Annotated in this window: 102 protein-coding genes, 2 tRNA genes and 4 pseudogenes (2 of these 108 only partly in view); 66 read left to right on the top strand and 42 right to left on the bottom strand. The window is 61.2% G+C overall.

Annotation, left to right across the window (positions count from 1 at the left end; translation table 11 throughout):
- The 3 genes from xseA to H2170_15115 form a co-directional block, all read left to right on the top strand.
- Nucleotides 1–181, top strand: the 3' portion of a protein-coding gene (gene xseA / locus H2170_15125; protein ID MCS6301403.1) for an exodeoxyribonuclease VII large subunit. 1,112 nt of this gene lie to the left of the window's left edge; the window shows 181 of its 1,293 coding nt (coding positions 1,113–1,293); its start codon lies off the left edge, out of view; it ends in the stop codon at nt 179–181.
- Nucleotides 182–567: 386 nt separating this feature from the next.
- Complete coding sequence (locus H2170_15120) at nt 568–825, top strand: hypothetical protein (protein MCS6301402.1); 258 nt, start codon at nt 568–570, stop codon at nt 823–825.
- A 62-nt stretch (nt 826–887) separates the two neighbouring features.
- Nucleotides 888–2,234, top strand: a complete 1,347-nt coding sequence (locus H2170_15115) for a transposase (GenBank protein ID MCS6301401.1) — start codon at nt 888–890, stop codon at nt 2,232–2,234.
- 357 nt (nt 2,235–2,591) lie between these two features.
- Here H2170_15115 and H2170_15110 read toward each other — a convergent pair whose 3' ends face one another.
- A complete protein-coding gene (locus H2170_15110) occupies nt 2,592–3,332 on the bottom strand; it encodes a dienelactone hydrolase family protein (GenBank protein ID MCS6301400.1) in 741 nt (246 codons plus the stop codon).
- Between the two features lie 148 nt (nt 3,333–3,480).
- On the opposite strand from H2170_15110, the gene H2170_15105 reads away from it, so the two are divergent.
- The 3 genes from H2170_15105 (at nt 3,481) to hemL (ending at nt 7,005) form a co-directional block, all read left to right on the top strand.
- Nucleotides 3,481–5,154, top strand: coding sequence for an NAD+ synthase (locus tag H2170_15105; GenBank protein MCS6301399.1), 1,674 nt, complete (start codon nt 3,481–3,483; stop codon nt 5,152–5,154).
- 43 nt (nt 5,155–5,197) lie between these two features.
- The gene (locus tag H2170_15100; GenBank protein ID MCS6301398.1) at nt 5,198–5,602 is read left to right on the top strand and encodes a GxxExxY protein; all 405 of its coding nucleotides are present in this window, start codon (nt 5,198–5,200) and stop codon (nt 5,600–5,602) included.
- 104 nt (nt 5,603–5,706) lie between these two features.
- Entirely contained in the window at nt 5,707–7,005 is a 1,299-nt protein-coding gene (gene hemL, locus H2170_15095; GenBank protein MCS6301397.1) for a glutamate-1-semialdehyde 2,1-aminomutase, read from the top strand.
- Between the two features lie 51 nt (nt 7,006–7,056).
- On the opposite strand, the gene H2170_15090 is transcribed toward hemL, so the two are convergent.
- A complete protein-coding gene (locus H2170_15090; protein MCS6301396.1) occupies nt 7,057–7,278 on the bottom strand; it encodes a hypothetical protein in 222 nt (73 codons plus the stop codon).
- Between the two features lie 245 nt (nt 7,279–7,523).
- Here H2170_15090 and H2170_15085 point away from each other — a divergent pair, with 245 nt between their 5' ends.
- Together H2170_15085 and H2170_15080 are read left to right on the top strand one after the other, a co-directional pair.
- Entirely contained in the window at nt 7,524–9,200 is a 1,677-nt protein-coding gene (locus H2170_15085) for an NAD-dependent malic enzyme (GenBank protein MCS6301395.1), read from the top strand.
- A gap of 172 nt (nt 9,201–9,372) precedes the next feature.
- Nucleotides 9,373–9,546, top strand: coding sequence for a hypothetical protein (locus H2170_15080; protein ID MCS6301394.1), 174 nt, complete (start codon nt 9,373–9,375; stop codon nt 9,544–9,546).
- Nucleotides 9,547–9,704: 158 nt separating this feature from the next.
- Here the strand turns inward: H2170_15080 and H2170_15075 are convergent, their stop codons facing one another.
- Nucleotides 9,705–10,040 carry a hypothetical protein gene (locus H2170_15075; GenBank protein ID MCS6301393.1) on the bottom strand — a complete coding sequence of 112 codons (336 nt, stop codon included), beginning with the start codon at nt 10,038–10,040 and terminating at the stop codon, nt 9,705–9,707.
- 973 nt (nt 10,041–11,013) lie between these two features.
- Here H2170_15075 and H2170_15070 point away from each other — a divergent pair.
- The gene (locus H2170_15070) at nt 11,014–11,934 is read left to right on the top strand and encodes an HDOD domain-containing protein (GenBank protein ID MCS6301392.1); all 921 of its coding nucleotides are present in this window, start codon (nt 11,014–11,016) and stop codon (nt 11,932–11,934) included.
- 2 nt (nt 11,935–11,936) lie between these two features.
- Entirely contained in the window at nt 11,937–13,889 is a 1,953-nt protein-coding gene (locus H2170_15065) for a PAS domain S-box protein (GenBank protein MCS6301391.1), read from the top strand.
- 378 nt (nt 13,890–14,267) lie between these two features.
- Here the strand turns inward: H2170_15065 and H2170_15060 are convergent, their stop codons facing one another.
- A complete protein-coding gene (locus H2170_15060) occupies nt 14,268–14,762 on the bottom strand; it encodes a purine-binding chemotaxis protein CheW (GenBank protein ID MCS6301390.1) in 495 nt (164 codons plus the stop codon).
- A 421-nt stretch (nt 14,763–15,183) separates the two neighbouring features.
- On the opposite strand from H2170_15060, the gene H2170_15055 reads away from it, so the two are divergent.
- From H2170_15055 to H2170_15020, 8 genes are all read left to right on the top strand, one after another.
- A complete protein-coding gene (locus tag H2170_15055; GenBank protein ID MCS6301389.1) occupies nt 15,184–17,307 on the top strand; it encodes a chemotaxis protein CheA in 2,124 nt (707 codons plus the stop codon).
- A 31-nt stretch (nt 17,308–17,338) separates the two neighbouring features.
- A complete protein-coding gene (locus H2170_15050) occupies nt 17,339–18,202 on the top strand; it encodes an HDOD domain-containing protein (GenBank protein ID MCS6301388.1) in 864 nt (287 codons plus the stop codon).
- Nucleotides 18,203–18,466: 264 nt separating this feature from the next.
- Nucleotides 18,467–19,696 carry a sulfatase-like hydrolase/transferase gene (locus H2170_15045; GenBank protein ID MCS6301387.1) on the top strand — a complete coding sequence of 410 codons (1,230 nt, stop codon included), beginning with the start codon at nt 18,467–18,469 and terminating at the stop codon, nt 19,694–19,696.
- A gap of 167 nt (nt 19,697–19,863) precedes the next feature.
- On the top strand, nt 19,864–22,743 hold the full coding sequence (locus tag H2170_15040; protein ID MCS6301386.1) for a serine/threonine protein kinase: 2,880 nt from the start codon (nt 19,864–19,866) through the stop codon (nt 22,741–22,743).
- A gap of 1,076 nt (nt 22,744–23,819) precedes the next feature.
- Nucleotides 23,820–24,797, top strand: coding sequence for a group II intron reverse transcriptase/maturase (gene ltrA, locus H2170_15035; protein ID MCS6301385.1), 978 nt, complete (start codon nt 23,820–23,822; stop codon nt 24,795–24,797).
- 249 nt (nt 24,798–25,046) lie between these two features.
- A complete protein-coding gene (locus H2170_15030) occupies nt 25,047–26,387 on the top strand; it encodes an ISAs1 family transposase (protein MCS6301384.1) in 1,341 nt (446 codons plus the stop codon).
- A gap of 47 nt (nt 26,388–26,434) precedes the next feature.
- Nucleotides 26,435–26,869, top strand: a complete 435-nt coding sequence (locus H2170_15025; protein MCS6301383.1) for a hypothetical protein — start codon at nt 26,435–26,437, stop codon at nt 26,867–26,869.
- A 312-nt stretch (nt 26,870–27,181) separates the two neighbouring features.
- Complete coding sequence (locus H2170_15020; GenBank protein MCS6301382.1) at nt 27,182–28,192, top strand: sucrase; 1,011 nt, start codon at nt 27,182–27,184, stop codon at nt 28,190–28,192.
- Between the two features lie 44 nt (nt 28,193–28,236).
- Here the strand turns inward: H2170_15020 and H2170_15015 are convergent, their stop codons facing one another.
- A complete protein-coding gene (locus H2170_15015; protein MCS6301381.1) occupies nt 28,237–29,304 on the bottom strand; it encodes an IS630 family transposase in 1,068 nt (355 codons plus the stop codon).
- A 48-nt stretch (nt 29,305–29,352) separates the two neighbouring features.
- On the opposite strand from H2170_15015, the gene H2170_15010 reads away from it, so the two are divergent.
- The gene (locus H2170_15010; GenBank protein ID MCS6301380.1) at nt 29,353–29,613 is read left to right on the top strand and encodes a hypothetical protein; all 261 of its coding nucleotides are present in this window, start codon (nt 29,353–29,355) and stop codon (nt 29,611–29,613) included.
- A gap of 509 nt (nt 29,614–30,122) precedes the next feature.
- Here H2170_15010 and H2170_15005 read toward each other — a convergent pair.
- The 9 genes and pseudogenes from H2170_15005 to H2170_14965 all read right to left on the bottom strand — a co-directional run bounded on the left by H2170_15005 (nt 30,123) and on the right by H2170_14965 (nt 39,958).
- Entirely contained in the window at nt 30,123–30,284 is a 162-nt protein-coding gene (locus H2170_15005; protein MCS6301379.1) for an SEC-C domain-containing protein, read from the bottom strand.
- Nucleotides 30,285–30,842: 558 nt separating this feature from the next.
- A complete protein-coding gene (locus H2170_15000) occupies nt 30,843–32,054 on the bottom strand; it encodes a hypothetical protein (GenBank protein MCS6301378.1) in 1,212 nt (403 codons plus the stop codon).
- Between the two features lie 120 nt (nt 32,055–32,174).
- Complete coding sequence (locus H2170_14995; GenBank protein MCS6301377.1) at nt 32,175–32,543, bottom strand: hypothetical protein; 369 nt, start codon at nt 32,541–32,543, stop codon at nt 32,175–32,177.
- Nucleotides 32,544–32,549: 6 nt separating this feature from the next.
- Nucleotides 32,550–34,046 (bottom strand): PQQ-dependent sugar dehydrogenase, encoded by a 1,497-nt coding sequence (locus tag H2170_14990; protein ID MCS6301376.1) that lies wholly within the window; start codon nt 34,044–34,046, stop codon nt 32,550–32,552.
- A gap of 446 nt (nt 34,047–34,492) precedes the next feature.
- Nucleotides 34,493–35,299, bottom strand: coding sequence for a PEP-CTERM sorting domain-containing protein (locus H2170_14985; GenBank protein ID MCS6301375.1), 807 nt, complete (start codon nt 35,297–35,299; stop codon nt 34,493–34,495).
- A gap of 410 nt (nt 35,300–35,709) precedes the next feature.
- Nucleotides 35,710–36,591: an alkaline phosphatase family protein gene (locus H2170_14980; protein MCS6301374.1), complete on the bottom strand. Its 882-nt coding sequence runs from the start codon at nt 36,589–36,591 to the stop codon at nt 35,710–35,712.
- Between the two features lie 342 nt (nt 36,592–36,933).
- Nucleotides 36,934–37,980 carry a hypothetical protein gene (locus tag H2170_14975; protein ID MCS6301373.1) on the bottom strand — a complete coding sequence of 349 codons (1,047 nt, stop codon included), beginning with the start codon at nt 37,978–37,980 and terminating at the stop codon, nt 36,934–36,936.
- 53 nt (nt 37,981–38,033) lie between these two features.
- A pseudogene (locus tag H2170_14970) lies at nt 38,034–38,123 on the bottom strand (SEC-C domain-containing protein).
- 1,091 nt (nt 38,124–39,214) lie between these two features.
- Nucleotides 39,215–39,958, bottom strand: a complete 744-nt coding sequence (locus tag H2170_14965; protein MCS6301372.1) for a PEP-CTERM sorting domain-containing protein — start codon at nt 39,956–39,958, stop codon at nt 39,215–39,217.
- A gap of 191 nt (nt 39,959–40,149) precedes the next feature.
- Here H2170_14965 and H2170_14960 point away from each other — a divergent pair, with 191 nt between their 5' ends.
- Nucleotides 40,150–41,496: an FAD-dependent thymidylate synthase gene (locus tag H2170_14960; protein MCS6301371.1), complete on the top strand. Its 1,347-nt coding sequence runs from the start codon at nt 40,150–40,152 to the stop codon at nt 41,494–41,496.
- A gap of 241 nt (nt 41,497–41,737) precedes the next feature.
- Nucleotides 41,738–42,427: a hypothetical protein gene (locus H2170_14955; protein ID MCS6301370.1), complete on the top strand. Its 690-nt coding sequence runs from the start codon at nt 41,738–41,740 to the stop codon at nt 42,425–42,427.
- A gap of 112 nt (nt 42,428–42,539) precedes the next feature.
- Here H2170_14955 and H2170_14950 read toward each other — a convergent pair whose 3' ends face one another.
- Together H2170_14950 and H2170_14945 are read right to left on the bottom strand one after the other, a co-directional pair.
- Nucleotides 42,540–43,616, bottom strand: a complete 1,077-nt coding sequence (locus tag H2170_14950) for an IS630 family transposase (protein ID MCS6301369.1) — start codon at nt 43,614–43,616, stop codon at nt 42,540–42,542.
- A gap of 69 nt (nt 43,617–43,685) precedes the next feature.
- Entirely contained in the window at nt 43,686–43,970 is a 285-nt protein-coding gene (locus H2170_14945; GenBank protein MCS6301368.1) for a hypothetical protein, read from the bottom strand.
- A 254-nt stretch (nt 43,971–44,224) separates the two neighbouring features.
- Here H2170_14945 and H2170_14940 point away from each other — a divergent pair, with 254 nt between their 5' ends.
- From H2170_14940 to H2170_14910, 7 genes and pseudogenes are all read left to right on the top strand, one after another.
- A complete protein-coding gene (locus tag H2170_14940) occupies nt 44,225–44,509 on the top strand; it encodes a hypothetical protein (protein MCS6301367.1) in 285 nt (94 codons plus the stop codon).
- A gap of 223 nt (nt 44,510–44,732) precedes the next feature.
- A pseudogene (locus H2170_14935) lies at nt 44,733–45,185 on the top strand (N-6 DNA methylase).
- Nucleotides 45,178–45,426, top strand: a pseudogene (locus H2170_14930) (KilA-N domain-containing protein). Before H2170_14935 ends, H2170_14930 begins: the two co-directional pseudogenes overlap by 8 nt.
- A gap of 215 nt (nt 45,427–45,641) precedes the next feature.
- On the top strand, nt 45,642–46,094 hold the full coding sequence (gene tnpA / locus H2170_14925) for an IS200/IS605 family transposase (GenBank protein MCS6301366.1): 453 nt from the start codon (nt 45,642–45,644) through the stop codon (nt 46,092–46,094).
- Between the two features lie 180 nt (nt 46,095–46,274).
- A pseudogene (locus H2170_14920) lies at nt 46,275–47,455 on the top strand (restriction endonuclease subunit S).
- A gap of 56 nt (nt 47,456–47,511) precedes the next feature.
- The gene (locus H2170_14915; protein ID MCS6301365.1) at nt 47,512–48,348 is read left to right on the top strand and encodes a Bro-N domain-containing protein; all 837 of its coding nucleotides are present in this window, start codon (nt 47,512–47,514) and stop codon (nt 48,346–48,348) included.
- A 268-nt stretch (nt 48,349–48,616) separates the two neighbouring features.
- Nucleotides 48,617–49,183, top strand: coding sequence for a hypothetical protein (locus H2170_14910; GenBank protein ID MCS6301364.1), 567 nt, complete (start codon nt 48,617–48,619; stop codon nt 49,181–49,183).
- A 138-nt stretch (nt 49,184–49,321) separates the two neighbouring features.
- Here H2170_14910 and H2170_14905 read toward each other — a convergent pair.
- Nucleotides 49,322–49,396: transfer RNA gene (locus H2170_14905), tRNA-Asn, on the bottom strand.
- A gap of 178 nt (nt 49,397–49,574) precedes the next feature.
- Between H2170_14905 and H2170_14900 the strand changes: the two genes are divergently transcribed.
- From H2170_14900 to H2170_14855, 10 genes are all read left to right on the top strand, one after another.
- Nucleotides 49,575–50,333, top strand: a complete 759-nt coding sequence (locus H2170_14900) for a 50S ribosomal protein L25 (protein MCS6301363.1) — start codon at nt 49,575–49,577, stop codon at nt 50,331–50,333.
- Between the two features lie 60 nt (nt 50,334–50,393).
- Entirely contained in the window at nt 50,394–50,978 is a 585-nt protein-coding gene (locus H2170_14895; GenBank protein ID MCS6301362.1) for an aminoacyl-tRNA hydrolase, read from the top strand.
- Entirely contained in the window at nt 50,975–51,274 is a 300-nt protein-coding gene (locus H2170_14890) for a 30S ribosomal protein S6 (protein ID MCS6301361.1), read from the top strand. The genes H2170_14895 and H2170_14890 overlap by 4 nt, the downstream gene beginning before the upstream one ends.
- A gap of 23 nt (nt 51,275–51,297) precedes the next feature.
- Entirely contained in the window at nt 51,298–51,789 is a 492-nt protein-coding gene (gene ssb, locus H2170_14885; protein MCS6301360.1) for a single-stranded DNA-binding protein, read from the top strand.
- A gap of 55 nt (nt 51,790–51,844) precedes the next feature.
- A complete protein-coding gene (locus tag H2170_14880) occupies nt 51,845–52,423 on the top strand; it encodes a 50S ribosomal protein L9 (GenBank protein ID MCS6301359.1) in 579 nt (192 codons plus the stop codon).
- A gap of 165 nt (nt 52,424–52,588) precedes the next feature.
- The gene (gene dnaB / locus H2170_14875; protein ID MCS6301358.1) at nt 52,589–53,998 is read left to right on the top strand and encodes a replicative DNA helicase; all 1,410 of its coding nucleotides are present in this window, start codon (nt 52,589–52,591) and stop codon (nt 53,996–53,998) included.
- Complete coding sequence (bamA, locus tag H2170_14870) at nt 53,967–56,339, top strand: outer membrane protein assembly factor BamA (protein MCS6301357.1); 2,373 nt, start codon at nt 53,967–53,969, stop codon at nt 56,337–56,339. The genes dnaB and bamA overlap by 32 nt, the downstream gene beginning before the upstream one ends.
- A 29-nt stretch (nt 56,340–56,368) precedes the next feature.
- A complete protein-coding gene (locus tag H2170_14865) occupies nt 56,369–57,043 on the top strand; it encodes an OmpH family outer membrane protein (protein MCS6301356.1) in 675 nt (224 codons plus the stop codon).
- Between the two features lie 117 nt (nt 57,044–57,160).
- A complete protein-coding gene (gene lpxD, locus H2170_14860; GenBank protein ID MCS6301355.1) occupies nt 57,161–58,213 on the top strand; it encodes a UDP-3-O-(3-hydroxymyristoyl)glucosamine N-acyltransferase in 1,053 nt (350 codons plus the stop codon).
- 31 nt (nt 58,214–58,244) lie between these two features.
- Nucleotides 58,245–59,192: a ribose-phosphate pyrophosphokinase gene (locus tag H2170_14855; GenBank protein MCS6301354.1), complete on the top strand. Its 948-nt coding sequence runs from the start codon at nt 58,245–58,247 to the stop codon at nt 59,190–59,192.
- Nucleotides 59,193–59,296: 104 nt separating this feature from the next.
- On the opposite strand, the gene H2170_14850 is transcribed toward H2170_14855, so the two are convergent.
- Together H2170_14850 and H2170_14845 are read right to left on the bottom strand one after the other, a co-directional pair.
- Complete coding sequence (locus H2170_14850; GenBank protein MCS6301353.1) at nt 59,297–60,358, bottom strand: ROK family protein; 1,062 nt, start codon at nt 60,356–60,358, stop codon at nt 59,297–59,299.
- Nucleotides 60,359–60,421: 63 nt separating this feature from the next.
- The gene (locus H2170_14845; GenBank protein ID MCS6301352.1) at nt 60,422–61,333 is read right to left on the bottom strand and encodes a phosphoribosylaminoimidazolesuccinocarboxamide synthase; all 912 of its coding nucleotides are present in this window, start codon (nt 61,331–61,333) and stop codon (nt 60,422–60,424) included.
- 114 nt (nt 61,334–61,447) lie between these two features.
- On the opposite strand from H2170_14845, the gene H2170_14840 reads away from it, so the two are divergent.
- The 21 genes from H2170_14840 (at nt 61,448) to H2170_14740 (ending at nt 82,007) form a co-directional block, all read left to right on the top strand.
- Nucleotides 61,448–61,524: transfer RNA gene (locus H2170_14840), tRNA-Glu, on the top strand.
- Between the two features lie 62 nt (nt 61,525–61,586).
- Complete coding sequence (locus tag H2170_14835; GenBank protein ID MCS6301351.1) at nt 61,587–62,804, top strand: site-specific integrase; 1,218 nt, start codon at nt 61,587–61,589, stop codon at nt 62,802–62,804.
- A gap of 125 nt (nt 62,805–62,929) precedes the next feature.
- The gene (locus tag H2170_14830) at nt 62,930–63,175 is read left to right on the top strand and encodes a hypothetical protein (GenBank protein MCS6301350.1); all 246 of its coding nucleotides are present in this window, start codon (nt 62,930–62,932) and stop codon (nt 63,173–63,175) included.
- A gap of 313 nt (nt 63,176–63,488) precedes the next feature.
- On the top strand, nt 63,489–64,697 hold the full coding sequence (locus tag H2170_14825) for a hypothetical protein (protein ID MCS6301349.1): 1,209 nt from the start codon (nt 63,489–63,491) through the stop codon (nt 64,695–64,697).
- A complete protein-coding gene (locus H2170_14820) occupies nt 64,666–65,826 on the top strand; it encodes a hypothetical protein (GenBank protein MCS6301348.1) in 1,161 nt (386 codons plus the stop codon). Before H2170_14825 ends, H2170_14820 begins: the two co-directional genes overlap by 32 nt.
- 197 nt (nt 65,827–66,023) lie before the next feature.
- Complete coding sequence (locus tag H2170_14815) at nt 66,024–67,121, top strand: ATP-binding protein (protein ID MCS6301347.1); 1,098 nt, start codon at nt 66,024–66,026, stop codon at nt 67,119–67,121.
- Nucleotides 67,118–67,765 carry a ribonuclease H-like domain-containing protein gene (locus tag H2170_14810; protein ID MCS6301346.1) on the top strand — a complete coding sequence of 216 codons (648 nt, stop codon included), beginning with the start codon at nt 67,118–67,120 and terminating at the stop codon, nt 67,763–67,765. Before H2170_14815 ends, H2170_14810 begins: the two co-directional genes overlap by 4 nt.
- Nucleotides 67,766–67,770: 5 nt before the next feature.
- The gene (locus tag H2170_14805) at nt 67,771–68,208 is read left to right on the top strand and encodes a DUF669 domain-containing protein (protein MCS6301345.1); all 438 of its coding nucleotides are present in this window, start codon (nt 67,771–67,773) and stop codon (nt 68,206–68,208) included.
- The gene (locus H2170_14800) at nt 68,195–69,739 is read left to right on the top strand and encodes a DEAD/DEAH box helicase family protein (protein MCS6301344.1); all 1,545 of its coding nucleotides are present in this window, start codon (nt 68,195–68,197) and stop codon (nt 69,737–69,739) included. Before H2170_14805 ends, H2170_14800 begins: the two co-directional genes overlap by 14 nt.
- Nucleotides 69,739–71,766 (top strand): AAA family ATPase, encoded by a 2,028-nt coding sequence (locus H2170_14795; protein MCS6301343.1) that lies wholly within the window; start codon nt 69,739–69,741, stop codon nt 71,764–71,766. The genes H2170_14800 and H2170_14795 overlap by 1 nt, the downstream gene beginning before the upstream one ends.
- 267 nt (nt 71,767–72,033) lie before the next feature.
- The gene (locus tag H2170_14790) at nt 72,034–72,456 is read left to right on the top strand and encodes a hypothetical protein (GenBank protein ID MCS6301342.1); all 423 of its coding nucleotides are present in this window, start codon (nt 72,034–72,036) and stop codon (nt 72,454–72,456) included.
- Entirely contained in the window at nt 72,453–73,019 is a 567-nt protein-coding gene (locus H2170_14785) for a hypothetical protein (GenBank protein MCS6301341.1), read from the top strand. Before H2170_14790 ends, H2170_14785 begins: the two co-directional genes overlap by 4 nt.
- Nucleotides 73,000–73,587, top strand: a complete 588-nt coding sequence (locus tag H2170_14780; protein MCS6301340.1) for a DUF3102 domain-containing protein — start codon at nt 73,000–73,002, stop codon at nt 73,585–73,587. Before H2170_14785 ends, H2170_14780 begins: the two co-directional genes overlap by 20 nt.
- Nucleotides 73,588–75,131: 1,544 nt before the next feature.
- A complete protein-coding gene (locus tag H2170_14775) occupies nt 75,132–75,659 on the top strand; it encodes a hypothetical protein (GenBank protein ID MCS6301339.1) in 528 nt (175 codons plus the stop codon).
- Complete coding sequence (locus tag H2170_14770) at nt 75,656–77,056, top strand: hypothetical protein (protein ID MCS6301338.1); 1,401 nt, start codon at nt 75,656–75,658, stop codon at nt 77,054–77,056. Before H2170_14775 ends, H2170_14770 begins: the two co-directional genes overlap by 4 nt.
- 109 nt (nt 77,057–77,165) lie before the next feature.
- Nucleotides 77,166–78,791 carry a DUF935 family protein gene (locus tag H2170_14765; protein ID MCS6301337.1) on the top strand — a complete coding sequence of 542 codons (1,626 nt, stop codon included), beginning with the start codon at nt 77,166–77,168 and terminating at the stop codon, nt 78,789–78,791.
- A gap of 32 nt (nt 78,792–78,823) precedes the next feature.
- Nucleotides 78,824–79,834 carry a hypothetical protein gene (locus tag H2170_14760; protein MCS6301336.1) on the top strand — a complete coding sequence of 337 codons (1,011 nt, stop codon included), beginning with the start codon at nt 78,824–78,826 and terminating at the stop codon, nt 79,832–79,834.
- Between the two features lie 43 nt (nt 79,835–79,877).
- Nucleotides 79,878–80,273, top strand: a complete 396-nt coding sequence (locus tag H2170_14755) for a hypothetical protein (protein ID MCS6301335.1) — start codon at nt 79,878–79,880, stop codon at nt 80,271–80,273.
- Nucleotides 80,274–80,309: 36 nt separating this feature from the next.
- Nucleotides 80,310–80,702, top strand: coding sequence for a hypothetical protein (locus H2170_14750; GenBank protein MCS6301334.1), 393 nt, complete (start codon nt 80,310–80,312; stop codon nt 80,700–80,702).
- Nucleotides 80,703–80,794: 92 nt separating this feature from the next.
- Complete coding sequence (locus tag H2170_14745; protein ID MCS6301333.1) at nt 80,795–81,697, top strand: hypothetical protein; 903 nt, start codon at nt 80,795–80,797, stop codon at nt 81,695–81,697.
- Nucleotides 81,698–81,809: 112 nt separating this feature from the next.
- Complete coding sequence (locus H2170_14740; GenBank protein ID MCS6301332.1) at nt 81,810–82,007, top strand: hypothetical protein; 198 nt, start codon at nt 81,810–81,812, stop codon at nt 82,005–82,007.
- Nucleotides 82,008–82,086: 79 nt separating this feature from the next.
- On the opposite strand, the gene H2170_14735 is transcribed toward H2170_14740, so the two are convergent.
- Nucleotides 82,087–83,157: a Fic family protein gene (locus H2170_14735; GenBank protein MCS6301331.1), complete on the bottom strand. Its 1,071-nt coding sequence runs from the start codon at nt 83,155–83,157 to the stop codon at nt 82,087–82,089.
- Nucleotides 83,158–83,525: 368 nt separating this feature from the next.
- On the opposite strand from H2170_14735, the gene H2170_14730 reads away from it, so the two are divergent.
- Nucleotides 83,526–83,720, top strand: a complete 195-nt coding sequence (locus H2170_14730) for a hypothetical protein (GenBank protein MCS6301330.1) — start codon at nt 83,526–83,528, stop codon at nt 83,718–83,720.
- A gap of 151 nt (nt 83,721–83,871) precedes the next feature.
- Here the strand turns inward: H2170_14730 and H2170_14725 are convergent, their stop codons facing one another.
- The 9 genes from H2170_14725 to H2170_14685 form a co-directional block, all read right to left on the bottom strand.
- Nucleotides 83,872–84,372 (bottom strand): hypothetical protein, encoded by a 501-nt coding sequence (locus tag H2170_14725; GenBank protein MCS6301329.1) that lies wholly within the window; start codon nt 84,370–84,372, stop codon nt 83,872–83,874.
- Nucleotides 84,369–85,079: a DUF3800 domain-containing protein gene (locus tag H2170_14720; protein ID MCS6301328.1), complete on the bottom strand. Its 711-nt coding sequence runs from the start codon at nt 85,077–85,079 to the stop codon at nt 84,369–84,371. Before H2170_14720 ends, H2170_14725 begins: the two co-directional genes overlap by 4 nt.
- A 24-nt stretch (nt 85,080–85,103) precedes the next feature.
- Nucleotides 85,104–87,005, bottom strand: a complete 1,902-nt coding sequence (locus tag H2170_14715; protein MCS6301327.1) for an AIPR family protein — start codon at nt 87,003–87,005, stop codon at nt 85,104–85,106.
- A 14-nt stretch (nt 87,006–87,019) separates the two neighbouring features.
- On the bottom strand, nt 87,020–90,211 hold the full coding sequence (locus H2170_14710) for a type I restriction endonuclease subunit R (GenBank protein MCS6301326.1): 3,192 nt from the start codon (nt 90,209–90,211) through the stop codon (nt 87,020–87,022).
- A gap of 12 nt (nt 90,212–90,223) precedes the next feature.
- Nucleotides 90,224–90,904 carry a toll/interleukin-1 receptor domain-containing protein gene (locus tag H2170_14705; protein ID MCS6301325.1) on the bottom strand — a complete coding sequence of 227 codons (681 nt, stop codon included), beginning with the start codon at nt 90,902–90,904 and terminating at the stop codon, nt 90,224–90,226.
- 334 nt (nt 90,905–91,238) lie between these two features.
- The gene (locus H2170_14700; protein MCS6301324.1) at nt 91,239–92,552 is read right to left on the bottom strand and encodes an FRG domain-containing protein; all 1,314 of its coding nucleotides are present in this window, start codon (nt 92,550–92,552) and stop codon (nt 91,239–91,241) included.
- A complete protein-coding gene (locus H2170_14695; protein MCS6301323.1) occupies nt 92,549–93,862 on the bottom strand; it encodes a restriction endonuclease subunit S in 1,314 nt (437 codons plus the stop codon). Before H2170_14695 ends, H2170_14700 begins: the two co-directional genes overlap by 4 nt.
- The gene (locus H2170_14690) at nt 93,852–95,525 is read right to left on the bottom strand and encodes a type I restriction-modification system subunit M (GenBank protein MCS6301322.1); all 1,674 of its coding nucleotides are present in this window, start codon (nt 95,523–95,525) and stop codon (nt 93,852–93,854) included. The genes H2170_14695 and H2170_14690 overlap by 11 nt, the downstream gene beginning before the upstream one ends.
- Before the next feature lie 121 nt (nt 95,526–95,646).
- Complete coding sequence (locus H2170_14685) at nt 95,647–96,294, bottom strand: helix-turn-helix transcriptional regulator (protein ID MCS6301321.1); 648 nt, start codon at nt 96,292–96,294, stop codon at nt 95,647–95,649.
- A 137-nt stretch (nt 96,295–96,431) separates the two neighbouring features.
- Here H2170_14685 and H2170_14680 point away from each other — a divergent pair, with 137 nt between their 5' ends.
- The gene (locus tag H2170_14680; GenBank protein MCS6301320.1) at nt 96,432–96,566 is read left to right on the top strand and encodes a DUF2384 domain-containing protein; all 135 of its coding nucleotides are present in this window, start codon (nt 96,432–96,434) and stop codon (nt 96,564–96,566) included.
- A 196-nt stretch (nt 96,567–96,762) separates the two neighbouring features.
- Here the strand turns inward: H2170_14680 and H2170_14675 are convergent, their stop codons facing one another.
- The 7 genes from H2170_14675 to lysA all read right to left on the bottom strand — a co-directional run bounded on the left by H2170_14675 (nt 96,763) and on the right by lysA (nt 106,160).
- Nucleotides 96,763–97,650 carry a ParB N-terminal domain-containing protein gene (locus tag H2170_14675; GenBank protein MCS6301319.1) on the bottom strand — a complete coding sequence of 296 codons (888 nt, stop codon included), beginning with the start codon at nt 97,648–97,650 and terminating at the stop codon, nt 96,763–96,765.
- Entirely contained in the window at nt 97,647–98,534 is an 888-nt protein-coding gene (locus tag H2170_14670; GenBank protein ID MCS6301318.1) for a ParB N-terminal domain-containing protein, read from the bottom strand. The genes H2170_14675 and H2170_14670 overlap by 4 nt, the downstream gene beginning before the upstream one ends.
- Nucleotides 98,531–100,096, bottom strand: a complete 1,566-nt coding sequence (locus H2170_14665) for a recombinase family protein (GenBank protein MCS6301317.1) — start codon at nt 100,094–100,096, stop codon at nt 98,531–98,533. The genes H2170_14670 and H2170_14665 overlap by 4 nt, the downstream gene beginning before the upstream one ends.
- 1,017 nt (nt 100,097–101,113) lie before the next feature.
- Complete coding sequence (locus tag H2170_14660) at nt 101,114–101,290, bottom strand: DUF2256 domain-containing protein (GenBank protein ID MCS6301316.1); 177 nt, start codon at nt 101,288–101,290, stop codon at nt 101,114–101,116.
- A 17-nt stretch (nt 101,291–101,307) separates the two neighbouring features.
- Nucleotides 101,308–102,894, bottom strand: a complete 1,587-nt coding sequence (locus H2170_14655; protein MCS6301315.1) for a cryptochrome/photolyase family protein — start codon at nt 102,892–102,894, stop codon at nt 101,308–101,310.
- Nucleotides 102,895–103,629: 735 nt separating this feature from the next.
- Nucleotides 103,630–104,628 (bottom strand): NAD(P)-dependent glycerol-3-phosphate dehydrogenase, encoded by a 999-nt coding sequence (locus H2170_14650; protein ID MCS6301314.1) that lies wholly within the window; start codon nt 104,626–104,628, stop codon nt 103,630–103,632.
- Nucleotides 104,629–104,852: 224 nt separating this feature from the next.
- Nucleotides 104,853–106,160, bottom strand: coding sequence for a diaminopimelate decarboxylase (gene lysA / locus H2170_14645; protein MCS6301313.1), 1,308 nt, complete (start codon nt 106,158–106,160; stop codon nt 104,853–104,855).
- A gap of 412 nt (nt 106,161–106,572) precedes the next feature.
- On the opposite strand from lysA, the gene H2170_14640 reads away from it, so the two are divergent.
- Both H2170_14640 and H2170_14635 read left to right on the top strand, forming a co-directional pair.
- Nucleotides 106,573–106,833: a hypothetical protein gene (locus H2170_14640; protein MCS6301312.1), complete on the top strand. Its 261-nt coding sequence runs from the start codon at nt 106,573–106,575 to the stop codon at nt 106,831–106,833.
- A gap of 53 nt (nt 106,834–106,886) precedes the next feature.
- Nucleotides 106,887–107,330, top strand: coding sequence for a hypothetical protein (locus H2170_14635; protein MCS6301311.1), 444 nt, complete (start codon nt 106,887–106,889; stop codon nt 107,328–107,330).
- Nucleotides 107,331–107,829: 499 nt separating this feature from the next.
- Here the strand turns inward: H2170_14635 and H2170_14630 are convergent, their stop codons facing one another.
- Together H2170_14630 and thiD are read right to left on the bottom strand one after the other, a co-directional pair.
- Nucleotides 107,830–108,495, bottom strand: a complete 666-nt coding sequence (locus H2170_14630) for an ATP-dependent Clp protease proteolytic subunit (protein ID MCS6301310.1) — start codon at nt 108,493–108,495, stop codon at nt 107,830–107,832.
- Nucleotides 108,496–108,561: 66 nt separating this feature from the next.
- Complete coding sequence (gene thiD / locus H2170_14625) at nt 108,562–109,362, bottom strand: bifunctional hydroxymethylpyrimidine kinase/phosphomethylpyrimidine kinase (protein ID MCS6301309.1); 801 nt, start codon at nt 109,360–109,362, stop codon at nt 108,562–108,564.
- A 358-nt stretch (nt 109,363–109,720) separates the two neighbouring features.
- Between thiD and H2170_14620 the strand changes: the two genes are divergently transcribed.
- Nucleotides 109,721–109,990, top strand: coding sequence for a hypothetical protein (locus H2170_14620; GenBank protein MCS6301308.1), 270 nt, complete (start codon nt 109,721–109,723; stop codon nt 109,988–109,990).
- Between the two features lie 143 nt (nt 109,991–110,133).
- On the opposite strand, the gene H2170_14615 is transcribed toward H2170_14620, so the two are convergent.
- A complete protein-coding gene (locus H2170_14615) occupies nt 110,134–111,390 on the bottom strand; it encodes a class I SAM-dependent RNA methyltransferase (protein ID MCS6301307.1) in 1,257 nt (418 codons plus the stop codon).
- Nucleotides 111,391–111,480: 90 nt separating this feature from the next.
- Between H2170_14615 and H2170_14610 the strand changes: the two genes are divergently transcribed.
- Nucleotides 111,481–112,296 (top strand): RNA methyltransferase, encoded by an 816-nt coding sequence (locus tag H2170_14610; GenBank protein ID MCS6301306.1) that lies wholly within the window; start codon nt 111,481–111,483, stop codon nt 112,294–112,296.
- A 111-nt stretch (nt 112,297–112,407) separates the two neighbouring features.
- On the opposite strand, the gene H2170_14605 is transcribed toward H2170_14610, so the two are convergent.
- Nucleotides 112,408–113,367 (bottom strand): hypothetical protein, encoded by a 960-nt coding sequence (locus H2170_14605; protein MCS6301305.1) that lies wholly within the window; start codon nt 113,365–113,367, stop codon nt 112,408–112,410.
- Nucleotides 113,368–113,497: 130 nt separating this feature from the next.
- Nucleotides 113,498–114,433: an exosortase/archaeosortase family protein gene (locus H2170_14600; GenBank protein MCS6301304.1), complete on the bottom strand. Its 936-nt coding sequence runs from the start codon at nt 114,431–114,433 to the stop codon at nt 113,498–113,500.
- Between the two features lie 325 nt (nt 114,434–114,758).
- Here H2170_14600 and H2170_14595 point away from each other — a divergent pair, with 325 nt between their 5' ends.
- Nucleotides 114,759–115,184: a DUF393 domain-containing protein gene (locus tag H2170_14595; protein ID MCS6301303.1), complete on the top strand. Its 426-nt coding sequence runs from the start codon at nt 114,759–114,761 to the stop codon at nt 115,182–115,184.
- On the opposite strand, the gene H2170_14590 is transcribed toward H2170_14595, so the two are convergent.
- Nucleotides 115,181–115,343: the 3' portion of a putative C-S lyase gene (locus tag H2170_14590; GenBank protein ID MCS6301302.1), read on the bottom strand. It continues 1,007 nt past the right edge of the window; only the last 163 of its 1,170 coding nucleotides appear in the window; the start codon falls outside the window, past its right edge — the gene reads right to left on this strand; its stop codon occupies nt 115,181–115,183. The genes H2170_14595 and H2170_14590 overlap by 4 nt on opposite strands.

Raw genomic sequence — 115,343 nt, 5'->3', positions numbered from 1 at the left:
GCGCTTGCTGGCGCTCTGGAAACGGTTGCAAGCGGCCAGTCCGGCCTCGGTGCTGAACCGTGGTTTTGTGATTATGCGCGATGTCGACGGGAAGCCGGTGCAGAAAAAAGCCGCGGTCCAGAAGGGCCAGCGGCTGGCGGCCGAGTTCGCCGACGGCATGCTGCCGGTGACCGCGCAGTGACAACACCTTCCGCCCGTAGCGCAGGCTTCTAGCCTGCATCTGGAGTTTGGCCCCTGACTAGTCGAACGCAGATCAGCCGAATCCTTGAGCTCACGCTCAAGGCCACACTCTTCGCGAACACACTCCTTGTGGCCTTGAGCGTGAGCTCAAGGATTCGGCGCACCGCAGCCAGAAAAAACACCTCGTGCTCACGCACGAAGCCACACCGAGCCAAAGCCACCCAGGCAAAGGCACACTCCAGGCCGCACCCGCCCGAACGTGGCCTTGAGCGTGAGCTCAAGGTCTGGAGTTTGGCCTCTGACTAGTTGGCCCGGAGAAGGCCGTAGAGATAAATGGGGCGTCGGGCCCATGGGAAAAAGCGTGGCCATGAACGATGGTGTCGGACCATGAGCACCACCACCAAAGTTCAGCGCATCATCCGCAAAAACAGTGAGCAGTGGTATGTGACATTACCCGCTTCCATCGCCCAGACGATGGGGTTCGCCAAGTCGGAGGCCGTCGAGTGGACCGTCACCGACGCGCATCATTTGGTCCTCTCACGCAGTCTGGTCGCGCCCGTTATGCCGGTCACGCCCGAGCTGGTGGACGTAGGCGTTAAAAAAAAGTCCAGTTGGGTTTATCCGATCGGCTGGGACGACTTATGAAACGGGCTTGTGCTGCGGCTTGCGCCGCCCCCGAGTGCGCCCGGAGACTGCAGGGGCATCTCATGGCGGCACTGGTTTCACCGTGCCGGGGGACTCTTACCAACCTGATTTGTCTGTGCGGGCGTGCCCAGCAGGACTGGACGGCCGACTACCGGTTGTATTCGCGTGACCGGGTGAAGCCGGCGGGGCTTTTCCGCACGGTCCTCCATGAGCTTGAGGTAAACCTGCCGGCGCTTACCCCGTTGGTGGCCGCCATCGATGACACCCTGGTACGCAAAACCGGGGTCAAGATCGACGGCGTCGGCTGGAAACGCGATCCGCTCGGCCCCGCGTTCCAAACCAACCTGGTGCGCGGCCAGCGCTATGTGCAACTCTCTGCGGCCTGGCCTGGTTCCGACGGACACGCCCGGATGATTCCGGTGGATTTCACCCACGCGCCGACGCCGCCAAAGCCGGGTAAAAAAGCCACTACCGACGAGGTTCAGCAGTACACGGAGAAGAAAAAACAGCAGCGGCTTAATGTCGTCGCGCTCGCCCGCATCCAGCAGCTTCGCCAGGCGCTGCCAGACACGCGCAAACTGGTGGTCGCCGGCGATGGCAGTTACACCAATGCGGTCGTACTCAAGGGCCTGCCCGCCAAGACCGTTTATATCGGCCGGATCCGCCGGGACGCCGTGCTCAACGCCCTGCCTGGACCACCCGCGGCCACCGGTCGCCCGCCGGTCTATGGCGCGCCGGTCCAGACCCCGGAAGAGCTGCGCACCGACGACACCGTGGCCTGGCAAAGCGTCGAGGCTTATGCGGCCGGAAAAAAGCACACCTTTAAAATCAAGACCCTCGGGCCGGTGCTGTGGCGTAAAGCCGGGGCGACGCTCCCGTTGCAAGTCATGGTGATCGCCCCGGTGGGCTACCGATTGCGCGCAGGCTCGAAGCTGCTCTATCGCCAGCCTGCCTTCTTGGTTTGCACCGACCCGGATATGCCCGTGGGTGACCAACTCCAGTATTACCTCTGGCGTTGGGGCATCGAGGGAAACTTCCGGGATGAGAAAACCCTGATCGGCACCGGCCAGGCACAACTGCGCACCGCCGCCTCCAACCGCAACCAACCCGCCGCCACCGTCGCCGCCTATGCGCTGTTGTTAATCGCCGCCCTGCTCTTCGGCGATCCTGCGGGGCAAACCCCTGATCCGCCGCCGCATCTTCGCCCGCCCAAATGGCGCACGCACTCTTCGGGCGCCTCGCCTGCGACCAGTTCCACGGGGGACCTCTTGCGCACCCTGCGCAGCGAATGCTGGGCCGACCAGATCGCCCCAGAGAGTTTCTCCGACTTCACGTCGACCGACCCTCCCTCCACGAACTCATCAAAAGCGCCACCCTTCTTGGCTGAAGCACTCTTCCGCGCTGCGTAACCGGGCCTCCGGCCGCTTCGCATCCACCTGCTTTTGGGGCCAAACTCCAGGCCTTGAGCGTGAGCTCAAGGTCTGGAGTTTGGCCGTTTAACTCGTGCCAAGAACCACACAGGTGCGGCGCATCATGTATGGCGATCTGAGCTGATCACTCCGGAGAGTTTCGCAGACTTCGCAACAGCCACCCGCACGTCAACGAACGCATCGAAACCCATGCCGTTGCTACCTGCGGTAAGCTTCTACCTTAGCTGGGGGGACGGATCTCAACTCGTTTTGGGGCCAAACTCCAGGCGCAGGCTTCTAGCCTGCATCTGAGCAGACTGGAAGTCTGCGCTACTTCAGTCGAACGCCACTGCGCGCTCAGCCCAATTTGCGCTGAAATAACGCCACCGTCATGCCCAGGGTCAGGTGGGCGAGTTGGGCGTCATAACGCAGGCCTTCGTCGCGCAGGAAGGCGTGCGCGCCATTGAACTCATGCCAGGTGAAATTCGTTTTTGCGGCCGTGAGAGCGGCGTAGATCTTGGCGCGGCCCTCGCCGGGGATATGCGGATCTTGACGGCCCCAGATCATCAGTAACTCGCCCTGAATTTCGCAAATGCGCGAAAGCGTGTCGTCGGCCTTTCCCAACCCCAATGTGCCGTTGTGGATATCGGTGGCGTAAAAACACGCGGTCGCATCCACCTCGGCACGCATCGCCGCGCGGAATGCAAGGTGGCCACCTAGGCAGATGCCCAGCGCACCGACGCGCCCGTTGCCTGCGGGGTGTTTTTTGAGGAATTTAACGGCCGCGCGGGCGTCGTCGTCGTAGCTGGCCAACTCCTTGGCGTATTTAAGCTCGTTACCCTTGTCGGCGCCGGGTTGGTCGTAGGCGAGCACCGTGCCCGAAGGCAGGAACTCATGGTAAACCTCGGGCACGGCGACGACGAAGCCGTGGCCGGCGAGAAAGGCTGCGGTGCGGTGGATGGGGGCGGTGATTTGGAAAATCTCCGAGTAAAGCACGATGCCGGGGTGTTGGCCTTCGCCGGTGGGGCGGAAAACCAGCGTGCGCATGGGGCCTTGAGATGTGGAAAGTTCAACGACTTCAGGTTCGCGAATGGTCATGTGGGATGGAGTGCTCGCAGCGGAACAGGCCGCACGGCGTTTGGCAACAGGCCGCCGCGCCCCACGCTCCACGCCCCACCTCCTACGCCCCATGCGGCTTGTGGATTGTCATGGGGGCGAAACCCTCCCACGTTGCCCGACCTCTTCCATGCGCATCGGCATTGCCCAGCTTAATCCCACCGTCGGTGACCTTGTCGGCAATCGGCGGCTCATCCTCGAAGCCTACCACACCCTCGTCGCCCAAGGTGCCGAATTGGTCGTCTATCCCGAGCTCGTCATCTGCGGCTACCCGCCCCGCGACCTTTTGCTGAAACGCCGCTTTGTGTCCGATGTCGAAACCACGCTCACCGAGATTGCCGCCGTCATCGGTGAAGTCCCCGCGCTCATCGGCACCGTCGAGGCCAATTCCGCCGCCGCCGGCCGTCGCTGCTACAACTCCGCGGCGTTTTGCCAAAACGGCCGCGTCGTTTCTCTTGCGCGCAAGTGCCTGCTGCCCACCTATGACGTGTTCGACGAGGACCGCTACTTCGAGCCCTCACCCGCGCCGCCTTCGGTCATCATCGTGCAGGGTAAAAAAATCGGTATCACCCTCTGTGAGGACATTTGGACGCATCCCGAACTCGCGCCGAGCAACCGCTACCGCTTTCAGCCGGTTAACTGGCTCGCCGACCAGCAGCTCGATCTGATGGTTAATCTTTCCGCTAGTCCGTGGCATCACGGCAAAGGCTACCTGCGTGACCAGCTCATCACCGATGCCGCCCTCCATCTCGGTTGCCCGGTGGTTTACGTCAACGCCGTGGGCGGCAACGACGAACTGGTTTTCGACGGCCGCAGCCTGGTGAGCGACGCCACTGGCCGGATCACCGCCCGCCTGCCGGCCTTCGCCATCGAAAATCGCGTCGTCGACACGACCGCCACGCTCGCCGCTTCGCCAGGCCAGTCCGCCGCCGTCGGTTGCGCCCCGGTTGCGCAGCCCACTTCGCCGATGGCCGACATCCATGCCGCCCTCGTGCTCGGCCTGCGCGACTACGCCCACAAGAGCGGGTTTAAGAAGGCGCTCATCGCGCTCTCCGGCGGCATCGATTCCGCCCTCGTCGCCGAACTGGCGGTCGCCGCGCTGGGGGCGGACAACGTCATGGGCGTTTCCCTACCTTCGGCGATTTCCTCGGATCACTCCAAGAACGACGCCCGCGATTTGGCCCGCAATCTGGGCATCCGTTTTGAAATCATCGCGATCGCCGACACCGTGGCGGCGGCTGAAGCGGCGCTCGGCCCGGTCTTCGCCGGTCGCGCCCCGGATGTGACCGAAGAAAACATCCAAGCCCGAGTGCGTGGCGTGTTGATGATGGCGCTCTCGAACAAGTTTGGCGCGCTGCTGCTCACGACCGGAAACAAGAGCGAAGTAGCGGTGGGGTATTGCACGCTTTACGGCGACATGTGCGGCGGGTTGGCGGTGATCAGCGACGTTTATAAAACCCAGGTCTACGAGCTGTGCCGCTGGATCAACCGCGAGCGCATTGTTATCCCGGTGAGCACGATTGAAAAGCCACCCAGCGCCGAGTTGCGCCCCGGCCAAGTCGATCAGGACAGCCTGCCGCCGTACGACATGCTGGACGCGATTTTGCAGGGCTACGTGGAAGCCGGCCAATCGCGCCGCGATTTGGTTGCGCAAGGCTTTGCCGAGGCGGTGGTGAACGACATCGTGCGCAAAGTGGATTTGAATGAGTACAAGCGGAAGCAAGCCGCCCCCGGTTTGAAGATCACCCCGCTGGCCTTCGGCGTCGGTCGTCGCATCCCCATCGTGCAAAAGTACGTGAGCTGAAGCGCGGCATGAACCACGGATTTTCTACCGCTAATTTACGCTAATGAACGCTAATTCAGCCCAGCCCTTCGCTCAGTTGGGCTACGACCTCATGGCGGCGGCCTTCGAGGTTTACAACGACCTCGGCGGAGGGCTTTGCGAAGAAATTTACCAAGAAAGCCTAGAGCGGGAACTCGCGGCTCGTCGGATGGCGTTTACCGCGCAGCCCGAGCTGACGGTGTTTTATAAAGGCGCCCCCCTCAATAAACGCCTCAAGCCCGATCTCATTGTCGCAGGCGAAATCGTAGTGGAATTGAAGGCGGTAAAAGCGCTGGTTGAGGAGCATGAATCCCAGCTCATCAACTACCTTCGCGTCACCCGAAAACCGGTCGGTTATCTGATTAACTTTGCAGCCTTTCCCAAACTCCAATGGAAGCGCTACGCCAACACCCGTCATCATTCCCTCTGAATTAGCGCCCCTTAGCGCCGATTAGCGGTAAAAAATTCCGCCCCGCCGCGTCCTCTAACCTTTCCGTCATTAGTGCCCATTAGTGTCCATTAGTGGTTAAAAACATGTCTTCCTCCTCCTCTTCCTCCCTCGTCTCCGACGCCCTTTTCGCTCGCGCGCTTCAGCTCATCCCTGGCGGCGTCAATTCGCCGGTCCGCGCCTTCCGCTCGGTCGGCGGCGCGCCGTTTTTTACGAAGTCCGCCCAGGGCGCGACGCTCACCACCGCCGACGGCCGCGAACTGATCGACTTCGTCTGCACCTGGGGCCCGGCCATCCACGGCCACAACCACCCCGCCATCAAAGCCGCCATCGCCGCCGCCCTCGACCACGGCACCTCCTTCGGCACTCCGAATCCCTACGAGGTGGAAATGGCTGAGCTGATCGTGCGCTTCGTCCCCTCGATTAAAAAAGTCCGCATGACCAGCAGCGGCACCGAGGCCACCATGTCGGCCATCCGCCTCGCCCGCGGCTTCACCCAGCGCGATAAGATCATCAAATTCTCCGGCTGTTACCACGGCCACTCCGACTCGCTGTTAATCAAAGCCGGCTCCGGCGCCCTCACGCACGGCCACCCCGACAGCGCCGGCATCCCTGCCTCCTTCGCCCGCGAAACCATCGTTTTACCCTACAACGACCGCGCCGCCCTCGACGCCTGCTTCGCCGCCAATCCCGGCCAAATCGCCGGCGTCATCATCGAGCCGTACTGCGGCAACGTCGGCTTCATCATGCCCGACGCCGGCTACCTCGCCTACGTGCGCGAAATCACCGCCCAACACGGCACCGTGCTCATCTTCGACGAAGTCATGACTGGCTTCCGCATCGCCAAGGGCGGCGTGCAGGAGCGCGAAAGCATCACTCCCGACCTCACGTGTTTGGGCAAAATCATCGGCGGCGGTCTGCCGGTGGGCGCTTTCGGCGGACGCGCCGACATCATGGATTACCTCGCGCCGCTTGGGCCCGTTTACCAGGCCGGCACGCTCAGCGGTAACCCGCTCGCCATGGCCGCCGGTATCGCCTCGCTGCGTTTGCTCGAAGAACTCAACCCGTACCCGCGCCTCGACCAACTCGGCCGCCAGCTCTGCGCGGCGGTGGCCGATGCCGCCAAGGCCAAAGGCATCGCGGTGCAAACGCCCCAGTGTGGCTCGATGTTCAGCTTCTTTTTCACCCCCACGGCGGTGCGCGACTACGACACGGCGCTCACCGGCGACGCCAAACTCTTCGCTCGCTTCTTTCGGGGCGCGCTGGAGCGCGGGGTTTATCTGGCGCCCAGCGCGTATGAAGCCGGGTTTATCAGCACGGCGCACGACGGCGCGGCCATCGACCGCGCCTGCGAGGTACTCAGCGGAGTCATTCGCGAGCTGTAATACGCATTCGCGATCAAGATGAGGCAAATTGGCCGGGGACGGCCAACGCTGCTACACGGGATCGAAAATGTAGGGTTGGCCGTCCCCGGCCAATTCAGCGCCCCTTGGCGACAAACTGGTGTAAGGCGCACGCTGTTTGTCTTCACCGGAAGGCGCACGTCGGTCGGGGGTTCGGGCGGAAAGTGCCAGGGGCACGATTAAGAACAGCAGGACAAGCAGGAGGGCGCACCGCAGGGCACGCCAAAAGAGCGGAAGCAGTGTGTACGTTTGCATGGTGGGGTGGGGCAGGCCGCACCATAGCCCATCTCGGCAACGGCCGGGAGCCGTTCGCTAATTATGAGTTGGCTTAATGCCCGCCCCACGCCGCGCTGGGGACTTTGCGCCACGCCGGTTTCCACGCCCCAAAAAAACACACGCATTCGTAGCGCCTCCAGCTTGATACAACCGATAGACGCGGGCTTTTTGCCAAAGGGCGCGCAGTCGGCCACTGTGGTCTTCTGTCACAGTGACGGCTCCCTATGAATCACTTACCCTTCGACTCGGGACTGTCCTCAATCGGCGGTCCGATTTGGCAACGGGGCACCGCGCTCCTGACCAACTCGCTCCTCAATAAAGGCACCGCTTTCACCGAGCGCGAACGTGACGCCCTCGGCCTGCGCGGCCTGCTGCCGCCGCGCGTTTTCACCCTCGACGAACAAGTCGCCCGCGTGCTCGCCAACGTGCGCCGCAAGGATAACGCCCTCGAGAAGTACATCTTCCTCACCACTCTGCAAAATCGTAACGAGACGCTCTTTTACCGCGTCATGCAGGACCACGCCGAGGAGATGATTCCGATCATTTACACGCCCACGGTCGGCCAGGCCTGCCTTGAATATGGCGCCATTTTCCGCCGTCCGCGTGGCTTGTTCATCAGCATCGATGAACGCGGCCGTATCGCTGAAATCCTGCGCCACTGGCCACTGACCGACGTGCGTATGATCGTGGTCACCGACGGCGAACGTATCCTCGGCCTTGGCGATCTAGGCGCGCTCGGCATGGGTATCCCAGTCGGTAAACTCGCGCTCTACACCGCCTGCGCCGGCCTGCACCCAGCCTATGGCCTGCCCATCACGCTCGATGTCGGCACGGACAACGCCGCGCTGCGTGAAGATCCCTCCTACCTCGGCCTTACGCAACCGCGCGTGCGTGGCGACGCCTACGACGAGTTTATCGCCGAGTTTGTCGAGGCCGTGCGCTCGGTTTTCCCCCGCGCCCTGCTGCAATGGGAGGACTTCGGTAACACCAACGCATTCCGGCTGCTCAATGACAACCGCTCAACGCTTTGCAGCTTCAATGACGACATCCAGGGCACCGCCGCCGTCGCTGTTGCCGGCTTGCTCGGTGCCCTGCGCGAAATCGGCGGCACCTTGGCCGATCAGCGCCTGCTCTTCCTTGGCGCCGGTGAAGCGGGCACCGGGATAGCCGACCTCTTCGTCGCTGCCGCCACCGCCGAAGGCATGGCGGAGGCCGATGCCCGCGCGCGCTGCTGGTTCGTGGATTCCGAAGGACTGGTCGTGCAAAACCGCCCTGGCCGCAAACTCGCGCACCATAAGTTGCCCTACGCCCACGTCCACGCCCCGCTGCGCACGCTCGCCGAAGCCGTCGAGGCCATTAAGCCCACCATGCTCGTTGGCGTCTCGGGTCAGCCCGCGACCTTCACCCCGGCGATCCTGCGGCGCATGGCCGAGATCAATAAACGCCCGGTCATCTTCGCGCTTTCCAACCCCACCAGCCAAGCCGAGTGCACCGCCGAGGCTGCTTATCGCGAGACCGACGGACGAGTGCTCTTCGCCAGCGGCAGTCCCTTTGCCCCCGTCATCCTCAACGGCCGCACCTACACCCCCGGCCAAGGTAACAACGTCTACATTTTCCCCGGTGTTGGCTTCGGTGCCCTCGCCTGCGGGGCCAAAGAGGTCACGGACGCCATGTTCCTTGCTGCCGCCCGCCGGCTGGCCGAGTTGGTCACCCCGGCGGACTTGGCGGTTGGCCGGATTTATCCGGCGCTTACCCGGTTGCGCGAAGTTTCGCTCGAGCTGGCGATTGCGGTGGTCGCCGAGGCGCGCAAGGCCGGCCTGGCCACGATCGATTTGCCGGAAGATCCCCGCGAGGCGCTGATCGCCAGCCGCTTTGAGGCGGTCTACCGCGACTACGTTTAACCGGCGTAGCAGCGACCGAAAAGTAGCGCAGACTTCCAGTCTGCCTCCGGGGCTTGGCTGGCAGGCTCGGAGCAGACTGGAAGTCTGCGCTACTTGTTCTACCGAAAACAGACGACACGGAGGTCGTCCCTCGTGTGCCCGGCATGGGCGTGAACTAAACATATGAAACGAAATGTTCGGGAGAAGTGACAACAACCGTAGCCAAGACCAAGGCGGGAGCCGCGAGGCACTCAGCACGAAAGGCGCGTGGGCGATCGCCCGGCACTGGGTGATGACGAGTGCGCTGAAGAACAAGACGCTGAAACGCTATGGGTTTACCCTGCCGTGGGAAACGGCGACGACATAGGTCGTCCTCCGACTCAACCGCCGGATGCGGAAAACCGCACGTCCGGTGGTGTGGAAGGCTCACGGGGCGCAATCCCCGTGAGCCCATCCGATCTTAAACAATGATCTTAAGTATGCGCCCTAACATTTTAATTGGGCGCACCTTGATCGTGGAGTCGCTCAAGCGGCGTTTCGGGACGTGTCGGGCTGGTTAAACAGCCGGAAGGACTCGGATTTGAGCGACGGGGTCACGATGATTTCAGAGTTGTGCTCTGAGGTGTAGGGCGTGCCGTCGGCCTCGGGGCCGTGCATTTCCTCGTCCACCTTACGGGCCATGGCGGCCAGCGCATTTACAATGGCCTGTTGATCAGCCTCGGAGAGCCAGGCGGAAATCGCCTGTTGGGCTTTGGCGGGAATGCCGGAGAGATCGAGGGTGACTTTGGTTTCGGGGGTCAGCCGGAGGCTGCGCTGGTGTTCACGGTGGAATTCCGAGGGGGTTGGGTGTTCATCGTTCATGGTGGGGTGGGGGGGGGGGGGGGGGATTTGGGGGCATTAGGGGGAGGACTAGGGGGGAGGGGCGGTCTCCCGGGGGCGCCATTTCTTGCTGAGTCCATATATCGGTAATCTGTGCTTATTCTTTAGTGAAAACGCCCTACTATGTAAAAAAATCATAAATAATTCCTGTTAGGTGTTGATTTACAGGTTATTGAAATTTGAAAAAAATTAACACCGAAAGCGGGCGAATGCGCGATGAAGCCGCACCCGAAAAAAGCGTAAAAATGGCGGGCTGATTTGTTATCCGATCGGGGGCAGGCGGTTGCTTGAATTTCGCCGGTTTTTTGAGGGAGTTATCGGCGTGAGGGGGAGCGGGCTGGGCTTCAGGTTACGCAGGGGCTGCGCAGCGCGTTCGATTGCCGAAAGTGGCCTTGAGCGTGAGCTCAGGGTGAAAAGCCCCCTTGCGCTCACGCGCAAGGCCTGGAGTTTGGCCCCAAAACGAGTTGAGATCCGCCCCCCCCCCAGCTAAGGTAGAATCGTACCGCAGGTACCAACGGCATGGGTTTCGATGAGTTCGTTGACGTGAGGGTGGCTGTTGCGAAGTCTGCGAAACTCTCCGGAGTGATCAGCTCAGATCGCCATACATGATGCGCAGCACCTGTATGGTTCTTGGCACGAGTTAAACGGCCAAACCCCAGACCTTGAGCTCACGCTCAAGGCCACAAGGAGTGTGTTCGCGAATCATGTGGCCTTGAGCGTGAGCTCAAGGATTCGGCTGATCTGCGTTCGACTAGTCAGGGGCCAAACTCCAGCCCTTGCGCTTACGCGCAAGGCCACGGGGAGCGGGGCAGCCGGAGGGGGCTGTGAGCGTGAGCTCGTTTTTGCAGGATGTGAGTCGTTTTCCTTCTCGCGAAAAAATTTTTACTAAACCCTGTCCAAAATGTGTCGATGAGTCAGGGAGCGCGCAGCTCTACCCCCTTGTCCCTTTTTTGGTATGACGTCACCCCCCCAAACCACCCAAAATGTCGGTCCTTATACCCGCGAAGAAATCCGCGGCCGGATCGAACATTGCCCTAAGCTGGCGTCCTTGCAGGTCATTAACAACAAATTGGCCAGCTTGGTGAAATCCGACAAGAGCGGCAACGCGGAGATCGCCGCCCTCATCCGCCACGACCCGTCGTTGACCGCCCGGCTGCTGCGTATGGTCAACAGCGTGTATTTCGGCCTGAGCGCTAAGGTGAACAATATCGACGAGGCAGTGCTTTATTTGGGCCTGCGCCAAATCCGCGAGTTGTCCATGGCCACCCCGGTAATCGAGGACATGGCGAAACTCAGCCCGACGTCTATCCAGTTGCCCTGGCGTGAAATGTGGCAGCATTCCATCGGTACGGCGATCATGACGCGCGACGTGCTGGCGACGACCAATCTGTTGGTGGACGACGACACCGACTATATCGTCGGGCTGTTGCACAATGTGGGCAAAGTGGTGCTGGCCACCGCTTGGTCCAAGGAATTTGCGGTGGTGGCGGCCGGCGACCACGCCGATGCCGAGGCCGTCTGTGCGGCCGAGCGCGAAGCCATCGGCTGGGACCATGCGGAAATCGGCGCCTATTACTTGGAGCGCCACCAGCTCGCACCCGAGATCGTGGAAGCGGTGCGCTTTCACGCCAATCCACAGGGGGCGGGCGACCACCGCTTGTATGCGGCTGCCGTGCAAGTCGCCGATTTGGCGGTGCGCGAAGTGGGCATCGTCAGTGGTTTCGAGCGCGTGCCCGCACAACCCTCCGGCAGCTGGGCTCGCTGCGCGGGTTGGAAAATACTTTTTGAGTCCGAATCGCGTGAATCCGCTCAGGCGCAAGCGACCCTGGAGCGCGCACTGGTCCGGCTCCCCGGCATGTTAAATAGCATGGTGTGATTATGAATACATCCCAATCACCCCTGAAAGTGGCCGCTGAAACCGCGTCGCCCGTGCCCACCTCCGCCTTGGTTTCTTGGGCCGACAGCTTGGAGCTGGCCGTCCTGTTCGAACCCGGCGCCAATCGCGTTCTGGAGGTCAATCGGGCCTTCGCGCGCAAGTTCGGCCAGCCCGGCCCGGCCTGGGTCGGCCATGATCTGGTTTCGCTGATCCATCCCGAGGATTTCGAGGACTGGACCAGCGCCGTGCCTCGGCTGGCACGACCGCCCTTCCACATCGCCCGCGAGCACCGCTGGCAGACCGCGCAGGGCTGGCGCTGGATTTCGTGGGAAGAAACCGCCGTGCGCGACGCAGAGGGCGAAGTGTGCGCGGTGCGCTCGATCGGGCGCGACGTCACCAAGCACCGCCTCGCCGAGGAGCATTTCCGCAAGCTGGCGCAGGCTGTCGAACAGGCGCCGGTGTCCATCGTGTTGACCACGCCTGGCGGCACACCGCAGTACGTGAACTCGCGATTCACCGAGGTCACCGGCTTCACCTTGGAGGAAATTTTCGAGGGGCAAATCCCGTTGTTGCGCGACGGCCACCCGAGCGAGGCGGCGTACCGGCATTTTTGCGCGTTGGTGGCCTCAGGCAAAAAGTGGTCGGGCGAGCTGTGTTCGAAGCGCAAGAACGGCACCGAGGCCTGGGAACTCGTGCAGGTTTCCCCCATTCGCAACCACCTCGACGAAATCACCTACCTGCTGTGCATGCGCGAGGACATCAGCGAGCGGAAGGCCCTGGAGGACCAGCTGCGCCAGGCACAGAAAATGGAGAGCCTCGGCACGCTGGCCGGCGGCATTGCGCACGATTTTAATAACATCATCTCGATCATCCGTGGGTTCACCGAACTCGCGCTGATCCTGCCGCCCGGCGATGCGCGCATGGGCCGTTACCTCGGCTCGGTGCACGCGGCCGCCGCGCGCGCCGCATCGCTGGTGAGCCAGATCCTGGCCTTCAGCCGCAAGACCGACGTCGCCTACCGGGCGGTGCAGGTCAACGACCAGGTGCGCGAACTCGCGGGGCTGTTCTCCGAGACGTTCCCGCGCAACATCGAGCAGTGCTACGAGCTGGACGACACGATCGAGTCGTTCGCGGCCGATCCCGACCAGATCCGGCAGGTGCTGATGAACCTGTGTGTGAACGCGCGCGATGCCATGCCCGAAGGCGGCAAGCTGACCATTTCCACCAACCGCGTTGCCGGCCAATCGCTGATCGACCTCAAGGTGGATCCGGCGCAGGACTACGCGCACATCCGCGTTTCGGATACGGGCGTGGGCATGGCCCCGGAAGTGCAGGCGCGGGTCTTCGAGCCGTTTTTCACCACCAAGCAGGAGCATGGCGGCACGGGCCTAGGCTTGGCGGTAGTTTACGGAATCGTGGCTAATCATCACGGCGTGATCGACCTGGAGAGTATTCAGGGCAGCGGCACGGTTTTCCACGTGTACATTCCGCTGAAAGTACGCGCGAACCTGCCGGTAACCAATCCAGGAGAATTAACGCGGTCGAAATTGCCCGCCGGCACCGAACGCGTGCTGCTGGTCGATGACGAGCTGCCGATCCAGGAGATGCTCGGGGCGGCGCTCAGTGACGCGGGTTACCGGGTGATTCCTGCGCAGGACGGCACCGAGGCGATCCAGCATATTTTGGCGGTGGATGCGCAGGTGGACGTGGTGGTGTTGGATCTCAATATGCCACGCATGAGCGGACTCGACGTGTTAAAGGTAATGCGGGCGCGTTCGCCGGAGGTACCGGTGCTGGTGGTGACGGGAAATCTTACGGAGCTGGTGAAGGAAGAACTGCGGTCGTTGGATCACACGGACATCCTGGAAAAACCCTTCGATTTGACGGCCTTCGGGACTGCACTGCGCGGGGTGATCGATGCGGGCGCGAGGGCGAAGGTAAGGTCGAAGGGCTGATACGCAGCAGGGCTTGGCGCTTGGGCGTAGTTGATCTGAGCGAGTTCCAAACGTGGCCCTGAGCGTGAGCTCAGGGTGTTTGCGGAATCGAGAACGAGTAGGAGAACGAGAATGATTGCGGAAGTCGGAGGACGGAGAACGTCCAACATCCAACATTGAACATCCAACGTTCAACGCGGAGTGCGGCGGATGTTGGCTCAGGCTGGTTGGATGTTGAACGTTCAATGTTGGATGTTGGACGTTGTTCCGGGCGTTGACAGGGGCGGAACTCCGCTTGGCCTTGAGCGTGAGCTCAAGAATGTATCGGCCCCACCGGGCACAAAAAAAGCGGGCGTCGGCCAAGGTGGCCGGGCCCGCTTTGATTTTTTCGCTGCTTGTTTAAGCAGCGTGGGCGATGCGTTCCATCGTCTCGGGGGCGACCACGCGCTCGATGTCGAGAAGCGTCTTCACGACGCCTTTGATCTTGGCCAGGCCGAGCAAATACGAGGTGTCGATGCGCGCACCGAATTCGGGGGTGGGCTCGATTTCAGCACCCGTGAGGTTCACGACCTCCTCGACGCTGTCGACCACCAGGCCCATTTGCACGTTGCGTCCGGCCTCCAGGGCGATCTGCACCACCACCACGCAGGTGCGTTCGGCAAGCTCGGCGTTAAGTCCGAATTTGATGCGCAGATCGATCACCGGGATGACGCGGCCACGCAGGTTGATGACGCCCTTCACGAAGACCGGCATTTGCGGCACGGGCGTGATTTTTTGCAGGCGGATGATTTCGCGAACCTTAAGGACCGCGATGCCGTAGGCTTCTTTGTCGAGGACAACGGTGAGGTATTTCCCGGCAAGCCGGGAGGTGTCGGTGCTGTGCTGAGTGCTCATGAGTAAAAACGAATTTAGTTTTTGGGGGCAGCCGGCACGTAGGTGGGGCTACACGCAGTGTTATCGGCTCAATCGGGCGAAACTTTACTCATCGGCCTAAGTTTTATTTAGCGGCGTGGGCAGGGGGGAGGCGGCGGAGAATGACCAATGCCCAATGACCAATGCCCAATGTCCAAGGTCCAATGACCAAGGACCAAGGACCAATGTGCAGTCTGTGGGCGGTGCAGGGAGGGCTGGTGAAGGGTTTGTAAATGGTGGATTGGTCATTGGGCGTTGGTCATTGGCCATTGGTCATTGGTCATTCCGTCGCCGCGACGGTGTGTTTTCCGTATAATTCGTTGTTCGTCACTCAAGTTGGCAGCGGAACGTGCCGTAATAACCCCTGACCGCACTTTCTCCCCTCGCTTACCGCACTATCCCCATGCCTTTACTTTCCTCCACCTTCACTGTCCTCGATGATATCGCCAGTCGCTTCGCCGCTGAATCGATTTTCGCCACCGCGCTGAGCGATGAGGGACTGATTCCCGCTTACAGTTTACTCGGCGACCTGCTCGGGCATCTCGGCGACCAACCGGAACTGGCGGGGCCGGTCAAAGGCATGCACGTTTGCCTCGATACGTTGCTCAACGAGGCCCGGCCCTATGATGAGGCGTCGATAACGCACCTGAAGGCCCTCGCCGCGTGGTTGCCGGCTGCATTGGTGGCCGTGCGCGATGGTAACACGCCAGCTCCTTTGGCCGGAGGTAACACCGCTCCTGCTGCCGCCGTGGCTGCCCCGGTTGCGGTCGTAGCCGTCGAGGTGGATCAGATCCTCGTTTTCGATCTGGGCGAAAACCGCGAACTGCTCGGCGAATTCCACTCCGAGGGGCTCGACCACCTCGATCAAATCGAGGCCGCGCTGCTCGCCCTGGACGCCGCCCCCAATGACCGCGATGCGCTCAATGGCCTGTTCCGCTCCTTCCACACCATCAAGGGCGTGTCGGGCTTTTTGCACCTCACCCCGATGCACAAGCTCACCCACGAGGTCGAGTCGCTGCTCGACCTGGCCCGCACCGACAAGCTCCAGCTTACCCCGGCCATTATCACCGAAATTCTTAACAGCCGTGACGCCATCCAAGAGATGATGGGCCAGATCACGCTGGCGTTGGAGCGCGGCCAGCTGCCCAACAAGGCCGTGCCCGTCGCCCACCTGATCGCCGCCGTGCGCCGCCTCGCTGTCGGCGACGCTTCCAAACCCTCGGCCGCCCAGGCCCCAGTCCAGGCCGCTCCGCAGGCCGCGCCCGCTGCCGATTCCTCCAGCGCGCCCGCCGCAGTTTCCAGCTCTCCGGATGTCCCCGCTGCCGCTGCGCCTGCCGCCGCAGCCGAGGCCGGCCGGCCTGCGGCCACCACCAGTTCGTCCTCGGTGCGCGTGAACACCGAAAAACTCGACTCGCTGGTCGATGTGGTCGGCGAGTTGGTCATCGTGCAAAGTCAGTTGATGGAATCCGCCAAGGGGCTGGATGCCGGCGGTACGTCGCTGGCGCGCAACCTGGCCCAATTCGGCCGCATCACCAAGGAGCTGCAACACACCGCGATGTCGCTGCGCATGGTGCCGATCAAACCCACCTTCCAACGCATGGAGCGGCTGGTGCGCGATCTGTCGCGCGATTTCGGCAAACAGGTTTTGTTTGAGACCCGCGGCGACGAAACCGAAATCGACCGCACCGTCGCCGAGGAAATCGTCGACCCGCTCGTGCACATGGTGCGCAACTCCCTCGACCACGGCCTTGAAGGCCCCGCCGATCGCAAGGCCGCCGGGAAAAACGAACAGGGGCGCCTGCGCCTGGCCGCTTATCACGAGGGCAGTAATTTGGTGATCGAACTCATCGACGACGGCCGTGGCATCAACAAGACCCGGGTGCTCGAAAAGGCCCGCAGCCAGGGGCTCGTCGCCGAGGGCATCACCCCGCCCACGGACGTGATTTTGAACATGATTTTCCTTCCCGGCTTTTCCACGGCGGCCAAGGTCACCGCCGTGTCCGGGCGCGGTGTCGGCATGGACGTGGTGCGGCGCAATATCGAGCGCCTGCGCGGCCAGATCCAGATCGAGACCGTGGAGGGGCAGGGGACGACTTTCCGTATCCGTTTACCGCTGACCACGGCGATCATCGACGGCTTGCTGGTTCGCGTGGGCGAGGACCGCTTTATTCTGCCGACGATCACGGTGCAGGTGGCGCTCAAGCCGACGAAAGAGATGCTCACCACTATCCAGGGCCGGGGCGAAGTGATTGATCATCGCGGGAAAATCCTGCCGCTGCACCGCTTGCACCGCCGCTTTGAAATCGAGGGCGCCGAGGAGGATCCGACCAAGGGTATCGTGGTCATGATCGAGGTGGGCAGCAAAGTGTACGCGCTGCTCGTCGACGAGTTGCTCAACAAGCAGGAGGTCGTGATCAAGAATCTGGGCGCCTTCCTGCAAGACCGCCCCGGAGTGGCCGGCGGCGCTATTCTCGGCGACGGCACCATCGCGCTCATCCTTGATCCGGCCTCGCTTTGCGCCGCCTAACGCCACCCGTAGCACCTGTCATTTTAACGCCATGCCCACCCTTGATGAGGTTTGCGCGAAAGCGCTCTCACTGCCCTGTTCACCTGCGCTGCTGCCGCGTTTGATCACGCTGCTGGAACAACCGCACGCCGACATCGAGGATTTGGCCAAGTTGATCCAGATGGATCCGGTGCTGGCGAGCGCCACGGTGCGCATGGCCAACTCGGTTTTTTTCGGCGGCGAAACGGTCGCCGACACCGTGGGTCAGGCGGTCATGCGCTTGGGCGCGAAGGAACTTTACCGGCTGGCCGCCTTGTCGATGGCTTCGCGCTGGATGGCGATTGAGGTCGTCGGTTACCGCTGGGAAGCGGGGGATTTTTGCCGCGCGTCTTTAATTAAGGCGTTGGCGGCCGAGGCGCTCGCCCAGCGCACCGGTCGGGTCGATCCGGCGCTGGCCTACACCTGCGGACTGGTGCACGAAATCGGCAAACTGGCGGTCGCCTTCAGTTGCGCGGACTCCTTTGCCGGGGTGCGGGCGCGTTGCACCGAGGGCGTCACGTGGTTGGAGGCGGAAACCGCCGAGTTGGGCTTTAATCATGCGGCGGTGAGCGCGCGTTTGCTGGCGGAATGGCGCTTCCCGGTGGCCTGCGTGGTGGTGGCGGCCAACAACCCTCCCACAGTGGCGATTCCGGCCGAGTTCCGCGCTCTGGCGGGGCATATCCATGCGGCGGATCACCTGGCGGCGGCGCTGGGGGTCGGCCAGGGCGAGGACGCGTTTTTATACAGCGTGGATTCGGCGCTGCTGAGCGAGCAAGGCATTGAGCCCGAAGTCATGGAAGCGACGTTGCCCTTGGTGCTGGAGCGGGCCACGCGGCTGCTTCATGGCAAACTGAACACGGGCAAGGTGGAGTTTTAGTCCGTTGTTAACCCACGATGCGGCCGTCCCGACGGGGTACGGATTCGAGGGAGGGCCCACCTCCGTGTGGGCTGGTTCGGTAAAAGTAGCGCAGACTACCAGTCTGCCTTGAAGGTGGAATGGAGCAGACTGGAAGTCTGCGCTACTTTTCGGAGCCGAGCACCGACGACACGGAGGTCGTCCCTCCGCGAGGCGTCGAGAGGGCGACAGCGGGTGGCGGGTAAGGTTTGCGCGCGGACCGAGCGGCGGGTTTATCGTGGGGGCATGGCAGTCGCCTCCGCCCCTTCAATCCTTTGGATCGTCACCACCCAGTGGCGGGCGCAGGCGTGTGGTTACGCGGGAGATCCTAACGCCCGCACTCCTGACCTCGATGCCTTGGCGGCGCGCAGTATTAACTATCTGCAGGCCGTTACGCCGCACCCGTTCGGGCCTTTTTCCCGTGCCGCCTTACTGACGGGTGTTCGGTCGCCAGAAAATGGCGTGCGCAATTATTACGATCCGCTGCCACTCGGGGCACGAACGATCGCCCATGAGTTAAACGAAATCGGCTACCACACGGCGTTTTTCGGCAAGTGGCATCTCCACGCGCGTGATCCCGCAGCTCCGTTGGTGGGCGAGGCTCATGCGCGGGCGGTCGTGCCTGCGGAGGCGCGTGGCGGCTTCGCTTTTTGGGAGGGTTTTGAGAGCGGGTTTTTGCTCAATGACCCATGGTTGCACGGCACGCGGCTGGCTGAGCCGACGCCGTTTTTTGGTTACCAAAGCGACGTGGTGTGTTCGCGTGCGGCCGAGTGGATTTCGTGCGCTTCCAAGCAACGCGCTGAGGGGGTCAGCCCTTGGTTTGCGGTGGTCAGTTTGGAGGCGCCGCATCCGCCCTACGATGCGCCGGCTGCGGGGGTGGCGCCCCGTCCCGTGACGTTACCGGCCAACGTGCCGCGTGGCGGTGAAGTCGCCGCGAAAGCCAGCCGTGAACTGGCCGGCTATTACGCGCATATCGAGGCGACTGACCGGGCTATTGGGCGATTGCTGGCAGTGGTGCCGGAGGAGGTGATCGTGGTGTTCACTTCGGTGCACGGCGACATGCACGGCGCGCACGGGCTTTTCCGCAAAGGCTGGCCGCACGAGGAAAGTGTGCGCGTGCCGCTGTTGGTGCGTGGTGCGGTAGGTGGGCGGCGTTCCGACGAACCAGTGTCGTTAATCGATTTGCCGGCGATGACCCTCGCATGGGCGCGGGGGCAGGCGTGGGTTTGCGGACGCGAGCGGGCCGAGATTTCCATGCCGAGCGTGGTCGCGTTGCCGCTGCAATGCGACCGGGCCTGGACCGGCTGGCGTTCGGCCAAGCGAAAGGAGATTTTTAACGCCGACGGGTCGCCGTGGCTGAGCTTCGACTTGCGGGCGGATCCGGGTGAAGCGGTTAACCTGAATGAATCCCCTTCGATTCCGGCGAGACCCCTCGGGGCCACCGACAAAGCTGGCACGCCACGCTCCGAAAAGTAGCGCAGACTTCCAGTTTGCTCCGATGTCCTACCGGTGGGCGGCGCGTTTTTGTGTCACCTATTTTGGGTTACCCCGAGGAGCCTGTAACCATGATCGAAACGCCGCTCGTTTTAAGGCCCGGCATAGCTCAAGTCGGCCCGGTTTGTGCCGTTAGAAGAGGGACAGCTATGTCCACCGATTTGAGTAACACTGAGCGGGTGAATCCGGCCAGCCCGGAGGGGGCGTCGGTGGCTGAACCCGTCGCAGCAGGCGGTTTGCCCGTTCCCAAGACGCTCTGGCGTAACCTTTACACGATCATCGATGCACTGCCAGACAAGGGCGGTGCTAAGCGTTTCAGCGCGACCCGAACCGACTCGGCTGAGGAGTTGGTGCTGTGCTTTACGCCTGAGGTGAAGAATTCGCCGCGTTCAGCGTTTTGGAAACAGCTGCAAAATATCGATTTGAGCCACCTGCAGCGCGCCAAAGAGGCCTTTGTGGTCGGCGCGTACCGAGTTGAGGTTTGCGGCGAAACCGACGGTGTGGCGCTGGATGTCTGGCGGCGGGAACGGCCCGCGCTTGAAGACGCCGTGGTGGAGGCGCTCGTTCGGCAGTTAACCGAGGCGATCGGCGTGTTACAGGCCAGTGGGTTGGTTCACCTGGGAATCTGCCCCGGTGCCATTTTTATCAGCGAGCCCCAGGGTAAATTACATTGCACCCTCGGCGGCTTGGAAGGGGTCACCGCTTTCGAGAAAACCCTGCCGATTGAGGTGATCAGCGATCCGTTTTACGCGCCACCTGAGGCCGTGTTGCTGGACGCCCATGATCCAGGGCCTTCGCTGTGCGCTTGGGACTGGTGGTCGCTAGGTCGTGTGGTGCAGGAGTTAATCCTCGGCCATCCCGTGATCGACGACCTTCCTGGCGCCAGTGCCACGGAAACTCCGGCCGAGCGTATCGCGCGCGCGGAGACCTTGCTGCTCGAACAAACCAAAGGTGGGCTGTCTGCCGGCGCCGTGGAGGCGATGCCGCCGTTAAATGAGCGCATGAACCAGCTGTTGCGTGGCCTGCTTTCAAGCGCTTCTGAAGTTCGCTGGGGCATGGAAGCCATGGACAGTTGGGCAAGGCAGTTACCGGTGAAGGAAAGCTACGCCACTAAGCGCACCGAAACCAAATTCCTTTGGTGCGGCCGGCGCTATTCCATTCCTGACGTCGCAAAGGCCTTTCAGTCGGAGGCGAATTGGGCCGAGGCGGTTATCAATATTTTCGATACCGATACACCCGGAGCGCTGGCTCATTTCATTCGAAACGCCCCGGATAAAAATGGCTACGCTGCGCAACTGCGCGAGTTGCGCCAGTTGGCCGAAGCGGAGCCGTTGATTGCCTTGCCGAAAGCGCTGCAACGCGAGGTGGTGACGAGTATCGCGCTGCTGACCCTGGGGGCCAAAAACTTGGTCTGGCGCGGCAAGCGGCTCGACGGGGCAAGTCTTCCGGCGCTGCTTGAGGAATCGCCCGACAACCCCGATTCCTATGCGTTGGTGCGGGCGTTTACCCACCGAACGCTCACCACGAAGATTGATCGTCACGATCATGCGGCAGGCAAATCGCTCACTCAGGTGGGGCGCTACGCCGAAGACTCCGAGGCGATCATCCGCCGCAATGGCTGGTTAAAAGACGCCGAGGAGGGCGCGTCGGAGCGGATTTTTCGCATCTCGATCAGCGCTGAATCGGCCTTGCTCGCCATTCGTGAAGGCCTGCAAAAAACCTACGCCTGCTGCACGCAGTATTCGCTCGATCGGTCGCTGCGTTCGGTGAAGCCGACGCGAGTGGATCTGGTCTTAATCGCCTGGATTGAACCGAAGGCGGCGGAGCAGGGCTTTGTCACCCACGCAGACTGGCAGGCGCAGCAACTGGTGCTGTTGCGGGAGCGGAGCGTTCCACTCGTGGCTAAACTTTTCTGGGCAAACCTGGATCGGGCACTTGAAGCGGGCCCGGTGGTGTTTGGGGCCTTGCCCGCGGTTTTGGCGATTTGGGGTGCGGCCACCGCGGTCATGGCCGTGCTTTTCCCTGGTCCCCAGTGGTTGGCCGCTGCGCTCGCGCCTGCGGTTATCGCCTTGGGCGGTCGGGCGATTTTAGCGCGCGGAACTTCCGCTGAGTTGCGGCGCTTTATTCCTGATTCGAAGCCTTGGGGCTGGGCCGATAGCGATGTGCGCTGCAAAAGCGCAATGGCGGCGCTTGCCAAGGGCGTCGATCGTGCCGGGCTTGAGCGCGGGCTGGATGAGGTGGATGCCGAAATCGCGAAACTCAATCTCCTCGTTTCGCAGCCTCAGCCGATTCCACGGCCACCCCGTTTCACCGGCACGCGCGTGGCCGCCCGCTCCAGTTGGGCGTTGCTCGCCGCAGTGGTGCTTTGCTCGGGGTGGAGGGGAATTGTTGAACCGCCTTCGTTGCCCAATTTCGAAATCAGTTGGATGCCAGACGCGGGTGTTCAAAAATTGGATTCAGGCCGAGACTCGGCTGAAACTGCCCGCACGGGGGCGGTTAACTCCCCGCAAACTTCTTTGGTGCAGTCGCAGGCCGGCAAGCCTGCGGCAACCAAACAGGGTGCGGGTGAAAAGGCTTCACCGCCTACATCGGGCGTGAATGCAGCAGCAGCCAATAATCTGGGATCTACTGGGGCGGCCACCAAAGGCGCGGTCGCCACTGGCGTGGCCGGTTCCACCGCGGTTACGGGTGAAGCGCCGGCGGCTGTTGCGCGCCCGAAAGTGGCGTGGCCGTTCCCGTTGACGGCCACGGTTAAGCGTCTGGCGATTCAACAGATCGTCGCGGCCTCACCTGAGCAGTCAGCTTATGCTCTGAAACGTGGCCGGCGGGTCCTCGCCCCCTACCGGCCTGAAACCACCCAGCTTCGGGTGGTCTTCGAGGTGCCCGTGGGGGACCAAATTGGCGTGATGATTTTTGACGGCGCGCAAAACGATCTGGCGGCGACAACCGTGTTCATCCTCGGTAAAAAACCACCCCAACAAACCTGGATCGAGATCGATGCGCTAAAGGGCTTCGTCGTGGCGGAGTGAGGCGTGTGGGTGGGGTTCGACGTAGCGCAGGCTTCTAGCCTGCTCCTGGAGTTTGGCCCCAAAACGAGTTGAGATCCGCCCCCCCCCCCCCCCCCCCAGCTAAGGTAGAATCGTACCGCAGGTAGCAACGGCATGGGTTTCGATGAGTTCGTTGACGTGAGGGTGGCTGTTGCGAAGTCTGCGAAACTCTCCGGAGTGATCAGCTCAGATCGCCATACATGATGCGCAGCACCTGTATGGTTCTTGGCACGAGTTAAACCCGAACGCCGAAGTTTTAACCACGGAATTCACAGATGAGCACAGATAACAGAGTGTTACTGAATTTGAAGACAGGATGAAAAAAGGGAATCAAGCTGAGTCCGTTTACCTCCTAAGGGATTGTATCTGTGCAATCTGTGTAATCTGTGGTTGGTTTGAACTTCGGAATTCAGGTGTGCGACCATGAAACTAACAACCATAACAGTGAAAGTCTGTTCGACCGAATTTAACGATTCGCGGTCGAAGGGCCCGGTCACGGATGCAGGCCGCGAGGCCTCGCCGGAAAGCACGACCGTGTGCCCGAACCAGTCAGCCGCAACGAAGGTGAACCCCATCCAATGAGCTCCGTTACCGAAACAACCGACGAGTCCAGCCGCTACCTGAACGGTGAAGACTGCAAGGATCGGAAAAGGCAGTCTCGCAAAGACGTAGGACCTAAATCGTTGATTTCCGATCAACACGTCGGCGGAGTCAGCGGGGGCGGCGGGGTGGGAAAGGTCGTTAGGTTAAGTGGTGAGACCTGCGGCGGTGGGGCGTCTTGCGATGCCTCAACCACCGGCACAAGCGCGGCAAAACCTCGTAAGGCCGGACGGGCCGTGGCAGGAGTCGGAGACCTCCATAGTAGTGATGATCTAGCGGACATTAAAACCGCCGGGGAGCGAAGGGAGGGCACTTGTTCCCACGCATCACAGAGCGGCAAAGGACCCGACGATGGCTGGGGTGATGAACTCTGGATAAAAACGTCACCGAAGGTTCGGAAGCTGCAACGTGTGCTATATCGGAAAGCAAAAGCGGAGCCGCATTGGCGGTTCTATAGTTTGTATGGAGAGCTGTATCGGCAGGACATTCTGTCGGATGCGCTCGATCAGGTGATCGCCAATGACGGCGTGCCGGGAGTGGACGGGTTCGAGGTGGAAACGCTCGTAAAGAACGAAGCCTATCGGGCGGCATGGCTGCTTGCGCTGGCGGAGGAAATGCGAACGAAAACCTACCGACCCAGTCCGGTCCTGCGCGTCTATATATGGAAGGATCAGGCCAGGACCAAACGTCGTGCGCTGGGCATCCCTACGGTGAAAGACCGGGTGGTGCAAAGCGCGGCGGTGATCGTGTTGCAGCCAATCCTAGAGGCGGACTTCCATGACCATTCCTACGCCTACCGGCCGAAACGTCGGACCCATCAGGCGATGGATAAGGTCAAGGAAGCCATGCTGAGCGGAAAGGTGGAGGTGGTGGACGCGGATTTATCGAGCTACTTCGATATGATCCCGCACCGCGAACTCCTGCAATTGGTGGCCAAACGGGTGAGCGATGGGAGCGTGTTGCGTTTAATAAAAACGTGGCTGCGCGCACCCATCGTGGAAGAGGACCGGGACACGGGGTGCCGCAAGGTGAGCGCGAACCGGTGTGGCACGCCACAAGGCGGAGTTATATCGCCTCTGCTGGCGAACCTCTACCTCAACGACCTCGATCATGCGGTGAATGAGAAGTGCGAACAAAAGCCGACGATGGTGCGTTACGCCGACGACCTCCTGATCCTGTGCAAACCGGGTCAAGGGGCGGGGCTGCAAACGCGACTGAAACGGTGGCTGGAGGCACGTAAGTTAAAGCTCAACGAAGAGAAAACCCGACTGGTGGATACACGAAAGGAAGGCTTTGAGTTCCTCGGTTTTTCCGTCGCATGGCGGCAAGGCATGAAGAGCAAACGAAGGTATCCGCACGTGGAACCCAGTGCGAAAAGTCTGGCCAAGTTACGCGACAAAGTGCGGATGGAGCTAGTGCTTAATTGCGTAGATTAATGATAGTATTTCTGAGTTGGCTTCCCTTGACCTCGCGCTTGCGCCACTTGAACGGCTTGGCATTGGGCAGGTAGGCGGCGACGAAAGCGTCAATGGCCTGACTAAGTTCGGCGACGCTTCTGAAGTTCGCGCCCCGTAGCGCCTTCCTTGTTAGTACACCGCCGATTCATTGAACAGCTAAACACCTGAATACTAACAAAGGAGCGGAATAAGCGGGACAAGCCCCAGGAAATCATTTTGGCTGGGTGAATGATGCCGGCCGAAACGAACCCGTCGAACCCCCAAGGGGAGGTGATTTCGCTGCGCCACTTGCAGGTGCAGGTGCTAGACAGCCCCGAGTTAAACGCCCGAGCGCAGGGGCTGCTTGAGGAGCATCACTATCTGGGCGCGGTGAAACCGGTGGGCGAGCGGCTGCTGTACGCGGTGAGCGATGCGCAGGGCACCTGGGTGGCGGTGCTGGTGTTTGCGGCGGCGGCGCTGCACCTGCGCGGCCGGGAGGCGTGGATTGGCTGGAGTGGCGAACAGCGCCGACGCCGATTGGCGCTGGTGGTCAACAACGTGCGGTTCCTGCTGCTGCCCAAGCCGGCGGTGCCCAACTTGGGCTCGGCGGTTTTGAGCCGGGTGCTCGGCCGGCTCAGTGCCGACTGGCAGTCGCGTTACGAGCACCCCGTGCTCGTCGTGGAAACCTTCGTCGACCCCGAGCGTTTTACGGGAAGTGTATACAAGGCATCCGGGTGGACCGAGTTGGGCCTGACCAAGGGCAACACGCGTAAGTCGCGCGATTACTACGAGCACCACGCCAAGCCCAAGCGCTTGTTTGTGCGCGAGCTGGAGCCCCGGGCCCGGAGAGCTCTTCAGGCAGGGCAGATCAAACCCTCGCTGGCTGCGGTGGAGGCGAAAGTTCCGGTGCGAAGTACCCTGAAGGCCCCCGATTTAATCAGCCTGGCGGAGGCCTTCCGGCAAGTGCCTGAATACCGCGCCTACATCGGGGCCTATCCCTTGCACGCGCTGCTGGCGATCACGGCGGCGGCCTATCTGGCCGGAGCACCCCGCGGCCAACGTGACCTGGCCGCTTTCGCCCGCCGGCTCTCCCCGGTCCAACGCCAAGCCCTCGGGGTGATCCGCCGCCGCGGCAAATACGGCGCTCCCAGCCAGCCCACCTTTAGTCGGCTGTTCGCCCGCGTTCAGGCCTCGCGCATCGAGGAGGTTTTACTCGCCCACCAACGTCAGGTGCGAGGCGAGCCCCCCGACAGCGAGATCGTGGTCATCGACGGCAAAGTCCCCAAGCACAGCGGCGGACAAAACGTCGTGACCGCGGTTACCTCGCCGAGCTTGTTTTATCTCGGCAGCGAGGTCGTCGCCGAAAAAAGTAACGAGATTCCCGCCGCCCGCGCCCTGTGTGAGAGACTCGATTTGGTCGATAAACTCGTGAGCCTTGATGCCCTGCATACCCAAGCGGACACCGCGCGGGCGATCGTAATGGAGCATGGCGGCGACTACCTGTTCACCGTCAAAGGCAACCAGCCCGGCCTGCAGAAAATCGTAGCCGCGCAAGTGCCCGATCCGGGCGCCCCTTTTTTGACCCGTTAAAAGATCCCGCTGCCGAGCAACGCACGAGCAAGGAAAAGAAGCACCCCGTGACGCGCACCCTGGTGGCGCGCGAGTTGAGCGCGGAAAGCGCCTGCTTCCCCCTGGTGGCGCAAGCAGCGAGAATCTGCCGAAAACGCCACGGCAAGTCACCCGAGACCATTGAGCTGATCACCAGTCGTCCCGCCGCCGAGTTAACTCCCGCCCAATGGCTGGAGGTCAACATCGCGCACTGGGCGATCGAAACCGGTTTGCACGCCCGGCTCGACGCCTCGCGCCAGGATGATCGCTGCCGATTACGCCGCCCGAACGCGGTTCGCCTACACGGTATGTTCAACCGCTGGGCCAACAGCCTTTTCATGCACTGGCGCGGCCAGCGCACCCAGAAACGCCACCTTTATACCTCCGACTTTATCGCCCACATGTCCGAAAATCATGACCGTCGCGCGCTCCGCGCCCTTACCTCGGTAAACTTCCCGCTATGAATCGGCGTTGGTTAAAAAACGGCTCAACGCTTCGCGCCTTGACGCGAGCGACGGCGGAGCTTTGGTTACGCGGCATGAGTCGCCGTCCGAAAACCACCCCAAAACTGCTTGGAACGGGGCGTTTTCAATTGGGGGCGTTCGTTAAATCAACGAGTTTTGTAAAAACGAACTCCAAACCTGCCGGACGGAGCGCCGTTTCTAGGTTTTAATGCACCATTCACGCTGTAAAACCACGTCCGGCTCATAGTCTACAAAATCCAGTTTCCTATCAGGAACAACCCTGTAAGCATGAGACCATATGCCCGAGAAACGATGAAACCAGAAATCACCCGCGCCATTTTCAGCATGGAGGGCTACTGCGTCTGGGACCCGTCGCTGGTCACGGACGCGCAAGGCAGACACCACCTCTTCTTTTCGCGCTGGCCGATCGACGCGACGAAAGAGGGCGAGGCGTGGTCCAGGGGCTTCGAGTCATGGGTAACCCATTCCGAGGTCTGTCGCGCGACGGCGGAGACACCCTTCGGGCCCTACCACTTCGCGGAGGTCGTGCTGCCGAAGCGCCCCGGTTACTGGGACGGAGATGTCACCCACAATCCGAGCATCCGCCGGTTCGGAGACCGGTATTACCTTTACTACAACGGCAACCAGAGCGACGGCGGGTGGTGGGACCACCGGAACAACCAGCGCGTGGGGGTGGCCATTGCGGACCGGCCGGAGGGACCATGGACCCGGTTCGACAAGCCGTTACTCGATGTGACGCCCGGTGCTTGGGATGCCATGTGCACGAACAACGCCGTGTGCGCGCAGGCACCGGACGGTCGGTATATCCTTCTCTACAAGGGGGTTGGCGACAGGTTGCCGCTCCCGAAATATGGCCCTGTGCTGCATGGCGTCGGTTTTGCCGACCGCCCCGAGGGTCCCTTCGTGAAACACCCCGAACCGATCTTCGCCAGCGAGGATGCCGCCTTCCCCGGAGAAGACCCCTTCGTCTGGTGTCAGGACGGACGCTATCACGCCCTCCTAAAAGACCAGGGCACCTACTATTCGCCGTCACACAAGGCGATCGTGCGCTTCGAGTCGGATGACGGACTTCACTGGGCGGTGGCGGAAGATCCGATGTTCCAGGAGAAGGCCCTCATCCATGAGGATGGCCGGCGCGAGGAGGTACACCGGCTGGAACGGCCGTTCCTTTACGGCACGGAGGACGGGCCGGAGATCTTCTTCTGCGCCGTGAAACCGCGTGCCGACCGGCATGACTCCATCATCGCCGCCATGTCGCTGAAACCACAAGGAACCAACCCGCGCCCCGGAGACTTCTTCTGATATCAGTAACTCCGGCCTGCCGGACGGAGCGACGTTTCTAGTGCTTAATTGCGTAGATTAATGATAGTATTTCTGAGTTGGCTTCCCTTGACCTCGCGCTTGCGCCACTTGAACGGCTTGGCATTGGGCAGGTAGGCGGCGACGAAAGCGTCAATGGCCTGACTAAGTTCGGCGACGCTTCTGAAGTTCGCGCCCCGTAGCGCCTTCCTTGTTAGTATGCCGAACCAGATTTCAACTTGATTGAGCCAACTCGCCGAGGTTGGGGTAAAGTGGAAGTGGACATTGGGGTGCCGAGCGAGCCAAGCGTCGCACTTTTTGTGGGTGCAATAATTATCCAAAATCACGTGGAGTTCTCTCTCGGGCGGGTGATCCGCCACCACTTGGTCCATGAACAGCAGGAACTCCTCCCGGCGCTTAAGGGTGGTTTTCTGCGTCTTGATCAAGCCCGTGGCCACATCAAGGGCAGCGAACAAGTTGAGTGTACCGTGGCGCTTGTAGGTGCTTTTGAGTCCCTGGACGATTTTACCATTGTCGGTCTCCACGTAACCGGTGGCGCGCTCTAGGGCTTGGATGCCAGGCTTTTCATCCACACTTATCACCAATGCCTTTTCCGGTGGGCTCAGGTAGAGCCCGACGATATCGGCTGCCTTGGCTGCGAACTGCTTGTCAGTGCTCACGCACCACGAGCGCTGGCGCTGCAGGCAAATGCCCTCCTTGCGCAGCACTCGCCAGACCGCGTGCACCGAGCCGCCGAGCACACGGGCCACCGCTGGACCATCCCAGCGCGCCTGCCCCGGAGGGGGTGGCCCTTCCAATAAAGCCAGCACCCGATCTCGAAAGTCCTCACCGTAGGTGCGCTTCGCGCCCGGCCGTGCCGCATCATCCAGCCCCTTCATGCCAAGCAGCACAAAGCGATCCCTCCACTTTATTACGGTGTTCGGCCTGGTGTTGCAGCGGCGCGCCACCTCTTGCACCTGCTCGCCACTCACGCACCCAAGGATCATCCGGGCGCGCTCAACTCGCTGCCTCGACTCAATCCGGCTGGTTGCCCGTTTTTCTAGGGATTGCTGATCCCCCTCGCTACAAGTGATTCGCACGGCTTTTCGTCCCATCTACAAAGCGGATAAAATATCACTTATTATTGCAAGTAAGCACTAGATGTGCGAACGCGCAACCAACCGGCGGTGGCGGTGGTCCGCAAGGTCAACCAAATCACTCGCGGTTGGGCGACGGCGTTTCATTACGGCAACAGCACGCACGTGTTTAGTAACCAGCAGGCTTTTGTGCGCAACCGGTTGCGGCGGTGGCTGTGGCGAAAGTATAGCCGCACCCACGGACTCTTCGAGTTCTTCACCGACGACCGTTTGCATGGTCAATACAAACTATGGCACTGGCCGCTTACGGCGGCTTGGAAGCAATGAACTCCGCTGAAACCAAACCGAAAGAATGGGGACTCGGTAAGCCGTGTGCGGGAAAACCGCTTGCACGGTTTGACGAGGGGGAGGGTCGCGCTGACGGGTTACCGACGCGCGGCTCTCTCTACTCTACTTAACTCGTGCCAAGAACCATACAGGTGCTGCGCATCATGTATGGCGATCTGAGCTGATCACTCCGGAGAGTTTCGCAGACTTCGCAACAGCCACCCTCACGTCAACGAACTCATCGAAACCCATGCCGTTGCTACCTGCGGTACGATTCTACCTTAGCTGGGGGGGGCGGATCTCAACTCGTTTTGGGGCCAAACTCCAGACCTTGAGCTCACGCTCAAGGCCACCCTGAGTCTGCGGCCTTGGGCGTGAGCGCGAAGAGAGTGGCCAGGAGTGGTGTCACAAAGGGTGCGGCCTTGAGCGTGAGCCCAAGGTGTTTTGCCCAGCGGTTCCGCTCCCCGCTGGAACCGCTTTCGCTAAGCTTAGCGAAAGCGAATCGCCGCTTAGGCGCCGCAGCACTTCTTGAACTTCTTGCCGCTACCGCAGGTGCACGGGTCGTTGCGACCGACCTTGGGCTCGGTCTTCACCGGAGCCGGCCCCTGGCGCAGCGTGCGCGCGAAAATCCATTTGCCGCCGATGCGCTGAAACTCGGACTTCTCGTGCATCGCGCCCTCGCTGCCGTCATCAGCTTTAAAATAGGCCGTGAAATCGACGTAGGAAACGTCCGGTTTTACCTCGGGCTCGTGGGAGTGGATCACCAGTCGCGTCCAGGGTAGCGGCGCGGTGTCGGTCTCTTCCACGTAGGGTTGGCGCGAGGTGGGCAGGTAGGTGTGGTGAAGAAACTCGTTGGCGTTGGCGACGTGGCCGGTGAAACGGGCGCGCATCAACTGCTCGGCGGTGGTGGCCAGGCGTTTGCCGGTGATGATCGGCTCGCAGCAGGCGGAGAAATCAAGGCCGCTGCCGCAGGAGCAGGGCTGGCCGGAAATGGGTTTGGGAAGGGCGGTAGCGGTGGTGGACATGGCGAATTGGAGCGGACACCAAGCCGCTTGCCCGACAAAAAAGCGAGACTGGAAGCGGTCGGGCATTTGGAGTATGCGTGCGCTGCAAATTCAGCGGAGACCGCTGGAAGTAGCGCAGACTTCCAGTCTGCTCCGAACGTAAAAGCAGGCTGGAAGCCTGCGCTACTTCCAGCCATGCGCGGCTAAGCGTTGCCGCCCCGCAGCTCAGAAGCCGGCGTTGACCTCGTTCAGGCTGCCGGGCTCCAGCGTGATTTCACCGAGGCTGGTGCACTCCACCAGATCGTTTTTATAGAGCTTGGCGGCAAACGGAGCCGTGGCGTCGGCGGTTTGCCAGAGCCACTTGCCGATGGAGACAAATTGGAGCGGCACGCCCTTTTCCCAAGAGAGTCCGGGGCCGTCGCCGCGCAGGTAAAGTTTTTGCCCAATGCCGATGTAGGCGGTGGCGATCAGGCGGGTAACTCCGTCCGCAGTCGGGGCGCTCTCCATCGGCTCGGCGACGTCGCTGGTGAGCCCGAGATCGAGCACCGCGTCGGCGGGCTTGGGTTTGCGCGGGCGCGGGGCTTTGGACGCTTTGGGGGCGTCGTCCACGGGTACCTCGTCGGGCAGGGGCTCGGCGGCGGTGAAGGCGGCGGGCTGAGGCAGTGTGCCGGCGGGCGCTTGGGGGGCGTCGGCGGGGGCGGGGACGGGCGTTGCGGGGAAAGAAGGTGCGGGCGTCGGAATCGCGGCAGGCGAAGGCGCTTCGACGGTGGTCGGCACCGGAGCGGGTTGGGGCGGCACGAGCGGGACAGCGGGCGAGGGGAGGACGACGGGCGAGGGGAGTGTGGTTGGCGGCGTGGGGAGTGCTGCCGTTGACGGTGCCGGAGTAGGCGCGACCGGCAGCTCGACGGGGCGGGCGGCGGCGGCGAGGGCTTGTGCGGTGGCGGTGACCAACACCTCGATTTGGCGGGTGGCGTGCGAAAGGGCGGCGGCGAGGGCTTTTTCGCGGGCGGCCAAGGCGTCGCTTTGGGTTTTCGTGGCGGCGTCGAGTTGGGCGAGACGGCGAATGAGCGGATCGTCGCCGGGCGCTGCGGCCGGTGCGGGTGCAACAGGCTTCGGCAGCGAGCTGACCAGCGTGTGGATGCCGGCGACGGCGATACTGATTTGCTCGGCCGATTCGGCGGTGGTGCGGGCGAGGGCGGCGATCTGGTTTTGCCGCTCGCTGAGCACGGCATCCTGGCGGCGGGCGTAGTTAACCAAAAAGGGAATCACCAGCAGCGTGGCGCCGAGGACCACGCAGATCGTGATGGCGAGCATCTCGCTGGGCGTGATCGGGTTGGCGCTGCGGGTGGCGATGAGGGCGGCGGCACCGAGGAGCGCCAGGTCGCCGACGATAAAGGGCAATTTTGAGAGTTTCGGGGCCTCTTCGTAATGGTTCATAGGGTAAGCGTCCGCGACGCGGTTTTTGTGCGGCGGATCGCCTCCGTGCTCAAGGCCGAAAGCGGCGAGTATGCGAGGCGCTGGTTGCCGGAATCGGTAACCCGGGATCAAAGGCCCAGTTTACAGCGCCTTCCAGGCGGCGCCGAGCAGCGAGATGATCATGCCGATGCGGATCGCCCCTTCGAGCGTGAGGATCACCAGAATCCACTTCAGCGGCGAATTGCGCCGCAGAGCGTAGCCGAGCAACGAGACGATCAACATGCACCCGATCTGCGCCCGCCCTGCGCGCGGCACGAGCATCAGCAGCATCCAAATCCAGTAGGCGACGATGCCCGCGCTCCACACAAAGGCCAACCCTTCGCCGGGGCCGCCCTCGCGCGGATCGACGCCGCTTTCGATGCGCTTAATCCCGAGGTGGCGCTCCGCGATCACCAGTTGCCAGCCTTCGAAAACAAAAAACAGCGGCGCGAAATAAATCAGCGGTGTCATGCGCGGTCAGGGTGTGGCGGCGGGCACCAGTCGAGCTACGCGGTCGGGCAACAGCACGTAAAGCAGGCCGTCCGGCCCCTGCACGACGTCGCGCAGGCGGCCGAGCCCTTTGAAGATAATCTCCTGCTCGACGACCTTGCCGTCCTTGAGTTTGAGCCGGCGCAATTCCTCGGCGGCGAGCGAGGTCACAAACAGATTATTTTTCCACTTCGGGAAACGCTCGCCCGTGTAGATCGACAGGCCGCACGGCGCGATCGAGGGAATCCAGTAAGTGGCCGGCGGCTCAATGTCGGCGCGCGTGGTCACGTCGGTGATGGGCATGCCGTTGTAGTTGATGCCGTAGGTGGCGAGCGGCCAGCCGTAGTTGCGCCCCGGTTGGATGCGGTTGAGTTCGTCGCCGCCGCGCGGGCCGTGTTCGTGCGCCCAGAGCAAGCCGGTGGCCGTGTCGAAGCGCAGGCCCTGCGGGTTACGGTGGCCGTAGCTCCAAATCGAGCGCAACGCGCCGGGTTTGGCCACGAAGGGATTGTCGGTGGGCACGCGGCCGTCGTCGTGAAGGCGGTGGATTTTGCCATTGGGCAGGGCGAGGTTTTGGGCGTCGGCTTGGTTGCCGCGCTCACCAATGGAGAAAAAGAAAAAGCCCGCGCGGTCGAAGGCCAGTCGCCCGCCAAAGTGCACGCCGCCGGCGTTGCGGTAGGTTTCAAGCGACGCACGGAAAATCACCTCCTGGTCAACCCACACGTTGTCCCGAATCCGCCCGCGCATCACGGCGGTCATGGCTACGTCACGGCCTTCGGCGGATTTTTGCGGATCGGCAAAGGCGAGGTAGATCCAGCCGTTGCGGGCGAAATCGGGGTGCGCCACGACGTCGAACAGTCCGCCTTGCCCGGCCGTATCGACCAGCGGCGTTCCGGTAATAAGCGTGGTGGTCACGCCGTCAGTTACCGGCGCGCCGTTCGTGCCACCGCCACCACTGGCGATGCTGCTGATGATACTCAAGGTGCCACGCTTTTCGGTGACGAGGCTGCGGCCGTCCGGCAGGAACGCGAGCGACCAAGGCTCTTTGAGCTGGGCGACCACGGTTTCGATTCGGTAAGTGTGGAGCCGGCTGGCGGTGGGCTTGTCCACGTTGGGGCGAGGCGGCGGGGTCTGGCGCAGCTTGGCCTTGCCAGCCACTTCACGCAGGTAAACCACCAGCCCGCGGATATCCTTTTCAGTCAGCGACCCACCAAACGGCGGCATGCCTCCTGCGGGGTGGCCGAGGCGGATACTGGCGGCGATCTGGGCGTCGTCGCCGCCGTATTTCCAGGTGTCGTCGAGCAGCGAAGGGCCGGCGCCGCCTTCGAGGGTGGGGCCGTGGCAGCCCGCGCAGACCTCGGCGGCGAGTTTAGGCAAGTTGCGCGGTGCGTCGGTGGAGTCGGCAGCGGCGCGGGCGGGGAGGGTGGCGGTTGCGGCGAGGAGGAGCGTGCCGAGCACGGCGTGTGACGAATGGCGCAGGCGGGTCATGCCGCAGAATCAGGGCGGGCGAAGGAGCCGGAGGCAAGACCGCGGCGGTCTGCGGGTTGGGGGCGGGCAGGGCTGATATACCCATAGCTTAAACGAATGGAGCTATTTTTTAACGCAAAGTCGCTGAGACGCAAAGTTCGCAAAGCATTAAAAAGGAGTGATTTCCTTGCGCTTCTTCGCGCCTTTGCGCCTTTGCGTTAAAACCTGAAAAAATCGAAACGTGTAGGGTATAAGGGGCCGGAAAGTAGCGCAGACTTCCAGTCTGCTCCGCATCTGCTCAGACAGAGTCCAAAAGCAGACTGGAAGTCTGCGCTACTTGGCGGATCCGAACACGGAAGACGCGGAGGTCGTCCCTCCGGGGGAGGCAATTGGGAGCGGGCGCGAGTCCGAGGTCGGGTGCCCACCTCCTTGTGGGCTGGATTAAATTCCGGCGCTAATTCGGCGTTTTAGCTTCTTTCGCCTGCTACCCTTTCGCGCCGCCGCTGCCGGCGGGCCAGGGCCAGGGCGAGGGCGGCGGCCCCGCCAAGGGCCCCATAGCTTGCCGGCTCGGGGATGGCGGTGGTGCTCGCCGTGTAATGGAAGTTGTCCAGTGCCACCGTGTGAAAGGTGCTGCCCGTACTCGCGTTATTATTGAGCCGCAAGGTGACTAGGCCCGACTGGTCATTGAGCGCGGTGAGGTCGAGCGCGGTCAAACTGATCGAGCTTACCGCCAGCACGGCGGGCGCCGTGGGGGTGGGGACGGTGGTGTAGGACTTACCGGCCAATTGGAAAAACGTGCCCGTGGCGCCGATTTGGTATTCCAGGTTAAAGCTGGCCGTCGTGCCCGAGCTGTTGGGGGTAAATAAATCGAAGCTCAGCGAGGAAAAGCTCCAACTGCTGGTGTTGGTCCAAGTGAAGGTGATCGAGCCGTCGCGACTGGCGGCACTGCCCGCTCGCCAGCCCAGCGCGCGATCGTCACCGCCGGAAAACGTCGATGACCAGGTCTGACTGGCTCCCGGGAGGTTGCGGAAATAGGTATCCGCTGTGGCCGCCGCGTTGTTGGCGACGTTGGTGGTACTCCACGCAAAGGGGGTTCCATTATCCGTTGCCGTTGACGCTGTCCACACGCCCCAGCCGTTGGGTAACGCAGTGCCGAGGTTGTCGAAATTTTCCGTGTAGCTGGATGCTACTGAAACGGAGCTCCGACCGGCGGCGGTCAGGGCGAGCGTGATTAACACTAAGGCGAGGCGGCGGGCGGGTCGGGTGAGGGACATTGCGCTACGGACGCACGCGCAGTGGCGATAGTTCCGGTGCTCGGGGTGGGGTTTTATGCCCGTTATGCTGATCGGGCGTAGGTAGATGCGCTGTGAAGTAGCGCAGACTTCCAGTCTGCTTTTGGGTTTTGGCCCCACTCCGATCCCCTAGGCAACCACGGCAATTTGGCCGCGAAAGAACGCAAAGATCGCAAAGAACAGGCACTGTAGTGCTATGCGTTCTCTGCGTTCTTTCGCGGCTAAATTGCATCGGATTGAGCTTTGAGGTAGTGCGGTGCTTTAGCCCGCAACTTTACATCGGATTTTCTCCTGCAATTACCGCTGCGGGCTAAAGCACCGCGCTACCTTTGAACTCAGCGCTCGATCCGACACTTTAAATGTTACGGCCCCGCGATCACCGCCCGCTTTTCTCACTCAAACGCAGCGACCACCGGTTTGCCGTCGAACTCCGCCGGGATCGGCTGGCCGAGTAACCACAGCGCGGTCGCCGCCGTGTCGCAGGTGCTCACTGGACCCGTGAGTACGGCGCCTTTTTTCACTCCCTTGCCCCACACGATCCACGGGATGTTGACGTCCTCCGGCGAGTCCGAGCCGTGGGTCTTGTCGTGGCCGCCATGATCGGCGGTGAGGATAACCACACTGCTGTCCGCAATCCCGGCCGCCTTGAGTGCGTCCATGACGACCTTCAGCGCGGCGTCGCTCTCGGCGAAGGCGATTTTCTGCTCGGGCGAGCCCCAGCCGTATTTGTGACCGGCGGTGTCGGGATCGGCGAAATGGATCAGGCACAAGTCGGGGTTGGACAGCGGCAGGCGCGCGGCAAAGGCGGCGGCGACCGCCTTCGCGTCGGCCTTGGGCAGCGGCAGCACGAATTCGTCGAGCGAGCCGGGCAGGTTGAGGTGCTTGAACTTAGGTTTTCCGGCGAACATCGCGGTGGTGAAGCCGTGCGGGTGAACCAGCGAAAAAATCGTCGGCACCGGGATCAGGCCCTTTTCGGGCATCCAGTCGTTCCAGGTGATTTTATGTTTTGCCGGGCCGACGCCGCTGATCATCGAGGCGTGGGCGAGCAGGGTGATGCTCGGCACCACGGTTTTGGCCTCCCAGGTGCACGCGCCCTCGGCGACCATAGCCTTGAGCACGGGCATCGTGCTGTCGGCGATGACGGAGGGTTTGCCACCGTCGAAGCTGACGATGAACACGCGGGCGGCGCGCGGGGTGGTCTGGGCCGAGAGCAGCGCGGCGGTGGTGGTGAACAGAAAAAGTGCGGCGAGGCGGGTGAGGACGAGGCGTTTCATGAGGAGGGTGGCGGAGGGCGGGCGGAGGGGGCGGAGTTTCGGAAAACATCCAACATCCAACATTCAACGTCCAACGTTCAATAGATGGGCGTCGGCTGGCGCGGCGTTCGAACCGGTCGGGCGGTTGGACGTTGGATGTTGCCTGAGGCGGAGGGCGGAGTAGGAGTTTCGGAAAACGTTCAACATCCAACATTCAACATTGAACGTTCAAGGAACGTGCTTCGCGGGTTGCGTGGCGGCTGGCTGGGGGCGAGACGGTCGGGCGGTTGGGCGTTGGATGTTGAGCGTTGAATGTTGGATGTTTTCCGAGCGGCCGTTTTGCCGGGTGGTGCGCGGTTCGTCTCAGCCGAAGTTTTCTATCATGCCCCAAAACTCCTCGGCGAAGTCCGGGGCCTTGCCGACCACCAGGGTCATGCCGGCACCTTCAACCCAAGGGGCCAGCGCGGTTTTCATGAACTCCGAGCCGACGACCACGCGCTGCGGCCGGGCTTTTTGCTGGGTGATCAGCTGGCCCAACGCCTCCTGTGCAAAAATGCCGTAGGGTTGCGCCGCCGGTCCCATCGCCGGCGGTGTCACCACGCCCGTCGCCAGATCAAAACACGCGCCCAGCCGGGGGAAATACTGGGCCTCTTTTTTGGGGTCGCCGATGGGCATGGGCTGCGCGCGTTCATCGAGCCAGACGCCCGCGCCGGGTTTAATGGGCAACGCCTTCCACGCCGCCAGCACCGCCGCGTCCACCGGCAGCGGGTCCGGGTGCGGTGCGGGTGGCAGCTGCAGCGCTTCCCAGGTGATGTCTTTTTCGGTCCACGGGCGATCCACCGGGGTCGTCTCGGCCACCACGGGCAGGCGACGCACCACCGCTGATTTGTGCAGATCATCCCAGGCGAGCGACGGCACCAGAGTGGCCCAACGCAGGGCGCGCTTGAGGTCGACGATCATCCGTTCGGCCCCGGCTTCGTCGATCTGCCAAGGGAAGTGAAAGGGGCGGAATTGGCGGAACACCGGCCAGGCCTGTTTGACCCGCGCGACCGGCGCATAACCCACGCGTTCGCAACGCGCGCGGTCGGCCACTTCGGTTTCCTTTTTGCTCACCAATTCGAGGGTTTCGCCTTCGAGCAGCTCCAGCATCACGGTCGGCGACATTTCGGGCATGCGCGACATCTCCTCGACCAGGACGAGCATCTGCGGACCGGAGGCCGCCGAGTACGTTTGCAATCCGAACTGTTGGCCACCGTTGCCCAAAATCGACATCACTCGGCGCCCGCCGCCGGCCTCGCCGATCAACAGGTAATGCGCGTTTTGCACATCGAGCCACGGCTGCACTTCGCGGAAGGCGATGGCGGCGTCGACCAGTTCACGTTCCAGTTTAAGCGGGAGCTTGGTTTTCATCGGCGGAGACTTGGCGATAAACCCGCGCCGGGCTCAATCGCCAAGTGGCGATTTTATGCTCCGCAGCACTTTTTGGATTTTTTGCCGCTGCCGCACGGGCAGGGGTCGTTGCGGCCGACCTTGGGCGTGGTCCGCATTACGGTCTGCGGGAGCGGATATGCCGGTGGGCTCGCCCAATCCAAGGCGACCGGCGCGTTTTCGTCACCCCAGTCCTCCTCCTCCGCATCCTCATCGCCGTAATCGTCGTCCGCGTAAACCGGCCGACCCTCGATTTCATCAAAAAGTTGCCGGTCTTTCACATAGGCCCACAGGTCGCGCCCCACGGGCGGATCTAGGTCGGGGGCAAGAGGCGTTTGGTTGGCGAACTCGGCCTCGATGCTCTTAAGGCTGCACATACTTGAGTCGAGTAAGCCGGCCTCCACCAGCGGCCAGAGTACCGCTTTGAGCGACGGCTCGTTGAGTTCCATGCTCGCCGTCAAAAGCAGGTTGGTGGCGACCAGCGCCGTATCGTCGTTGTCGTGGGATGCCACGTCGGCGGCCTCGCGGAGTAGGCCATCGCGCAGTCGGGTGAAAATGGCCGTCAACTCAACGGCGGGCAGTTGCCCGCGGCGGGTGAGGATCGCCAACGCCAGAGCCGCGGCGTCGCGGTACCACACGCTCACGGCCCGGTTGGCTGCCAGCGCTTCCAGCGGTTGTGGGTCGCCGTCGTAGGTGTCGGCCAACAATACCTTGGCGTCCTCGGTGGCAAGATTGCCCCATAACGTATCGGCCGTGGATTCATCGATGCTGAACAAGCGCACTAACGTGCAGTGGGTAGATTTTAATTCGAGACTGGCGGCCAGATACATCCACCAAAACGCCTGTTCTAGCGTGGGGTTGTTGGGGTTGGCCTCCTGCCGGCGCGCCATTTCGGCGAGTTTGTCCGGTAGGAGCGCGGCCAATTCGGTGGCCAGTGCGGGGGCGGCTTGCAGGGCGGCTTTGACGCGGGCGGCGTCGTCGCTGGCGAGGTGATCGAGCAGGGTTTCGGCGTTCATCGGTGGCCTATTCGAGCCGGTTTTTTAGGCCCGAAGCCACAAAAAAGCCCCGTCGGCGGTGAGGGCGACGGGGCTGAGGTCGGAGCTGCGGAGGGCCGAGGAGGTCGGTGGGCAGAGGGGCGGCGTTCAGGCGTTTCGGAAAACGTTCAACATCCAATGTCCAACGTCCAACCTTCAACATGCACCCCGCGACTGCGGGTTTAGGCGCGGGTCTGGCGGCGGCGGAAGGCGGCGGCACCGAGGGCGAGCACGCCGAAAATCGCGGCGTAGGTCGACGGCTCGGGGACGGCGGAAGCCGTCGTGACCGAGAAATTGTCCACCGCACCGGCAAAACGGACTGTGTTGGTATTGGCCGCGGTGATGAGGAACTGAACGTCACCCTCGCCCGTGCCGACGTAGCTGAAGGTACCGGTGGTAAACAACATGTTGTGGGTCCAGGCGCCGACGGTCTGGGTTACATCACTGATCACGGTTGCATTGTTGCTGCCCAGCAAAACCATGAAGCGCAGGCCGTCACCGGAGGCGGTGGCCTGATTCCCGTCTTGATAAACGGCCGCCGAAAAGTCGTAGGCGACCACATAGGTGGTACCGCTGTCATTCGCAGCGTAGCTGGCCGTCGTTTGAATTTTATTTACCGATGTACCGCCGTTACCACTGAAGATCATGACCGCACTGTTTCCGGTCGTGTACTCGACCGCGTGAATGGCGTTGCCGCCGGTCGCGTTCCAGCCGGTCAAACTGGCCCCAAACTTTACCTTATTCGCGGTCTCGAACTGGGTCCCGGGAGAGATGGTGCCGCCGGTGAAATTGTTGAAGTCTTCGCTGAAAATCGGGCTTGGGGCCACTCCGGCGGAGGCGGTCAGGTGGGACAAGCCGAGGACCACCAGGGCGAGTGAGGAAAAGCGAAAGCAGGCTTTCGCGAAGGAGGTGACACTGAGTTTCATGTTTTTAATTTACTGTATTAATAATCGTTAAACGGTCGCTTGCACGCTCCCCCCCCCCCTTTTTTTTCAAGCGTAAAAAACAGGTGAATCCCTTGACTTGGTGTGTGCGGAGTTTTTTCGCCTGCTGGGCTCGTCCCGCCATCGGGCTTGCCCTCGCCGCCGATCCGTCTGCAAATGCCCGCCTCTTTCCGATGCGTATCACTGGCCTAGCCCTCGTCCCTCCGCCCACCGCCGCCGACCTGCCCCAGGTCACGCCCGAGCTGCTTGCCTCCGTGCTGGCCCGTTACTCGCGTAGCAATGAGGGCATCGCCGCCATCATGGCCAAGGTCGACCTGGCCAACCCCGACGCCTCCATCGACCGCATTTTGAAGTTTGTCGACTACGGCCACGCCTCCATCGGCGGGCTCACCGGCGGCATCGCGATCGCCCTGGACGACGTATCGATGTGGCTGGCTTACAAGATTTTTGAAATCGCCCAAATGGCCGACGGGCAGGAGTCGTCCACCCGCTATATCACCATGGACGCGGCGAACCTGCCCACGCCCGCCGAGCTCGGCATCCCCGAGGACCTTGCGGCGCGCTGGCAGGCGCTCATGGCAAAATCGTTTGCCGCCTATAACGCCGAATACGCCCGCCTCGACACCCTCGGCGTGGCCGAACCGCACCGCGTGCGTGTGCCCGCCGACGCCAAACCAGCGGTGGTCACCCGCATCCGCAAAAACTACGCGCTCGACCGAGCCCGTTATTTTATCCCGTTGGCCACCCGCACCAACGTCGGGTTGGTCCAGACCTCGCGCATGTGGGCGAGCACGGTTAAACACCTCGATTCGCTCCCGCACCCCGAGGCCCGTGCCGCCGCCGCGCTCATCCGTGGTGAGTTGGTTAAACTCTCCCCGCGGCTAACCCGCCACAGTACGGCCGAAGCCTCCTATCAGGCCCAGGCACAGCAGGAATTGGCCACCTCACTGCGGCTGGGGTTGGCCCGCCTCTCGACTGCGCCGCTGGCCGACGAAGTCTGGGTCAACGTCGACCGCAGCGCCCCGCCCTTTCTTTGCGAGGAGCAACCGGTGGACGAGGCGCTGCGCCACCGCACCAATCGCTACGGTTATCAAGGCACGGCCACCCGCCGCATGCGCGTGGGCTTTGCATGGAACAACATGGCGATCGCCGAACTGCGTGACCTCAACCGCCACCGCACCGGCCACCGCTACACGCCGCTCATTCAGGCCGGCTTTTACCTGCCGGCCGAGATCACCCACGCCGCGCATCAGGAGTTGCTCGACGAGCAAGCGGCGCTGACCCGCGAACTCATGGAACGCGGTTCGGCGGCCTACGTTTACACGCTTCTGCTGGGCGCGCAGACGCCCTTCGAGCACTCGACGCACGGTGATAAGTTTATCTACGAAGCCGAGCTGCGTACGGGCATGGGTGCGCATTACCGCTACGCCGAGCACCTCAGCGCGGCGCTGCGCGAGTTCTTTAACCAAGTGCCCGAAGCCCGCCAGTGGGTGGTCGAAGGCACCGCCGAACCGGAATAACTCCGGGTCGTCCACACGCCATTGGCCACAAAAAACACAAAATGACACAAAAACGCGGCCCCCAATCCATTTAACCGCGAAGGCTCGCGAAGGTGCGCGAAAGACAACGCAATCTCTGTTGATCCATTGAATTTATCCGCTTCGAGTATCTCTGGTTCGTCTTCGCGGTTAAAAATCCGGCGTCTTGGTTTCGCGTTTACCCACGGAATTGGAACTGTCGCAGAACCCCTTGTGGATATATATGTCATTTTACAAAAGTGATTTCGGTCGGTTAACCCAACGACTGCTCCTCGCTGCGGCCTTGGGATCGCTCGGCGTCGTCGGCGTGCGCGCGGCCGACCCGTCGCAGTTCGACCCGTCCAAGAAGAACGACCAGCTTGCGCCCACGCCCGAGCGGACCGACACCCGCCTCGCGCCCAACCAAGAAGCCAATCAACGCCCGATCGAGCGCAACGACCGCCTGCAAGATCAACGCTTCAAGGCGCCGGATAAAATCGAGCGCAAGAACGCGCCGGTTGGCGAAAAGCGGGCCCCGATCGAGATGAAGGAGAAGCGCGATAAAGCCATGATCGAGCGCAAGGACGCGCCCAAGCCCGAGTTGAAGACGTGGGATAAAAACCGCCATAACGGCGAAAAGTTCGACCGCCAGCCGACCGGTGATGACATTAAAAAGTACGAGATGGCCGACAAGTATCAGGGCCGGATGACCGATGCCAAAACGGCGGCCGCGCAGCGTCAGCCGAAGATGGAAAAGCGCACGACTTTCGAGTCGATTAACCGGTTCCTCTTTAAGCGCAACGGCCCGGGTACGCCGGATGGGAAGGCGATGGTGACACCGGCTGCGGGTGGCCCGAATCCGCCGCCCTCACAGGACACGTATAAGAAGTACAGCGTTGATTGGTCGAAGGGGCAGACGGTCCCGGTGGAGTAGGGTGGGCGAGCGGATAGCTAGGAGCTGTGAGCTAGGAGCTAGGAGCTGTGAGCTGTGAGCTAGGAGCTAGGAGCTGTGAGCTAGGAGCTAGTATAGTGGACGATAAATAACACTACTTATTATTGATCGATGAGCGGGCGCGCTGAACCTTGGCGAGGATGTCGGAGGCCTTGGCAGTCCAGATGAAGGGTTTGGGCGAGCGGTTATGATCGGCCAAGTAGGTTTCGATGGCAGCGAGCAGTTCGTCGAGGCTCCTGAAGATGCTGCGGCGGAGGCGATTGACGGTAAGATCACGGAAAAAGCGTTCGACCATGTTCAGCCAGGAAGCCGACGTTGGGGTAAAGTGGATCGTGAAACGAGGGTGCTTGGCCAGCCAGCGGCGGACCTTCTCGTGCTTGTGGGTGGCATAGTTGTCGACGATGAGGTGCAGGGGCTTGTCGGGCGGGGTGCTCGCGTCGATCAGGCGCAGGAACTTCAACCATTCCTGATGGCGGTGGCGTTTTTGGCAGGTACCGATGACCTTTCCGTCGGCCATATTGAGGGCGGCGAAGAGTGTTGTGGTGCCGTGACGCTTATAGTCGTGGGTTTGGGTTGCCACCTTGCCTTGTCGCAAAGGCAGGCCGGGTTGGCTGCGGTCCAGAGCTTGGATCTGGCTTTTTTCATCGCAGCACAAAACCAAGGCGTGCTCGGGGGCGTTGAGATAGAGCCCGACGATCTCCTCGAGCTTCTCCACAAAGCGCTTGTCCTTCGATAATTTGAAGCCCCGCACCAAGTGCGGTTTCACTCCGTGGTTGCGCCAGATCAGGCCTACGCTGCTGGCGGCCAGTCCGCTGACTGCCGCCATGCGCCGCGTGCTCCACTGTGTCGCCATGGGAGGTGTTTCCTCCAGTGTGCGCCGTATCAGTTCGGCCTTGTCCTCCGGCTTGATCTTGGCGCGACGACCTCGCCCGGCACGGTCCCGTAGCAGTCCCGGCAACCCCGACTCCAAATAACGCCCCCGCCAGCGCGCCACCTTCTGCCGACTCATTCCCAACTTATTGCCGATCCATTCGTTGCCGTTGCCTTCAGCGGCAAGCAGCACGATCCGGCACCGCTGGGCATGCTTCTGCGGTGTGCCGCCTCGTTTCGCCCATGCGCTCAATTCGGCCTTCTGCTCCTCCTTCAAATTAACTGGGGCTGCTTTTCTCATTCAGCTACAGACGCTCGGCCGTTAATTTAGTTACACTATTTCTCGCACACTACACTAGGAGCTAGGAGCTCATTTCCCGCGGCGGATGCTTTCTTTTTCGTCCTCGCGGTCTTCCTCGAGGCGGGCGCGTTCGTGGGCCATTTCGGAGCGGATTTTTTCGGATTCATCAAGCGAACCTGCGGCGAGGGCCTCGTTGAGCCGGCGTATGAGGAAGATTTCCCGCTCGGCGATTTTACCTTTGTAGACCAAGTCGATTTCGGCGAGCTGGGCTTTTTTTGCCGGGGTGAGTTTGGCCCCGCCGGTTGGGTCGGATTGGGTGAGGCGTTCCATGGCGAGTTCGTAGGCGCTTTTCATAAACGCACACCGTGCAAGCGAACGCCTGAAACTCAAGCCCGCCGCGACGGTTCCCGCACCTTCAATAGCCTCACGCCCAGTCGTCCAGCGGCGAGTGGCTGGGGCACGTTCATGGCGGTAGCGTGAATTAACTTCGAGGCCGCGGGAGGTTAGTGTTGAACGGCGGCGAACAGCGGCGAACAGCGGCGAACAGCGGCGAACAGCGGCCAAATCCCTTAGGGGCATTTATCAACCACCCACCCAGAAATCAGCTTATGAAGATTGTTAAAAACCAGTTTACCAACGAAGAAGTCATCCTCGATTTCCACGAGTACGAGGGCTGCAAATTCACCAAATGCCGCTTCGTCGTGCTCGGCTATGGCCCTTTCGCGCTCAACCAATGCGAAGTGACCGAGTGCGAGTTCACCTTTGCCGGCCCGGCCGCCAGCACGATCCAGACGATGACCAGCATCTATCACAACATCGGCGAGCAGGGTAAAAAACTCATCGAGGGCACCTTCGAGCAGATCCGCAACGCAGGCGCCAACAAGCCCGCTTAACCCCAGGTGGGTTATTCTAATTCGCGTTAAGATTTAGCCTATCGCGGATTTGGCCACGGACGGCCAACCCTGCACAGCCCGTTGTAGGGTTGGCCGTCCCCGGCCAATCAAGCTAAGACTCAGTGGCTAACGGTTTGATTCCGGGAGCTCCCGCACACGTGTTTCAGGCTTCCGTGCAGCTTACAGTGCCGCCCCTTCCTTCGTCCGTTTCCGTCTCCCTTCACACGCCTCGGTCAGCCTGCGCCAAAAGCTTTTGGAAGAGTGCAACCTCCACACCGTCCTCGATTGTCCCGGCGGCACCTTCATCGGGGCCGGCGTCAAAACCGTGGTGCTGTTTTTCGAAAAGGGCGCGCCCACCCGCAATGTCTGGTTTTACCAGCTCGAGCCGGGCCGCAACATGGGCAAAACCAACCCGCTCAACGACGCCGACCTGGCCGAGTTCATCGAGCTCCAGAAAACCAAAGCCGACTCGCCGAAAAGCTGGAGCGTGGATGTCCGGTCCCTGAGCGCAGTCGAAGGGTACGACCTCTCGGTGAAAAACCCGACTGGTGGCGAGGTGGTGGTGCACCGCAGCCCGCAGGAAATCATGGACGAAATCGCCGCCTTGGACGCCGAGAGCGCCGAGGTGTTGGGGAACATTAAGCAACTCCTGCACACCGGGAATACCCATGCCTAAAAAAATCGAAGTCCTCTCCCGCGAAGTCCGCCTCACCGGCGTCAACAACCAGGATTACGTCTGCCTGACCGACATCGCCCGCTACAAAGACCCGGAACGCACGGATTACCTGATCTTCAACTGGCTACGCAACCGCAACACCATCGAGTTCCTCGGTCTCTGGGAGCAGATCAACAATCCCGGTTTTAATCCCATCGAATTCGATGGGATTAAAAAGCAGGCGGGACTCAACAGTCTTACCGGTGCTGCATCCATCCACGCCAAAGGAGCACGTGGTTTTGGTTGCCTTAACCGCCCCAGTGGGTCAGCCCACGTCGGGACCCAGAGCCCGAGGCTTAGCGGCAGCCCTCGCAGGTGGCTTAATCGCCCCAAAGGGGCAACTTACGTCAGCCCAGGGCAACGCCCTGGGAGCCCCACCGCCGTAATCCCCAAAGCCCTGAAAGGGCGCCCCAATCGATGCCCCAGTCCCTTGCCCGGCTCCATATTCACCTCGTTTTCAGCACGAAAAACCGTCTCCCCGTCATCACCGATGCCGTCCGCGATTCCTTGCACGGCTACATGGCAACCGTCCTGCAAAATCTCGGCTGCCCTGCCGTGCTCATCAACTCGGTGGAAGACCACGCTCATGTGCTCTTCGACCTGGCCAGAACCGTCTCCATCAGCCAAGCCGTCGAAGACGTTAAAAAATCCTCGTCTAAATGGATCAAAACCCAAGGTCCTGAATTCGCCGCATTTGCGTGGCAAGCCGGATACGGCGCATTTGCCGTTTCAGAATCAAACGTGGAAACCGTCCGCCACTACATTGCCGGCCAACGCGAACACCACCGGAAGAAATCATTTCAGGAGGAATACCGGGCCTTTCTTCTGCGCCACAACCTTGCCTTTGATGAACGTTATGTGTGGGATTGATCGACCGGGGGGACGGGTTCGGGCGGGCCTTCAGCCCTCAGGGTTTTCCGAACCCGTAACCCAGGGCGTTGCCCTGGGCTGTCGTCAGGCCGGGGCTTTGCCCCTCCGGAAGGGATCGGGGAAATGAAAGCCAGTGAAAATCAAAAGCTCCCATGTGCCTGCCAACAGCAAGGGGCTGCTATGAAGGCGGGGTGGGAGACGAAGACGCTGGGCGAGATTCTCCAAAAAACGGAGACGATTAACCCACTGCTGACTCCCGATGCGGAGTTCGACTACATCGACGTTTCCAGGGTTTCCAATACGACCTTTGAAATTGAGGAAACGCAGCGCCTCAAAGGACAAGATGCGCCGAGTCGGGCGCGAAAAATGGTCCGAACCAACGACATCATCTTCGCGACGATTCGCCCCACGCTGCAACGAATCGCCATCGTGCCGGCGCATCTTGACCAGCAAGTTTGCAGCACCGGCTATTTCGTTCTCCGGCCGAAGCAGGGTATCGACCACCGCTTCGTCTTCTACTCGCTCTTCACCGAGAGTTTCATCGGACAAATGGAAAGCCTTCAGAAAGGCGCGAGTTATCCAGCAGTCACGGATGGCGACGTGCGAGCACAGGTGATGCCCGTGCCCCCGCTGGCGGAGCAGGAGCGGATCGTGGGGGTGCTCGACGAAGCGTTTGCGGGCCTGGCCACCGCCCAAGCCCACGCCGAACAGAACCTCAAAAACGCCCGCGCCCTCTTCGACAGCCACCTCCACGCCGTCTTCACCCAGCGCGGCCCGGGTTGGGTGGAGAAACATCTGAAGAGGTCTGCGAGAAGATCACCGACGGCACGCATCAAACGCCGACGTATTTTGATGAGGGCATTGTCTTTCTTTCATCCCGCAACGTCACCAGCGGAACAATCGATTGGGACCGCATCAAGTATATCGACACGAAGCAGCACCTTGAAATGCACAAGCGGGTTGCGCCCCGACTCAACGACATCTTGCTCGCAAAGAATGGAACTACTGGCGTGGCGGCGATCGTTGATCGCGATACCATTTTCGATATTTACGTGAGCTTGGCGCTGTTGCGGGCACTACCAGTAATGCGTCCGCGTTTCCTGCTCCATTTCATCAACTCACCAGCGGCCAAGGATCAATTCAACAAGCGACTCAAAGGCGTCGGTGTTCCCAATCTTCATTTGGAAGAAATCAGGGAAGTTTGATTGGCATTCCCTGCCGATTTAAGTGAGCAAGATCGTGTCGTCGCCGAACTCGACGCCCTCTCCGCCGAAACCCAACGCCTGGCCGGCCTGTACGAGCAAAAGCTGGCGGCGCTCAAAAAGTCGCTCCTCCACCAAGCCTTCAGCGGGGCGCTCTGAACCCAACCCGCGCTTGCCCCGTCCGGGTTCAATTAAAACACTGCCGATCACCGCCCATGAGCCACCTCGTCCTTTTTGAGCACAAGCAGGTCCGCCGCGTCTGGCACGGCGAAGCATGGTGGTTTGTCATCGTCGATATCGTCGCCGCGCTCACCGACTCGGCCAATCCCGCCGATTACCTGAAAAAACTGCGCAAACGCGATCCGCTGCTGGGCGAGGCGTTCAAAGGGGGGGGGACAAATTGCCCCCCCCTTGCACTGCTTTTTGAAACCGCCGGGGGACCGCAGAAACTCCTTTGCTGGAGTACGCCGGGTATCTTGCGCCTCATCCAGTCGATCCCATCGCCCAAGGCCGAGCCGTTCAAACGGTGGCTGGCCCAGGTCGGCTATGAGCGGTTACAGGAAATCGAGAACCCCGAACTCGCCGCCCGCCGGATGAAGGAAATCTACCGCCAGAAGGGGTATTCTGAGGCGTGGATCGAAAAGCGGATGCGCGGGATCGCGGTGCGCGACGAGCTGACCGACGAGTGGAAAAAACGCGGGGTCAAGGCCGACAAGGAATACGCCATCCTCACCGCCGAAATCAGTAAAGCCACTTTTGGCATGACCCCGTCGGAATACCGGGAGCACAAGGCGCTGGAGCGGCCGACCGACAACCTGCGCGCCCACATGAGCGAGGCGGAGCTGATTTTCACGGCGCTGGCGGAGTTATCCACCCGGCAGATCGCCGAGAGCGTGGCGGCCACCGGCATGGTTGAAAATAAAGTCGCCGCCAAGACGGGCGGGCGGATCGCCAAAAACGCGCGGCTGGCGCTGGAAGCCAAGACCGGCGGCAAAGTGGTCACCGGCGAAAACTATCTCCCTCCGGCCAAGACCGCGAAAAAGGTCAAATGAACGCCACGGTTGCCCCGAGCCAGGTTCCCCTTATCACCCCGTGAATCACCACCCATGAGCCACCTCGTCCTTTTTGAACACTGTGGGTTGGCCATGACTGCTTTGGTAATGCAGGCAAAGGGAGGGGGCAAATTGCCCCCTCCCTTGTCCGGCGCCTGCGCACCGCCACTCGCCGCCACCACGAAACCCAAGAAAAAGCAGCCATGAACGAAGCCGAGACCCGCGCCTAACACATCGACCCCGCTTTGAAGGCGCGGCGGGCTGGGGCGTGGTCGAGGGCAGCAAAATCCTGCGCGAGCACCGCATCACCGCTGGGCGGATCGAGGGCCAGGGGCGGCGCGGCAAGGCCGACATCGCCGACTACGTGCTGGTGTTTCAAAACACCAAGTTGGCGGTGGTCGAAGCCAAGGCATGGGACGAGGGCCTCACGCGGGCCAAGCTGTTGCAGGGACTAGCCGACAAGGATTTCGGGCCGGACAAGTTGGCGGCGATGCAGCAGCTGATTGAGGCCGAAAAGAGCGACCTGTTCGACGTGCTGGCCTACGTGGCTTACGCGTTGCCACCGGTGACGCGGGCGGAGCGGGCCGATCAGGCGCGGGTGTATATCAATTCGAATTTCAACGCCAAGCAGCAGGCGTTTTTGGATTTCGTGCTGGCCCACTACGTCAACGAAGGGGTGAAGGAGCTGGAGCCGGCGCAACTGCGCCCGCTGTTGCGGTTGAAGTACAACAATTCGATCATCGACGCGGTTGCGGACCTGGGCGGCAGGCCGGAGGAGATCGGCCGGGTGTTCTCGGGGTTCCAGAAGTACCTGTATGCGGAGACGGCGGGGTAGGGGGCGACCCCGTATGACGTGAGGCGAGGCCTGCCGACCTGGGCCGAGGACTTGAAAAGTGGCCAAGAACTGGCCAGGCAGAAAAATAACTAGGCCCAAAAAAGCCCCAGAAACTTTTGTAAGTCTCTGGGGCCAAAGTGGCTGCCCGGGTAGGGGTCGAACCTACGACCAAGTGATTAACAGTCACCTGCTCTGCCACTGAGCTACCAGGCAAGAACCTCGTTAGAGGAGTGTTGAAAAACAATTTTCATGGGGGGGTTGTCAATGCTCGTTTTGGGATTGGAGGCAGATTTTTAAAGTTTTGTTTGCCATCAACTGGGGCTTTGGGTGTCTTGGGGCTCTTTTCTAATACGCCTGCCTTCAATTCCGGAGGAACAGGGGGAACGAAGCTATGAGCAAACAACAACTGATCCTCAACGTCACGGCCCGTCCGCAAACCGGTCGCTCTGCCTCGCGCCGCGTGCGCAAGGCCAACCAAATCCCTGCTATCGTCTACGGTAAGCACACCAACCCGGAGGCGCTCTCGGTTGACGCTCCTGAGTTCGTTCGCCTGCTGAAGTCCCTTTCCGGTCGCGCTCTCCTGATCGAGCTCAACCGCAAGGACTCCACCGCCAAGGCACTCACTTTCCTCCAGGAAGTGCAGCGCGATCCGATCACCGACAAGTATCTCCACCTCGACCTTCAAGAGGTTAAGGCCGACGAGAAGCTCGAAATCCGCGTGCCCCTGCTCATCACCGGCGAGTCCTTCGGCGTGATGAAACAGAACGGCGTGTTGGAAATCGGTGCCCATGCCCTGCGCGTGCGCTGCTTCCCCAAGGATCTGCCTCCCGTTATCGAGGTTGACGTGACCGAGCTGAAGGTCGGCGAGACCCTCAAGGTCGGCACCCTCAAGCCCATCGCTGGCGTCGAGTTCCTTGATGTCAAGGGCCAGCCCGTCGTCTCGTGCGTCGAGCCCGTGGGTGAGATCTCCTCCGGCGCTCCCGCCTCTGGTGCTGCCCCTGCCGCTGGTGCTGCCCCTGCCGCTGGTGCCAAGCCCGCCGCCGGTGCCGCCGCTCCCGCCGCTGCCGCCCCTGCTGCTGGTGCCAAGCCCGCTGCCGGTGCCAAACCCGCTGCTGGCGCCAAGCCCGCCGCTGCTCCCGCCAAGAAGTAAGTTTTGCCGCCTCGGCCCGCTGCTTAACCGCACTGGACCCGGACGTTTGTTCTTTGAGTTATGTCCATTTCGCTTGTTGCCGGTCTGGGCAACCCAGGTCGCGATTACGACAACACCCGCCACAACGTGGGTTTTGTCGTCGTCGAGGCGCTCGCTCGTCAGCTCGGCCTTGCTTGGCAAAAGCAGCGGTCGTTCGAGGCCGAGGTCGCACGCTGGGATCCAGAACCGGGCCGCACGGTCTACTTCGCCAAGCCGCTTACGTTCATGAACGAAAGCGGGCGGGCGGTGCAGGCCATGACCGGGTTTTACAAAATCCCCGGCACTGCGGTCACCGCCGTTTATGATGACCTCACGATTAACCTCGGTCTCGTGAAAGTCAGCGTCAGCGGCAGCGCCGGCGGTCACAATGGTGTGGCCAGTCTGCTCGAGCGACTCGGCAACGGCTTTGTCCGTTACCGCATCGGCATCGGGCCCAAAGACCCTCCGCAGATGGACCTCAAGGACTTCGTTCTCGGCAAATTCACTCCTTCCCAACAACTCCTCCTCGATCAGAATTTAGAACGCTATGTGTCCGGCCTCCGCCTCGTCTTAGACCACGGAGCCGACCGGGCCATGAACCAACTCAACCGTAGAGACTCACAATGAGCACCACCACCAAACGCAACTACCGCGCCACCTTCATCCTCGATAATCGCGGTAAGGAAGACTCCGTTGATCAAATCATCGACGGCGTGAAGAAAGACATCCTCGCCGTCGACGGCGTCGTCGGGGCTGTAGAAGCCCTCGGCCGCCGCGATTTCGCGCGCGTCACCGATCGCCACCTGCCTGGCGCCACCTACATCCAGGTCGCCTTCTCGGCTCCTGCCACCGGCCCGGCCGCCCTCAAAGAGCGCCTGCGTCTCAACAGCACCGTTTACCGCACCTTCCTCCAGACCGCCTGAGTCCGGGCGAACGCAACGCTCCCATGGCTTCCCTTAACAAAGTAATGCTCATCGGCAACCTGACGCGCGACCCGGAACTCCGGGTCACGCCCAAGGGCACGGCCATCTGCCAGTTCGGCCTCGCGGTCAACCGGCAGTTCAAGGACGAGTCCGGGGCAACCCGCGATGAGACCACCTTTGTTGATATCGAGGCGTGGGGTAAACAGGGCGAAACCGTCGCCAAATTCTGCACCAAGGGTAAACCGTTGTTCGTCGAAGGCCGTCTCAAGCTCGACACTTGGGATGACAAGACGACCGGCCAGAAGCGCAGCAAGATGAAGATCGTCCTCGAGAACTTCCAGTTCCTCGGCGGTCGTGAGGCTGGCGAAGGTGGCGGCGCTTCGCGCTCTGCCGCCCCGTCGGGTGGGGATGAGGGCATCGATCAAACGATCGAGCGCCACACGCCCCCGCCTCGGGTTAACACCAAGCCCACCCCGCCTCCGCAGGACAACATCGACGAAGACGTCCCGTTTTAAAAAAAGCGCACCGCGTTCGAACCTCTCAAAATAATTCTTAAACACATATAACATCATGGCTCATAACGAAGTTTTGCTCCTCAAGCCCGTTGACGGTCTGGGCGCCGAAGGCGACCAGGTCAAAGTCCGCGCCGGCTACGCCCGTAACTACCTCCTCCCGCAGAAGTTTGCCGTCGCTCTCACGCAGGCCAACCGCAAGCGCGTCGAGGCCCTCAAGAAGCGCCGTTCCGAGCGCGAAGTCTCCGAGTTGTCCGGCGCCCAAGCGCTGGCCGATAAGATCTCCAAGGTCGCTCTCGCGTTCGCCGTCAAGACCGGTGAAGGCGGCAAGCTGTTCGGCGCTATCACCTCGGCCGACATCCACCAGAAGCTGGTCGAGTCCGGCATCGAGATCGAAAAGAAGAAGATCCACCTCCACACCCCAGTGAAGGCCCTCGGCAAGCACGAGGTGAAGATCAAGCTCCACGCCGAGGTTTCCGTCGAGGTCTCCTTCGACGTCGTCTCCGAGAACCCGATCGTTGAGGCCGTCGTTGAGGCGCCCAAGGCGAGCAAGGAAGAGTATCCGGAGCACGCCGCTCTGGAGAAGCAGGCCGCCCGCCGCGCCGAGAAGGCCAAGCGCAGCGACCGCAAGAAGTAAGGTTCCCGCGCCCGTCACGGCGCGCTCCCCTTCAACTAGGCCGTCGTCCCCTCGTGGGGGCGGCGGCTTTTTTTTGCGGGCCAACCGATGAATTTATGGTGAAAAACTTTCCGTAACACACCATTGCTTCTCGCCGGGCAAACCATTGCCTCGTTACTCCGCTTCATGGCAGACGACTTCAAAAAATTCCCCCGCCGCTCCCGCGCTGACTCCGCAGAGCCGCGCGATGTGGCCTCGGTGATCGGGCGCACGCCGCCGCACAGCCTTGAGGCCGAGGAGTATTTGCTCTCCTGCTGTTTTCTCGATGGCTCCGACATCGTTGCCCGCTGCTTGGAGGGAAAGCTCAGTGCCGTCGCTTTCTACGCGCCGGCCAATCGCGTCATTTTTGAGAAACTGGTCGACCTCTACAATCGAGGCGTGCCGATCGATCTGCAGATCCTCGCCGAGGAGCTTAAGACCAGCCGCCAGCTCGATGAAATCGGCGGCTACGCGTACCTGACCCAGGTGAGTAGTCGAATTCCGACTACGGCGCAGTCGAATTACTTTATCGAAAAGGTTCGCGAGCTGCACCTGCTGCGCGAGCTCATCAAGGTCGCCACCAGTGCTGTCGAGGGCTGCTATGCCTACGAGGGCGGGCTGGAGGAGTTCGTCGACAAGGTGGAGCAGGATCTGTTCAAGGTGACCCAGGACCGCGTCTCCGACGGCGCGGTGCAGATGAAGGGCCCAACGACCGACGCCATGGCCGTCATCACCAAGATGATGATGAAGAAGGGCGAGCTCACCGGAGTGTCGTCGGGCTTCAAGGACCTCGACGCTTTCACCTACGGCTTCCAGCGGCAGGAAATGATCATCCTGGCAGCCCGCCCTTCGATGGGCAAAACCTCGCTGGCGCTTAATTTCGCCGAGGCCGCTGCCCTGCCGCGCCGAGGCGAAGGCGTGCCGATTTTGATTTTCTCGCTGGAAATGGGCGCCGCCCAGCTCGCGCTACGTATGTTGTGCGCGCGGGCCAAGGTGAACATGAAACTTTTGCGTGACGGCCTGCTGTCGAAAAACGGCGAGGAGCAGAAGCGCCTGGTTGAAACAGCCGATGAATTTTCAAAGGCCCCCATCTACATCGACGACTCCAGCCACCTTTCGATCATGGAGCTGCGCGCCAAGGCGCGCCGTCTGCAGTCGCGCAGCAAGCTCGGCCTGATCATCGTCGATTACTTGCAGTTGCTCGCCCCGACCGACTCTAAATCCCCTCGTGAACAACAGGTCGCCGAGATGTCGCGCGGCTTGAAGGCGCTGGCCAAGGAGCTCGATGTGCCGGTGATCGTCTTGTCGCAGTTGAACCGTTCGGCGGAAAAAGAAAACCGCACGCCCAAGCTTTCCGACCTGCGTGAATCCGGCTCGATCGAGCAGGACGCCGACGTGGTGCTGATGCTGGCTCGGCCCAAGGATGCCGATGAAAAATTTCAGGTCGCCGCCGACTCGGCCGAGTTAATCGTTGCCAAACAACGAAACGGCCCAGTAGGAGATTTAAAACTTACGTTCCTTCGGGATATTACACGCTTTGAAAACTACACCCAGTAACCCCGTTTTCGGGGTCGTTCGTCTCGTTTTGGCTATCGGCTGGCTCGTTGTGGCCGGCGCAATCGGGTACGCCCAGCCCGCTGCGGCACCGACATTTAAGGTCGGCACGGTGAGCACGAAGTTCATCGGCCAGGCCAACGTCAACGAGCAGCTCATCCGCGCCAACATGCAGATGCGCGACGGCGTGGTGCTCGACGAAACCCAAATCGACCAAGACATCCGCTCGCTCTACAAAACCGGCCTTTTCGAGTTCATCGAGGTCAAGCGCGACATTCTGCCTGATCGCATCGTCAACCTCGTCTTCGAACTCACCCCGAAGTTCCGCGTGCTCAGCGTGCGTTACGAGGGCAACGTGAAGATCAAGAGCCGCCGTCTCGACAAGGAGATCAAGACCAAACCGAACACCCCGCTTGACGAGCGCCAGGTTAAGGAGGACGTGACCAAGGTCCGCGAGTATTACCAGAAGTCGGGTTACAATCAGGTTCAGATCTCCTACGCGATCGAGCGCAACCGCGCCACCGGCTTCGGGACGGTTACCTTTAAGATCGTCGAAGGCGCCAAAGTGAAGATCTCCAGCGTTAACTTTGTGGGCAATGACCACGTCAAGGTTGGCAAGTTGCGCAAGGCCATCGAGACCAAGAAGTGGAATATCTTCTCCTGGTTGACCGGTTCGGGCCGTCTCAAGGACGACCAATTGCAGGATGACTTGGACAAGCTGCGCGATTATTACCGCGAGCTCGGCTACTTGGATGTCGAGGTGCCTGCGGACAAGATCGATTACCGTTACCCCAAGTCCAGTAAGCTGGTTTTGACCATCCGTATCATTGAGGGGCGCCAGTACAAAGTGGGCGCCATCACGATCAGCGGAAACACCATCATCCCGACCGACAAGCTGCAGGCCGCCCTCAAGCAGAACACCGGCAGTCTGTTCGCCCCGTCCAAGATCGACAAGGACGTGACCGCGCTGGAGGACGTCTACGGTAAGGACGGCTACATCGAGAGCCGCGCCCAGTTGGTGCGTAAGCCTAACCTGACCACCGGTGCGATCGACATCGAGTACCGCATTAAGGAAAGCGACAAGTTCTACGTCGAGTCCATCCGCATCGAGGGCAACACCAAGACCAAGAGCATCGTGATTATCCGCGAGTTGGCCCTCGGGCCGGGCGAGGTCTTCGATTCCGTGCGCATGAAGAACTCCAAGATGATTCTGGATAACACCCGCTTCTTCGAGGATGTCACCACCACACCCGAAACCACCAGCATTCCCGGCCGCAAGAACCTCAAGATCGCCGTCAAGGAAGGCCGCACCGGCAACCTGACCTTCGGCGCCGGCTTCAGCACGCTGGAAAAGGCCGTGGTTTTCGCCGAAGTCAGTCAGTCGAACTTCGACCTGTTTAACCGCCGCTCGATGTTCCAGGGCGACGGTCAAAAGTTCCGCCTCCGCCTCCAGCTCGGCTCGCGCTCCAGCGAGGCGCGCCTGTCCTTCGAGGAGCCCTGGCTGTTCGAGCGCCGCTTGGCCCTCGGCTTTGAGCTGTTCCGCTCGTCGTCCGACTTCAATAGCTCGGTTTACAGCGAGGTTCGCACCGGCGCCGAGGTGTACCTGCGCAAGCGCCTCTTCGAGTTGGTCGAAGGCCGCCTGTCCTACGGTTACCAGATCGTGGATATCAAAGACGTGGAAGCGGGCTACACCTCCGTTTATCCCGAAGAGAGCGCGGCCCTGTCCACGGTGGGCTTCCAGCTCTTGCGCGACACCCGCGACAAGCTGGTTAACACCACCCGCGGCAATCGTATGGAACTGATCTCGGCGGTCACCTCCAGTTCCTTGGGCGGCGATGTGGATTACTACAAACTGGAGGCCAAGGGCTCGCAGTTCTTCTACCTGTCCGAGACGCAGAACCAAGTGCTGGCGGTGTTGGGACGTACCGGCGTGGAGGACTCCTTTGGCGAGACCACCCAAGTGCCCTTCTACGACCGTTTCTACCTCGGTGGACCCTACACCCTGCGCGGCTTCAAGTACCGTGACGTTGGGCCCAAGAAACTGGCTGGACCGGGTAACACTGACAGCGTTCCCGTCGGTGGTAACACCTATGGGTTCACCAGCTTCGAGTACTCGGCTGACATCGTCGAACCCCTGCGTTTCGCCCTCTTCTATGATGCGGGTTTTGTGAACTCCGGATCTTACGATTTCGACCCCACCGGCTACAGCGACAACTTCGGCTTCGGCTTGCGCCTGCTCATCATGGGCGCTCCGCTGAGCTTGGACTACGGCATCCCGATCACCTCGGACGGGACCACCGGCAAGGGCGGACAATTTAATTTCTCTTTTGGAACACGCTTCTAATTTAACACTCTCACTCAATCATTCCTTCCATGAAAACCTCCATCAAGTCACTCCTCGCCGTGCTTTGCGCCGGCTTCATTGCCGTCGCCGCCCAAGCGGAATCTGCACCCAAGGTCCTGGTCATTGATTTGGCCAAGATTTACGACGGCCACTACAAAACCGAAGAGCAGAACGCCAAGCTCAAGAGCGACCAGCAAAAGGCCGAGGACGACCTCCAGAAGCTCAACACCGAGGGCAACGTCCTGGTGAAGGCCTTCAACGACCTCAAGGAGCAGCTCAACAACCCGACGCTTTCCGCCGACGGCAAGATCAAGGCGCAGAAAGACCTCGAGGAAAAGGGCCAGGAGATCCAGCGCAAGCAGGCCGAGGTGAATTCGTTCCGCGCCAACGTTCAGCGTTCGCTCCAGCAGCGCATCAATAACTTCAAGCAGTTCCTGCTCGAGGAAATCAACAAGTCCGCCATCGAAATCGCGAAGAAGAAGGGCGCCACCCTGCTGTTCGACAAGTCCGGCCCGTCCCTGATCGGCGTTCCCACCTTGGTCTATTTCGACGCTTCCTACGACATCACCGATGAAGTCTCCAAGGAAGTGAACAAGGACCGTCCTGCCGCTCCTGCCGCACCCGCAGCAGCTGCTGCTCCGGCCGCCGCCAAGCCCGCGAGCACCGAGGCTCCTGCGGTGTCTTTCCCTAGCGCAAAGAAATAACCTTCGGCGGCTCCGCCCGCTCGCCTTTAAACCCCGCTCTCACCGAGCGGGGTTTTTTTGTGCACGCGGTCCGGTCGGCTTGCATTGGTCCGGACGGTTGCCCACGGTCGTTGGGGTATGCAGCTCGCTTTTAGCGCCGCAGAAATCGCGGCCATCATCCAGCCCCTTTCCAGCAAAGGCAGTACCTCCGCCACGGTGCGAGGCATCGCGTCCTTAGGTTCAGCCCAAGCCGGCGACCTGTCGTTTCTGGGTAATCCCAAATACAAGACCGAGGTCGCTGCCACCGCCGCCTCCATCGTTTTGCTGCCGCCCGATTATTCCGGCGAGCCCGAGCCCGGGCAGCAGTTCCTTTTTGTCGAAAAGCCGTCGATCGCGCTCGCCCGTATTTGCGCACGCATCGAGCAGCTCCTCTGGCCCAAGCCAGCCGCTGGTGTTCACCCGAGCGCCGTCATCGACTCCAGCGCTCAAGTCGCTGCCTCGGCAACCATCGGCCCGTTTTGCGTGATCGAAGCCGGCGTGGTGATCGGTGAGCGCACTCACGTGCAGGCGCAGGCTTTTATCGGCCGCAATGCCAGCATCGGCGACGATTGCTGGCTGATGCCGAAGGTGACCGTGGCCACCGAGTGCGTCGTCAACGATCGGGTACGCCTGCATCCCGGCGTCGTCATCGGATCCGAAGGTTTTGGGTACGAGTTTGTTCAGGGGCGGCACGAAAAGGTCCCTCAAGTCGGTTACGTGATGATCGAAAACGACGTGGAAATCGGTGCCAACACCACCCTCGACCGCGCGCGCTTCAGCCGCACCGTGGTCGGCGAGGGCAGCAAAATCGACAACCTGGTGCAGGTCGGCCACAACGTGGTGATCGGTAAGCACTGCCTGATTTGCGCGCAGGTCGGCATTTCCGGCAGCAGTACGCTGGAGGATTATGTGGTGCTGGGTGGCCAGGCTGGAGTCGCCGGGCACTTGACGATTGGTAAGGGCTGCAAAGTCGACGGCCAGACCGGCGTGAACTCGGATTTGGCTCCCGGCAGTTTTGTGAAGGGCTCGCCTTGTCTGCCGTACAATCTGGAGCAGCGCCTCAACGTGCTCCGTAAAAAGACTCCCGACCTGTTCAAGCGAGTCGATGCGCTTGAGTCTGCTGCGGGTTTAAAAAAGTCTTCCGCATCGTAACATTCCTGACACAGTCCGATCCTTTTCATCCATGAACGCGCCTCGCCTTAAGGTATTTTCCGGTAACTCCAATCGCCCTCTTGCCGAGGAGATTTGCAAGCACATCGGCATGCCGTTGGGCGAAGCCACGGTGACTAGTTTCCCCGACGGCGAGTCGTTCGTGAAGATCAACGAGAACGTGCGCGGCCACGATGTTTACATCATCCAGCCGACCTGCACCCCGACCAACCAGTCGTTGATGGAGTTGCTCATCATGATCGACGCGGCCAAGCGCGCCTCGGCCCATCGCATCACCGCGGTCATGCCGTTCTACGGTTACGCCCGCCAGGACCGTAAGGACCAGCCCCGCGTGCCGATCACCGCCAAGCTGGTGGCCAACCTGCTCGTCGCCGCCGGTGCCAACCGTATCCTGACGATGGATCTGCACTCGCAGCAGATCCAGGGCTTCTTCGACATCCCGGTGGACCACCTGTTCGCCTCGCCGGTTTTCTTTAAGTACCTCGAACAGTTTAAGGCCGATAACATGGTGGTGGTTTCCCCCGATGTTGGCGGCATGAAGATGGCCGCCGCCTACGCCGGAATTTTGGGCGCGCAGCTGGGCATGGTCTGGAAGAAGCGCACCAACGCCACCACCGTCGAGACGGTCAATGTAGTCGGCGATGTCGCAGGTAAGGACGTGCTGTTGGTCGACGACATCACCGAGTCGGCTGGCACCCTCGCCAATGCCGCCAAGATCATGCGCGCTAGCGGGGCCATCAGCGTGCGCGCCGCTGTCAGCCACGCCCTGCTCAGCCCGATTGCCTACGAGCGCTTGGCGCTGGGTCACATCGACGAGCTCATCACCACCAACTCGGTGCCCGTCGACACCCGTGGCTTGCCCATCCGGGTGCTGAGCATCGCCAGCCTCATGGCCGACGCCATCGTGCGCATTAACAACAACGAGAGCGTCACCAGCCTGTTTCGCATTAAGGGTTTTTAAGCCCCGGCGGCGAGGCGGGCATCCCTGAGCTCACGCTCAGGGCCACGTCCGGATCGGGATGCCTCAAGCTTCCTGTGGCCTTGCGCGTGAGCGCAGGGTGTTTTTTATTGGGCGGCCTGCGCGGTATAGAGCGCGGTCAAGGCTGCACCGATTGCCTGAGAGAGCTCACCGAGGGAGGCGGCGGTGATTTTCATGCAGCGGCGCTGAGATGGAAACAGGTAGGGTTCTGCGGCCCGGCTGATGCCGTTGAGGTAACGCTCGCGGAATTCCGCTGTGGTGCTCTCGGGGTCGATTAACCCGCCGCCGATCACGACGAAACCAGGGTCGAGGGCCATCGCCAGATTGGCGACGTGAAGCCCTAGAGCGCGGGCCTGCAAGTCGAAGATTTCCAGCGCCAGAGCATCCCCTTTTTGCGCGAGCCCACGCAGGGAAAGCGCCTTGTGTTTAGGGCTGTCGGTGGACGCGGCGAGCGGGTGCTCAGGGGAGTTGGGCAGCAGTAGATCGAGGTACTGGGGCAAGCCGGAGATCGTCGTGTACGCTTCGATACAGCCCCAGTCGCGTCCGCAGCCGCAGCGGAATGGGGCTGCGGCGGCCAGTTTTGGCCCCAGCAGGTGCAGCGGTGCCGGCATATGGCCGGCCTCCATACCCGCCAAGTGGTCGCCGGAAAGCGGCAGACCGCGGGCGTCGATGTAGGCGGTGCCGAGACCCGAACCGGGGGCGAGCAGGACGACGGCGGCTTTTTGGTCGCCGCGTGCGCGGGCGGCTTCACCGACGCCGCCCAGATCGCCGTCGTTGCCCACGACGAGTGGAAGGGTGCGCCCGGCCTTTTGGGCGAGGGCGGCGGAGTAATCGGCAAAAAAATTCCAGCCGGTAAAAGAGGTGGGCAGATTGGCCGACCGATCCATTATCCCGTAGCTCTGGTAAGGGCCGGGCAACGCAAGGCCGACACCGGCGATTTGGTCCCAGCTCAGTTGGTTGTCGGCAAGGAATCCCTCCACGCCCTCGACCCAACCCATAATCGTTGCTGCGGTGCCGTCCTGCGAGTTGGTGGAGCTCTGGCGCAGTTGGGTCGATATGGGTGAACCATCGGCCCAGACCCCACCGGTTTTTGAGGTGGTGGCGCCGCTGTCGGTACCGATGAAAATGAGGGATGATTTTGTCGGCATGGGCGGGAAGGGGTGTTGGGTTGGCTTGGGCGAAGAAGGAGGCGGGCGTAACCGTGGCGGGTGTTAACCGAGCAGGTTTTTTAGGGCGGCGAGGTATTTTTCCTGAGTGCGCGCAATCACCTCGGCGGGAAGCGTGGGGGCAGGAGGTGTTTGGTTCCACTTGATGGCGAGCAGGTGGTCGCGGACGAACTGCTTGTCATAGCTGGGAGGTGAGCAATCGACGCGGTAGCCGTCGGCCGGCCAGTAGCGGGAGGAGTCGGGGGTGAGCACCTCGTCGATGAGGATGAGGTTGCCGGCGGCGTCTGTGCCGAATTCGAACTTGGTATCGGCCAAAATCATACCGGCGGCGCGGGCGCGGTCGTGGCCGAGTTGATACAAGGCGAGGCTAGTGGCTTTGACCTTTTCGTAAAGGGCAGCGCCAACGGCTACCGCGCCCTGGGCGTCATTGATGGCCTCGTCGTGCTGGCCCTTGGGCGCTTTGGTGGTGGGGGTGAAGAGTGGCTGGGGCAATTTATCGGCCTGACGCAAGCCGGTGGGCAGGCGGTGGCCGCAGACCTCGCCGGTTTTTTGGTAGGCGGACCAGCCGCTGCCGACGAGGTAGCCGCGCACCACGCACTCGATGGTGAGCGGGGTGAGTTTACGCACGATCATGGAGCGCAGTTGCAGATCGCGGTCGGTGATGCCGCGGCGGGCGAATTCGCCAGCTTGGTCGGGCAGCAGGTGGTTGGGCAGAAGGTGGGCGGTCTGGGCGAACCACCAGTTGCTCATCTGGGTGAGGATGATGCCCTTGCCGGGAATGCCGTCGGGCAGGATGACGTCGAAGGCGGAAAGCCGGTCGGTGGCGATGAGCAGGAGGGCGTCGCCCAAGTCATAGATTTCGCGGACCTTGCCCGAGGCGAGGAGCGGGAACGGGAGGCCGTCGATGGAAGTGACGGCGCGGGCGGGCAGGGCGGCGGCGATTTGGGCGGAAGTCATGGCGAAAGGTGAGGACAGAAGACCTGGGGAGGGCGGAGCGAAAGCGAAAAGAGGTTGAAAGTTTACCCTTGCAAGAGCGGAAGCGGGTTCTAAGGTCCGGCCTCCGTTCTAAACGTCCCCATCGTCTAGCCCGGTCAGGACGTCTCCCTTTCACGGAGATAACCGGGGTTCGAATCCCCGTGGGGACGCCAGTTTCTACCTCTCAGAGGTAAAAGTAGACAGCGGATTTGCCAGTTGACGTGGCAAATCCTACATGTCCCAGGCACCGCAGTTCGTCATTTCCGAGTTCACGAATCCCTCAGGGGAGATCGTTTTTCGCCTTACCGGCTGGCTTGACGGTAAGCGCATTCGAAAAAACTTTCCGTCCCGCGCTGAAGCTTCCGCTGAACGGCAAACGCTGGAAATCCAGTCTGTCCAGTCCTCCACCGGCGTTCGTACCACCGCCACGCGCTTGTCCGACGAACAACTGCACGAGGCCGAAGCGCTTTTCAGGCGTATGGAAGGCAAGCCCCGTCCGATTTCCTTTTATATCGATTTTGCTTTGTCCAACTACCGCGAACCGGAGCACCAGAAGCCCCTCGCCGACGCGATTAGCGACTATACCCTGGCGAAGGCTCACGAGTTTGAGCAGGGTCACATTTCCACGTGCCAGCTCAGCAGGATCGTCTCGGACCTGAAAGGTTTCGCCGCGCATTTCCCCAAGCGGGCCGTTGCCGAGTTAACCATGCCTGTCCTGATTGAGTTTCTCGAACGTGGTCGACCGTCGATGAAGACCTACAACAACCGCCGCGGCATCGTCTCCACCTTTTTCAAATACTGCTTTCAGCGGGGGTGGATCGTCGAAAATATCATCCTAAAAGTCCCGCATTACCGCATTCGCCGTAAACGCGGTGTGGCCGTGACGCTGTCCACCCAACAGGCCAGTGATCTGATGGCGCACTTTGAGCAATTCGAGGGTGGCCGCTGGGTTCCTTATTTCGCCCTTTGCCTGTTCGCTGGCATCCGCCCCGGCGTGCCCAACGGCGAAATCACCAAAATCAGGCCCGCCGACGTGAACCTCGACACCGGCATCATTTCGATCTCGGCCGACGCCTCCAAGGTGCGCGAGCCGCGTCGCATCACCATCCAGCCCAACCTCGCCGCTTGGTTGCGGGCTTATCCCTTGAGCAAATTTCCCATCGTCGTGGGCGACTTCCAAAAGCGTCGGGCCAAATTCCGCGACCAGTTCAGCCTCACCCACGATGTCCTCCGCCACACCTACATTTCCATGCACGTGGCCAAGTTTCGTTCGATCGGTGAGGCGGCTATTCAGGCGGGTAATTCCGAGAGCATCATCCGCAAGCACTACCTCGACCTCAAAACCCCTGCCGAGGCCGAGCAGTTCTTCGGCATCTTGCCAACACCGGTCACCGTAGCCGCTACCGCCACGATCACGCCGACCGAAACGAGCCCCCTGCCCATTGCAGCCTAGTCGGTAGGCATCGCAGGCCACCCCCCTCCCCAAAAACGACACAGGTGTCGTTTTTGGTTCACCGCCCGCACCGTCACCGGTGCGGGCTTTTTTGCGCAGCCACGTTGACACCCCGCCTTGAGCGTATGAACCCACCCGCCGTTTCCGCTCCCTGCATTCAACCGCCGATCCACGCGCAACTCACCGACATTGTCGGCCTGCGCACCAGCGGAATTTTCCCCGCCGGTCGCGAGCCCTCCATCCGCACCCTGCGCGAATGGTCAAAACTCCGCCGCATCCCCCACCACCGCGTCGGCCACTTCGTCTATTACGACCCCGCCGAGGTTTCGCTCCACATTCGCACCAAACTCAAAATCCCCGCCCGCGGCTGAGGCGAAGTCCGTCGCGTCGCTTTCCGGTGCCGCCCCCTCCAGCCCGCTCTTACCGGCGGGCTTTTTTGGGCAACCACGGTAACCCAGACCCGCGTCCGGTTCCCTCAAAACCCAAGTTAATTGCAAATTAACTACGCACCCTTAGCGACCGTTCATAAAACCGACGTAAACGCGTAATCGGTTGATCCAAGCTGAGAAGGCTTCACACCCCATCCCCGCATTGGGGTTGTCTGGGCTAACGGCAACGCGGATTTGCGGGTTTTCCCTGCTTATCGCGAGGTGCGCGCCCGCTCCCCCGCGGCACCTCCACCTCATGTCGAACTACAATCCTCGCACGTTCACCTCCCTCGGCCTGCTGCGCTCCATTCCGGCCGCACTGCTCCACCGATTTTTCCTGCCGCATCGGGCATTCCTCGAATCCCTGCAGTTTGCCTGGCCCGAGAGCCCGGAAAATCTCGACCACCGGGCCCTCCACGCGACGTTGATGAAGCCGCTGGCCTCGATGCCGGACAAGCGTCTCGCCCAGGCCATGTTCGTGGTCGACGAAATGTCCGACGAGGCCGGCGTGGCCGCCTTGGTCGACGCGATCCGCGAGACCGACCCAGCGTTCACCCGTGACCGCCACCTGGAAAACGTCGTCTTCGTCATGTCCCGCTGGCTGATCGACTCCGAGCTGGTCGAGAACACCAATGCCCGCCGCTACGCCCGCGAAAACCGCACTTTCCGCTCCTACCGCACCTCGTTGAACCTGCCTGCCGGTCGGCTCGATGCGGTCGAATTGGCCGCGTTCCAAGAAACAATCGCCGCCTTGCTCGCCCCGTTCTACCCGCCGGAGAGCGTTAAAGTGTTCCAGTTTCCCGAGAACGACGGCAGCGAAACCCTTCGCTTCATCGTCCGCCACGGCGGCCCGTTGGTCCGCGAGGGCATCGTCAAAGCTGACGCCCCGGGCGAGTCCGACAGTTGTCTGTTCCGCCGCGAGGTCTTCGACGTGATTGTCTACGACCCGCAAAATAACGAGGTGCGTATCCACGCCAAAAAACGCGACTGCGACCTCTACACCCACGCCTGCGGCTCTCAGTTCCTCGACAACGCCGACGCCTTTCCCGACACCGACAAATACACCCTCGAACCACTCCGCACCGCCCGCGAACAGTCGTTGGTGTGCACCGACATTATTGGGCTCAAATCGATCACCTTGATCGAGCTCGATGTTCACCTCGGCGGCGAATTGGCCGAGTCGGTGCTTTACCGGGCCGACGATGTGTTCGCCAGCAACGCCATGAATGAGGCCAACGTCATCCACGGCCGCACCATCCAGGCGGCTTGTTTCGCGGTGACCTTCAGTCACTCGCGCCGCACCCGCTTTGTCACGGTGCAGACCCCGAACAAGGCTAGTTTTAAGCGCGATAACGACGGTATGTTGGTCGAAAAATGGCTGCGCAGCGCGGGCTTCATCCTCAGCGAAACGTCGCCAACTCCCGACTACATTGATGTCGAATGCACTCTTGCAGAGGTTGCTTGAGCGGTTGCCGGTGCTGGCGGGGGTTTGCGCAGTCCCGGCCGAGTGGCACCACCACCTCGGCACGGACTGCTTTTCTTCCCTGCCGACCGGCTATCTCGTCAACACCCGCCGGGCCGCGCGGTGGGTGCCCTGTCGGCAGGCCCAACGCTCCTGCCGGCGGCTGCACAGGATCGACGAATCCAGCGACGGTCGGCTGATTGCCTACGCGCAGCCCGGCGAGGTTTGCCCACACTTTGAAATCACCGCCGCCGACCGGTTGGTTTGGCGCATCGACCTGCCCGCCGTCCTGGCCGACATCGCCTCGACGCTGACCCTCGACGGCCCAGCCGAGGCGGTGGCGCCGACCTTCTGGCGGCTCGGCACCGCCACCAAACGCCGCATCCCGGTCTTCGTTTCCCTCGCCACTTCGGTGGCCGGCCACGCCCAAAATGTCGCCTGGGTCGCCGCCCAAAAGCACGAGCGCCCGGTCTTTTTCGTGCCGACTGCCAACGACGCTCTCCAGCCGGTGGATACCGCCCTCAACCTGGCCGGCGGGCGCCTCGGGGTGTTGGCCGATTTCCTCGAAATTGACCGCAAAAACCGGTTGGCCGCCACCCTCGAACTGGCCGAGCGCTGGCGCGATCTCGACCGCGAACCCGCCCGAGTGGTGGAAAAGCTCCCCCTGCCAACCGGGGCCACCTGGGCGCATCTGGTGGTGACACTGCTGACCAACGGCAAAATCAACCTCGCCCACATGACCGGCTCGCCGCAGCGGACCTACACCCGCGCCGAACTTGGCTTCGAGTCGCAGGCCGGCGCCGAAACCGAGGCGTGGCGGGCGCTCAATTTCGCCGCCCAGCACGGTTGCATCCCGATTTCCCAAAAAGCGGGCAAACGGGATGACGATTCCCGCTACCGTATGAAAGCAATAGCCAGCGGTTTACAACGCGTTCTGACCTTGTCCAGCTACGGCTTCGAAAAGGCCACTTCGCCGTTTCACGAAACCCCAGGTTGCGTCCCGGTACTCGGTTACTGGCCGCTTTTCAAATTACGGCCTCAATCGGCCCGTTTTACCCCGCCGGTGGGTAATTACCCAGCCCCCGTCCTCGACCTCGCCGCCGATCCGGACGAACCGCCAGATTTAGATTAACCTGCTACACCAAAGCCGCTTGCACACCGCAGGCGGCTTTTTTGTGCCCCGGTCGCGGGCCGTTTTCGGGGTAATTCGGGTAATTACCCCCGTGGTCTCGTAACCCAAAACATCCGCAAAACCTCCGCCGCCAGCGGAGCCGGATGGGAGGCTCCGGGTTATGCCTCCCGTCCGGCGCTCTGGCGATTTGCCAAAACATGTCCGTTTCCGCCGTCAGTAAACCCGCCGCCCCCGTGACCATCACGCGCGGCCTGATCCCGAGCGCCACCCGTCTCGCCCTTTACGGGCCCGAGGGTGTCGGCAAGACCTCCCTCACCGCCGGTTTCCCCGCACCGGTGTTCCTCGATACCGAGGGTGGCTCCGCCCACCTCGACGTTGCCCGTTTCCCCCGGCCCCGCGCCTGGGCCGAGCTGCTCGCCGCCATCAACCACCTGCTCGCCGCCGACCATGGGTTTCAAACCCTAGTGATCGACTCCATCGACTGGGCCGAAAAGCTCCTCATCGAGGAAGTCTGCCGCAAAGCCAACAAAGAGAGCCTGGAAGACTTCGGCTACGGCAAGGGCAACGTCTACCTGGCCGAGGAGTTCGCCCGCTTTTTGGCCCTGCTGGAAAAGCTCCGCGACCGCGGTATTCATGTAGTCCTCGTCGGGCATTCGATGATCCGCAAGTTCGAGGCCCCCGACGCGGTCGGCGCCTACGACCGCTTTGAGCTGAAACTGAGCAAGCAGGTCGCCGCCTTGGTGAAGGAGTGGGTCGATGCCCTCTTGTTTGTGAACTTTGTGACCAAGGTCACCGAAAAGGACGGCAAGCAGCGCGCCGTCGGTGGCCGCGAGCGGGTCATCCACACCACCCATACCGCCGCCTGGGACGCCAAAAACCGCTACGGCCTCGACGACAAAGTCCCTTGCGCCGCCACTTCGCTCGCGCCGCTTTTCGCCCGCACCGCCATCCACGCCGCACCAGCACCGGCACCAGTCCCAGCACCGGCCGCCCCATCGTCCCATAAATCCCCTTCCGCCCAGCCCTCCCATTCCGCGCCGGTGATCCTAATCACCCGCGAGCAGGTCGATAAACTCGATCTCTACTGGACCACCCTCAAGAAAACGCCTGAGGACCGCGCCAAAGCCTTCGCCTGGATCGGCTGCGACAGCATCGACCTGCACTGGAACGAACTCACCGCCGACCAGGCCGACAAACTCATCGGCAAGCTGCAGGACCAGATGAACAAGATCGCCGAGGCGTCCACCTCGACGGCCGCCAAAGCCGGCTCACGCAGCAACGGAGGTGCACGATGAGCACCTACATTTTCGACATCGAAACCGGCCCGCGCTCCCGCGCGGAACTCGCCGCGTGCGTGCCGCACTTCGAGGCCCCATCCAACTGGAAGGATCCCGAAAAGATCCGCGCTTACGTCGCCGAAAAAGAGGCCGAGTGGTTCCAATCCGGTGCCCTCTCCGCTCTCACCGGTCGGGTGCTCGCGATCGGCTACACCAACGAGGCGACCGGCGAAATCGGCTTCTTTGCCTCCAACAACGAGGCGGCCGACATCGCCGCCTTTTGGCAACTGATCGCCCCAACCGGCTACCTGCAGGCCGAGCTGATCGGGTTTAATAGCAACCGCTTCGACCTGCCGTTTTTGATCCGCCGCTCCTGGCACCTCCGCGTGCCGGTGCCGACCGAACTGGTTTCCGGCCGGTTTCTGCCCGCCCAGTGCCGCGACCTGCTCGACTGCTGGCGCTGCGGTAACCGCGAGGACTCCGTCTCGCTCGACCGCCTCGCCCAGTTCCTCGGCGTCGGTCGTAAGACCGGCCACGGCGCAGATTTCGCCGCCCAGTGGGCGACCGATCCGGCCGGGGCCCTCGACTACCTCGCCAACGACCTCCGCCTCACCCGCCGCTGCGCCGTCGCGCTCGGCCTCCTTACCCAACCCTCCCGCTAATTCCCATGAAATACACTTCTTCCGCCGACGCCCCCAAAGCCTACCACCTCCCCGCCGGTGACTATTCGGTCACCATCCTTGAGGCCTCTGAAACTGTTTCGCGCTCCACCGGCGCGGACATGATCAAACTCACCCTCGAAGCCGAGGCCGCCGACGGGGCCACGTCCACGCTGTTCGACTACCTCGTGGCTTCCGCCTCCTCCGCTTGGAAGATCGATACCTTCCGTATCGCCCTCGGGCAAACTATCGCCCCGGGCGAACCGGTCGAGCTCGACGCCGCCGATCTGCCCGGTCGCACCCTGCGCGCCCGCCTCAAGGTCGAGGACTACAACGGTCGCTCGAATAACAAGATCGATGCCTGGCTCGCGCCGCTCATCCGCACCGCTCCGACCGCACCCGCCAACGCCGCTAAAAAGGAAGGAGCCGCCAATGAGCCGTTTTGATCTCCGCCCCTACCAAACGGCCTGCGTCGAGGCCGTGCTCAGCAAGTTTCGCCAGCACGGTAAACTGTTGGCCGTTCTCCCCACCGCCGCCGGTAAAACGGTTATCTTTTCCCACACGGCCGAAAAGTTCGCGCCCGGCCGCACCCTGATCCTCGCCCACCGCGAGGAACTGCTCAGTCAGGCCGCCGACAAGCTCACCCGCGCCACCGGTATCGTCGCCGAAACCGAATGCGGCACTCGCCACGCCAGCCTCGACGCCCAGGTGGTGGTGGCGTCGGTGCAAACCCTGATGGGTGAAAAGCGCCTCAGCCGTTGGCCCCGCGACCATTTTAACTTGGTCGTGGTCGACGAGGCGCACCATGCCCTCGCCGAAAGCTACCAGCGGGTGCTCGGGCACTTTGATGGTCACGCCAAGGTGCTGGGTGTCACCGCCACGCCCGACCGCGGCGACAAGAAAAACCTCGGCACCTATTTTGAGGACATCGCCTTCGAGGTCGGTCTGCACGAACTCATCGAGGACGGTTACCTCTCCCGCATCGCCGTGCGCACGCTGCCGGTCGAGATTAACCTCACCGACGTGCGCACCGTGGCCGGTGACTACAACGACGCCGACCTGGGTGACGTCATCGAGCCCGCCCTGCGCGAAATCGTCGCTGCCATGCGCGAGTCAATCGGGGACCGCAAAACGCTCGTCTTCCTACCGCTGATCCGCACGTCCAAAAAGTTCGTCGAACTCTGCCGGGAAGCCGGTTTCACCGCCGCCCACATCGACGGTCAGAGCGAGGATCGGGCCGACCTGCTGGCCCGTTTCGCCGCCGGTGATTTCCAGATTCTCAGCAACTCCATGCTGCTCACCGAGGGTTTCGACGAGCCCTCGGTGGAGTGTGTGGTTTGCCTGCGCCCGACCAAGGTCCGTGCCTTATATGCGCAGATCATCGGTCGCGGCACCCGACTGCACCCCGGCAAAGAAAACCTGCTCGTCTTGGACTTCCTCTGGATGACCGGCCGCCATTCCATCGTGCGCCCGGCTCATCTGGTGGCCTCCAGCCCGGAGATTGCCGACGCCATGATCGCCCAAGCGGAGGCGGCCGGCGACGAGGAGCACGACCTGTTGGAGGATGAGATCGACGCCAAGGCCCAGCGCGAAGCCGCGTTGGCCACCGAGCTGGCCGCCAATGCCAAGCGGGCATCGCGCCAGCTCGATCCGGTCGAATTCGCGCTCTCCCTGCACGAAATCGACCTCGCCGAATACGCCCCGACCATGGCCTGGCACCACCAGCCGCCCTCGTTCAAGCAACTCAGCTTGCTCGAGCGCAACGGCCTCGATCCGTCCGCCATCCGGGACAAAGGTCACGCGGCGGCGATAATCGACCGCATCCTCGCGCGGCGTAACCTTGGTTTGGCTACGCCCAAGCAAGTCGCCTGCCTGCGCCGCAACGGTCATCCACGCCCCGACCTGGTCACGTTCACGGATGCCGGTGTGTGGATGACGGATCGGTTCAAAAACCAGCCAACCCGGAGGGCTGCATAATGTCCCTGCGCTACACCTCGCCCTCCGCCAGCGCCTGGCCGCTCGACCTGATCGAGCGCGCCCGGCGTTATCTAGCCAAAATGCCGCCCGCCGTATCGGGGCAGCATGGCCACGACCAGACCTTCGCCGTTGCCTGCACCTTGGTGCAGGGCTTCGGCCTAGGGGTGGCCGATGCCGCCCCGCTTTTTGCCGAGTACAACGCCCGATGCTCGCCCCCGTGGTCCGAGCCTGACCTCGCCCACAAACTGACCGACGCCGACCGCGCCGCATCACCCACCGAAGGCCGCGGCCACTTGGCCCGCTCCACCTCCGGCCCCTCATCCCCCCGATCGTCCATGTCCACTCATTCCTCCTCTCCGCCCATTGGTCATTCGTCATTGGACATTGGTCATTCCGAATCCGACTCCTTCGGCACCTTCCTCCGCGCCTGTTTCGAGCCTGCCGACGTCCTCTCCATCGCCCCTGGCGCGATGCATCCCGAAGCCGAGCGCGCCATCCCTGAAAACGGCGGCGTTAACATCCTCACCCGCGACGCGTGGATCGAACGCGCCTCCTCGCGCGGTGGCATCGCCCACGTGTTCAGTGGGCATCACGGCCTTTTCATCCGCATCAATCCAGTGCGCCACGGCGCCGAGGGCACCGACGAAGATGTCACCGCCCTGCGTCACGTGCTGGTTGAGAGCGACGTCATCCCGAAGCCAGAGCAGGAGCGCCAGCTCCGTGCCTCCGGTTTACCCATCGCCGCCCTGATCGACTCAGCCGGCAACTCGGTGCACGCGTGGGTGCGGATCGACGCCAAGAACCGCGAGGAATACCACGCCCGCCGCGAGAAAGTGTGGGCGTCTTTGCCCGGCTTCCAGATCGACAAGGCCAACAAAAACCCTTCGCGCTTTTCCCGTTGTCCCGGTGGCCTGCGCAACGACGGCGTGCAACGCCTCATCGCCGTGAACCTGGGCGCGGCCTCATTCGCCGACTGGGAAGCCCAGTATGAAGACGCCCGCGACATCGACGGTCTCGCCAACTTTTGCGCCGAAAACGAGGCGGATCCGCCGCAGATTATCGAGGGCATCTTATTCCGTGGGGCCAAGATGATCATCGCCGGTCCGTCCAAGAGCCGCAAAACATGGAACCTGACCGACCTCGCCCTCTCGGTGGCGTTTGGGCAACCGTGGTGCGGATTCCAAACCCGCGCCTCCGCTGTCATCTACGTTAACTTAGAGATCGCCCGGTTCAGCTACCGCAAGCGCCTGCGCATCGTCTGCACCGCCCGAGGTTACGACCCATCAACCAACGCCCGCTTTCACGTCTGGAACCGGCGCGGCAAGGACAACGAAATCACCGGACTGGCCACGCGCATCCGCAAGCAAGCCGCCCGCATCGGTGCCGAACTCATCATCATCGACCCGATCTACAAAACCTACGGCGACCGGGAAGAGAACTCGAACACCGAGATGGCCCAGGTCCTCAACGAGCTCGAAAAGCTGGCACACGACACCAGCGCCGCCGTCCTCATCGCCGCGCACTTTCCCAAAGGCAACCTCACCGGCCGAGACGCCATCGACCGGGTCGCCGGTGCGTCGGTCTTCGGCCGCGATCCCGATGCGCTCCTCATCATGACGCCACACGATCAGCCCGATGCGTTCACCGTGACGCCGATCCTGCGCGACTTGCCGCCCCAACCGGAGTTTGTGATCCAGTGGGCGGCCCAGCACTTCCAGCGCATCGCCGCCGACCCCAAAGCGATCCAAGGCCGGGACCATAAGCCGTCATCAGGCACACGGGCACCGGTCATGCTCACCGGCAGTTACCGTGCGTTGTTTTCGGATATGCCGCCGATGCAAAACGGCAAAGACCCCGAGACCAGCGAGGTGATCGCCTATATCGCCAAAAAGCTGGGCGATGCCGGTAAAGACCCATCCCGCGCCACCTCGGTTTTTCACAACATCCGCCAACCGGAGCGCGGCATCATTGAATTCTGCCACGCCTCCAAGACCTGGAAAGGAGTCCATTATGCACCCGTCGCTTAACCTATTTGATTACCTGAAAACCACCTGCCGCACCACCACGGGCACCACTGGTTTTTGGTCCGGCACCACCCCGCACCTAAGCCCCACTTTTTCACAAGTGGTGCTACGGCCTGGGGCTGCACCCGGGGCTATTCTTCTAAAGAAGAAGAGAGCGAGCTACGCTAACGCTCGCCTCTCTTCTTTCGACGGGACGGACCAACCGCCGCGCCGATCGCTTCCACTTCAACTTGTCACTTCAACTGCGGCGAAGCCGCGCGGAGGTGCCCGATGAACTCACGCGAAAAAGGCAAACGGGGTGAGCGTCGCTGGCGTGACGTGCTGCGCGAAGCCGGCTTCATCAAAGCCCATCGCGGCGTGCAATACGCAGGCGGCACCGACTCGCCCGACGTGGCTTGCCCCGAGCTGCCAAGCATCCACTTCGAGGTGAAGGCCGTCGAGGCGCTCAACATCTGGCGAGCGATGGACCAGTCCATCCGCGATGCCGGTGCGCGCAAGACGCCGGTGGTGGCCCACACCCGTAACCGCTCCGGCTGGCTCGTGACGATGCGCGCCGACGACTGGCTCAACCTCATCCGTCAAAGCGACCACGTCGCCGCAAGCGAAGTAGCGCAGGCTTCCAGCCTGCCTCCGCCCCATCGGCCCGATTCCTTGCCCTTTGCGGCCACTCCAACCCCCGCGCCCTCGCCATGACCTGCGCCGACCGCCAAGCAGCCCGCGACGCCCAATACGAGGAGGCCTATCGCGCCTGGGTGGACAGCCTGCCACCCGCCGAACGAGCTCAACTCGCGGCGGGGGGCTTGGCTCAACCCGACGCCACACGCCGCACCAACACGCGTCAGCCCGACGACACCCGGCTCGAACGTCATGCAGCACCCGAACCCACACCCGATGCAGTCGCCGAAGACGCCGACGACCCCAACCCAGCCGAGACGACTGCCGACCAGGTCGCGGCCTCAGCGTCGGCCATCCTAGCCTCGTTCTGCGCCCGCATTCGGTCGCATCCCAACCCGATGCTTGCCTTCGACGCCGCCTGTTTCGCCTCGGGGCTCATGGACATCGAAGGGCTGAGCGAAGCCGCCCTCGCCGAACGCCACGGGGTGACACGCGCGGGGTTTTCCAAACTCGTCGTACAGTGGTCCGAAACCTTCGGCCTGCCACCGTCGCGGGGGATGCGCTCCAAGCGCGCCCGTCGCATTTACCGCCTCGCCCAATTGACATCGCACACCTCGAAACATGACCGCGCCCAAAACTAAAACCGTCTCACTCGAAATCCTCTCGCCCGTCCTACCCGCTACTCACTGCTCGCTACCCGCTACTTCCCCCGTCGACCTCGCGCTGGCGATCAATGCCGCGTTCACCACAGCCCAAACCCTTGCCGGTTCGGCCCGAGAAAAGGCCCAGCACGCCATCGTTGCGGCCATCGACTGCGGGCGATTACTCGAACGACAAAAAGGCAGTCTGCCCCATGGGGCCTGGACGGATTGGCTTGCCGTGAATTGCCCCGAAATCTCGGCACGAACAGCCCAACGCTACATTCGATTATCAAAAACGACACATGTGTCGTTTTTCAATGATGCCCACTCGTTGCGCCAGGCCTACCTCGCGACGGGGGTATTGCCCGAACCGGCGCCCCGCGAAGCCGTTCAGCCCGATGCGAATACGCCGGTGATCAAATTCACGAAGGGGCTTGATCAATTCCGCCGCTGGTATCACCGCCGCACCGACGACACCCCGTTGGCCAAGTGGACGCCCGAAGCCCGCCGTCTGCTCCGGCAAGAACTCACCTGGTTCAAAAAACTCCACGACGACCTCGCCGCCTAAAATGCCGAGTGGGCGTGGTGAGGTTGTGAGCGGTGCTGGCGGGTGGGGGCCTCAATGGAATTCGACGCCCCCGGTGGGCGTGTTCCTCAACGCCTGCGCTCGCTCCGCTCCCTTGGCGAACCCGCTAACGCGCTCCGGCGTAAGCCGCACGATAATCCGCCCGCAGACGCTGGCAGTCGGTCGCCCTGCATTCCGCTACGTGCGTGCGTTCCGCCTGCGGGTCCCAGGGGCCGCCCAGCCGGGGGGCCGCAACGTCCTTCGCCCCTCACGCCACGGATCCTGCCGAGCCAGGAACCGCGTCGTCGAAACGGGGCTACGGCCGAGACGGCCACAAACCCCCGGCCCGGCGTCCCCTGTGCCCCTCCGTCTCCACTCCCACACTCCGCTCCATTCCGGTCGCCCGACCGCCAGCGCCTGCTCGCCTGTCCGGCTGCGAATCCCCTCAACGAACCAATGTCAGCGGTGCGAGACAGCGACCCTCGATTCCGCGCCTGCCGAGCCAGGTGCTCACCGAGTGCCGCCGACTCGCCCGGCCTGAAAAAATTTGGCCCACCGCTCGCCGACTCGCTACGGCCCACCTCATACGCCGGAAGGCTTTGATACGCGGGGCGACAACGCCCCACGGCCAACCAACGACAGTGGCTCGTTCGCAAGCTCACTCACGGCCCACAATGGAACGCGCGCGAAAAACGCGGGCGACCTCCGTGAGCCCCGGCACCCGCAGTGCCAGGCCCGGCGAGGGCGACGGCGGCAGGCACGCGACGGCGTTCCCCGAGTCACGTCCGACGTCGTGTCCAGCCGTCCACGTCCCACGTCCGGGCTGATCTGGCACAGCGGCTGCGCGGGTTCCGCGTGTAATAGGACATTATGGCCAATGGGTGCACGATCCGCCCCTCAGTCCAAGCATTCCATCGGGGCGGCACCTTCCCTCCGCCGAGCCTCCGGCATGTGGTCATAATGTCGTATTACACGCGGAACCCTCGGGGCTCACTACGGTGCGTTGTCAGTATGCGCGCGCCCCCAGAAATATCACTCGGCTTCGCCGGTAGAACGTCTTTTAGCGGCGCTACCGCGCGAATGGGATACCCCCCGCCCCCGCCCGGGCCGTCCCTTTTTTAACGCGTAACGTCGCTGGGCGGGGTGGCACAAAGCCATCGCTGGTCCGGCCGGCCGCCAGGCGCCCCCCCAAGTTCACTCGCAAGCTCGTTCACGGGGGGAGCTTCCCCCCGCCGCCCAGCCGGCGCGGTGGCCCCGCGCGTCCGCGCCGCATCGCTCCGCTGGCGTCTTGGCGCGCTTTGCGTGCCCCTGGCACGCGGCTCCGTCGTGCCGTGCTCGCCCAGCCTCGCCGCGGCCCGACTCCGCGCCCGAGGGCCGGGCTACGCCCGCCCCGAACCCCGAGCCCCGAACCGCCCGAGCCCCCAATCCCCCAGCGCGTTTTCGAACCACCGCCAAATCCGCCTGCGCGCGCATATTCCGCCCATCCGTTTCGACCGTCCACAAGCACCGACGCCGGCCTGCGCCGCGTTGACACCGCCGTTACGGCAATGCCAATCGCCGTCCCCAAAGCATCCAAGCTCGGTCGCTCGCCCAAGTTCAGCCAAGCCCTCTTTGAGCGCATCGTGCAGGACATTCGCGACGGTTCGCCGTCGCTCAACGCCATCGAGAAAGAAGGCATCGACCAGTCCACGTTTTACCGCCACCTGCAGCGCAAACCCGACCTCGTGCCGGTCCTGCAATCGGCCCAGCTGGAGCGTGACCGCGTGCGTAATTCATCCCGCATCGAAGAGGCCGAGCTCGAGCTGAAACGCCGTGGTATCGACGGCTGGAGTGAGCCCGTTTTCGACGCCAAAGGCCAGCAGTGCGGTGAGCGCCGCCGCTACTCCGACGCCTGCTTAATCTTTTTCCTGAAGGCGCATAAGCCCGACGTGTACCGCGACCAACCCACCACCGTGGTAGCCACGCAGGTGAACATCACGCCCGACCGCGAGAAAGACATCATGCGCGAATGGCGCTCCCGCCTCGGTGCCAGCGAAGCGCCTGCGTTGCCCGCCGTGACGACGCCCACGCCATGAGCCGCGCCGCGCCGAAAAAGTCCTACAAGCCCGACCGCCGCCTCGCGGTCACGCCGCTCGACCTCCTCTTGCCCTACCAACGTGCCTGGGTGCAGGACAAAGCCCGCTTCAAAATCTGGCTCAAATCTCGGCAGATTGGCGGTTCTCTCGCTGCCTCCTTTGAGGTGGTGGCCGACGCCATCGAGACCGGTGGTGACTGGGTCATCCTGAGCGCCGGTGAACGGCAGGCCTTGGAGTTCATGGACAAGGTGAACCGCGCAGCAGGCATTTTCTGTGACGCGGTCAGCTACTCGACCGGCCAAGAATACCGACCCGAGATCCAGAAATCGCAGCTACGGTTTCCCAACGGGGCGCGGGTCATTGCACTACCAGCCAACCCGTCCACCGCGCGTGGTTACTCCGCCAACCTGGTGTTGGACGAATTCGCCTTCCACGAAAACCCCGAGGAAATCTGGCGCGCGGTCTACCCGATCATCTCCAACCCGCTGCGCGGTGCGCTGAAACTGCGCGTCATCTCCACGCCGGCGGGCCGGAATAATAAGTATTTCGATTTATGGGAGCACGCGCCGGCTTTCTCCCGCCACAAGACCAGTGTCTACGATGCCGTCGCGCAGGGTCTCGCGCTTAACGTGGACGAACTGCGGGCCAACTTGGCCGATCCCGAAGGCTGGGCGCAGGAGTTCGAGTGCCAGTTCATGGAGCACTCGTCGCAGGTATTCCCCGCCGAACTCGTTAGAGGCTGTGAATGTGAGGAAGCTACCCTCGATCCGCTTACGGACCTCTATTGTCGAACCCTCCGGCCGCGACCGGCCTTGTTTATCGGCATCGACGTCGGTCGAAAACGAGATCTGACCGTAGCTTGGACCCTCGAACGTCTGCACGGCGGCCAACTGATAACCCGCGAAGTCCTCGTCCTCGACCGCGTCCCGTTCCCGCAGCAGGAAGAAATCCTTCTTCCCCGAGTAATGGCGGCGGCCTTCACCGCGATCGACGCCACCGGCATCGGCGGCCCCGTGAGCGAACACCTCGCCGCCGCCCTTGATGAAACCCGCTTTGAAGGCGTCACCTTCACCGGCGACCGAAAACGTGAGCTGTTCGAACGGCTAAAAAAGGCGCTCCAAGCCCGCGCCGTTGGGCTACCGGCCGCAGCGGTAATCCGTGACGACCTCGGCAGCATGCAACGCATCGTCAGCCCCGGCGGCACGATCCGTTATGCCGCCGCCCGCACCGCAGACGGCCACGCCGACCGATCCACCGCGCTGGCCCTCGCGATCCACGCCGCCCAGCGCAACCCCTCCGCCGGAACGGGAGCCTTCGCCTCCGAGCGTGTGCCCACAGGCCTGAACGCCCGCCACCGCCCCGCGCTCACCCGCTACCGCTGCGCCTGGACCCGCTGAGTCCAAAACCTGCCTTACTCCGTGCCCTCATCCGATCTCCCGTCCGTCTCTGTGTAACCACTCCGAAATCCGACCTCTGCCTCCTGACCTCTGTCATCTTCCTCCCACCATGTCCCCATCTCCCATCATCCGCCCCACCGCCCGCGACTTTGAACCGCAACTCTTCGGCAGCAGCCTCTCGCCCGACGCCATTGGTGAACTCCTCGACGCCGGCGCCCGTGGCGACCTCGCCGCACAAAGCGATTTGTTTAACCTGATGGAAGACACCTGGCCGCGTCTCCGCGCCAACCTGCAGAAGATCAAAAACGCGATCCGCAAGCTGCCCCTCAACGTCCAGCCTTACACCCCGAAGAACGGCAAACCCTCGGCCACGGCCCAGGAAAAAGCCGCCTTCGTCGAGTCAGCGCTCCACCTCCAACGAGGTTACGTGGACACGACCCGGGCCCCGCTCGGCTCCGCCGTTTACGAACTGATGGACGCCGTTGCCCGCGGCCTGTCCGTCGTCGAAATCGATTGGGCCAACGACACCACGGGTTACGTGGTGCCGGTCGGGTTCCGCCGCGTGCCGACTCGTTACCTTGGCATAGACACCGACGGCACCCTCGCACTCCGCCTAAACGGTAACAACATCGCCACTTCAGATCGGAAGCTCGTCCCCTTCGCTAAACACCCCGGCAAATTCCTCACCGGCATTTTTCATTCGAAGTCCGGCTCCCTTGGTGAAGCCGCCCAACTCCGCGCCCTGGCACCGCTCTGGCTCGGTCACATGCTCGGTTGGGAATGGCTCGTGCAAAAAGCCGAACTCTTCGGCACACCGCTGCGCTGGGCCAACTACCCAACGACCGCCACCCAGCTTGAAATCGACGCCATCACGTCAGCGCTCCGCAACATGGGCACGGCCTCCTGGGGTGCATTCCCGCAGGGCACTAACCTGCAAATCATGCAGGGCACCACCCCCGGCGTGTCCGGTCCCAACGATCCGAGCGAACGCCTCATGGGCATCGCCGACCGCGCCTGTGACATTATGCTTTTGGGGCAAAACCTGTCCGTGGAACACAACGGCGAAGGCAGCCGTGCCGCCACCGAGGTGCACCGAGAGGTCGAGTTGGATCTCTTCGAAACTTACGCCGAATACATCGTCGCGATTCTTAACGACCAACTCATCCCCCAGTTGATCGCCCAAAATTGGGGCACCGCCGACGAAGTGCCCTTCGTTGAAGTGGAAATCACCCGCCCCGAGCGTGAGCAGGAAATGGCCACCCGCGACAAAACCCTGTTTGTGGACATGGGCCTGCCCGTCTCCCTTCAATACCTCTACGAACGCCACAAAGTCCCGTCGCCAGCCCCGAGCGAAGCCCTGTTTCAACCGGCCAAACCTATCACTCCCGCCCCGCCGAGTCCGGCCTCCGGCAACCGTCCTCCGTCCGCTCCGACCTCTGCGGCCTGCACCTGCGGTTGCGGAACGCCCATCGACGCGGCCAGCGAATCCGCGTCATCCCTCGCCGGCCGCCAAGCCGCTGCCGAGGCCGCATTCCCCCAGCAACTCGCCCAGGCCGAGGCCGCCGGCGATTACCTCGTCTGGGACGCGATCCTCGACGGCCGCACCACCGAAGTTTGTCTCGGTCGTCACGGTCACCGCTGGGGTGACGGTTGGTTTTCGCCACCGCCCGCACACTACAACTGCCGCAGCTCCCTGAGCCGCGTCCCAAAGGCCGACTACCAGCCGCCCAAGTGAGCGCGCGCCACCGTTGACACCGTGGCGATGGCATGGACCTCGCCACCAACAACAAAAACGCCCCGCTACACGCCGCCTTCGCAAACGCCCTGACCGAAGGCGCAGCGCTCCCCTCCGACATCCAATACATGCCGCCCGGCCGCCACCGCATCCGGGCGTCCCAGGGCGGCAAACCCGTCTCCGTCGAAGTGGCAGTGAACGCGGCCACCGCCGCCGTCCTGCAAACCTTCCTCGCCGCAAAAATGACCGCCGCCGCCGAGGGCTGCGAGGACCGCCCTTTTTTCGATTTTAACCATGAGGACCGCGAAGCCTCCGCTTGGCCGACCGAATTTTATTGGGCTGGTGACGAGCCGCAGACCGGCGGCGTCCGCGCCCGCCTCGACTGGTCCGACGCCGGCAAAAAGTCCGTCGAAGGCCGAACCTTCCGCCGCTTTTCACCGACCTTCCACCTCGACGCCTCGGGCCAAGTGACCGGCTCCGAAATCAACATGGGCGGCCTGGTCAATCGCGCCGCGTTCAAGCGTATCGCCCCATTATTCGCCGCCGCGCCGGTTGACACGGTGGCTGAGTCGATGCCCATGCAAAACCTCATCTCCACCCTCCGTTCCCTTTCGCTCGTCGACGCCTCCGCCACCGACGAAGCCGACCTCGTTGCCCAGCTCACCCGCCACGCCACCGCGATCAAAAGCGAACTCGCCGGCCTCCAATTGCTCATGGCGACGCAGGCCCGCCACCGCGCCGAGGCCCACGTTGACGCCGCTGTCCGTGCCGGCCGGTTACCTGCCAAGGACACCGACACCCGTGGTTTCTGGGTCGATGCACTCCTCCGCGACGAAACCAAAGCGGTGAAAGCCCTCGAAAGCCTCACGATCAACCCGGTGCTCGCCCGCCTGACTACCGGCACCGACGACACCGTTACGCCTGCCAGCCAGATCACCCGCCAAGAACAGAAACTGGCCACCATCCGCGCCGCTCACCCCAGCGCCGATTTCCAGACCATCTACGCCAAGGCCAAAGCCGAAAGCCCCGACCTCTTCCGCTAACCCAACTCCTAGCTCACAGCTCTAAGCTCCCAGCTCGCTCCCCATGAAAACCTCTCTCGCCCGTACCAACGCCATCCTCCCCTTTGAGGCCAACGCCGACCTCACCGGCTACGTTGGCCGCTTCATCGTCCTCACCGCAGGCAAAGCCGCGCTCCTGAGCTCGGCCACCGTCAAACCCCTTGGCGTCCTCCTCTGTGACGGCAAAGCCGCCGAACGCGTCACCGTCGCCCTCGGCGCTGGCGGACTCGCTGGCACTGTCCGCGTCAAACTCGCCGCCACCGTTTCGACCATCGGCGCGTACCTGCAAACGACCGCCGACGGCCGCGTTCAGACCGACGCCGGCACCGGCGCCCGCACCCTCGTTGCCCAAGCCCTCGAAACCGGCGTCACCGACGAACTCGTCGAAGCCATCCTCATCGCCCCCCAATCCCTCACCTAATCCCGGCTCCAAGCTCATAGCTCCTAGCTCATTCCCATGCACCTCACCCGCACCAACGCGATTATCTCGGTTATGGCCGACGTCGATCTGACCGGCCAAGAAGGCCGGTTCGTTCGGCTTAGTAACAACGAAAGCATCTGCCTGGTTGATTACGCCCTCGAAAAACCCCTTGGGCTGCTTCTTACCGGCGGCAAAGCCTACGAACGCGTCACCGTGGCGATTCCCGGCGGCCTCGCTGGCACAGTCCGGGTGAAAATCACCGGCCCGGTCAGCTTTGGCGAGCAGCTGCAACTCACCGCCACCGGCTGCGTTGAAGGCTACAGCAACGACGCCCCGCGGATGGTCGTCGGGATTGCACTCGAAGCCGGAGTTTCCGGTGAACTCATCGAAGCCGCTCTCTACACCCCGGTCTTAACCCCCGCCGTCTAACCTCCGAGTCGTTCTCGTTCTCTTACTCCTACTCGTTCTCTCGGTCCGAAATCCGACCTCTGCCATCTGTCCTCTGTCATCTTCTTCCCTTCATGTCCTCCTCCAAATACAACGTCACCCTGACCAACTACGCACGCGGCTTGTCGCAAGACATCTCCGCCACGCTCGCCAACTTCCTCGCCCCCGAGGTCGTCGTCCCCGCTGCCACCGGCCAATATAAAAACTTCGACGACAAAAATACCTTTCAGGTGGTCGACACCTCGCGCGCCGTCGGTGGCCCCGCCAAACGCCTCGAATTCGCCGCCAGCGATCCCACGTACAACTGCCTCCCGCAGGCCCTCGAAATCGCCATCGACGACCACGAACGCGACGAAGCCGGCGAAGGCGATCCGCTTCGCCTCGAAGAGGCCAAGACGCAGACCCTCGTTTCTTCCGCCGTCACCTCGCACGAAGCCAAAGTGTTCGCCGCCCTGACCGCGCTGGCTGCTGCGGCCAACATCACCCTGGCGAGCGACGACCCTATCGCCAAACTCGACGAGCAAATCGAAGCCCTTGCGACCGACACCGGCCGCATGCCCAACCGCCTCGTGATCGGCCTGCCGCTCTGGAACAAGCTACGCAACAACGCCAAAGTGATCGCCCGCTTCCCCGGTGCGGCCTCGATCGGTGTGAGCATGGCCCAGTTCAGCTCGTTGCTCCTCAACCCCAGCATCGACATCCGCGTCGGCATCTTGGCCCGGGACACGGCCAAGCTCGGCTTGACCAAAGCCAACGTAAACATCGTCGGCCAGCAGTTGGTGATCTTCCACGCCAACGCCAGCCCCACTCTTTATGACCCCAGCTTCATGAAAACCTTCCGATTGCGCCGAGGCGGTGCGGACGTCGTCCGCACCTACCGCGACGACGCCGCCCGCTCCGATATTCTGGCGGTCGACTGGAGCGAAGACATCCGCGTCACGTCCCCCGTCTGCGCCCGCAAGCTCACCGCCAGCTAAACGCCACCCACAAAGAGCGCACCACGGGCGGCCGGTCGAAGACGACCGCCGCCCGTTTCTGTGTCCGGCCTACTCGCTACCCACTACCCGCTACTCGCTACTTTTCAAAAAAATGTTCCCCGCCACCCTTTCCATCCTCCGCGACCCGGTCCCGTATCACGGCGCGGTAGGCTTTTTCGCCTTCACCACCCTTGAACGCCTCAACGCCTACGTCGGCCTCATGGTCGGCATGGCCACGCTCGTTTACCTCTGCCTCCGCATCCGCCGCGAGATCCGCGACCGCAACGCCAAGCCCGCCCCCGAAGACTGATTCCGACCTGCCGTCCTCCGTGCCCTCATCCGACCTCCCATCCTTCTCTGTGTAACCACTCCGAAGCTCCGTCCTCCGCCTACGTGCTCAACAGCTTAAACAGCGGCTCGTTGATATAAAAATTAGTCCGCCCCAGCTTGAGCTTACGCACAATCCCTGCCTCGCAAAGCTCCGTCAGGTACTTGGTCGCGGTCTGTCGGGACACGCCCAAGTCGCGCTCGATGAACTCGATTTTGGTGTAAGGATGGCGGAACAGGTTATTGATCAAATCCTGACTGTAGAGTCGCGGCAGCTCCGCACGCAGTCGCTGCTTGGTGGTCTGCATCAGGTCGCGAATCCCCTGAACCTGCGTGAGTGTCTGGCGCGAGGTCTCCTCTACCGCGCGCAGCATGTAGAGCACCCACGCCTCCCAGTTGCCCGTGTCGCGCACCGTCTGCAAGTGGTGGTAATAGTCGGCTTTGTGCCGCACGATGTAGCGGCTCAGGTAGAGCACCGGCAGATCGAGTAAACCGTGCAGCACGAGATGCAGCAGGTTGAGAATGCGCCCGGTGCGGCCGTTGCCATCGTAAAAGGGGTGAATGCTCTCGAACTGGTGGTGCAGCACCGCCATCCGCACCAACGGGTCGAGTCCATCGTCCCCCGCATGGAAGTACTCGAGGAAGTTGCCCATCAACCGCGTGATTTCCTCCGGGTCTTGCGGCGGGGTGTAAATCACCGCCCCGGTCTCCTGATTTTTAAGCACCGTCCCCGGCAACGTGCGCAGCCCGATCCGGCTTTCCAGCAAGGTGGCCTGGATAGCGAGCACATCGTCGAGACGCAGAAACCGCTGCTCGCGCACCCGCGCGAAACCCAGCTTGAGGGCGGTCGCGTAGCTGTGGACCTCCTTGGTCGCCAAGGACGGAAACTGAGCGGCGACGGCATCGCCCTGAAACAGTTCGTCCTCCGTGGTCACGATGTTTTCGATTTCCGAGGAATCCTTGGCCTCCTGCAGCGCGAGGGTATCGATTAAAATCGACTCATTGGGAATGGTACCGGCGGCCCCCTTAAGTTCCGCCAGTTGACGATGGGCACGGGCGAGCTGACGCAGCACGGCAGGAGTCTCCAATGCGACCGTTGAAGGCAAGGGAAGGGGCGTGAGCGGAGTAGTCATATGTAAAGCAAACACCCATTTTCTTGGCACGTCGCCAAAACATGTAAAGAAAACCGCCATTTTTAATACATGTTAACCCAACGTGTTAACTTTTGGCCGATTTTTAGGGCAGTTCAGCCCTCCGCTCCGTCTTGCTCAGTGAGCCTCTGTGTCCGCGCTCCTGCCGCCTCTGTGACAAACTCCGAAATCCGGCCTCTGTCCTTCAATCGCTGACCTCTAAACGCTGACCTCTGACCTCTAAACGCTGACCTCTGCCCCCTGACCCCCGCCGTCCTCCGCGCCCTCATCCGACCTCCCATCCGCCTCTGTGTCACCACTCCGAAATCCGGCCTCCGTCCGCCGCCAAGTTGACACGCCGCCCCAGGCGTATGCCCACCAAACTCCTCCACATCCTCTCCTTCCTTGGCAAAGCCGCTGGCCTCGCCCTCACCATCGCCGGCCCCCTCTCCGCCACCCCCATCGGCCTGACGGTCTTCGCCGCCGCCTCCCTCCTCAAAGACGCGGTGAACCACTTCGGCGACCTCGCCGACGACGGCAAACCCAACGACTCGTTCAAACCCTGACCGGGTCAATTACACTCAACCCATTGCCCAGTTGCGAGTAACACGAAAAACTTGATTTTCCTGAAAAAGTGCCGATGTTGACCCTGTTCATTCACCATGTGTGAAAGGAATTTTCGAAGCCGTCTCTCTCAAGGAGGCGGTTTCAGTCTTTTTAGCGGCCTTGGCTATGGAGCAGCCAGTCCCGCTTTAACGCTTTGAGTGTACCTGCGTAGCTGACGGGATACGCGGTTTTCAATAAATAGGAGCCGTTACGTTCCCATAGAATCACCAAATAATTCGCCTCTTCCAACCAGAGGGCCCACGGCTGATTCCCGTGGCGTTTCTGTTCTGGAAACACCTTCACCCGAGGGTCACCGTCTTTCGCCGCCTTGATCACCCAAGCAATCCACCGCACCCGCTTGCAGCGCTCGGAATCGGGCGTCCGGTCGTCTTCTATACGCCCTTCCTGCATCATGTGCCAAAAGGCGTAATGCTTGCCGAAGGTTTCGGGTTCAAACCGACACCTCACCTTTTGGCCTTTAAACGTAAGCCCGCCCCATGCGACTTCGCTCAGGTAAATCCCGTAGATGCCGTCCAGATAGGCTCTAAAACGCGCGACAAAATCCTCGCCGGGAAAATCGTCCACTTCCACCAATGCGGGTAGCTCGCTCATGCGCTTGGCTGCCCGGCCTCCCAGCAAAACAGGTTGAACTTCCGCGCCCGCAGCAGCGTGTTGCGGGTCAGCTGCAATCCAGACCGGTGCTTAATCCGCTCAATCAACTGTTGTTTAGCGGCACTCCCCGCGAGCCCGCGATGCACGTAGGCCAAGGCCCCGGAGAGTAGATCACACACCTGGAGTTGCTCGATCTCATGGCTCCGCACGGTCTGCACCCGTTCGATAATCTGCCGGTCAAAATCATACTGACTCTTGCAAAGCACATCATGGAGCTTCGTCACCTTCGCACTGCCAACCGTGTCCTTGATGTCTAAGTATATACGGTAGTGGGAATCCGGGTTAAACAGCACACTGAGAAGCTGGAAATACATTTTGTAGTACCAGGTGTCGTGATCCTGCCCGAACTTGTCATGGGTAAGCTTCGACTTATCCGGCACCACCAACGCCCGATAATGCAAATCGTCGGCGTCGAAGAAATAGTCGATGACCGCCAAGTAATAATCTACTTTCGCCGGCGAGACCTTCGTCCACTTAGCCTCGAATGTGGCCGATAATCCGTGCGCACGTTTGATTTCACGCAATCGCTCGGCAATCGCACGCGCCTTGTCCTCCGGGCACCAAACAACCCCCAATACCATCGCCTTCTGGTGATCGTGTTCGAGGTGGCAGCTCTCGTCACAGTAGAGGTTGTAAATGGTTTTCATCGATGGTTTTACAATCCCGTACGACTATTCGGCGGTTATAATGCTCTTAATTATAGAGCGAGGCGACGGTTGCCCATTCGAGGCCCGCGACATAGTTCTGCGGAATTCGGCTATGAGGGTAAGCAATTTGGGGGACGAGCCTGTGGGCTTGGCTAGTTTATCCGATTTCAGGAACTGATTTAGATCACCACCGAAACCAGGTTCTTTCTCTACGGTGTTTGTGGAGTCGGGCTGGCCCTGCGTAAGGTATTCGTCGATTAGGTTAGCAGCATCGTCACATAGTGCTTCCGCCGCGCCTCGATCCTTCGCGGAAAGGATTTTTATGACTGCATTCGTGATATGCTCATGAGTCGTTGCCATGCCCTCGGCCGACATCACGCCCTTGAGCAGTGAAATCACGACGAAACAGAATAGATACCGGCTCGATCCGCGGGTTGGCGTTTGCGCACCACGGCCAAATTTGAGCCGATCCGCCTCTGTATCCAACAAGTATGCGGCATAGAAATCCTCTACGCCAAATGCCCGTTCGCTTCCATCAGTTCGATTGACGATTGCATTATAAATCGTGCCACCAGGTAAGAACGGCGGGTTTTTTCCCCAAGCTGTGCCAGGCTCTTCCAGCCATCCAGCTCCATAGACTTTCATTAATCCGAAAGCGCTGGCCTCCGACTTGAATTGGGGCGTTTCAGGATGTTGTTTCTGATAGGCTTTCTGCGAATCCCACCCACCGCGTTGAATCTCCAAGAATATACAATGCTTCTCTGCCATCTCGCGTGACCAAGTCTTGAAATCGCCGGTCAGCGCCAAAAAGTCTTTTTCTGTCACAGAGTTCTGACTGTTCGTAAATCGGGTGATTTCAGTCAGCAAGGTTCCGTTCGCTTCGTTGACTTGCACGACTTTGACTACCACACACCCGTGATCGAGCTGCTTGATCCAAGCCTTTAATTCAGGGTTCTCCCCCGTGCCGCCGGCATCTAGCCGTCGATCTAACACGTCCCAAAGAGTACGCGTGGTTTGGCACCCGTTTACAATGTAAGGCGTGGTCAACCCCAACTTATCCGCAGCCGAATCAACCTTCTGCGCGACGATTGTGATGCCGTTATTAAACAAACCGAAATGCTCAGGTTGTTTCTCCAAAGTGTTCCTAATCTCAACGTTTACCTTGCGGCGTCCGCCTAGATAACGCCTCACATTTTTTTCGTAGATTCGATCAAGCTCTCCTGACTTCGCCCGGTAGCCCTGGAGAAATGAGTATATGCTGCGCAAGCGCACCGTGCCAACCCACAGATGCTCACCGGAACTTGCAAACTCTGCGACCAGATCAATCGGCCCAATGGCTGGCTCCGTCGGCGTGTCACCTAAGTTTTCGAAGATTGTTTCAACTGATACCGCCTCAACGTTGAAAAACGCGCCCAGACGCTTGCGACCAAGCGTTTGCACATCATCCAATGCATCCCGTTCAGCCTGCGTTAGAGGTTCTACGGTAGCGAAAATGAGGACGAGCCGATCCCGCTCCGACGCCGACTTCATAAAAGTCCGCAAGCGCTCAACCAATCCCTCAGCGAGCGAGGATAATCGCGTGCGCACCCCCGACAAGGTTTCGAATACTTTGCGGGCTTCTTTTATCAGTGTGTCTTCTCCGGCAAAGGCCGTGCCGTATTTACCCTGCACGAGATACCACGTGTCTCCGCTGGTGGTGTCGTCACTGGAATCCTCGGACTTTAACAAGACGGCGAGGTCAATCCCGCCGTCGCCAGCTCCATCACAATAGATCAACTCCGGACCGTTTTCAGGTAGGTCGAGCCACTCGGTCATCAGCTTGTGCGTGAAACGATTCCCCTTCGCAGTGGTCGATGGATTGCCTGCCTTGATTTCTGCAAGCCACTCGGCACGGAATGAGTCGAAACTAACTAAAGGTTTGGTCATATAAATTCTCCGGTTTATTTACTCCACACATCCGCCAGCGCCTCAGCTTGCTCGATGACGCGCGCGACCGCTTCGTCCTGTCCGTCCGGTGGGTATTTATATTTTCGCAGCAGCCGTTTGATCAAAATTCGCATCTTGGCTCGCACACTCTCTCGAACCTGCCAATCAACCGACGTACTGTTACGGAGTTGCTCGGTGAGTTCGGTCGCGAGCTGCTTAAGCGTCACATCGCCCATCGTACGCAGCACTTCCGGACGCTCCGCCAAGGCGTCGTAAAAAGCGATTTCATCCGACCCTAGCCCCAGTTCGTCATTGCGGCCCAGCGCTTCCTTAAAGTCACCGGCCATCTTGAGGAGCTCCTCGATCACCTGGGCGGTTTCGATCGCTCGGTTGTGGTACTTGCGCAGGGCCTCCATCAGGCGGTCGCCGAACTTTTTCTGCAGTACCACGTTGGTCCGCGTATGGGCTTTGATCTCATCACGTAGGAGTTTCTCAAGCAGCTCCACCGCAAGGTTCTTCTGCGGCATGTTGCGGATGTCTTGAAGGAAATCCGGCGAAAGAAGACCGATGTTTGGCTTTTTCAGGCCGGCGAGTGCGAAAATGTCGGCTACGCCTTCGGAGATTATAGCGTTGTCGAGGATGCGGCGCAGCGTGGTGTTTTTCTCTGCCTCTGTGCGCTTCCGGTCGACTGTGGTATATTTCACGATGGCTGCCTTTACCGCTGAAAAAAATGCAATTTCAGTTTTCAGCTCAGCCACTTCGTCGAGCGTACCGCAAAGGGCATAAGCGCTTGTGATTTCAGCAACTAAATCAAGAAACCGCTTTTTGCGGTCGGGCAGCTTTTGGACGTCAAGGATGTGGTTTGCCGCCGGCACGAGTAACACCATGGGGTCGATGCGATAAGCCGAGTAGTCGAAGCCGTGAAAGAGCCCGCGACACGCGTCGAGGCTGGAAAGGAGTTTCGGCAGGGCTTTCTCTCCGGTCTTGTTCGATTGGCAAGGATCTCCGCGCCCCTTGGATTCAGCGTAGACCTTGAGAGCCAGCTTTAAATCGTTGGCGATCCCAATGTAGTCCACCACAAGACCGCCGGGTTTGTCCTTGAAGACGCGGTTCACGCGGGCAATGGCCTGCATGAGATTGTGCCCTTTCATTGGCTTATCGACATACATCGTATGGCAGCAGGGGGCGTCAAAACCGGTCAGCCACATGTCGCGCACGATTACGAGGCGTAGCGGATCAGCGGGGTTCTTGAATCGCTTTTCGAGGCGTTTTTTCTGCCGCTTGGTCGTTGCATGGGGGCGTACCGCGGCGATGTCCGACGCGGTGCCGGTCATCACCACCTTGATCACACCTTTTTCGATGTCATCGCTATGCCATTCCGGGCGCAGCTCGATGATAGCCGCGTAGAGCCGGGCGCAGATTTCGCGGCTCATGCCTACAATCATCGCCTTGCCGGTGATCACTGCGTTGCGCGCTTCGAAATGCTTTATCAGATCGGCGGCAATTTCCTCGGTGCGCTCCTTGGCTCCGACGAGCTTTTCGAGTGTAGACCAGATTCCCTTAGTCCTTTCGCGTAGGGCCATGTCTTCCTCATCCTCGACGACTTCTTCAACCTCGGCGCATAGCTTTTCGATCTCTGCGCGGTTGACGTCGAGTTTAGCCAGACGGCTCTCGTAGAAAATCTCCACCGTGGCACCATCTTTCACCGCGTCCTGGATATCGTAAACGCTGACGTAGTCGCCGAACACGGCACGCGTGTCGTGGTCGCCTTTATCGATCGGCGTACCGGTAAATCCAATGAAGGAGGCCTCGGGCAGTGCGTCGCGCATGTATTTCGCGAAGCCATAAACATATTTTTTCCCGGTGATAAGTTTGGTGTCCTTGTCCCGGACGTTCACGAGCCGGGCTTTAAGCCCGTATTGGCTACGGTGTGCTTCGTCGGAGATCACCACCACATTACTGCGCTCACAGAGCACGGGGTGTTTTTCGTTTTCTCCCTCATCGAGGGAGAACTTTTGGACCGTTGTAAAAATAATGCCGCCGGCCTGACGAGAGGCGAGTTTCAGGCGCAATTCCTCACGACTGTCGGCTTGCTCGGGCGTCTGCTTGAGGAGTTCCTGAGCCTGGCAGAAGGTTTCATAAAGTTGGCCGTCGAGATCGTTGCGGTCAGTCACGACGACGATGGTCGGGTTCTTCATCTCTGCCTGCTGGATGAGTTTTCCGGCGTAGCAGACCATGGAGATGCTTTTGCCCGAACCTTGGGTGTGCCAGACCACGCCTGCCTTGCGCGAGCCGGGCACGACCTCAGTACCATAAGACGCGCGCGGCTCTTCGACTGAATCAGATGCGGCAGCCTGCGCGGCGATGACGGTCACCCGAACAGCTTCGCGAACAGCGTGGAACTGGTGATAGCCCGCAATCTTCTTTACCAACCGATCCCCATCCTGCTCGAACAGGATAAAGTGTTTGAGATAGTCGAGGAAGAGGGCGCGGTCAAAAAATCCACGTATGATCTTCTCGATTTCATACTCTACCACCGGTCTGTCGTCCTCGTTTTTCACCGTTCTCCAAGGGAGAAAGCGCCCTTGGTCGGCAGTAAGTGATCCGACGCGCGCGGTAAATCCGTCGCTGACGATCAGTGCTTCGTTATAGTTAAAAATATCCGGCACCTCCTCCTTGTAGGTCTGGAGTTGATGATATGCCTTCCACACGTCGGCGTTTTCATCAGTAGGATTTTTCAGCTCGATGATCGAAAGTGGCAGTCCGTTTACAAACACCACGATGTCCGGCCGCCTCGTTTTCTGCGGGCCACGAATCGCAAACTGGTTGACGACCAGAAATTCATTCGCGTCCGGTTTTGTGAAATCAACCAAGCGGGCGTGATCATGTTTCACGTCGTCGCCCTGCCGCCACGACACCGCCAACCCATTCAATAGCAACCGGTGAAAATCGCGATTCCGTTGTTCCGCCACCGGGTGATCGAGTTTCAATAATCGTAGAAGTGCCTCATCTAAAATCGGCGGAGGAATTTGCGGGTTTAGTGATGCTAGGGCTCGCGCCAATCTCCCGACCAAAACCACCTCGCGATAGCTCTCGCGCTCGGGAGTCCCGCCGTCATGGGCGATGTCGGGGCCAAACGCGACATTCCAGCCAGTGTCTTCAAACCAGCGTAGGCACTGTTGTTCAAGTTGGTCTTCGGTAATCATATCCGGCGTAAATTAGAATGGAACTGATTCGCTGGTAACGGCTTTTGTTTTGTCTAGCGGCTTCCCGAAAGTTTGAAAAATTGCTTCGGCAACCCCGAACGCATTTTTAACTTGGTCGTTCTCCATACATGCGCGCCGCAGGCGCTCTTTCTCGTCATCGGTAAAATCAGAAATACCGCCGAATGAGACCCTCAATGCCTTAGCCATCTGGAAGGATGTCGCTGCCTCAAAGCTACTAACCAATGAGCGGCGCATTTCCCCGTGCGTTTGTGGATTTAGCAACAAGGCGTCCACTATCGCGGACGCGAGCACCGCCGGTTGTTCCAGAGTTCCACTCACACCCTGATACTTCCCGCCGAAACCATATGGATCTATACCCAGTCTTACCGGCAACACCAACAGACCGCGACCTAGCGCCCATCCGACTTCCTGATCGGTCCAAGGGCTCTCACGAAATGCGGGCGTCAACAGCGTCGCCAAGGCGTGCATGGAGCGCAGTCCCAATTCGATCTCGTTGCGCCACTCCAGGCTCGGCTCGATGTCCTCGTGCGCGACAAACGCCGCTACGCCTCGCCACGCCAGTTCCTGCTTCAACCGAGACACCGCGACCTTGTGCACGGCAAGATGGCTCAAAAATAGCCGGAATCGGCTCACCGGCCAGATTCGTTGAACTTCGGCATCCGACGGTGTCATCCGTTGCCCTAATGAAGTTTCGCCGGGGGCGATGGGCGAAATGGTCACCTCCCCTAGGATGTTCCGGGGATATTGGCGCGCTAAAACGGTCAGCTTAGCTCCGAGCTCTTTCTCTATGCTTGCGAGGCGCGGGTCGAGGGACGCCCACAGAGGAACTGGCACCTCCAACCGCAAGGCCCACGTGTAGGTGCCCCCGTCCCAGTTATCGTAATTCGTCTCGTCGAAACGGGCATGGGAGCTCTCGCAAACCTCAACCAGCTCCGTTTTGCCCTGATGCCTGAAAATATTGGCTAGGGTCGCGATTATCTCCGTGACTGGCTTGGGAAACGTGCCTTCAGCCATTGGATGCCTCCCTAATACTGACAGAAAAAGCGTCAGGCCCGGCCTGCGGCTGCGAAAGCTCAAGAAGCTTCCGCACCGTTGGCTCCCGCTGGTCCGCCGGATAGGCGTAGCGGCGCAATGTCACCGGGAGCACTGTGCGGAGCCGTTCTGCACGTTGCTCCTCGGTTTCCCCAGCACGTCTGTCCAGCAGTCCAGCAATCTCCTCTGTTAGAGTAACCAGCCGTGCCGGCTCTACTTGGGGTGTGCGCAGCATATCCGCGAGCTTGACGGCGATCGGATTTGGCACCGTGGGTGCAGGAGCGGTCGGCACCGCTGTGGCCAGGGTTTCCGGGGGTTCTGCTTTAGCGAAACGGTTGTCTGCGGCTTGGTCAGAGATCAGCGTATTACAGTATTCCGCCGCCCCGATCAGGTCGGGGAAGAGACTGGCGTGATGCACGTTCATCCGTCGTAGGTGGCGTAGGCAGCCGTCGCGATCCTCGTTTTTGATATAAATCTTACAGATATATTTAGCGAAAATTTCCGGCTCAGCGCTAGCATAGTCATCGGTGTCATCTGGGGCGCGCTGGCGTTCGGCCGTACGAAGTTCATCATCTGGGAATTCCGTATCCGATAGTACATCCCCGAGCTTATTCTCAAGCGTGGCGTCGTAGGGCGAAAACGTGAACAATCCGGCTTGGTTCACCAAACGGCCATGGTCGTCTTTCCGAGGCTCCAGAACCCGGATTTCAGGGCACAGCTCATCGTTATCAACGAAGGTCTTATTAAGTAGATAGACCACCCGGTAAGGGTTTTTCTTCTCTCCAGGCGCATCTGGCGTCGCGAACGCGAAAAACAACGCCACGTAGGGTGAATAGGTCCAATCAATAAGAGGGGTCATCAACCCGTGATGCTGGCCCACCGCCCAAAGTTCGTCGCACTGGCTCTGCTCATCATGTTCGAGAAGCGCGCGGTCCTCGATACGCCCACGGATTGCTCGCCGAAATTTGGCGAGCTGCTCGTCAGCCAGTTCTTTTGTGACGATACCATTTTCCATGAGGCGACCGAGTGTCGGCGTGAGCCCCCAATCATAACGGCGCTGTCCCCTATATACGAGGTGCACACCGGATCGATTGAAAAACGGATCTTCGATCAGGCTGGTGAATTCTCGCCAGTTTTCTATGCGTGTTGCGGGTATTCGGCCACTCGTCGCATCGGCAAACACCTCAAAACGATTATTCGGTAACTCCTTTGCCCATAATGGACCCTTGTTGAAATAGGCTGGGAGTTGCTCGTCTTCGAGCGTCGGGCTGAGGGCTATCTTGCTCATGCGGGTTCGGCCTCCTCGGCAAACTGCATGACGCTTAACTCGCCGTTAAAGAGTTTGGGCAGTAGGGTGTCACGAAGCGTGGCGAGCGTGCGAGATTGGTCAGTGTTGGCGCGGATCTTGGCGAACAGAGGTTCTATACTCTTTGCGAAGGCTTCACCTATTTCCGGTGAAGGGAGCATGAACGGAATGCGATTTAAGTTGCCTTGATTCAGCTTGAGCTGGACAGCGCCGTTCACGAAAGCCGCGATGTTACAGCTTTTGAGATGCAGAAGAAGATGTTCTGTGCTGATACTATTCTTCCCCCTGAGGACATGTGCATGGTTGTTTACCCAAAACTTGCCCCAGACGTATTGAAGCACAGCTGTTCCGTCCACGTTGATAACGGAGCCGTCCTCACCCATAAGCACGTAGATGCCGTCGAAAAGGTAGTCATCGACGTGGTCCATGACTGAGGCTGCGCCGTGGTATGGATAAGTCCCTTTCCTCGCTTCACGTTCCCTCCCTGATAGTGGAATCCTTTTTGAGTCAAAGATTTCAATCACATCCTTGAGCGTTGTTGCTCTCCACCCTGTCGGAACAACGGCATCGCTCTTGTTGTCAAAGTTTGAGGGAAAAAGAACCGATGTTGCATCATCAAGACCCACAAGTTTTTGGCCTGCTACCTTCGCGTGCACTGGATCAAAATCCACAAACCAGCTCTGGAAGAGCACCCGTGCCATCTCCTCCAACGTCGCGTTAATACGTCGAAGCGAATCGATGCGCCCGTCAATGGCACCCAGCGTGGCGGCGATCTCCCGTTGCTCATTTTTCGATGGATAGGCCGCGATCATGCGCTCAAGGTCGCGCTTGGTCACATGGCCGAGCCCGGTGGTCTGTTTGTTCTTAGCTATCCCGATGAAGCTAGGTTTAAGGTAACGCAGGAGATAGAATAGAAATTCCGGCAGCACCTCATCCTTCGCCGTGACCCGGAACACATGCTGATTGAGCCAGCCCTCCGGTCCATCCCAGCGGAAGACGTCAATCGACGTTTCCGGCTGGCCCGACCACGAAAAAAGCATGTCGCCGGAGCGCACCCGCACCTTTTCGTCAAAAGTCTGTGTTGTAAATTTAGTCTGCCCCGTGATACCTCCCTTGATTTCGGCAATCTTGATCACCGGCATTCCCGATTTGGAAAACTGAAGGTCGCGAAACGCCAAGCCGTTGACCCAGTTGGCCAACGAATAGAGCGGCGCGTGTGTCCAGCCCTCTGGGAAACTCGGCTGATAAAGCCAGCTCCGCTCCTCGGCGTGTTGCTCGGTATCAATCTCCATAACCGAGTCCTTTCAGCCGCGCTTCGATCAACTGTTCATACTTTGCGGACTCCTTGAACTGTGTGCGCAGTTGAACGACCAGCCGCGCCATCTTTTCCTCAAACGGCTCTGTCTCCGCCTCCGCTTCCTCGGCGCCTACGTAACGCCCCGGCGTGAGCACGTAATCATGTGAGGCGACCGTGGCGATGAGGGTGGATTTACAAAACCCTGCCTCGTCCGCATAGCCTTTGCCTCGTTTCCATGCACGGAAGATGCCGATGATCTTTTCGAGATCTGCGGCGGCAAAGTCGCGCAGTACTCGATCCTTCATGAAACCGAGCTGTCGGGCGTCGATAAAAAGGATTTCGCCAGTGCGGTCGCGATTCTGCCCGCGTGCCTTTTTGCTCTTGGTGAGAAACCAAACACAGGCAGGGATTTGCGTGTTGGTGAAAAGCTGGCCGGGGAGTGATAGCATGCACTCCACTAGATCGGCCTCGACGAGCGCTTTTCGGATTTCGCCCTCGCCCTTGGTGTTGGAGGACATGGAGCCGTTGGCGAGCAGTAGGGCCATCGAGCCGTGGGGTGCGAGGTGATAAAGCATGTGCTGGACCCAGCCGAAGTTGGCATTGCCCTTGGGCGGGACGCCGTAAACCCAGCGCGGGTCGCCTTCGAGTTTCCCGTCCCACCATTCGCTGATGTTAAACGGCGGATTCGCCATCACGAAATCGGCTCGCAGGTCGGGGTGCTGGTCGCTGAGCAACGTGTCGGCGGGCTGCTTACCGAAGTTAAAGTCGATGCCGCGGATTGCCATGTTCATCGCGGCAAGGCGCCAGGTGGTGGGGTTGGACTCCTGTCCGTAAACGGAAATCTGGCCGATCTTGCCGCCATACTTTTCGATGAACGCCTCGCTCTGCACGAAGAAGCCGCCTGAGCCCATCGCCGGGTCATAAACCTTGCCCTGATATGGCTCCAGCATCTCAACGATCACCGAGACGATGCTCTTCGGAGTGTAGTATTGCCCGCCTTTTTTGCCCTCAGCCAAGGCGAACTGACCGAGGAAATATTCGTAAACGTGGCCAAGAATGTCCTTTGCGTTGAGACTGGCGTGATTGAACGGGATGGACGATATGACCTCGCTGATGAGGCCCACCAACTTGCTCGGCTCGATCTGAAGTTGGCTGTACCGGTTTTTCTCGATGATGCCCTTCAGTCGGGGATTCTCCTTCTCCACCTCTTCGAGCGCATCATCAATCAGGCGGGCCACGGAGCGGATCGTGTATTTCGCCTCCTTGCCGTTGCTAACCGTTATCTCCGTGCCGGCTGGTAGGGCGGCATGGTCCTGAATCGTTTTCCATCGTGCGAGAGCGGGCACCCAAAAGACGTTCTTCTCCGTAAAGTAGTCCCGATCCTCCAACTCGGCATTGATCGCGGCCTCGTATTCGGCCTCAGAATTATAATCGGCGCGGTCGAGATAGTAATCGCATTGAGGATCGGCGAACGCGGCGCGCAGCTCACCGCGTCGCATATCGAACGCGTCGGAGACGTATTTGAGGAAGATCAGCCCCAAAACCGCATGCTTATAAACGGCAGCGTCGAGATTCGAGCGAAGGCGGTCGGCGGCATTCCAGAGCTTCTTGTCGAGTTCTTCGAGGAACAGCTGTTCTTCTGATGAGGCTTTTTGTATCACAGGCGTAAAAAATTAGGCAAAGCGTTTGTGGATAATCGGGATACTGCACATGGCCACGTGTCTACGTCGTAATTCACGACGCACTGGGCAATCAGCGTGCGAGTGGGGCCTTTCGTTCTCATGAAATGACCTCCAGCACGAGCCGAGCCGCTTCCGCCGCCGTGAACACGCGAATCGCCGGAGCTTCGACATCGGCAACGGCCGCAAATTCTCCCTCAAACGGCACCGCGATGATCACTAAATCACACCGCAAGAGTTCCCGCAGTCGTCGGGCGATGCCGACGGTTTTCTCGAAATCCCGGCCGACATTAAATTTACACTCAATGCCGACGCGCTTGCCCTTTGCCTCAATGAGGAAGTCCACCGAAGCGATCCCCTCGCAGGCGTCGCGCCGATAGGTAACGCCGACTTTGTCGAGTTCGCGGCCGACTGCGTTTTTGAAGGTGATCGCCTGGGTGCGAGCTTCCAGCCACCGCTCGACGCGTTCGCGCTCCTCGCCTGGGTTACGAGCATCAGCACTTAAAGCTTCTTCGCCCAATACCTCAGCCAGGGGACCGGTGAACGCACGCAGGATCATCTGCTCCTCGTGTGTCGAGGTGCAAAGCCGCTTCATCAAGCGAGTGAGAGTGACCTGCTTGGGTTTGGCGTGACCGGTAACGATACGACTCAACGAGGTTTCGCTCAGGCCAATGTCCACAGCCAATTGCACGCCGGTCAATTGCCGGCGGGCCATTAGGAGACGGATGCTATCACCAAGAGCGTTCACGGCGCAGGGATTTAGGTTTACTTAAACCGCACTACAAGCGCGAACACCGTTTATTTCACACACATTAAGGCGCTCCCGAGAAATGGGGTCGCGTCGTTACATGGATTCATCGGCAGTTCAGTCTCGGGTCTGCCCGGGTGATCGAACCGGCGCAGGTCGGCCGCTGGTTGACGCACCCCAATCCCGCCTTTGACGGCTCCACGCCTCTGCAAGTGGTGGAGCGCCGCATCTGGCGCATGCTCTACGACGTCGAATCCGGCCAGCCGGGTTGAGTACGCGCCTGCGTGCCGTAGCGCTCGGCCGGCGCCTTTTCGTTTCAGAAGAGGTAATCACCCGACCACAAAAGAACAATGTTTCACCAGGCCTTGCAGCCTCATGCCCCTATTCGCCTCGCGGCTTTGGTCGTTGCGGCGTTCGGGTGCCAGCCCGCTAAACTCGGTTCAGGTCGCAGTGGTTCGGGTGAAAGTGTTATAACGCGTCGAGGGCCGCGAGTTCTTGGAGCTCCTCCAAAATCTCCGGGTGTCGCTGATTTAAAAAGCGCTTCACCTTGGCGTTTTCCAAAAGCCTGCGCACATAGCGCTGGGCCGCCCCGAGGTGCAGCGTGTTTTCCCCATAACGATCCTCGAAAAGTCGGTAATCGCGTCCCAGCGATTCCATTTCCCGCTCCATCCGTGCCAAATCTTCCGCCGCTAGGCCTCGTACTTTTTTCGGCACGTTCGGCTGCGTCATTTGGTCACGACTCGTCCCCACCAGCAGCGCCTGCACATAGGCATACGTGTAGTTGTTCCCGCTGGCCATCAGCTGGGCCATCTCGATTTGCCTCAGCGGCTTCACTTTTTTAAACAGCGTGAGTGCGTTCTGCGTGATCGGTTTGTCCTTTAATATCTGCACCACCTCGGGGTGGATGCCCACCAGCAGCCGTTTGCGCAGACCCACCGTCCTCTCATCAATGTCCAGCGCCTTGGCGATTTCCGCCTCCGTCACGCCCTCTTTGAGCGCATGCAAGATCATCCGATGCTCTTGGATGATCGCGATGCGGCTTATCTTGTCGTTATAGGTGAATGCATCGTCAGTCGTCGACACGAGGCAGAGCCCGCTTTCCTTGCCAATTTCTTGCAGCGCCTTCAGCCGCATATGCCCATCGAGCAGCAAATAAGTCCCTCGCGCGGCACGGTTCGGGAACACCACCAACGGCTCAACCAGTCCAATCGCCTTAATGGACGCGAGCAGCGTGCGGTATTTCCCAAAACCGGCGTCCATCGGCTTCACTTGCCGAATCGGCAGGATCGCACTTAACGGCAGTTCAATGGCCTGCTTTTCAAACCCGATCAGGATTTTCTTTGCGGTACTCTTCATGATTGACGAACCCGCTCCACCATAAATTTAGGCAGCGTCTGGAGCGCCTCCGCGCGCAACAGAGTTGAGAAATTCTCGTCCGCCAGCAGCGCCTTGAACGCCGCCGTCAGCGAGAGCAGGCGCGTCTCGACGATCTGCGCCTTTCGTACCAGCAAGCGTTGCCGCTGGGTTTCTTTTTTATAGGCAAGAATCAGTCCGTCGGCACTGGTGCGAGTGCGGACTCTCTGTCGTGAGTCTCGTGTAAAACTACGGCCAAAACTCTTCCGTTGATCCATTAACCGCTTAAAAGTGAGCAAGGTTTTCTGGTTCATCTCCTTGCGTTCATAGGCTTCAAGCAAAACGCGTTGGCTCTCCTCGTCATCGGCACCGGCGATCGGCACCGCAATGGTGATCGGCAGGCGCCCCTGTAGCACCGCATCCAGCACCCGCTCCTCGCCACTTTCCAGGAGTTTGATGATGCCACTCAGATATCCCTCGGCGAGGCCGGTCTTGCGCGCGATGTCCGCGACCGAATTACCCTGACCCTGCATCCACTGAATCATGCGAATTTGGTCCACTGCGCGGATGCGCCGCCGGGCGATATTCTCCACCAGACTCGCAACCAAGCTGTCCGTTTTCGTCATCGTCCTTATCAAGGCGGGGATTTCCGTCTGCCCCAGCGCGATGAACGCCTCCAGCCGTCCCTGACCACACACCAGCTCATAGGTCGGTTGCCCCGCCTCATCCGTCGGCCCCTCTGTCACGGTGATCGGCCTCTTGAGGCCCACCGCACCGATGTTCTGCACAATCAGCTCAAACTTGCGTGGGTCCCGGACACGCGGATTACCCACCCGCACCGCCTTCACCGGCACCATCACGACTTCCTTTTCGTCGCCGGGCTTCATGCTACCTCCTCAATTGATATCCGCTCCGTCATCTCGTAAAAGAAAGCCAAGTCATCGAACCGGTAGGCATCGAGCAGGGCGTCGTTGCACTCGGCCAACCGTAGCCGCAACGCCAGCTGATCGAGCGCTGGGAACAGGTAGTAATCTTTAATTGCCTGATTCGTTTCATCCATCCGGGCCACAACCGTGATATCCGGCCGGTTACTTGCCTCGAAGCGCACCAGCCAGCGCGTCGACCCCGCCTCCGTGCGCAGGCACCGGGACAACACCAGCGACACGACCAGCTCCTGATCCAGCACCAATAATTCCGTCTCCGGGTCACGCTGAACCCGCACCCCGATCTTCGCCAATTCCGTGATCACCTCTTGCACCACTTCCGGATGTTTTTGCCGCAGGAATCGATTGACCTCGATAAAGCTAAAATCCGTTTCCGGCACGTAACCAATCAGTTGATAGGCCCTCACCAAGCTGCCAAAGCGGTTTCTAAAAGCCGCACTCGACGGCAAGTCCTCCCGCTCGTCGATGATCACCCCTGAAATGTGCCCGTGTTGGCGCAGCACATCCCTGAGTTTGTCCAACATCTCATCGTCGCTGAAGCGCTTCGCCCGGGCGATAATCACCTCCTGCACCCGGGTGAAATCCTCGGCCGACACGATGGCCGGAAACGCCCCCTGAACGCGGATCCACATGTCCGGCGGGTTTTGCACATGTTTCCGTTTCAGCTTAAACGAAGTCCGGTGATAGACGTTGTTGCCTAGGTATTTTTCGTTGGTGAGGAGTTGATGCACGGTGCCCCGCGTCCACGGTCGTCCAAGGTCGGTTTTCAGTCCGCGACCATTGAGCCGGTCGGCGATTTCCTGCTCCGCCACGCTTTCGTCCAAAAAGGCACGATACACCCCGCGCACCACCGCGACCTCTTCATCCGGCCCCAACGCCAGAACGACGCGGTCGGTTTGCAGGCTTTTATGTTCACCCACGGCCAAGACTCCCTTGGGCTGCCCTGCCTGATCGACCAGCATTCGGCGCAGCCCATAGCCCGCCGTGCCGCCCTGCTTATAACCGAGCTGAATCAACCGGCAGGCCCCCTGGAAAACCTTGGTCGAAAGCTCGCGGCTGTATTCGCCGGCCATCGAGCGTTTGACGCTTTTGATGATGTTCGAAGTGGGGGAGCCGTCGTTCTCGAACTGCTCGGCGCAGTAGTGGACGGTGATGCCGGCGCGCTTGCAGATGTATTCGTAATAGCCGCTCTCGTCGGCATCTTGAAACCGGCCCCACCGGCTGACGTCGTAGGCGAGAATGCATTTGAAGTCTGCCATGCCCTTTTCGACCTCGTCGATCATCCGGCGCAGGCTCTCGCGCCCGCGCACGTTGAGGCCGCTTTTACCCGCGTCCTCGAACACGCGGACGATCTCCATGCCCCGGCGGGCGGCGTATTCTTTGATACGGTCGAGCTGGTTCTCGGTGGAGTACTGCTGATGCTCGGTGGACATGCGGACGTAGGCCGCCGCGGGGATCGCGGCGGCGCCCGTCGAAGGGAGCGGGAGTTGCGTAGGCCCGCCCATGATTAAGACAGGAGGAGGGTTTTAGCCAGGAGCCCGAGTGGACCGGGTTTTGCGTTGAGAAGTCGAGGCAGGGCTGGGGTGCAGGATCGCATTTCCGCGCACCATGATTTCGTTCAAGTCGGCGGCGATGACATCTTGTAACGCATGGCCCCGGAGCCACCCGATGATCCCAACGAGAGCAACGACTTGTGGTGGCCAGGAATCTTGTAACACAGCGCAGGAATCTCGCGGAAAGAACGCTGCCAGCAAGGAGCGTAAATCAGGGGATTGATCCGTGGAGGTGTCAGCATGCGGAAGGTGCCGTTGCCAGTATTTCGGATTGTTTTTCCGCCATTCCTGAACGCGGTTGAGAGCGGCGGAACCGGCGTGGTAGTCTTGGCCCTTCTTGTTTTTGAGCCAACGCTTTTGACTCAGCTGATGGCTGACTTTTTGGCACGCGGGCCGGGTGCAGTATTTTTGCCGACCGGCCGCACGCGGCTCAGGAATAAACGGTGTACCGCACGCGGCGCACTGGGGCTGACGAGTAGTTTTTTTTGCGTGATGAATTCATGCCCAAAGAGGGTGAAGGGAAGGTCGTCCGGATCGCGACCCAGCCCGTATTTTGTCGATTGTTTAGGCACGGAGGGTTGCCCGCTGATTGCGTCCCCTGAATCGCAGCCCTCCCTCTTATGCCCCCGAAATTATTTGTCAGCGATTTGCCAGCAAAGGTGTTTCTGGCTTCACTTAGGCGCAGTTAGGGTTAGTTTCCTTCCTGTCTCAAACCACTAAATACCAATATAAAGCACACTAAACGAAGGCTTTTCGCTATTTACTTGGGAGTGGTTCGAATCCCCGTGGGGACGCCAGTTTCTAAAAGCCCGTAAATCGAAGGATTTACGGGCTTTTTTGTTTTATCAAAACGCGGGGGCGGGGGTGGGTGGGGGCTGGTTTTTGGGGCACGTAGGGCATGAAGTGCGTGGCGGGCGTCGTTTCGGTTGACGCGTACATGCGCTGCTGGACGTGGCCTTGAGCGTGAGCTCAAGGATGCCTGATGGGCTGGACGTTTTTAGCCCCTCGACTTCGTTTTCGGCAGCCGTCGGAACAGTATTTCACCTCGTCCCAGACCTTTTCCCATTTCTTGCGCCAACTAAACGGGCGTGCGCATACGGCACACGTTTTCACTGGCAGATCGGATTTTTGGCGCATTTTGGGCATCGGCGGATCGGCTGAAATCACCGGCTAAACCAATCGCCCGGCTCGCCCAGGGCGGGCTGGGCGGGTTGCGGCGCGCCGCCAAGCGCGCGGATTTCGGCGGCGCGCGTTTGGATAGCGCCCACTTCGGCGGGGCTCAGGCGGGCGAGATTTTTAACCTGCAAACTCATGCGTGGGTTGCCCGCAAGCAGGCGTTCGTGGCGAAGCAAAAAGTCCCAGTACAACGTGGTTACGGGGCACGCCGTTTCGCCCACGCGCAGGGCCGGGTCGAAGCGGCAGCCGGCGCAGGCGTTACTCATGCGGTCGATGTAATTGCCCGTGGCCACATAGGGTTTCGAGGCCATCAGCCCGCCGTCGGCGTATTGCGACATGCCGAGGGTGTTGGGCAACTCCACCCACTCGACCGCATCGACATACACCCCGAGGTACCACGCGCAGATTTCCTTCGGCCGCACCCCCAGCAGCAGCGAGTAAAGCCCGGTCACCATCAGCCGCTGGATGTGGTGCGCATAACCGTGCTGGAGGGTCTGACCGATGGCGTCGCGCAGGCAGGCCATTTCGGTTTTGCCCGTCCAATAAAACCCCGGCAACGGCTGGTCGGCCCCGAGCGCGTTGAGTTCGCCGTACGTAGGCATTTTCAGCCAATAAATCCCGCGCACATACTCGCGCCAGCCGAGGATTTGGCGGATAAATCCCTCGGCGCTGGCCAGGCTGACGCGGCCCTCGCGGTAGGCGGTTTCGGCCGCTCGGATCACGTCGCGCGGATCGAGCAGTTTGAGGTTCAGGGCCGCCGACAGGCGCGAGTGGTAAAGCCAGGGTTCGCCGGTCCAAATCGCGTCCTGATACTGGCCAAACAACGCGAGCCGATGGGCGATGAAATCCGCCAGTGCGAGCTGTGCCTGAGCCGGGGTGAGCGGCCAGTCGAAACTCGCAAGGCTGCCCGCGTGGCGGGCGAATCGCGTGCCGACCAGCGTGAGCACCTCAGCGGTGATCGGGTCGGGTGGAAACGCGACGGGAGCGGGCAACGGCTCCGGCCCGCTTTTGGGGAAACTGCCCCGGTTGTCGTGGTCGAAATTCCATTGGCCTCCCTCAGGTTCGTCCTCAGCGGTGAGCAACACGCCGTGCAGACGGCGCATGTCGCGATAAAAAAACTCCATGCGCAGCAGTTTGCGCTCCGCCGCGTGTTGGCGAAAGCGCTCCAGCGAGCACAGGAAATGGCGGTCGGGGCGGATTTCCAGCGGGAGCCCGATGGACGCGGCGGCCGTTTCGATTGCAAGGCGAACCCGGTGTTCGCCGGGCTCGGTCAGGATGAGCCGCGCGGGCGCAAGGTGGCGGGCGGCGCGGCCGATTTCGCCGGCGAGCGTCTGGGTGTTGGCGGGGTGGTCGAGCGGGGTGTAGTGGACGGTAACCCCGCGCGCCAGCAGTGACTCGCGGTGGTGGCGCATGGCGGCCAGGAAGATCGCGATGCGCGGCTGGGTTGAGGGCACGTGCTCGGATTCCTCGGCGACCTCCGCCATCCAGACCGCATCGAACGCGGGATCAAAGCCGTCGAAGGCCGAGGAGTCGGCGTTGAGTTGGTCGCCAAGAACCAGAACGAGGGAGCGCATGAAGATTTTTAAATGTGCGTGCGGTGCGGGGAGCCAACGGAAGCGGAGCGCGCCGACGTTAATCACAACGTTCACCTTGTCATCTGGGATGGGCTGAAATCCCGTTTTAACCTGAACGCGCAACGCATCACGCCGGGATGCCTCGCGGGTGTCCTGATTTAGGCCGTTTTGGATTTTGATGCGGAGGACCGCTGCGAACCTGCTCAGTCACGCTTTTTTTGCGGAAAATTACGGCAATCAATTAGGCTTCAGGCGATTAATGTTTCCATTGGTTTTGTTGCATTATTTTTTTGTAAAGGCTTATGGATTAGGTTTTTTTGAAAAAATGGAAGGCGGTTGAGGTGTGAGGCAAAACCAGTGGTTTTGGAGGGTATGCCCTTTTGGGCTGAAGGTGGCTACCGCTCTGGCTTTGGCCGTGGGGCAGCCGGCGAATGCGGCGACCAACTACTATTTCGACCTCATACCCTTTTGCATTCAAACGCATTAAAACCCGACCACTACCGTGATCACGTCAGTAGCGACCCATCATCCAACCTTAAAACAACCGGATTTTTAACCACTAATGAACACTAAGATACACTAATCAAGAAGCGACGAATCCCTTGTTTTTATTAGTGGAAATTCGTGTTCATTAGTGGTTAAAATGGTTCGTTTGTATTTCTTTGATCGCGAAATGGTATCAGAGCGCAAGTCCGTCTAATGGCTCGGCCCCAGGCTTTTCCGCCGGCACTAGCCTCACTCCCGGCGCAGTTCGCGGCTCATGAGGGCCATGAGCGCTTCGGCCGGCGGTTTGCCCTCGTAAAGGATGCGGTAGCCTTCCTTCAAAATCGGCGCGTCGATGCCGCGTTCCCGGCAAAGTCCGTAAAACGACGCGGTGGTGCGGTAGCCCTCGACGACCGCCTTGCTGCCGGCCAACAAATCGACCGCTTTGGCGCCCTCGCCGAGGCGTTGTCCAAATGTGCGGTTGCGGCTCCACGCGCCCGTGCACGTGGCCACCAAATCCCCGAACCCGCCCAGCCCGTAAAAGGTCTCCGCCTTTGCGCCCAACGCCAAGCCGACTCGTACCATTTCGGCCAACGCGCGGGTGAGCAGTGCGGCCCTGGCGTTGTCGCCGAGCTTCAGCCCGTCGCAGCAGCCGGCGGCGATCGCATAGACGTTTTTAAGGCAGCCGCCGAACTCCACTCCGGCCACGTCGTCGCTGGTGTAGACGCGCAACGTCGGCCCGCTCAACGCGGCCTGCACCTCGGCGAGAAACGCATCGGTCTTCTTCGCGGCGAGCACCATGGCGGCGGGGCGACCGCGGGCGACTTCGGCGGCGTTGGTGGGGCCGCTGAGCACGCCGACGGCGACCTGCGGCAGCACGGCCGCGATGACCTCGCTGGGCCGCAAGTGGGTGCCCAATTCCAGGCCTTTGACCAACGACACGACCAGCTTGAGCTGGGTGGCGAGGCCGAGGTTTTGGCGGACCCGTTCGCAGGTTTCGCGCAACGCCTGGGAAGGGCAGGCGAGCAGGATGACGTCCGCCTCCATAAGGACGGGCGTGAGCTCGTGGCCGAGTTGCAGGCTGAGCGGCAAAGCGATGCCTGGCAGGTAGTCGGAGTTTTCGCGGGTGGAGGCGAGGGCGAGCGCCTGTTCGAAGCGGCGCGGCACCAAGGTGACCGTGTGGTTAAGACGCGTCAGATGGATGGCAACCGCCGTACCCCAGGCTCCGGCACCGATGATGGCAAAATTCATGGGCAAAGAATTAGCCCGCGTAACTCGCCGAACACACGGAAAAAACAACGGGGGCCATCGCGGCCATAAAAAGTAGCGCAGACTTCCAGTCTGCTCCGAACGCGACTGCAGACTGGAAGTCTGCGCTACTTTTCGGAGCTAAATGCAGCGTCGTGCCTTTCGGCCTACCGCAGCGCACCGCTCCGATTCTTCCGTCTAGTCCGTGTGTTCCGTGGGCACCTAACTCAGCGCTTGAGGAACGCCGGAATCGTCTCGTTGGCGATTTGTTGGGCGAAGGTTTCGCGGGCGTTGATCAGCTCGAAGGTTGCGCCCTGGACGAGCACCTCGGCAGCCATGGAGCGGGTGTTGTAGCGGCTGGCCATGGTGAAACCGTAGGCGCCGGCACTCAGGAAGGCGATGTGTTCACCCTCGCCGACAGCCTGCAACTGGCGGTCCTTGGCAAAACAGTCGCCGCTTTCGCAGATCGGGCCGACCACGTCGGCCACCAGGGCGCGGCGGGTGGTGTCGCGCTGCAAGGGCACGATCTCGTGGAAACTGTCGTACATCGCCGGGCGCACCAGGTCGTTCATGGCGGCGTCGACGATGAGGAAGTTTTTGCTCGCGCCCTGCTTGAGGTGCTCGACCTCGGCGATCAGCGCGCCGGCGTTGCCCACCATGAAGCGACCGTGCTCGAGCACGATTTTAAGGCCCAGCGGCTGCAGCAACGGCACCAGCGCCTCACCGTAGGTTTCCGGGGTGAGCGGGCGCTGCTCGACGGGCTGAGCGTCCCACCACGCCTGCTGGCCGCTGGCGAGGGCGTCCTTGTAAACGATACCCATGCCCCCGCCGATCGAGAAATAGGTGATGCCGTAGGTGGCCTTGAGCTGCTCGACGAACGGCGTGATCTTCTTCACCGCCTCGACGAACGGGGCGACCGAGGTGAGCTGGGAGCCGATGTGCATCTGAACGCCCTTGATGGTGATGTGCGGATACTGGGCGGCGGCGGCGTAGGCGGCGGCGGCGTTTTGCAGCGGGATGCCAAACTTGTTGTCACTCTTGCCGGTGGTGATTTTGGCGTGGGTTTTGGCGTCCACGTCGGGGTTCACCCGGATGGCGATCGGCGCCTTAACACCCAGTTTGCCGGCGACGTGGTTGATGCGCGCCAGCTCCGGCTCGCTCTCAACGTGGAACGAGAAAATCCCGTTTTCGAGGGCGAGCTGGATCTCCGCCTCGGTTTTGCCGATGCCGGCGAACACGCTGGTCTTCACGTTGGCGCCCGCCGCCAGCACGCGCTGGATCTCGCCGCCGCTCACCAAATCGAAGCCCGCGCCGAGGTTGGAAAAATGCCGCAGCAGGGCGATGTTGGAGTTGGCCTTCATCGCGTAGCAGATCTGCAAATCCAGACCGGCCATGCTCTTGGCTAGGCGGTTGTAGTTATCCGCCATGGTTGCGGCGCTGTAGACGTAGGTCGGCGTACCGTAAAGGTGGACGATCTCGGCGAGATCGACGGATTCACAGTGAAGGTTGGAGGCGGTGTAGTGGAAGTGGTGCATGGCAGTCGTTAAAGCGGGCGAAATTGCCGAGTCTGCTGCGGGAAAACCACTCAAATTTTCAGCACGTCGAGGACTTATGCCTTTTTCATTCTTACGCATAAAAACTGGGCAACAATTCAGGCTCACCGCATCAGCAACCAAGCCTACAACCATCGAGCAACGGAATTTTTAACCGCTAATGAACGCTAAGATACGCTAATTCAGAAGCACTGGATCACTGTTTTTCATTAGCGGCCATTAGCGGTAAACCGGTTCGTTTTTATGTCTTTGCGTGCGACAGGGTATGAAGTGGACCGCCGTGTGGACGGGTCGCGGCGGGCCTGCGAATTAACGGTTAAAATGAGCACGTCGCCGAGTTCCCACTTGAGATTGCGCAAGACGCGCTGATGTTGAGTGCATCGTGATTCGTGCCTTGCTCCAACTCCTGCGTTATCTCCGCCTGCCGACCTTTGTTCGCGGCTTGGGGCGGGATGAGCGCGACTGGAACACGCCCGTGCACAACGGTAAATTCGCCAGTTTTATGGCGCTGCAGGGCAGCCACAGTCGCAATTCCGACCGCTACGATCGGCGCTTGCGCCTGCAAAAGCTCACCCGCGTCGTGGTCGTGCTGACGGCTGCGTTGGGTGCGGGTTGGGTGGCGCTGGAAAGCGCCAGAGCGCTGGCTTTCTTTTAGGAAAATCTAGTGCCTCGTTTGCGCTCGTGGGAAGGACGCGTTGATTGCGTCCCATGCGCACCGGGATTCTTCTCGTTGGGTTGTCGTCGGCGTTGAGTTTGGCTGGCTGCCAAACCGCGCGGGAGGCCGAAATTGTGCCCCCGACTGCGCGCATTGAGGGCTTGGGTATGACCGGCGAATGCGGAGTGCTCTGGCTGTGTTTTACCAACCCGAACCCGGTGCCGCTGGTGGCGAGCAGTTCCACCCACAAGCTCATGTTGGGCGAAAAATCCATGGGCACCATTGATGACGAGGAGCCGATTGGCCTGCCCCCGCTAGGCACGGTGGCGCACAGCATTGTGCTCAGCCCCAAGGTCACCTTGGCCGCGCAAGACTACCTGCAAAACAATCCCGGTGTGGTGCATGCCCAAGTGAAGAGCGCCCTTCACGTGACCCTCGCCGAACAGGACGTAATCACCCTCAAGAGCTTGTGCACCGGTCTGGTTAACACCCCGTAATATACGGGGCGTGTGTTCACCACGGGTGTGGCCTTGAGCGTGAGCTCAAGTCTGCCATGAGTGTGCTCGCGAAGCGTGTGGCCTTGAGCGTGAGCTCAAGGATGCCGCACGCCTCAACTTATGAGCTTAATGAAATCGGTTCGTGGGACAGCGGCTACCCCAGGGCAAACACCTTGAGCTCACGCTCAAGGCCACGCGGAGTGTCCTCGAGTAGCGTGTGGCCTTGAGCGTGAGCTCAAGGATGCCATGAGTGTGCTCGCGAAGCGTGTGGCCTTGAGCGTGAGCTCAAGGATGCCGCACGCCTCAACTTATGAGCTTAATGAAATCGGTTCGTGGGGCAGCGGCTACCCCAGGGCAAACACCTTGAGCTCACGCTCAAGGCCACGCGGAGTGTCCTCGAGTAGCGTGTGGCCTTGAGCGTGAGCTCAAGGATGCCATGAGTGTGCTCGCGAAGCGTGTGGCCTTGAGCGTGAGCTCAAGGATGCCGCACGCTTCACCCTTACAGTTTGTCGACGATCTTGTCGGCCAAACCGTAGGCGATCGCCTCTTGGGCGTTGAGGTAGAAATCGCGGTCCGTGTCGCGGTTGATCACTTCGATCGGCTGGCCCGAAGCCTTGGCCAAAATCTCGTTCAGTTCAAAGCGGAGTTTTTCCATCTCTTTGGCCTGAATGTTGATGTCGGTTGCAGGGCCGACCATGCGACCCGAGATGAGCGGTTGGTGGATGAGCACGCGCGAGTGCGGGAACAGCAGGCGACGGCCTTTGGGCGCGCCGGAGAGCAAAATCGAGCCCATGGAGGCCGCCATGCCGGTCACGATGACCGTGATCGGCGAGGAAATCATCTGCATGGTGTCGTACACCGCCATGCCCGCGGTGATGGAACCGCCGGGAGTGTTGATGTAAAAATAGATCTCTTTACCCGGGCCGATGGCGTCGAGGTAGAGGAGCTTTTCGGTGATGTCCTTGGCGGTTTCGTCGGTCACCGCGCCCCAGAGAAAAAGTTTACGATCATCGAGAAACTTTTTCTGGATGAGCATGGCAACGGGGGCGGAGGACTTCTTGGCGGCTTTATCGCACGCCTTGTCGTCATTTTCGTCTTCATCCTCGTCGTCATCGAGGCGGGGCAGGGGAGCGCTCAGACCGGGCTGGAGGTTATCGAAATGCATAGGTGGTGGAATGTGTAGGTGTGAAGGGGCTTGGCAAGTGCTCAGGCGCGATGCCGGGCAGGCTACTTATCGCCACAAATGATGAAAATGATGAACCGGTCCGTGACCTTTCCCGATATTTAATTGGTCGGCGGCGGCCAGCGCGGCGGTGAGGTAGGCTTTGGCGGCGCGGATCGCGTCGAGCGGCTGGTCGTGACGCGGCAATAGCGCCGCGATGGCCGCCGAGAGCGTGCAACCGGTGCCGTGTGTGTTTTTTGTAATAATTCGCACCGCAGGCAGTTCCACCTGGGTCACGCCGTCATCCACCACGTCGACGCTGGTTTCGCCGTCGAGGTGGCCGCCTTTGAGCACGACGAGGCGCGGGCCGAGTTGGTGCAACGCCCGCGCGGCGACACGCATGTCGGCGAGGGTGCGCAGGGGCGGGCAATTGAGCAGCACCTCGGCTTCGGGCAGGTTGGGCGTGATGATTTCGGCGAGCGGCACCAGTTCGCGGCGCAGGGCGTCGACCGCGTCGGGTTCGATCAGGCGGTGTCCGCTGGTGGAAACCATCACGGGGTCGAGAACCAGGTGTCGAAATGCGTGGCGGCGTACGGCGGCGGCCACGGTGGTGACGACCTCGGCGTTGCCCAACATGCCGAGTTTGACCGCGTCGATGCGCACGTCGGCCAACAGGGTGTCGATTTGCTGGGCGATGAATGCGACAGGTACGGGGAAAACGCCAGTGACGCCCTGGGTGTTTTGCGCGGTGAGGGCGGCGACGACACCGGTGCCGTAGGCGCCGAGGGCGGCGAAGGTTTTTAAATCGGCGAAAAGCCCCGCGCCCCCCGAAGGGTCGACGCCGGCGATACTAAGGACATTGGGAATCATGGACCGGGGCGAAGTTGAACGAGGAAAGCGCGGCGGCAATCGAAAGTAGCGCCGGCGGAGCTTCGAGAGACACGCGCCTAATAGGCCGTACCCTCCGAATTAACGGATGTGCCGGTACTGCAAAATCGACGAAATACTTCGATCCTTTTAGCCGCGAAAGAACGCAGAGAACGCATAAAAATACAGGGATTGTTCTTTGCGCTCCTTGCGTTCTTTCGCGGCTAAACTGCCCTGGGTTGATCCGACGCCTTTCATATTACGGCCTACTTGTTCACCTGCGTCCCTTGCCGATTGAGGCAAACGCGCCTAGGCTGCGTTCGTCCGCGCAACCGCAAACTCCCAACCCCACGGAGGCCCTATGTCTGCTATCAAAATTCACCTGGAAATGGCCGAAATCGACGCCGTCGAGCGTTACGCCAAGTCGCTCAATGTTAAAGCCGAGGACGTCGCCTACGCCGCCCTCAACCGATTGATGCTCAATGCCCGCGATCCCGAGGTGGAGAAAGACATCAGCGAAACCAGCCAGTGGCGGCACCACAACCTGCCGCTCTGGAGCGACTCGGCCGCGAGTGTCCACGCCTACGAGGGCAAACACGACGCCGAGCCCGAACCCAGCCGGTATGTGTGAGGCGGGTTAAGCGAATGTCGGAGGGACGACCTCCGTGTCGTCCGTGCCGAGCGCCGCAAAGTAGCGCAGACTTCCAGTCTGCTCGGCGCCTCAAGTCGGCCGCACAGGCCTTGCACCCGAAGCAGACAGGAAGTCTGCGCTACTCACTTCTTCCGCAGCGTGATCACGCACTCCAGGTGGCGCGTTTGCGGGAATAGGTCGAAGGGCTGCACCGCGGTCAGTTCGTAGCCGGCTGCGAGGAACGCTTTCAAATCGCGCATCTGCGTGGCCGGGTCGCAACTCACGTACACCACCGCCCGCGGTCCATAGTTAAACAACTGCGTCAGGAACGACTCGTCGCAGCCTTTGCGCGGCGGATCGATCAAGACCACCGTGTCGTCCGCCGGGAACGTTAGCCCGGCGAAAATCGCCGCCGCGTCACCCGCTTGGAACGTCACGTTGGTTAACCCGTTGGCCGCCGCGTTTTGTTTGGCGAAAACGATGCTGCTGTCGCTGATCTCGATGCCGGCCACCTGCTCAAACGCCGGTGCCGCCGTGAGCGCAAACAGGCCGCTGCCACAGTAGGCGTCCACCATGAAGCGCGCCCCGCTGGCGGCGGCTTGGTCGCGCGCGTAACCGGTAAAAGCCGGTAGGATAAACGGGTTGTTTTGGAAAAAATCGCGAGCGAGGAACTTTAATTTCAGGTCGCCGACCGTCTCGGTGACGATGTCGTCGTAGTTGGTCGTCACTACGCCGGACGCGTCGCGCAACAACAGGGTGCCACCACGCGCATAGTCGCCGTTTTCAGCCTTGGTGCGCACTGTTGCGCGGGCCTCGGCCAGGCGGGCGTTGATCGCGTCGGTGGCGATGACGCAGCGCGGCACGTCGATGATGTCGAAGCGCGTGCCCTGCCGCAGGAAGCCGATGGGCAACGGTTTGCCGTCGCCGCGCGGGGCGTTGAAATGCGGCGTGATTTTCGAGCGGTAACCGTACTCGACCGGCGAACCGATCACGGGTGACACCGGGAATACGGTGTCGGCCATGTACTTGAGCAACTCCTCGACCTGACGGCGCTTCCACAGGAGCTGCTCGTCGTAGGCGAGGTTCTGGTATTGGCAACCGCCGCAGGTGCCGAAGGCGGGGCAGGGCGGGGCGATGCGTTTGGGCGACGGGGTCAGGATGGTGACGATGTCGGCCTCTGAGAAATTCTTGTGGTTGCGGAACACGCGCACGCGCACCCGTTCGCCGGGCAGGGTGAACGGCACCATGACCACCCACTTGCCTGCGGGATCTTGCGGATGCGGCACGCGGCCCAGGCCCACGCCCAGGTTGGTCAGCGTGGCAATCTCCAGCTCGATTTCTTGGTGATAGCCGAAAGGACGGTCGTTGAACTTTTTGTTATTTCTACCCACGCTTCCCACGGAATACACGGAAACGCCCACGGCGAGGAAAAGCACGGCGCGGAAAAGAATTTTGTCTTTTGCCGGTTTTCTGTGTGTTCCGTGTGGTCCGTGGGCACACCAACCGAAAAAATATCCAGCCTCCAGAATCCGCGCATCAAGCAGCTCGTCAAACTGCGCGACCGCCGTCCGCGCGACGAAGCCGGGGTTTTCCTCGTCGAGGGTTACCGCCAGATCCGCCGCGCGCTGGAGAAAAAAATCACGCTCACCGAGCTCTACATTTCGCCGGAGTGGTATTTGGGGGGAAACGAGCCAGCGCTCATCGCCCAGGCGCAGGCTGCCGGGGCGCAGGTGTTCGAGTTGTCCAAGGAGGCGTTCGCCAAGGTCGCCTATCGTGAACGCCCCGACGGCCTGCTGGCCGTGGCCCCGCAATGGCGGCGCGGGCTGGCCGACATCCCGGCTCCGGCGGCGGGCAAAGCGCCCTTTTTACTGGTCGTCGAGGCGATCGAAAAACCGGGTAACCTCGGCACCATTTTGCGCAGTGCGGACGCGGCGGGCGTGGACGCGCTCATCGTCTGCGACCCGGTGACGGATCTGTTTAATCCCAACGTGGTGCGCGCCTCCACCGGTGTGTTGTTTTCCGTGCCGGTGGTGATCGCCAGCAGCGCGGAGGTACGCGAATGGCTGCGTGCAAACCAGATTCGCTCGGTGGCGACGACGCCCTCGGCGACCGATTTTTACACGGACACCGATCTGCGCGGCCCGCTGGCGATCGTGATGGGCAGCGAGCAATACGGGCTGAGCGATTACTGGTTAAAAGAGGCCGATGCGCGGGTGGTGATCCCCATGGCGGGCCAGGCGGATTCGCTCAACGTGGCGATGGCTACGATTATTACGTTATTCGAAGCGGTGCGTCAGCGCGGGTAGCGCGGCGGTTTGGCGTTCTGCGGCATCCTTGAGCTCACGCTCAAGGCCACACGCTTCGCGAACCCACTCCGCTGCTTCACGAATACACGCCGCGTGGCCTTGAGCGTGAGCTCAGGGTGCGGTCGCCCGGTAGCGCACGATCGCGCTGCCTTCGCGTTCCGAGGTCACGTAGATCGTTTTGCCGTCGGCGCCGAACGCCACCGCCTCGGCCTGCACCAAACCGTGCGGCGCCAGCACCTCCGGCGCGCGTCTCAGCGCATCAGCCCAGCGCTCGGCCGGCTTGCGGTTAAACAATAACACGTCGCCGTAGGTTACCACCACTGCCGCCGTGCCATCGGCGGCGAAATCCATGCCGGTGGGTTGCGCCCGATAACGCCCGGTCGGGATTGGCAACAGGTGCTGGGTGCCGGAGGGCTGCGGGAAGTGGCTTTCGGGCAGTTGCGCCACCGGCATCGCCGCAGGCAGAACGCCATCGGCCGGCAGGCGCAGCGGCAACGTGTACAGCCCGTGCGGCGAGGTGCGTTTGGCTAGCAGGTAAACCAGGCCGGCGCGCGCGTCCACGGCCACCGCTTCGCAGTCGCGCGGGCCGTCGAGGTAACGCACCGGGATTTTCCAGGCGACTTTCCCCGTGGTTTCGCGGTCGGTCGAGAGCTCCGCCGGATCAGGTTCGGCGACCACGTAAAGCGCGCAATCGGTGCGGTGGCTGTCGTTGTCGCCGGTGTCGGCGACCAACAGCCAGGCGCGCCCGTCGAGCTCGAAGGAGGCGATGTCTTCCCAGTCGCGGTTAGCCACGCCCTGAATACGCAGATCGCCCCGGCGGGTGCCGTTGGGATCGAGCGCATAAAGCACGGGTTGGCCGCCGCTGTCGTTGTGGGCCCAAAGCAGTTTGGAGTCGCGGTGAGAGGCGGCTAGCCCGCTCGATTCAATGAGGATTTTGGGCAACGTGCCGGTGCGCTCCGGCGGCCCGTAAGGCGGCGGCTGGGCGCAGGCGCTGAGCAGCAGCAAGCCGAGCAAACTGGTGCGGCTGAAGCGGCGCAGGACGGGCGGGAGCGAGGGGCGCTGGGGCGACATGAAATGGTGGGGGGCTGTGGGATTAAAAAGTAGCGCAGACTTCCAGTCTGCCCGATGGGGAAATGCAGGCTGGAAGCCTGCGCTACGTCACTCATGGTCACTAATCTGAATATCCGAAACTTAGTGCGGATTAGTGTTCATTAGGGGTTAAAAACTCAGAGGGATGGGGTTGAGTTTCCGGTTTCGCCGAGTCCGCGTGGGCCGCCACCGGCGGACGCCACGCGAGCCAGCCGACCAGTCCGAGCCCGGTCCACAGCATGAGCACGCCGGCGGTCTCATGCAGCGCGTAGTAGTGTTGCGGGAAAAAGGGGGCCAGCACGCAGATGATCAGGATGCGCAGGAGATTGAAGCCGAAGCCGAGCGCCAGAGCCAACGGCACCAACCAGAGCAGCGCGCCCGCCCGCCGTCCGGCGATGCCCGCTGCCAGCACTGCGAGCACCGCCCCGCTGGTGATCAGGCCGAAGCCGTTGCACTCGGTGGCGACCTCGAAAATGTTACGCCCGGTGTTGAGCATGAGCTTGGGCGCGGGTTGCAGGATGACCGCCAGTTGCGGCGTAAAACCGATGCCTTGGAGCAGGCGCGCGGCGTTCAATCCGGCCATCTGCCGCAAGGGCCAGTCGAGCACCGGGAAGAGGAGAATGACCCCGAGGCAGCCGATGAAGCCGGTGAACAACGGGCGGAGAAACCGCGAGGCATCCGCGCCTGCGACCACGTGCAGGCATCCGGCCAAACCCAACACGAAGGCAGGCAGCGCGAGCAGCGGTTGGTTTAACCACCACGCAGCGACCACGCACAGGTAGGCGGCAATCAGCAGGAGCAGCGCGCGGTTACTCACCTCCAGCACCAGCCGCCATTCGCGCAGGTGCTGCCAGATCACCAAGCCGGTGGCCGCGCCGAGTAGCACGAAGGACTGGCGGATCTGGGCGCTTCCGGTGACCTCCTGCGCCAGCCAGCGGGTGATGGGCCAAAAAGCCACGCCGCTGCACACGAGCACGCCCACTGCAATCCAGCGGCCGAGGTCCCACGGGCGGGCGGCTGAGGCGGGCGTGGGGGCAGGGGCGATCATGGGGCGTCAGGCAAAACGCATGCGGGGCGTTGCGCAAGTATTCCGGCGCTGTTGCCGTGCCTGCCCGTGCGTCGGGTGGTCTTTGTCCTTCGCCGCGATTTCGACGCTAGCAGGCAGTAGCATGATCTTGTCGGGTTAAACCAAGGCCGTTTAGCCGCAAAAGAACGCAAGGAGCGCAAAGAACAAGCCTGTATTTCTATGTGTTCGCTGCGTTCTTTCGCGGCTAAAAGGATCGATGTTTGGCGTTGATTTTACAGAGGAGGAAGATCCGACAGTTCTAAAAATGGCGTTGGCCCGTGCGCGTTTGGGCTTCCTAGTTGAATCCATGGCAACACTTCGCACGCCGGTGCTCCTTTACGATGGCGAATGCGGGTTATGCCAGTCCCTTGTACGTCTGATGCTCCGAGTCGATCGACGCGGCGTGTTGTGTTTCGCCCCGCTTCAGGGGAAAACGGCACAGGTTTTTTTGCGCAGTCATGGGTTAAACACGACCGACTTCGATAGTCTGGTATTCGCTGTGAATCTGGCGCGGACGGACGCGGCTTTTTACCAGCGAACGGCCGGGGTTTTAGCCGCATTGAGGGAACTGGGCGGCGGGTGGCGGTTACTGGGGCGGCTGTTGGCCGTGGTGCCGGTGGTGTGGCTTGACGCGGGCTATCGGCTGGTGGCCCGCCTGCGGTATCGGATTTTTGGGCACTCGGAGCCGAAGCCGCTGCCCAATCCGGATTGGGCGCGGCGGATTTTGGATTAACCGAGCGCGCCGACGGCGAGTTTGAGGCGGCGCAGGGCCTCGGCGAGGGTGGCGCGGGGGCAGCCGATATTGATGCGCACGTGACTGCCGCGTTTGGCCCCAAAGAAGGCGCACTCGCTCAGGCCGACGCCGTGGCTTTCAAAGTGGGCGATCGGGTCG

The organism is Opitutus sp. (assembly GCA_024998815.1).
Classification (GTDB): Bacteria; Verrucomicrobiota; Verrucomicrobiia; order Opitutales; family Opitutaceae; genus Rariglobus.
The sequence above is the reverse complement of the archived record's forward strand: the minus strand, read 5'-3'. Positions and strand labels throughout refer to the sequence as shown.

Coding starts and splice junctions, on each gene's coding strand:
- H2170_14795 (MCS6301343.1), top strand. CDS start 69,739: ATGTCCCTGCGCTACACCTCGCCCTCCGCCAGCGCCTGGCCGCTCGAC.
- H2170_14985 (MCS6301375.1), bottom strand. CDS start 35,299: ATGTCCCTCACCCGACCCGCCCGCCGCCTCGCCTTAGTGTTAATCACG.
- H2170_14725 (MCS6301329.1), bottom strand. CDS start 84,372: ATGAGCGAGCTACCCGCATTGGTGGAAGTGGACGATTTTCCCGGCGAG.
- H2170_14915 (MCS6301365.1), top strand. CDS start 47,512: ATGAGCCACCTCGTCCTTTTTGAGCACAAGCAGGTCCGCCGCGTCTGG.
- H2170_14865 (MCS6301356.1), top strand. CDS start 56,369: ATGAAAACCTCCATCAAGTCACTCCTCGCCGTGCTTTGCGCCGGCTTC.
- H2170_14785 (MCS6301341.1), top strand. CDS start 72,453: ATGACCTGCGCCGACCGCCAAGCAGCCCGCGACGCCCAATACGAGGAG.
- H2170_14660 (MCS6301316.1), bottom strand. CDS start 101,290: ATGCCCAAAATGCGCCAAAAATCCGATCTGCCAGTGAAAACGTGTGCC.
- H2170_14980 (MCS6301374.1), bottom strand. CDS start 36,591: ATGAAACGCCTCGTCCTCACCCGCCTCGCCGCACTTTTTCTGTTCACC.
- H2170_14805 (MCS6301345.1), top strand. CDS start 67,771: ATGAAATACACTTCTTCCGCCGACGCCCCCAAAGCCTACCACCTCCCC.
- H2170_15120 (MCS6301402.1), top strand. CDS start 568: ATGAGCACCACCACCAAAGTTCAGCGCATCATCCGCAAAAACAGTGAG.
- H2170_15000 (MCS6301378.1), bottom strand. CDS start 32,054: ATGAACCATTACGAAGAGGCCCCGAAACTCTCAAAATTGCCCTTTATC.
- H2170_14975 (MCS6301373.1), bottom strand. CDS start 37,980: ATGAAAACCAAGCTCCCGCTTAAACTGGAACGTGAACTGGTCGACGCC.
- H2170_15085 (MCS6301395.1), top strand. CDS start 7,524: ATGAATCACTTACCCTTCGACTCGGGACTGTCCTCAATCGGCGGTCCG.
- H2170_14675 (MCS6301319.1), bottom strand. CDS start 97,650: ATGAAGAGTACCGCAAAGAAAATCCTGATCGGGTTTGAAAAGCAGGCC.
- H2170_15055 (MCS6301389.1), top strand. CDS start 15,184: ATGCCTTTACTTTCCTCCACCTTCACTGTCCTCGATGATATCGCCAGT.
- H2170_15045 (MCS6301387.1), top strand. CDS start 18,467: ATGGCAGTCGCCTCCGCCCCTTCAATCCTTTGGATCGTCACCACCCAG.
- H2170_15005 (MCS6301379.1), bottom strand. CDS start 30,284: ATGCACGAGAAGTCCGAGTTTCAGCGCATCGGCGGCAAATGGATTTTC.
- H2170_15050 (MCS6301388.1), top strand. CDS start 17,339: ATGCCCACCCTTGATGAGGTTTGCGCGAAAGCGCTCTCACTGCCCTGT.
- lpxD (MCS6301355.1), top strand. CDS start 57,161: ATGCAGCTCGCTTTTAGCGCCGCAGAAATCGCGGCCATCATCCAGCCC.
- H2170_15115 (MCS6301401.1), top strand. CDS start 888: ATGGCGGCACTGGTTTCACCGTGCCGGGGGACTCTTACCAACCTGATT.
- H2170_14990 (MCS6301376.1), bottom strand. CDS start 34,046: ATGACCCGCCTGCGCCATTCGTCACACGCCGTGCTCGGCACGCTCCTC.
- H2170_14790 (MCS6301342.1), top strand. CDS start 72,034: ATGAACTCACGCGAAAAAGGCAAACGGGGTGAGCGTCGCTGGCGTGAC.
- H2170_15105 (MCS6301399.1), top strand. CDS start 3,481: ATGCGCATCGGCATTGCCCAGCTTAATCCCACCGTCGGTGACCTTGTC.
- hemL (MCS6301397.1), top strand. CDS start 5,707: ATGTCTTCCTCCTCCTCTTCCTCCCTCGTCTCCGACGCCCTTTTCGCT.
- H2170_14730 (MCS6301330.1), top strand. CDS start 83,526: ATGCCCACCAAACTCCTCCACATCCTCTCCTTCCTTGGCAAAGCCGCT.
- H2170_14890 (MCS6301361.1), top strand. CDS start 50,975: ATGAGCACCACCACCAAACGCAACTACCGCGCCACCTTCATCCTCGAT.
- H2170_14720 (MCS6301328.1), bottom strand. CDS start 85,079: ATGAAAACCATTTACAACCTCTACTGTGACGAGAGCTGCCACCTCGAA.
- thiD (MCS6301309.1), bottom strand. CDS start 109,362: ATGATTCCCAATGTCCTTAGTATCGCCGGCGTCGACCCTTCGGGGGGC.
- H2170_14855 (MCS6301354.1), top strand. CDS start 58,245: ATGAACGCGCCTCGCCTTAAGGTATTTTCCGGTAACTCCAATCGCCCT.
- H2170_14780 (MCS6301340.1), top strand. CDS start 73,000: ATGACCGCGCCCAAAACTAAAACCGTCTCACTCGAAATCCTCTCGCCC.
- H2170_14900 (MCS6301363.1), top strand. CDS start 49,575: ATGAGCAAACAACAACTGATCCTCAACGTCACGGCCCGTCCGCAAACC.
- H2170_14630 (MCS6301310.1), bottom strand. CDS start 108,495: ATGCATTTCGATAACCTCCAGCCCGGTCTGAGCGCTCCCCTGCCCCGC.
- H2170_14695 (MCS6301323.1), bottom strand. CDS start 93,862: ATGGAGATTGATACCGAGCAACACGCCGAGGAGCGGAGCTGGCTTTAT.
- H2170_14800 (MCS6301344.1), top strand. CDS start 68,195: ATGAGCCGTTTTGATCTCCGCCCCTACCAAACGGCCTGCGTCGAGGCC.
- H2170_15015 (MCS6301381.1), bottom strand. CDS start 29,304: ATGGGACGAAAAGCCGTGCGAATCACTTGTAGCGAGGGGGATCAGCAA.
- H2170_15110 (MCS6301400.1), bottom strand. CDS start 3,332: ATGACCATTCGCGAACCTGAAGTCGTTGAACTTTCCACATCTCAAGGC.
- H2170_14605 (MCS6301305.1), bottom strand. CDS start 113,367: ATGTCGCCCCAGCGCCCCTCGCTCCCGCCCGTCCTGCGCCGCTTCAGC.
- H2170_14845 (MCS6301352.1), bottom strand. CDS start 61,333: ATGACTTCCGCCCAAATCGCCGCCGCCCTGCCCGCCCGCGCCGTCACT.
- H2170_14670 (MCS6301318.1), bottom strand. CDS start 98,534: ATGAAGCCCGGCGACGAAAAGGAAGTCGTGATGGTGCCGGTGAAGGCG.
- H2170_14650 (MCS6301314.1), bottom strand. CDS start 104,628: ATGAATTTTGCCATCATCGGTGCCGGAGCCTGGGGTACGGCGGTTGCC.
- H2170_15070 (MCS6301392.1), top strand. CDS start 11,014: ATGACGTCACCCCCCCAAACCACCCAAAATGTCGGTCCTTATACCCGC.
- H2170_14835 (MCS6301351.1), top strand. CDS start 61,587: ATGTCCCAGGCACCGCAGTTCGTCATTTCCGAGTTCACGAATCCCTCA.
- H2170_14700 (MCS6301324.1), bottom strand. CDS start 92,552: ATGAGCAAGATAGCCCTCAGCCCGACGCTCGAAGACGAGCAACTCCCA.
- H2170_14820 (MCS6301348.1), top strand. CDS start 64,666: ATGTCGAATGCACTCTTGCAGAGGTTGCTTGAGCGGTTGCCGGTGCTG.
- H2170_14655 (MCS6301315.1), bottom strand. CDS start 102,894: ATGCGCTCCCTCGTTCTGGTTCTTGGCGACCAACTCAACGCCGACTCC.
- H2170_14775 (MCS6301339.1), top strand. CDS start 75,132: ATGCCAATCGCCGTCCCCAAAGCATCCAAGCTCGGTCGCTCGCCCAAG.
- H2170_14850 (MCS6301353.1), bottom strand. CDS start 60,358: ATGCCGACAAAATCATCCCTCATTTTCATCGGTACCGACAGCGGCGCC.
- H2170_14810 (MCS6301346.1), top strand. CDS start 67,118: ATGAGCACCTACATTTTCGACATCGAAACCGGCCCGCGCTCCCGCGCG.
- H2170_14715 (MCS6301327.1), bottom strand. CDS start 87,005: ATGACCAAACCTTTAGTTAGTTTCGACTCATTCCGTGCCGAGTGGCTT.
- H2170_15080 (MCS6301394.1), top strand. CDS start 9,373: ATGTTCGGGAGAAGTGACAACAACCGTAGCCAAGACCAAGGCGGGAGC.
- H2170_14815 (MCS6301347.1), top strand. CDS start 66,024: ATGTCCGTTTCCGCCGTCAGTAAACCCGCCGCCCCCGTGACCATCACG.
- H2170_14965 (MCS6301372.1), bottom strand. CDS start 39,958: ATGAAACTCAGTGTCACCTCCTTCGCGAAAGCCTGCTTTCGCTTTTCC.
- H2170_14895 (MCS6301362.1), top strand. CDS start 50,394: ATGTCCATTTCGCTTGTTGCCGGTCTGGGCAACCCAGGTCGCGATTAC.
- H2170_14945 (MCS6301368.1), bottom strand. CDS start 43,970: ATGAAAAGCGCCTACGAACTCGCCATGGAACGCCTCACCCAATCCGAC.
- tnpA (MCS6301366.1), top strand. CDS start 45,642: ATGCCCCAGTCCCTTGCCCGGCTCCATATTCACCTCGTTTTCAGCACG.
- H2170_14760 (MCS6301336.1), top strand. CDS start 78,824: ATGGACCTCGCCACCAACAACAAAAACGCCCCGCTACACGCCGCCTTC.
- H2170_14830 (MCS6301350.1), top strand. CDS start 62,930: ATGAACCCACCCGCCGTTTCCGCTCCCTGCATTCAACCGCCGATCCAC.
- H2170_15040 (MCS6301386.1), top strand. CDS start 19,864: ATGTCCACCGATTTGAGTAACACTGAGCGGGTGAATCCGGCCAGCCCG.
- H2170_14620 (MCS6301308.1), top strand. CDS start 109,721: ATGTCTGCTATCAAAATTCACCTGGAAATGGCCGAAATCGACGCCGTC.
- dnaB (MCS6301358.1), top strand. CDS start 52,589: ATGGCAGACGACTTCAAAAAATTCCCCCGCCGCTCCCGCGCTGACTCC.
- H2170_14745 (MCS6301333.1), top strand. CDS start 80,795: ATGTCCTCCTCCAAATACAACGTCACCCTGACCAACTACGCACGCGGC.
- H2170_14765 (MCS6301337.1), top strand. CDS start 77,166: ATGTCCCCATCTCCCATCATCCGCCCCACCGCCCGCGACTTTGAACCG.
- H2170_15020 (MCS6301382.1), top strand. CDS start 27,182: ATGAAACCAGAAATCACCCGCGCCATTTTCAGCATGGAGGGCTACTGC.
- H2170_15060 (MCS6301390.1), bottom strand. CDS start 14,762: ATGAGCACTCAGCACAGCACCGACACCTCCCGGCTTGCCGGGAAATAC.
- H2170_14735 (MCS6301331.1), bottom strand. CDS start 83,157: ATGACTACTCCGCTCACGCCCCTTCCCTTGCCTTCAACGGTCGCATTG.
- H2170_14665 (MCS6301317.1), bottom strand. CDS start 100,096: ATGGGCGGGCCTACGCAACTCCCGCTCCCTTCGACGGGCGCCGCCGCG.
- H2170_14960 (MCS6301371.1), top strand. CDS start 40,150: ATGCGTATCACTGGCCTAGCCCTCGTCCCTCCGCCCACCGCCGCCGAC.
- H2170_14705 (MCS6301325.1), bottom strand. CDS start 90,904: ATGACACCGTCGGATGCCGAAGTTCAACGAATCTGGCCGGTGAGCCGA.
- H2170_14880 (MCS6301359.1), top strand. CDS start 51,845: ATGGCTCATAACGAAGTTTTGCTCCTCAAGCCCGTTGACGGTCTGGGC.
- H2170_14940 (MCS6301367.1), top strand. CDS start 44,225: ATGAAGATTGTTAAAAACCAGTTTACCAACGAAGAAGTCATCCTCGAT.
- H2170_14750 (MCS6301334.1), top strand. CDS start 80,310: ATGCACCTCACCCGCACCAACGCGATTATCTCGGTTATGGCCGACGTC.
- H2170_14825 (MCS6301349.1), top strand. CDS start 63,489: ATGTCGAACTACAATCCTCGCACGTTCACCTCCCTCGGCCTGCTGCGC.
- H2170_15100 (MCS6301398.1), top strand. CDS start 5,198: ATGAACGCTAATTCAGCCCAGCCCTTCGCTCAGTTGGGCTACGACCTC.
- H2170_14995 (MCS6301377.1), bottom strand. CDS start 32,543: ATGACACCGCTGATTTATTTCGCGCCGCTGTTTTTTGTTTTCGAAGGC.
- H2170_14595 (MCS6301303.1), top strand. CDS start 114,759: ATGGCAACACTTCGCACGCCGGTGCTCCTTTACGATGGCGAATGCGGG.
- H2170_14755 (MCS6301335.1), top strand. CDS start 79,878: ATGAAAACCTCTCTCGCCCGTACCAACGCCATCCTCCCCTTTGAGGCC.
- H2170_14770 (MCS6301338.1), top strand. CDS start 75,656: ATGAGCCGCGCCGCGCCGAAAAAGTCCTACAAGCCCGACCGCCGCCTC.
- H2170_15030 (MCS6301384.1), top strand. CDS start 25,047: ATGATGCCGGCCGAAACGAACCCGTCGAACCCCCAAGGGGAGGTGATT.
- H2170_14600 (MCS6301304.1), bottom strand. CDS start 114,433: ATGATCGCCCCTGCCCCCACGCCCGCCTCAGCCGCCCGCCCGTGGGAC.
- H2170_14710 (MCS6301326.1), bottom strand. CDS start 90,211: ATGATTACCGAAGACCAACTTGAACAACAGTGCCTACGCTGGTTTGAA.
- H2170_15065 (MCS6301391.1), top strand. CDS start 11,937: ATGAATACATCCCAATCACCCCTGAAAGTGGCCGCTGAAACCGCGTCG.
- H2170_14955 (MCS6301370.1), top strand. CDS start 41,738: ATGTCATTTTACAAAAGTGATTTCGGTCGGTTAACCCAACGACTGCTC.
- H2170_15090 (MCS6301396.1), bottom strand. CDS start 7,278: ATGCAAACGTACACACTGCTTCCGCTCTTTTGGCGTGCCCTGCGGTGC.
- H2170_14740 (MCS6301332.1), top strand. CDS start 81,810: ATGTTCCCCGCCACCCTTTCCATCCTCCGCGACCCGGTCCCGTATCAC.
- H2170_15075 (MCS6301393.1), bottom strand. CDS start 10,040: ATGAACGATGAACACCCAACCCCCTCGGAATTCCACCGTGAACACCAG.
- ssb (MCS6301360.1), top strand. CDS start 51,298: ATGGCTTCCCTTAACAAAGTAATGCTCATCGGCAACCTGACGCGCGAC.
- H2170_14635 (MCS6301311.1), top strand. CDS start 106,887: ATGCGCACCGGGATTCTTCTCGTTGGGTTGTCGTCGGCGTTGAGTTTG.
- lysA (MCS6301313.1), bottom strand. CDS start 106,160: ATGCACCACTTCCACTACACCGCCTCCAACCTTCACTGTGAATCCGTC.
- H2170_14950 (MCS6301369.1), bottom strand. CDS start 43,616: ATGAGAAAAGCAGCCCCAGTTAATTTGAAGGAGGAGCAGAAGGCCGAA.